Annotated in this window: 101 protein-coding genes and 10 pseudogenes (2 of these 111 cut by a window edge); 76 read left to right on the top strand and 35 right to left on the bottom strand. The window is 69.1% G+C overall.

Annotated elements, in window-relative coordinates:
• Both AB0G20_RS20890 and AB0G20_RS20895 read left to right on the top strand, forming a co-directional pair.
• Positions 1-2,866, top strand: partial view of a sarcosine oxidase subunit alpha family protein gene (locus tag AB0G20_RS20890; protein WP_361304556.1) — the 3' portion only. It extends 419 nt beyond the left edge of the window; only the last 2,866 of its 3,285 coding nucleotides appear in the window; the start codon falls outside the window, past its left edge; its stop codon occupies positions 2,864-2,866.
• Positions 2,859-3,464: a sarcosine oxidase subunit gamma family protein gene (locus AB0G20_RS20895; RefSeq protein WP_361304559.1), complete on the top strand. Its 606-nt coding sequence runs from the start codon at positions 2,859-2,861 to the stop codon at positions 3,462-3,464. The genes AB0G20_RS20890 and AB0G20_RS20895 overlap by 8 nt, the downstream gene beginning before the upstream one ends.
• 108 nt (positions 3,465-3,572) lie before the next feature.
• Here AB0G20_RS20895 and AB0G20_RS20900 read toward each other — a convergent pair whose 3' ends face one another.
• On the bottom strand, positions 3,573-4,364 hold the full coding sequence (locus AB0G20_RS20900; RefSeq protein ID WP_361304562.1) for an IclR family transcriptional regulator: 792 nt from the start codon (positions 4,362-4,364) through the stop codon (positions 3,573-3,575).
• A gap of 55 nt (positions 4,365-4,419) precedes the next feature.
• Positions 4,420-5,292, bottom strand: coding sequence for a formyltetrahydrofolate deformylase (purU, locus tag AB0G20_RS20905; protein ID WP_361304565.1), 873 nt, complete (start codon positions 5,290-5,292; stop codon positions 4,420-4,422).
• Positions 5,293-5,483: 191 nt separating this feature from the next.
• On the opposite strand from purU, the gene AB0G20_RS20910 reads away from it, so the two are divergent.
• Both AB0G20_RS20910 and AB0G20_RS20915 read left to right on the top strand, forming a co-directional pair.
• Positions 5,484-6,626, top strand: coding sequence for an aromatic ring-hydroxylating dioxygenase subunit alpha (locus AB0G20_RS20910; protein WP_361304568.1), 1,143 nt, complete (start codon positions 5,484-5,486; stop codon positions 6,624-6,626).
• A gap of 3 nt (positions 6,627-6,629) precedes the next feature.
• Complete coding sequence (locus AB0G20_RS20915) at positions 6,630-8,924, top strand: FdhF/YdeP family oxidoreductase (RefSeq protein ID WP_361304571.1); 2,295 nt, start codon at positions 6,630-6,632, stop codon at positions 8,922-8,924.
• A 12-nt stretch (positions 8,925-8,936) separates the two neighbouring features.
• Here AB0G20_RS20915 and mshA read toward each other — a convergent pair whose 3' ends face one another.
• The 3 genes from mshA to AB0G20_RS20930 are packed head-to-tail and all read right to left on the bottom strand — an operon-like array spanning position 8,937 to position 12,482.
• Positions 8,937-10,190 carry a D-inositol-3-phosphate glycosyltransferase gene (gene mshA, locus AB0G20_RS20920; protein WP_361305042.1) on the bottom strand — a complete coding sequence of 418 codons (1,254 nt, stop codon included), beginning with the start codon at positions 10,188-10,190 and terminating at the stop codon, positions 8,937-8,939.
• A 26-nt stretch (positions 10,191-10,216) separates the two neighbouring features.
• Positions 10,217-11,068 carry a formate dehydrogenase accessory sulfurtransferase FdhD gene (gene fdhD, locus AB0G20_RS20925; protein ID WP_361304574.1) on the bottom strand — a complete coding sequence of 284 codons (852 nt, stop codon included), beginning with the start codon at positions 11,066-11,068 and terminating at the stop codon, positions 10,217-10,219.
• Positions 11,069-11,099: 31 nt separating this feature from the next.
• The gene (locus AB0G20_RS20930; protein WP_361304577.1) at positions 11,100-12,482 is read right to left on the bottom strand and encodes an L-serine ammonia-lyase; all 1,383 of its coding nucleotides are present in this window, start codon (positions 12,480-12,482) and stop codon (positions 11,100-11,102) included.
• A gap of 280 nt (positions 12,483-12,762) precedes the next feature.
• Between AB0G20_RS20930 and AB0G20_RS20935 the strand changes: the two genes are divergently transcribed.
• Positions 12,763-13,380 carry a DUF1707 domain-containing protein gene (locus AB0G20_RS20935; protein ID WP_361304580.1) on the top strand — a complete coding sequence of 206 codons (618 nt, stop codon included), beginning with the start codon at positions 12,763-12,765 and terminating at the stop codon, positions 13,378-13,380.
• Positions 13,381-14,030: 650 nt separating this feature from the next.
• A complete protein-coding gene (locus AB0G20_RS20940; protein WP_361304583.1) occupies positions 14,031-17,312 on the top strand; it encodes a family 78 glycoside hydrolase catalytic domain in 3,282 nt (1,093 codons plus the stop codon).
• Positions 17,313-17,457: 145 nt separating this feature from the next.
• Here the strand turns inward: AB0G20_RS20940 and AB0G20_RS20945 are convergent, their stop codons facing one another.
• Positions 17,458-17,958: a GNAT family N-acetyltransferase gene (locus AB0G20_RS20945; protein WP_361304585.1), complete on the bottom strand. Its 501-nt coding sequence runs from the start codon at positions 17,956-17,958 to the stop codon at positions 17,458-17,460.
• An 87-nt stretch (positions 17,959-18,045) separates the two neighbouring features.
• Complete coding sequence (locus tag AB0G20_RS20950) at positions 18,046-18,987, bottom strand: chlorophyllase (RefSeq protein ID WP_361304588.1); 942 nt, start codon at positions 18,985-18,987, stop codon at positions 18,046-18,048.
• 189 nt (positions 18,988-19,176) lie between these two features.
• On the opposite strand from AB0G20_RS20950, the gene AB0G20_RS20955 reads away from it, so the two are divergent.
• The 9 genes from AB0G20_RS20955 (at position 19,177) to AB0G20_RS20995 (ending at position 27,198) form a co-directional block, all read left to right on the top strand.
• Complete coding sequence (locus AB0G20_RS20955) at positions 19,177-19,767, top strand: TetR/AcrR family transcriptional regulator (protein ID WP_361304591.1); 591 nt, start codon at positions 19,177-19,179, stop codon at positions 19,765-19,767.
• Between the two features lie 149 nt (positions 19,768-19,916).
• A complete protein-coding gene (locus AB0G20_RS20960) occupies positions 19,917-21,575 on the top strand; it encodes an FAD-dependent monooxygenase (protein ID WP_361305044.1) in 1,659 nt (552 codons plus the stop codon).
• 316 nt (positions 21,576-21,891) lie between these two features.
• Complete coding sequence (locus AB0G20_RS20965; RefSeq protein WP_361304594.1) at positions 21,892-23,049, top strand: SchA/CurD-like domain-containing protein; 1,158 nt, start codon at positions 21,892-21,894, stop codon at positions 23,047-23,049.
• Positions 23,050-23,148: 99 nt separating this feature from the next.
• Positions 23,149-23,562, top strand: a complete 414-nt coding sequence (locus AB0G20_RS20970) for a cupin domain-containing protein (RefSeq protein WP_361304597.1) — start codon at positions 23,149-23,151, stop codon at positions 23,560-23,562.
• Positions 23,559-24,827, top strand: coding sequence for a beta-ketoacyl-[acyl-carrier-protein] synthase family protein (locus tag AB0G20_RS20975; protein WP_361304600.1), 1,269 nt, complete (start codon positions 23,559-23,561; stop codon positions 24,825-24,827). Before AB0G20_RS20970 ends, AB0G20_RS20975 begins: the two co-directional genes overlap by 4 nt.
• Complete coding sequence (locus AB0G20_RS20980; RefSeq protein WP_361304603.1) at positions 24,824-26,074, top strand: ketosynthase chain-length factor; 1,251 nt, start codon at positions 24,824-24,826, stop codon at positions 26,072-26,074. The genes AB0G20_RS20975 and AB0G20_RS20980 overlap by 4 nt, the downstream gene beginning before the upstream one ends.
• Positions 26,075-26,109: 35 nt before the next feature.
• A complete protein-coding gene (locus tag AB0G20_RS20985) occupies positions 26,110-26,364 on the top strand; it encodes an acyl carrier protein (protein ID WP_361304606.1) in 255 nt (84 codons plus the stop codon).
• A 1-nt stretch (position 26,365) separates the two neighbouring features.
• On the top strand, positions 26,366-26,845 hold the full coding sequence (locus tag AB0G20_RS20990; RefSeq protein WP_361304609.1) for an SRPBCC family protein: 480 nt from the start codon (positions 26,366-26,368) through the stop codon (positions 26,843-26,845).
• Positions 26,846-26,865: 20 nt separating this feature from the next.
• A complete protein-coding gene (locus AB0G20_RS20995) occupies positions 26,866-27,198 on the top strand; it encodes a TcmI family type II polyketide cyclase (RefSeq protein ID WP_248508041.1) in 333 nt (110 codons plus the stop codon).
• Positions 27,199-27,315: 117 nt separating this feature from the next.
• Here AB0G20_RS20995 and AB0G20_RS21000 read toward each other — a convergent pair whose 3' ends face one another.
• Together AB0G20_RS21000 and AB0G20_RS21005 are read right to left on the bottom strand one after the other, a co-directional pair.
• On the bottom strand, positions 27,316-28,344 hold the full coding sequence (locus AB0G20_RS21000) for a methyltransferase (RefSeq protein WP_361304612.1): 1,029 nt from the start codon (positions 28,342-28,344) through the stop codon (positions 27,316-27,318).
• A 91-nt stretch (positions 28,345-28,435) separates the two neighbouring features.
• The gene (locus AB0G20_RS21005; RefSeq protein WP_361304615.1) at positions 28,436-29,539 is read right to left on the bottom strand and encodes a right-handed parallel beta-helix repeat-containing protein; all 1,104 of its coding nucleotides are present in this window, start codon (positions 29,537-29,539) and stop codon (positions 28,436-28,438) included.
• A 508-nt stretch (positions 29,540-30,047) separates the two neighbouring features.
• Here AB0G20_RS21005 and AB0G20_RS21010 point away from each other — a divergent pair.
• A complete protein-coding gene (locus AB0G20_RS21010) occupies positions 30,048-30,893 on the top strand; it encodes an RNA polymerase sigma factor SigF (RefSeq protein ID WP_361304618.1) in 846 nt (281 codons plus the stop codon).
• Positions 30,894-30,975: 82 nt separating this feature from the next.
• On the opposite strand, the gene AB0G20_RS21015 is transcribed toward AB0G20_RS21010, so the two are convergent.
• The gene (locus tag AB0G20_RS21015; protein ID WP_361304621.1) at positions 30,976-31,881 is read right to left on the bottom strand and encodes a LysR family transcriptional regulator; all 906 of its coding nucleotides are present in this window, start codon (positions 31,879-31,881) and stop codon (positions 30,976-30,978) included.
• Between the two features lie 136 nt (positions 31,882-32,017).
• Here AB0G20_RS21015 and AB0G20_RS21020 point away from each other — a divergent pair, with 136 nt between their 5' ends.
• The 37 genes from AB0G20_RS21020 to AB0G20_RS21200 all read left to right on the top strand — a co-directional run bounded on the left by AB0G20_RS21020 (position 32,018) and on the right by AB0G20_RS21200 (position 74,300).
• Positions 32,018-32,098 carry a putative leader peptide gene (locus tag AB0G20_RS21020; protein WP_361305046.1) on the top strand — a complete coding sequence of 27 codons (81 nt, stop codon included), beginning with the start codon at positions 32,018-32,020 and terminating at the stop codon, positions 32,096-32,098.
• Between the two features lie 213 nt (positions 32,099-32,311).
• Positions 32,312-33,442, top strand: coding sequence for a dimethylsulfone monooxygenase SfnG (gene sfnG / locus AB0G20_RS21025; RefSeq protein ID WP_361304624.1), 1,131 nt, complete (start codon positions 32,312-32,314; stop codon positions 33,440-33,442).
• Positions 33,443-33,491: 49 nt separating this feature from the next.
• Positions 33,492-34,709 (top strand): acyl-CoA dehydrogenase family protein, encoded by a 1,218-nt coding sequence (locus AB0G20_RS21030; protein ID WP_361304627.1) that lies wholly within the window; start codon positions 33,492-33,494, stop codon positions 34,707-34,709.
• 11 nt (positions 34,710-34,720) lie between these two features.
• Positions 34,721-35,290, top strand: coding sequence for an NADPH-dependent FMN reductase (gene ssuE, locus AB0G20_RS21035; protein WP_361304630.1), 570 nt, complete (start codon positions 34,721-34,723; stop codon positions 35,288-35,290).
• The gene (locus AB0G20_RS21040) at positions 35,287-36,474 is read left to right on the top strand and encodes an SfnB family sulfur acquisition oxidoreductase (RefSeq protein ID WP_361304633.1); all 1,188 of its coding nucleotides are present in this window, start codon (positions 35,287-35,289) and stop codon (positions 36,472-36,474) included. Before ssuE ends, AB0G20_RS21040 begins: the two co-directional genes overlap by 4 nt.
• Positions 36,475-36,510: 36 nt before the next feature.
• On the top strand, positions 36,511-37,668 hold the full coding sequence (locus AB0G20_RS21045; RefSeq protein WP_361304636.1) for an LLM class flavin-dependent oxidoreductase: 1,158 nt from the start codon (positions 36,511-36,513) through the stop codon (positions 37,666-37,668).
• A gap of 671 nt (positions 37,669-38,339) precedes the next feature.
• A complete protein-coding gene (locus tag AB0G20_RS21050; protein ID WP_361304639.1) occupies positions 38,340-39,275 on the top strand; it encodes a glutathione S-transferase C-terminal domain-containing protein in 936 nt (311 codons plus the stop codon).
• Positions 39,276-39,419: 144 nt separating this feature from the next.
• Positions 39,420-40,652 carry a GNAT family N-acetyltransferase gene (locus AB0G20_RS21055; RefSeq protein WP_361304642.1) on the top strand — a complete coding sequence of 411 codons (1,233 nt, stop codon included), beginning with the start codon at positions 39,420-39,422 and terminating at the stop codon, positions 40,650-40,652.
• 595 nt (positions 40,653-41,247) lie between these two features.
• The gene (locus tag AB0G20_RS21060; RefSeq protein WP_361304645.1) at positions 41,248-42,291 is read left to right on the top strand and encodes a ParB/RepB/Spo0J family partition protein; all 1,044 of its coding nucleotides are present in this window, start codon (positions 41,248-41,250) and stop codon (positions 42,289-42,291) included.
• Positions 42,292-42,734: 443 nt separating this feature from the next.
• Complete coding sequence (locus AB0G20_RS21065; protein WP_361304648.1) at positions 42,735-44,006, top strand: TrpB-like pyridoxal phosphate-dependent enzyme; 1,272 nt, start codon at positions 42,735-42,737, stop codon at positions 44,004-44,006.
• A 48-nt stretch (positions 44,007-44,054) separates the two neighbouring features.
• Positions 44,055-45,092 carry a BtrH N-terminal domain-containing protein gene (locus tag AB0G20_RS21070; protein WP_361304651.1) on the top strand — a complete coding sequence of 346 codons (1,038 nt, stop codon included), beginning with the start codon at positions 44,055-44,057 and terminating at the stop codon, positions 45,090-45,092.
• The gene (locus AB0G20_RS21075) at positions 45,089-47,161 is read left to right on the top strand and encodes a molybdopterin-dependent oxidoreductase (RefSeq protein ID WP_361304653.1); all 2,073 of its coding nucleotides are present in this window, start codon (positions 45,089-45,091) and stop codon (positions 47,159-47,161) included. The genes AB0G20_RS21070 and AB0G20_RS21075 overlap by 4 nt, the downstream gene beginning before the upstream one ends.
• Entirely contained in the window at positions 47,154-47,843 is a 690-nt protein-coding gene (locus tag AB0G20_RS21080) for a class I SAM-dependent methyltransferase (protein ID WP_361304656.1), read from the top strand. Before AB0G20_RS21075 ends, AB0G20_RS21080 begins: the two co-directional genes overlap by 8 nt.
• A complete protein-coding gene (locus AB0G20_RS21085) occupies positions 47,840-48,517 on the top strand; it encodes a hypothetical protein (RefSeq protein WP_361304659.1) in 678 nt (225 codons plus the stop codon). The genes AB0G20_RS21080 and AB0G20_RS21085 overlap by 4 nt, the downstream gene beginning before the upstream one ends.
• Positions 48,504-49,490 carry a BtrH N-terminal domain-containing protein gene (locus AB0G20_RS21090; protein ID WP_361304662.1) on the top strand — a complete coding sequence of 329 codons (987 nt, stop codon included), beginning with the start codon at positions 48,504-48,506 and terminating at the stop codon, positions 49,488-49,490. Before AB0G20_RS21085 ends, AB0G20_RS21090 begins: the two co-directional genes overlap by 14 nt.
• Positions 49,487-50,866: an AMP-binding protein gene (locus AB0G20_RS21095; protein WP_361304665.1), complete on the top strand. Its 1,380-nt coding sequence runs from the start codon at positions 49,487-49,489 to the stop codon at positions 50,864-50,866. Before AB0G20_RS21090 ends, AB0G20_RS21095 begins: the two co-directional genes overlap by 4 nt.
• The gene (locus AB0G20_RS21100; protein ID WP_361304668.1) at positions 50,856-51,104 is read left to right on the top strand and encodes a ferredoxin; all 249 of its coding nucleotides are present in this window, start codon (positions 50,856-50,858) and stop codon (positions 51,102-51,104) included. Before AB0G20_RS21095 ends, AB0G20_RS21100 begins: the two co-directional genes overlap by 11 nt.
• Positions 51,105-51,111: 7 nt before the next feature.
• Positions 51,112-52,581 carry a hypothetical protein gene (locus AB0G20_RS21105; protein WP_361304670.1) on the top strand — a complete coding sequence of 490 codons (1,470 nt, stop codon included), beginning with the start codon at positions 51,112-51,114 and terminating at the stop codon, positions 52,579-52,581.
• A gap of 11 nt (positions 52,582-52,592) precedes the next feature.
• Positions 52,593-54,095: a 4-hydroxyphenylacetate 3-hydroxylase N-terminal domain-containing protein gene (locus tag AB0G20_RS21110; RefSeq protein ID WP_361304673.1), complete on the top strand. Its 1,503-nt coding sequence runs from the start codon at positions 52,593-52,595 to the stop codon at positions 54,093-54,095.
• Positions 54,092-57,127 carry a flavin reductase gene (locus tag AB0G20_RS21115; RefSeq protein WP_361304676.1) on the top strand — a complete coding sequence of 1,012 codons (3,036 nt, stop codon included), beginning with the start codon at positions 54,092-54,094 and terminating at the stop codon, positions 57,125-57,127. Before AB0G20_RS21110 ends, AB0G20_RS21115 begins: the two co-directional genes overlap by 4 nt.
• A complete protein-coding gene (locus tag AB0G20_RS21120) occupies positions 57,124-58,194 on the top strand; it encodes a hypothetical protein (protein WP_361304679.1) in 1,071 nt (356 codons plus the stop codon). The genes AB0G20_RS21115 and AB0G20_RS21120 overlap by 4 nt, the downstream gene beginning before the upstream one ends.
• A 69-nt stretch (positions 58,195-58,263) precedes the next feature.
• Positions 58,264-59,202 carry a carbon-nitrogen hydrolase family protein gene (locus AB0G20_RS21125; RefSeq protein WP_361304682.1) on the top strand — a complete coding sequence of 313 codons (939 nt, stop codon included), beginning with the start codon at positions 58,264-58,266 and terminating at the stop codon, positions 59,200-59,202.
• A complete protein-coding gene (locus AB0G20_RS21130) occupies positions 59,199-59,987 on the top strand; it encodes a carbon-nitrogen hydrolase family protein (RefSeq protein WP_361304685.1) in 789 nt (262 codons plus the stop codon). The genes AB0G20_RS21125 and AB0G20_RS21130 overlap by 4 nt, the downstream gene beginning before the upstream one ends.
• Position 59,988: 1 nt before the next feature.
• Entirely contained in the window at positions 59,989-61,170 is a 1,182-nt protein-coding gene (gene mfnA / locus AB0G20_RS21135; RefSeq protein WP_361304688.1) for a tyrosine decarboxylase MfnA, read from the top strand.
• Positions 61,167-62,018 (top strand): carbon-nitrogen hydrolase family protein, encoded by an 852-nt coding sequence (locus AB0G20_RS21140; protein ID WP_361304691.1) that lies wholly within the window; start codon positions 61,167-61,169, stop codon positions 62,016-62,018. Before mfnA ends, AB0G20_RS21140 begins: the two co-directional genes overlap by 4 nt.
• A complete protein-coding gene (locus tag AB0G20_RS21145) occupies positions 62,018-62,794 on the top strand; it encodes an ABC transporter permease (protein WP_361304694.1) in 777 nt (258 codons plus the stop codon). Before AB0G20_RS21140 ends, AB0G20_RS21145 begins: the two co-directional genes overlap by 1 nt.
• Entirely contained in the window at positions 62,787-63,761 is a 975-nt protein-coding gene (locus AB0G20_RS21150; protein ID WP_361304697.1) for an ABC transporter ATP-binding protein, read from the top strand. Before AB0G20_RS21145 ends, AB0G20_RS21150 begins: the two co-directional genes overlap by 8 nt.
• Complete coding sequence (locus AB0G20_RS21155; protein WP_361304700.1) at positions 63,758-65,140, top strand: coproporphyrinogen-III oxidase family protein; 1,383 nt, start codon at positions 63,758-63,760, stop codon at positions 65,138-65,140. Before AB0G20_RS21150 ends, AB0G20_RS21155 begins: the two co-directional genes overlap by 4 nt.
• Positions 65,127-65,834 carry a class I SAM-dependent methyltransferase gene (locus tag AB0G20_RS21160; RefSeq protein WP_361304703.1) on the top strand — a complete coding sequence of 236 codons (708 nt, stop codon included), beginning with the start codon at positions 65,127-65,129 and terminating at the stop codon, positions 65,832-65,834. The genes AB0G20_RS21155 and AB0G20_RS21160 overlap by 14 nt, the downstream gene beginning before the upstream one ends.
• The gene (locus AB0G20_RS21165) at positions 65,834-66,667 is read left to right on the top strand and encodes a carbon-nitrogen hydrolase family protein (RefSeq protein WP_361304706.1); all 834 of its coding nucleotides are present in this window, start codon (positions 65,834-65,836) and stop codon (positions 66,665-66,667) included. Before AB0G20_RS21160 ends, AB0G20_RS21165 begins: the two co-directional genes overlap by 1 nt.
• A 15-nt stretch (positions 66,668-66,682) precedes the next feature.
• On the top strand, positions 66,683-68,182 hold the full coding sequence (locus AB0G20_RS21170) for a radical SAM protein (protein ID WP_361304709.1): 1,500 nt from the start codon (positions 66,683-66,685) through the stop codon (positions 68,180-68,182).
• On the top strand, positions 68,179-68,931 hold the full coding sequence (locus AB0G20_RS21175; protein ID WP_361304712.1) for a DNA alkylation repair protein: 753 nt from the start codon (positions 68,179-68,181) through the stop codon (positions 68,929-68,931). Before AB0G20_RS21170 ends, AB0G20_RS21175 begins: the two co-directional genes overlap by 4 nt.
• A gap of 4 nt (positions 68,932-68,935) precedes the next feature.
• A complete protein-coding gene (locus tag AB0G20_RS21180; protein ID WP_361304715.1) occupies positions 68,936-69,973 on the top strand; it encodes a DUF4872 domain-containing protein in 1,038 nt (345 codons plus the stop codon).
• A 15-nt stretch (positions 69,974-69,988) separates the two neighbouring features.
• Positions 69,989-70,384, top strand: a complete 396-nt coding sequence (locus tag AB0G20_RS21185) for a pentapeptide repeat-containing protein (protein ID WP_361304718.1) — start codon at positions 69,989-69,991, stop codon at positions 70,382-70,384.
• 15 nt (positions 70,385-70,399) lie between these two features.
• Positions 70,400-72,178: a carbamoyltransferase C-terminal domain-containing protein gene (locus AB0G20_RS21190; RefSeq protein WP_361304721.1), complete on the top strand. Its 1,779-nt coding sequence runs from the start codon at positions 70,400-70,402 to the stop codon at positions 72,176-72,178.
• Between the two features lie 69 nt (positions 72,179-72,247).
• Positions 72,248-73,255, top strand: a complete 1,008-nt coding sequence (locus tag AB0G20_RS21195; RefSeq protein ID WP_361304724.1) for a BtrH N-terminal domain-containing protein — start codon at positions 72,248-72,250, stop codon at positions 73,253-73,255.
• A gap of 148 nt (positions 73,256-73,403) precedes the next feature.
• Positions 73,404-74,300: a squalene/phytoene synthase family protein gene (locus AB0G20_RS21200; RefSeq protein WP_361304727.1), complete on the top strand. Its 897-nt coding sequence runs from the start codon at positions 73,404-73,406 to the stop codon at positions 74,298-74,300.
• A gap of 33 nt (positions 74,301-74,333) precedes the next feature.
• On the opposite strand, the gene AB0G20_RS21205 is transcribed toward AB0G20_RS21200, so the two are convergent.
• Positions 74,334-74,633: a hypothetical protein gene (locus AB0G20_RS21205; RefSeq protein ID WP_361304730.1), complete on the bottom strand. Its 300-nt coding sequence runs from the start codon at positions 74,631-74,633 to the stop codon at positions 74,334-74,336.
• A 63-nt stretch (positions 74,634-74,696) separates the two neighbouring features.
• A pseudogene (locus AB0G20_RS21210) lies at positions 74,697-75,128 on the bottom strand (transposase); the annotation flags it as partial.
• Here AB0G20_RS21210 and AB0G20_RS21215 point away from each other — a divergent pair.
• Positions 75,123-75,512, top strand: a pseudogene (locus AB0G20_RS21215) (alpha/beta hydrolase); the annotation flags it as partial. The pseudogenes AB0G20_RS21210 and AB0G20_RS21215 sit on opposite strands and share 6 nt — an antisense overlap.
• A gap of 122 nt (positions 75,513-75,634) precedes the next feature.
• Here AB0G20_RS21215 and AB0G20_RS21220 read toward each other — a convergent pair.
• A complete protein-coding gene (locus AB0G20_RS21220) occupies positions 75,635-76,108 on the bottom strand; it encodes a hypothetical protein (protein WP_361304733.1) in 474 nt (157 codons plus the stop codon).
• Between the two features lie 24 nt (positions 76,109-76,132).
• On the opposite strand from AB0G20_RS21220, the gene AB0G20_RS21225 reads away from it, so the two are divergent.
• On the top strand, positions 76,133-77,419 hold the full coding sequence (locus tag AB0G20_RS21225; protein WP_361305048.1) for an MFS transporter: 1,287 nt from the start codon (positions 76,133-76,135) through the stop codon (positions 77,417-77,419).
• 108 nt (positions 77,420-77,527) lie between these two features.
• Positions 77,528-77,842: a hypothetical protein gene (locus AB0G20_RS21230; protein ID WP_361304736.1), complete on the top strand. Its 315-nt coding sequence runs from the start codon at positions 77,528-77,530 to the stop codon at positions 77,840-77,842.
• Positions 77,843-78,110: 268 nt separating this feature from the next.
• Here AB0G20_RS21230 and AB0G20_RS21235 read toward each other — a convergent pair whose 3' ends face one another.
• A complete protein-coding gene (locus AB0G20_RS21235) occupies positions 78,111-78,440 on the bottom strand; it encodes an NUDIX hydrolase (RefSeq protein ID WP_361304739.1) in 330 nt (109 codons plus the stop codon).
• Between the two features lie 126 nt (positions 78,441-78,566).
• Entirely contained in the window at positions 78,567-80,054 is a 1,488-nt protein-coding gene (locus AB0G20_RS21240; RefSeq protein ID WP_361304742.1) for a hypothetical protein, read from the bottom strand.
• 458 nt (positions 80,055-80,512) lie between these two features.
• Here AB0G20_RS21240 and AB0G20_RS21245 point away from each other — a divergent pair, with 458 nt between their 5' ends.
• Positions 80,513-82,126, top strand: coding sequence for an MFS transporter (locus tag AB0G20_RS21245; RefSeq protein WP_361304746.1), 1,614 nt, complete (start codon positions 80,513-80,515; stop codon positions 82,124-82,126).
• A gap of 152 nt (positions 82,127-82,278) precedes the next feature.
• Positions 82,279-82,784, top strand: a pseudogene (locus AB0G20_RS21250) (IS5 family transposase); the annotation flags it as partial.
• A gap of 121 nt (positions 82,785-82,905) precedes the next feature.
• On the opposite strand, the gene AB0G20_RS21255 reads toward AB0G20_RS21250, so the two are convergent.
• Together AB0G20_RS21255 and AB0G20_RS21260 are read right to left on the bottom strand one after the other, a co-directional pair.
• Complete coding sequence (locus AB0G20_RS21255; protein WP_361304749.1) at positions 82,906-83,196, bottom strand: peptidoglycan-binding protein; 291 nt, start codon at positions 83,194-83,196, stop codon at positions 82,906-82,908.
• Between the two features lie 435 nt (positions 83,197-83,631).
• Positions 83,632-84,438 (bottom strand): annotated as a pseudogene (locus AB0G20_RS21260) (transposase); the annotation flags it as partial.
• Positions 84,439-84,591: 153 nt separating this feature from the next.
• Between AB0G20_RS21260 and AB0G20_RS21265 the strand changes: the two are divergent.
• Positions 84,592-85,044: a type II toxin-antitoxin system PemK/MazF family toxin gene (locus AB0G20_RS21265; RefSeq protein WP_361304752.1), complete on the top strand. Its 453-nt coding sequence runs from the start codon at positions 84,592-84,594 to the stop codon at positions 85,042-85,044.
• 25 nt (positions 85,045-85,069) lie between these two features.
• Positions 85,070-85,228 (top strand): hypothetical protein, encoded by a 159-nt coding sequence (locus AB0G20_RS21270; RefSeq protein WP_361304755.1) that lies wholly within the window; start codon positions 85,070-85,072, stop codon positions 85,226-85,228.
• 192 nt (positions 85,229-85,420) lie between these two features.
• Here the strand turns inward: AB0G20_RS21270 and AB0G20_RS21275 are convergent, their stop codons facing one another.
• The 5 genes and pseudogenes from AB0G20_RS21275 to AB0G20_RS21295 form a co-directional block, all read right to left on the bottom strand.
• Positions 85,421-86,515: an ABC transporter gene (locus tag AB0G20_RS21275; protein ID WP_361304758.1), complete on the bottom strand. Its 1,095-nt coding sequence runs from the start codon at positions 86,513-86,515 to the stop codon at positions 85,421-85,423.
• Positions 86,512-87,444, bottom strand: a complete 933-nt coding sequence (locus AB0G20_RS21280; protein ID WP_361305050.1) for an ABC transporter ATP-binding protein — start codon at positions 87,442-87,444, stop codon at positions 86,512-86,514. Before AB0G20_RS21280 ends, AB0G20_RS21275 begins: the two co-directional genes overlap by 4 nt.
• A 4-nt stretch (positions 87,445-87,448) precedes the next feature.
• Positions 87,449-87,886: a GntR family transcriptional regulator gene (locus tag AB0G20_RS21285; RefSeq protein WP_361304761.1), complete on the bottom strand. Its 438-nt coding sequence runs from the start codon at positions 87,884-87,886 to the stop codon at positions 87,449-87,451.
• 315 nt (positions 87,887-88,201) lie between these two features.
• A complete protein-coding gene (locus AB0G20_RS21290) occupies positions 88,202-88,531 on the bottom strand; it encodes a hypothetical protein (protein ID WP_361305060.1) in 330 nt (109 codons plus the stop codon).
• Positions 88,532-88,592: 61 nt separating this feature from the next.
• Positions 88,593-88,914 (bottom strand): annotated as a pseudogene (locus tag AB0G20_RS21295) (transposase); the annotation flags it as partial.
• A gap of 85 nt (positions 88,915-88,999) precedes the next feature.
• Here AB0G20_RS21295 and AB0G20_RS21300 point away from each other — a divergent pair.
• From AB0G20_RS21300 to AB0G20_RS21310, 3 pseudogenes are all read left to right on the top strand, one after another.
• Positions 89,000-89,137, top strand: a pseudogene (locus tag AB0G20_RS21300) (type II toxin-antitoxin system PemK/MazF family toxin); the annotation flags it as partial.
• A 141-nt stretch (positions 89,138-89,278) separates the two neighbouring features.
• Positions 89,279-89,409 (top strand): annotated as a pseudogene (locus AB0G20_RS21305) (IS5/IS1182 family transposase); the annotation flags it as partial.
• A gap of 81 nt (positions 89,410-89,490) precedes the next feature.
• Positions 89,491-89,798: pseudogene (locus tag AB0G20_RS21310) on the top strand (transposase); the annotation flags it as partial.
• A gap of 34 nt (positions 89,799-89,832) precedes the next feature.
• On the opposite strand, the gene AB0G20_RS21315 reads toward AB0G20_RS21310, so the two are convergent.
• From AB0G20_RS21315 to AB0G20_RS21350, 8 genes are all read right to left on the bottom strand, one after another.
• Entirely contained in the window at positions 89,833-90,150 is a 318-nt protein-coding gene (locus tag AB0G20_RS21315; RefSeq protein WP_361304763.1) for a hypothetical protein, read from the bottom strand.
• A 122-nt stretch (positions 90,151-90,272) separates the two neighbouring features.
• Positions 90,273-90,638, bottom strand: a complete 366-nt coding sequence (locus AB0G20_RS21320; RefSeq protein WP_361304765.1) for an amphi-Trp domain-containing protein — start codon at positions 90,636-90,638, stop codon at positions 90,273-90,275.
• A 260-nt stretch (positions 90,639-90,898) separates the two neighbouring features.
• Positions 90,899-91,177 (bottom strand): hypothetical protein, encoded by a 279-nt coding sequence (locus tag AB0G20_RS21325; RefSeq protein ID WP_361304767.1) that lies wholly within the window; start codon positions 91,175-91,177, stop codon positions 90,899-90,901.
• Between the two features lie 613 nt (positions 91,178-91,790).
• Entirely contained in the window at positions 91,791-93,407 is a 1,617-nt protein-coding gene (locus tag AB0G20_RS21330; protein ID WP_361304769.1) for a hypothetical protein, read from the bottom strand.
• 582 nt (positions 93,408-93,989) lie between these two features.
• Positions 93,990-94,181, bottom strand: a complete 192-nt coding sequence (locus AB0G20_RS21335) for a hypothetical protein (RefSeq protein WP_361304771.1) — start codon at positions 94,179-94,181, stop codon at positions 93,990-93,992.
• Positions 94,096-94,467 (bottom strand): hypothetical protein, encoded by a 372-nt coding sequence (locus tag AB0G20_RS21340; RefSeq protein ID WP_361305062.1) that lies wholly within the window; start codon positions 94,465-94,467, stop codon positions 94,096-94,098. Before AB0G20_RS21340 ends, AB0G20_RS21335 begins: the two co-directional genes overlap by 86 nt.
• A gap of 463 nt (positions 94,468-94,930) precedes the next feature.
• Positions 94,931-95,824, bottom strand: coding sequence for an aminoglycoside phosphotransferase family protein (locus AB0G20_RS21345; protein ID WP_361304773.1), 894 nt, complete (start codon positions 95,822-95,824; stop codon positions 94,931-94,933).
• 112 nt (positions 95,825-95,936) lie between these two features.
• On the bottom strand, positions 95,937-96,509 hold the full coding sequence (locus tag AB0G20_RS21350; protein WP_361304775.1) for a S1 RNA-binding domain-containing protein: 573 nt from the start codon (positions 96,507-96,509) through the stop codon (positions 95,937-95,939).
• 139 nt (positions 96,510-96,648) lie between these two features.
• On the opposite strand from AB0G20_RS21350, the gene AB0G20_RS21355 reads away from it, so the two are divergent.
• Positions 96,649-97,269 carry a TetR/AcrR family transcriptional regulator gene (locus tag AB0G20_RS21355; RefSeq protein WP_361304777.1) on the top strand — a complete coding sequence of 207 codons (621 nt, stop codon included), beginning with the start codon at positions 96,649-96,651 and terminating at the stop codon, positions 97,267-97,269.
• Positions 97,270-97,505: 236 nt separating this feature from the next.
• Entirely contained in the window at positions 97,506-98,432 is a 927-nt protein-coding gene (locus AB0G20_RS21360; protein WP_361304779.1) for a MerR family transcriptional regulator, read from the top strand.
• Between the two features lie 227 nt (positions 98,433-98,659).
• On the opposite strand, the pseudogene AB0G20_RS21365 reads toward AB0G20_RS21360, so the two are convergent.
• Positions 98,660-99,163: pseudogene (locus AB0G20_RS21365) on the bottom strand (HNH endonuclease family protein); the annotation flags it as partial.
• Positions 99,164-99,328: 165 nt separating this feature from the next.
• A complete protein-coding gene (locus tag AB0G20_RS21370) occupies positions 99,329-100,300 on the bottom strand; it encodes a LysR family transcriptional regulator (protein ID WP_361304781.1) in 972 nt (323 codons plus the stop codon).
• A gap of 179 nt (positions 100,301-100,479) precedes the next feature.
• Here AB0G20_RS21370 and AB0G20_RS21375 point away from each other — a divergent pair, with 179 nt between their 5' ends.
• Positions 100,480-101,073, top strand: a complete 594-nt coding sequence (locus tag AB0G20_RS21375) for a DUF6817 domain-containing protein (RefSeq protein ID WP_361304783.1) — start codon at positions 100,480-100,482, stop codon at positions 101,071-101,073.
• Positions 101,074-101,097: 24 nt separating this feature from the next.
• Here AB0G20_RS21375 and AB0G20_RS21380 read toward each other — a convergent pair whose 3' ends face one another.
• Positions 101,098-102,036 carry an RIO1 family regulatory kinase/ATPase gene (locus AB0G20_RS21380; protein WP_361304785.1) on the bottom strand — a complete coding sequence of 313 codons (939 nt, stop codon included), beginning with the start codon at positions 102,034-102,036 and terminating at the stop codon, positions 101,098-101,100.
• A 602-nt stretch (positions 102,037-102,638) separates the two neighbouring features.
• On the opposite strand from AB0G20_RS21380, the gene AB0G20_RS21385 reads away from it, so the two are divergent.
• The 8 genes and pseudogenes from AB0G20_RS21385 to infA all read left to right on the top strand — a co-directional run bounded on the left by AB0G20_RS21385 (position 102,639) and on the right by infA (position 109,600).
• On the top strand, positions 102,639-103,205 hold the full coding sequence (locus AB0G20_RS21385; RefSeq protein ID WP_361304787.1) for a PadR family transcriptional regulator: 567 nt from the start codon (positions 102,639-102,641) through the stop codon (positions 103,203-103,205).
• Between the two features lie 93 nt (positions 103,206-103,298).
• Positions 103,299-105,017, top strand: coding sequence for an acyl-CoA dehydrogenase family protein (locus AB0G20_RS21390; protein WP_361304789.1), 1,719 nt, complete (start codon positions 103,299-103,301; stop codon positions 105,015-105,017).
• Between the two features lie 171 nt (positions 105,018-105,188).
• Positions 105,189-105,325 (top strand): annotated as a pseudogene (locus tag AB0G20_RS21395) (IS5/IS1182 family transposase); the annotation flags it as partial.
• Between the two features lie 250 nt (positions 105,326-105,575).
• Entirely contained in the window at positions 105,576-106,151 is a 576-nt protein-coding gene (locus AB0G20_RS21400; protein ID WP_361305064.1) for a hypothetical protein, read from the top strand.
• Positions 106,152-106,234: 83 nt separating this feature from the next.
• Positions 106,235-106,621 (top strand): hypothetical protein, encoded by a 387-nt coding sequence (locus AB0G20_RS21405; RefSeq protein ID WP_361304791.1) that lies wholly within the window; start codon positions 106,235-106,237, stop codon positions 106,619-106,621.
• A 169-nt stretch (positions 106,622-106,790) separates the two neighbouring features.
• Positions 106,791-108,326 carry a fused MFS/spermidine synthase gene (locus AB0G20_RS21410; RefSeq protein WP_361305052.1) on the top strand — a complete coding sequence of 512 codons (1,536 nt, stop codon included), beginning with the start codon at positions 106,791-106,793 and terminating at the stop codon, positions 108,324-108,326.
• A gap of 261 nt (positions 108,327-108,587) precedes the next feature.
• Positions 108,588-109,379: a GNAT family N-acetyltransferase gene (locus AB0G20_RS21415; RefSeq protein WP_361304793.1), complete on the top strand. Its 792-nt coding sequence runs from the start codon at positions 108,588-108,590 to the stop codon at positions 109,377-109,379.
• Positions 109,376-109,600, top strand: a complete 225-nt coding sequence (gene infA, locus AB0G20_RS21420) for a translation initiation factor IF-1 (protein WP_010981942.1) — start codon at positions 109,376-109,378, stop codon at positions 109,598-109,600. The genes AB0G20_RS21415 and infA overlap by 4 nt, the downstream gene beginning before the upstream one ends.
• Before the next feature lie 462 nt (positions 109,601-110,062).
• Here infA and AB0G20_RS21425 read toward each other — a convergent pair whose 3' ends face one another.
• Positions 110,063-111,439, bottom strand: coding sequence for a pyridoxal-dependent decarboxylase (locus AB0G20_RS21425; RefSeq protein WP_361304796.1), 1,377 nt, complete (start codon positions 111,437-111,439; stop codon positions 110,063-110,065).
• A 375-nt stretch (positions 111,440-111,814) separates the two neighbouring features.
• On the opposite strand from AB0G20_RS21425, the gene AB0G20_RS21430 reads away from it, so the two are divergent.
• On the top strand, positions 111,815-112,648 hold the full coding sequence (locus AB0G20_RS21430; RefSeq protein ID WP_361304798.1) for a PIG-L family deacetylase: 834 nt from the start codon (positions 111,815-111,817) through the stop codon (positions 112,646-112,648).
• A gap of 222 nt (positions 112,649-112,870) precedes the next feature.
• Here the strand turns inward: AB0G20_RS21430 and AB0G20_RS21435 are convergent, their stop codons facing one another.
• Positions 112,871-113,644, bottom strand: a complete 774-nt coding sequence (locus tag AB0G20_RS21435) for an MBL fold metallo-hydrolase (protein WP_361304800.1) — start codon at positions 113,642-113,644, stop codon at positions 112,871-112,873.
• Positions 113,645-113,777: 133 nt separating this feature from the next.
• On the opposite strand from AB0G20_RS21435, the gene AB0G20_RS21440 reads away from it, so the two are divergent.
• Positions 113,778-113,855: the beginning of a helix-turn-helix domain-containing protein gene (locus AB0G20_RS21440; protein ID WP_361304803.1), read on the top strand. Its footprint extends 327 nt past the window's final position; 78 of the gene's 405 nt are visible here — the first part of the coding sequence; its start codon is at positions 113,778-113,780; its stop codon lies off the right edge, out of view.

Genomic DNA, 113,855 nt, shown 5'->3' on the forward strand with positions numbered 1-113,855 from the left:
GGAGCCCCTTCAGGACGGGAAGGGCAGGGGCGGCGGGGGCGAGTCAACCCAGCCGTTCCGCCACCCCACCCGCGGCCGAATCCACCGCGACACCCCGATCACCTTCACCTTCGACGGCAACGAATACGAGGGCTACGAGGGCGACACCCTCGCCTCCGCCCTCCTCGCCAACGGCGTCATCCAGACCGGCACCAGCATCAAGCTGGGCCGCCCGCGCGGCATCTTCTCGGCCGGAGTCGAGGAACCCAACGCGGTCGTCCAGATCGAGGCCCCGTTCCCCGAGCCGATGCTCCCCGCCACGACCGTCGAGCTCTACGACGGCCTCGTCGCGACCAGTCTCCCCGGCCAGGGCCGCCTCGCCACCGACCCGGACCCGGCCCGCTACGACGCCGTGCACACCCACTGCGACCTCCTGGTCGTGGGTGCCGGCCCGGCCGGACTCGCCGCAGCGGCGGCCGCCGCCCGTTCAGGTGCCCGCGTCATCCTCGCCGACGACCAGCCGGAACCCGGCGGCAGCCTCCTCGGCACCGGCGAACACCTCGACTGGGTGAGCGAGACGACAGCCCGGCTCGACGCCGCCGCCCCCGACGTACGCGTCCTGCGCCGCACCACCGTCTTCGGCTACTACGACGACAACCACCTGCTCGCCGTGGAGCGCCGTACCAACCACCTGGGCGCCCAGGCCCCCGAGCACGTCTCCCGCGAACGCGTCTGGCGCATCCGCGCCCGCCGGGTCGTCCTCGCCACCGGTGCGCACGAACGCTCGCTGGCCTTCGCTGACAACGACCGTCCGGGCGTGATGCTGGCCGCCTCGGCCCGCGCCTACGTCAACAGGTACGGGACCCTGCCCGGTCGCCACGCGGTCGTCTTCACCACCAACGACAGCGCCTACGCGGCGGCCCTGGACCTCACCGCGGCGGGCGTGGCCGTCGAGGCCGTCGTCGACACCCGCACCGAGCCGGGGGAGTGGGCGACCCGCGCCCGCCAGGCCGGCATCGAGGTGGTGACGGGCCATGCCGTCACTGCCACGGAAGGCGCCCCACGGCTCACCTCCGTGACCGTCGCCCCGTACGGACAGTCCGTGGGACAGCGGGAGTTCGCCGCCGACCTTCTCCTGGTCTCCGGCGGCTGGAACCCGGTGGCGCACCTGTTCAGCCAGGCGGGAGGCAAGCTCCGCCACGACGAGGAGCTCGGCACGTTCGTCCCCGACGCCTCCCGGCAGGCCGTCGAGGTCGCGGGCGGCGCGAGCGGCGTCTCCGACCTGGCGAGCGTTCTCGCACAGGGGACCGCCGCCGGTACCCGCGCGATCGAGGCCGAGGGCTACTCCCCGGGGAAGGTCCAGCTGCCCCAGGTGGCCACACCGCCGCAGACGCCGCCCATGCTGGTCTTCACCGTCCCGGGCCGGGACGGCGCCCCGCGCTTCGTCGACCTGCAACGCGACGTCACCGTCGACGACCTGGCCCGGGCCACCGGTGCCGGCATGCGCTCCGTCGAGCACACCAAGCGCTACACCACGGCCGGTACGGCGAACGACCAGGGCAAGACCTCCGGAGTCCTGGCCAGTGGCGTCGTCGCCGAACTGCTCGGCGTGGACATCTCCGCGCTCGGCACGACCACGTTCCGCCCGCCGTACACCCCCGTCTCCTTCGCTGCCCTCGCCGGCCGCGACCGTGGTGCCCTGCTCGACCCGATCCGCACCACCGCCCTGCACGAGTGGCATGTCGCGCACGGCGCCCTGTTCGAGAACGTCGGCCAGTGGAAGCGGCCCTGGTACTACCCGCAGGACGGCGAGGACATGGAGACGGCCGTGCTGCGCGAGTGCGCCGCGGCCCGCGAGGGCGTCGCCTTCATGGACGCCTCCACCCTCGGCAAGATCGACGTCCAGGGCCCGGACGCCGGCGTCTTCCTCGACCTGCTGTACACCAACATGATGAGCACCCTGAAGGTCGGCATGATCCGCTACGGCGTGATGTGCCGCCCGGACGGAATGGTCTTCGACGACGGCACGGTGATCCGCCTCGACCAGGACCGCTACCTGGTCACCACCACGACGGGCAACGCCGCCGCCGTGCTGGACTGGATGGAGGAGTGGCTCCAGACGGAGTGGCCCGAACTGCGCGTCCACTGCACGTCGGTGACCGAGCAGTGGGCCACCGTCGCCCTGGTCGGGCCCCGCTCCCGCGAGGTCCTCGGCTCGCTCGCGCCTCGACTCGCCGTCGCGAACGAGGACTTCCCGTTCATGGCGTGGCGCGAGACGTCCGTCGCCGGCATCGACGCGCGCGTGTGCCGGATCAGCTTCTCCGGTGAACTCGCCTACGAGATCAACGTGTCACCATGGGAGGCCCTCGCGCTGTGGGAGGCGCTGTACGAGGCCGGTGCCCCGTACGGCATCACTCCGTACGGCACGGAGACCATGCACGTCCTGCGCGCGGAGAAGGGCTATCCGATCGTCGGCCAGGACACCGACGGCACCGTGACGCCGCAGGACCTCGGCATGGGCTGGGTGGTGTCGAAGAAGAAGCGGGACTTCATCGGCAAGCGGTCCCACGCCCGTGCCGACACCGCCCGCCCCGACCGCAAGCACCTGGTCGGGCTGCTTCCGGAGGAACCCGGCACGTTCCTCCCCGAGGGCACACACCTGGTCGCCGGCAGTGCGCTGCCCGCGCCGCCCGTGCCGATGCTCGGCCACGTCACGTCCAGTTACCGCAGCGCGGCCCTCGGCCGGACCTTCGCCCTCGCGCTGGTCAAGGGCGGCCGGGACCGCATCGGTGAGCGACTCTATGCCCCCGTGGGCGACCGGCTGGTCCCGGTGACCGTCGCGAGCCCCGTCCTCTACGACCCCGAGGGAGCCCGCCGCGATGGCTGACACCGCCGTTACCACCCCGCTCCGCAGCCCCCTGTCGCATGCCGCCGACCGGCTGTCCGCCGCGACCCGCACCTCCGGGGGCGCGATCCGGCTGGCGGAACTGCCCTTCCTGACCCAGATCAATGTGCGTCTCGACCCCAAGGGGGCGGCGGCGGACGCCGTGGGACTGGCGCTGGGTCTCCAGCTTCCGGTCGAACCCGGCACCGTCGTCCGAGCCGGGGAGCTGACCGCGCTGTGGCTCGGCCCCGACGAGTGGCTCGTGGTGGGCCCGCCGGGCGGCCAACAGGGCCTGGAGAGCCGGATCCGTGAGGCAGCGGGCGACGAGCCGGTGTCCGTCATCGACGTCTCGGCCCAGCGCACCGCGCTCCTCGTCGCGGGCCCCCGGGCCCGCGACCTGCTGGCCCACGGCTGCTCGCTGGATCTTCACCCGCGGGTCTTCGGGCCGGGGCGCTGCGCTCAGACGAACCTGGGCCGCGCCCAGGTCGTTCTGGTCGCCCGGGACGACCCCAAGGCCGGGTTCTGGGTGCTGGTCCGTTCGTCCTTCGCCGGCTATCTGACGGACTGGCTGCTGGACGCGTCGGTGGAGTGGACGGGCTGACGCGGGCAGCACGCAAGCGGCGGTCGGTGATCCTGTGTCCGGATCACCGACCGCCGCTTGGCGTGAGGGTCCTGTCCTGGTCAGCGGCCGAGGCGGGCCTGACGGGTCTCAGCCCTCGTAGCCGAGACGGCGGCTGAGCTCGTCCGCTCCCGCGACCAGCAGCGGCGCGAGTTCGCGCAACCGCTCGTCGGTCAGCCGGAACGCCGGCCCCGACGCGCTGAGGGCGGCGACGACCTCGCCGTCTTCCGAACGCACGGGAGCGGACACGGCGTTGAGCCCCTCCTCGTATTCCTCCACCGTGATGGCATAGCCCTGTTCACGGGCTTCGGACAGGTCCGCCTCCAGCTTCTTCCTGGAGGTCACCGTGCGCGGTGTCAGACGGGGGAGGCCGGTCTCCGCGAGGAGCGCGTCTCGGGCCTCGCGGTCGAGGTGGGCCAGGAGGATCTTGCCGCTCGACGTGCAGTGCAGCGGCGTCAGCCGTCCCACCCAGTTCTGCGCGGCGATGGCCGAAGAGCCGCGCACCTGGTAGAGGTTGATCGCGTGAGGGGACTCGAGCACGGCGATGTTCAGGGTCTCGCCCACATCGTCGACGAGACGCTCGCAGATCCCGCGCCCGTGCCTGGTGACGGCGATGCGGCCCGTCACGGCGCCGGCCAGGCGCACGACGCCGAAGCCGAGACGGTACTTTCCGCGTTCGCTCTCCTGCTCGACCATCCCATGCGCTTCCAGCGCGCCGAGCAGACGGAAGGCGGTGGACTTGTGGACGTCGATCGCCGCGGCCACCTCACTCACGCCCGCCTCGCCGTGCTGGGCGAGGATCTCCAGCACGGCGACAGCACGGTCAACCGATTGCACTCCGCCACTGGGAGCGCCTGCGGACTCAGCACCGAAGTTGCTCATGGCGAAACCCTAGGCGAAATAGTCAACAGGTGTGAGGGGGTGGAGGTCATTTTCCTCAGCGGAAGACGACCGTACGGTTGCCGTTGACCATGATGCGGCTCTGGCTGTGCCATTCCACCGCCCGCGCCAGGACCTGCGCTTCCACGTCGCGCCCCAGGGCGACCATGCTGTCGGGTCCCTGGGAGTGGTTCACGCGGATGACGTCCTGTTCGATGATGGGTCCCTCGTCGAGGTCCGGGGTGACGTAGTGGGCCGTCGCTCCGACGAGCTTGACGCCGCGGTCGTACGCCTGGACGTACGGGCGGGCGCCCTTGAAGCTCGGCAGGAACGAGTGGTGGATGTTGATCGCCCGGCCCTCGAGCTGCTTGCACAGGTCGTTCGACAGGATCTGCATGTAGCGGGCGAGGACCACCAGGTCGATGTCCAGCTCGTCGACGAGCTCCAGCAGCCGCGCCTCCGCCTCGGGCTTCGTCTCCCGGGTGACGGGCACGTGGTGGAAGGGGATCCCGTAGCTCTCGGCGAGCGGCTCGAAGTCCCGGTGGTTGGAGACGATCGCCGGCACCTCGATGTTCAGCGCGCCGGTGCGCCAGCGGAAGAGCAGGTCGTTCAGGCAGTGCCCGAACTTCGACACCATGATCAGCGTGCGCGTCGGCGTCGACGCCTCGTACAGCTGCCAGGAGATCCGGTACGCCTCCGCCACCTGGGCGAAGCCGGACTTCAGGTCCTCCAGCGACGTGCCCGGCTCCGAGACGTCGAAGTGCACCCGCATGAAGAAGCGGTCCTGCAGTCGGTCGTCGAACTGCTGGCTCTCCTGGATGTTCCCGGAGTGCCGGACCAGGAAGCCGGTGACGGCGTGGACGAGGCCCGAGCGGTCGGGGCACGACAGGGTGAGGACGAACTCGCGGCCGGTAGTGGGTCCAAGTGACACGGAGCCCTCCCAGAGAAGTGCGTATTACGCAACAGCCTGACTGATACGCAACATGGTCCAGGCTGCGACGGTCTGCGGTCAAGGGCTTGACAGTGCTTCGGCCGGGCTGCACCGTGAGTTGCGTAGCAAGAAGCTCGTTGCACATGAGGCAACCACTCGCCCGCCCGAGGCGCTTCACTCCGAGGTGAACCATGACTACGACCGGCCTGCCGGAGAGCCTGATCGCGACCCTCCCCGGTGACCACTACACGGACCCGGAGATCTTCCGCCTGGAGCAGGAACACATCTTTGAATCCATGTGGTTCTGCGCGGCACGCTCGTCGGAACTGTCGAAGCCGGGCGCCTTCCGGACCGTGGACGTCGGGCGGGAGAGCGTCCTGCTGACCCGGTCGCGGGACGGCTCCGTCCGGGCCTTCTTCAACGTGTGCCGGCACCGGGGCGCGAAGCTGTGCACGCAGGAGGCCGGTGAGGTGAAGCGGGCCTTCCAGTGCCCGTACCACGCCTGGACGTACGACCTGAACGGCAAGCTCGTGGCGGCCCCGAACCTGACGAAGATGCCGGACATCGGCCGCACGGAGTACGGCCTTGCGAGCGTGGCGGTGCGCGAGTGGCTGGGCTATGTGTGGGTGTGCCTGGCCGAGAACCCGCCCTCGTTCGAACAGTCGGTGATCGCGGACGTGGTCGCGCGCCTGGGCGACGCGGAGTCCATCGAGCGGTACGACGTCGAGAGCCTGGAGGTCGGCAGGCGGATCGTCTACGACGTCAAGGCCAACTGGAAGCTGATCATCGAGAACTTCATGGAGTGCTACCACTGCGCGACCATCCACCCCGAGCTGACCGACGTACTGCCGGAATTCGCCGACGGGTTCGCGGCCCAGTACTACGTGGGGCACGGCGCCGAGTTCGGCTCGGACGTCCAGGGCTTCACCGTGGACGGCTCGGAGGGGCTGGACCGCATCCCCACGGTCTCCGAGGAGCAGGACCGCCGGTACTACGCGATCACGGTGCGCCCGCAGGTGTTCATCAACCTGGTCCCCGACCACGTGATCTTCCACCGGATGTTCCCGGTGGCGGTCGACCGCACGATCGTGGAGTGCGACTGGCTGTACCTGAAGGACGTGGTGGCAAGCGGCCGGGACGTGAGCCGGTCGGTCGAGCTGTTCGACCGCGTCAACCGGCAGGACTTCGACGCCTGTGAGCGCTGCCAGCCCGCCATGAGCTCCCGGCTGTACGCCAAGGGCGGCGTCCTGGTGCCCAGCGAGCACCACATCGGCGAGTTCCACGACTGGGTGCAGGACCGCCTCGGCACCCGCGCGAACCTCGCGGAGCGCTAGGCGATGACCCGCAAGGCACCTGCCGAGGACCCCGGTGACTCCCGTCTGCGGGTGGGCCCGCCGAAGGACTACGCAGCGGGCCTTCCCGCGGTCACGTCCTCGCTTCGCCACGCCCACGCGCAGATGGGTGTCCGCCGCAGTCTGCTGACGCTGCTGAGCGTCAACCAGAAGACGGGATTCGACTGCCCGGGATGCGCCTGGCCCGAGCCGGAGCACCGGCACCGTGCCGAGTTCTGCGAGAACGGCGCCAAAGCGGTGGCCGAGGAGGCGACCCTGCGCCGGGTCGGTCCCGGCTTCTTCGCCGAGCACACCCTGACGGAGCTGGCCGGACGCAGCGACTACTGGCTCGGTCAGCAGGGCCGCCTCACCCACCCCATGTACCGCCCCGCGGGCGGCGACCGGTACCGGCAGATCTCGTGGGACGAGGCGTTCGCCGTCATCGCCCGGGAGCTGGGCGCTCTCGACTCACCCGACCAGGCCGCCTTCTACACCTCCGGACGGGCGAGCAACGAGGCCGCCTTCCTCTACCAGCTGTTCGTCCGGCTCCTCGGCACCAACAACCTGCCGGACTGCTCCAACATGTGCCACGAGTCGAGCGGCTCCGCCCTGACCGAGACCATCGGCATCGGCAAGGGCAGCGTCCGGCTGGAGGACCTGTACGAGGCCGACCTGATCCTCGTCGTCGGGCAGAACCCGGGCACCAACCACCCCCGGATGCTCTCGGCACTCGAGACCGCCAAGAACAGGGGCGCCCGCGTCATCTCGGTCAACCCCCTGCCCGAAGCGGGCCTGTCGCGGTTCAAGAACCCCCAGCGGCCCTCCGGCGTACTGGGCGCGGGAACCCAGCTCTCCGATCTGTTCCTGCAGATCAGGCTCGGCGGCGACCAGGCCCTCTTCCAGGCCTTCAACCGCATGCTCCTGGAGGCGGAGGACGACGCTCCCGGCACGGTCCTCGACCATGACTTCATCGCCGCGCACACCCACGGCTTCGAGGAGTTCGCCGACCAGGCCCGCAAGACGTCCTGGGACGACGTCCTGGAGGCGACGGGCCTGTCGGAGCGGGAGATCCAGGAGGCGTTCCAGGAGGTACTGTCCGCCCGGAAGATCGTCGTGTGCTGGGCCATGGGCCTCACCCAGCACCGCCACTCGGTGCCGACCATCCGCGAGGTCGTCAACTTCCTGCTGCTGCGCGGAAACATCGGCCGCCCCGGCGCCGGCCTGTGCCCCGTGCGCGGGCACTCCAACGTCCAGGGCGACCGGACCATGGGCATCCACGAGAAGCCGGACGCCGCCTTCCTCGACGCGCTCGGCGCGGAGTTCGGCTTCGTGCCGCCGCGCCACCACGGCCACGACGCGGTGGAGGCCATCCGGGCCATGCGGGACGGACAGGTACGGGTCTTCGTGGCGCTCGGCGGCAACTTCGTCTCCGCCGCTCCGGACACCGAAGTGACCGAGCGAGCTCTGCGCAACTGCGAGCTCACGGTGCAGATCTCCACCAAGCTCAACCGGTCCCACGCGGTGGCCGGCCGCCAGGCCCTCATCCTGCCCTGCCTGGGCCGCACCGAAGCCGACCTGCGGCCCGGCGGGGAGCAACGGGTGACGGTGGAGGACTCCATGGGCATGGTCCACCTCTCGCGTGGCCGGCTGGCGCCCGCCTCCGACACCCTGCTGAGCGAGGTCGCGATCATCTGCCGGATGGCGGACGCGGCCCTCGACAGCGGCGGTCCGCAGGTGCCCTGGGCCGACTTCGAAGCGGACTACGACCGCATCCGGGACAGGATCGCCCGGGTGGTCCCCGGCTTCGAGGACTTCAACGCCCGCGTGCGCCGGCCGGGCGGCTTCGCCCTGCCCCACCCACCCCGCGACGACAGGCGCTTCCCCACCAGGACCGGGCTGGCCAACTTCACCGTCAACCAACTCGATGTGCTGCGCGTCCCGCAGGGACGGCTCCTCCTGCAGACCCTCCGCTCGCACGACCAGTACAACACCACCATCTACGGCCTGGACGACCGTTACCGGGGCATCCACCAGGGCCGCAGGGTGCTCTTCGTCCACCCGGACGACCTCGCCGCGCACGGCCTGACCGAGGGCGATCCGGTCGACATCGTCAGCGAGTTCTCCGACGGGGTCGAGCGCCGGGCACCGGCCTTCCGAACGGTCGCCTACCCCACCCCGCGTGGCTGTTGCGCCGCCTACTTCCCCGAGACCAACGTCCTCGTACCGCTGGACTCGACCGCGGAGGTCAGCAACACACCGACGTCCAAGTCCATCGTGGTCCGGCTGGAGGCCGCGCACTGACCGGACCGCCGGTCAGCCACGCTCCCGCGCAGCCTCCCGCATCGCCGCCGCGTACACCTCCGCCGTGGCGGCGGCGGCCGTGTCCCAGCCGAACGACTCGGCGTGCCGGGCGGCGGCCGCTCCCATCCGGGCCGAGAGCGCCGGGTCGTCGGCGAAGCGGCGCAGCGCCCGCGCGTAGTCCGCGGGCCTGTGCCCCGGCACCAGGACGCCGCTCACTCCGTCCTGAACAGCCACCGGCAGGCCGCCGACCGCGGCCGCGATCACCGGCGTGCCGCAGGCCTGCGCCTCGGCGGCCACCAGGCCGAAGGACTCGCTGTAGGACGGCATGACCAGCACGGTCGCCGCCCGGTACCAGTCCGCGAGCTCTGCCTGACTCACCGGCGGACGGAACAGCACCACATCACCGATGCCGAGCTGGGCGGCGAGCTTCTGCAACTCCTCCGGCCTGGCCAGGCCGCTGCCGCTCGGTCCGCCCACGACCGGCACGACGATCCGCTCGCGCAGCCGCGGCCGTTCCACCAGCAGCCGTGCCACCGCACGCAGCAGTATGTCCGGAGCCTTGAGCGGCTGGATGCGACCGGCGAAGAGCGGGATGAGTGCCTCCGGCGGCAGCCCGAGCCTGGCCCGGGCGGCGGCCCGGCCGGCCTCGACCCCGCGAGGATCGGGGCGGAAGCGATTCAGGTTCACGCCGGGGTGCACGACGGCGACCCTGCCGGGTTCGGCGTCGTAGTGGCGGCACAACTCCTCCGCTTCCTCGGCCGTGTTGGCGATCAGCCGGTGTGCGCCCCGGACGACCCGTGTCTCTCCGAGCACGCGGGACTCGGGTTCGGGTGTGTCGCCCTCGGCGAGGGACGCCTTCTTGACCAGGGCCATGGTGTGCATGGCGTGCACGAGCGGTACGCCCCAGCGGTCGGCGGTGAGCCGGCCGGCCTGTCCGGACAGCCAGTAGTGCGAGTGCACGACGTCGTAGTACCCGGGGCGCTGCCCGGCCCAGACCCGCGCCACTCCCTGCGTGAACTCGCACAGCCGCGCCGGCAGTTCCTCCTTGGCCAGGCCCTCGTACGGGCCGGCCACCACATGCCGCGCCAGCACACCCGGTGCGAGCTCGACGGTGGGCGGCAGCGCCGCCGAGGTCGCCCGGGTGAAGATCTCCACCTCGATGCCGATCGCGGCCAGGCACGTGGCTAGTTCGACGATGTAGACGTTCATGCCGCCCGCGTCGCCGGTGCCCGGCTGGTGCAGGGGCGAGGTGTGCACGCTGAACATCGCGACGCGGCGGGGGCGGCGACGGGTCACTCCGGGCGACCTCCTCGTGTCCCGAGGGCGAGGCGCTGCTCGCCGGCGTACACGTTCATGGAGGTGCCACGCAGGAAACCGACCAGCGTGAGGCCCGTCTCCGCCGCCAGGTCCACCGCGAGGGAGGACGGCGCGGAGACCGCGGCCAGCACCGGGATGCCGGCCATGACCGACTTCTGCGCCAGCTCGAAGGACGCGCGGCCGGACACCAGCAGGATGGCCCGGGACAGCGGCAGCGCACCGGAGCGCAGCGCGCGGCCGATCAGTTTGTCGACCGCGTTGTGACGGCCCACGTCCTCACGCAGATCCAGCAGGTCCCCCTCCGGCGAGAACAGCCCCGCGGCATGCAGACCCCCGGTGCGGTCGAACACCCGCTGCGCGGCCCGCAACCGGTCGGGGAGGGCGGCCAGGAGATCGGGGGCCACCCGGACCGGGGGAGTGTCGGCGATCGGCCAACGTGCGGTGGTCCGCACGGCGTCGAGGCTCGCCTTGCCGCACAGACCGCACGAGGAGGTGGTGTACACATTCCGCTCGAGGGAGATGTCCGGCACCGCTACGCCGGGCGCGAGTCGCACGTCGACGACGTTGTACGTGTTCGAGCCGTCGGTCGTAGCGCCCGCGCAGTACACGATGTTCGCCAACTCATCGGCCCTGCCGAGGACGCCCTCGCTCACCAGGAACCCGGCGGCCAGCGCGAAGTCGTCGCCGGGCGTGCGCATGGTGATCGCGAGAGGCTTGCCGTTCAGGCGGATCTCCAGTGGCTCCTCCGCGACCAGGGTGTCCGGCCGGCTGCCCACCGCCCCGTCCCGGATGCGCAGTACGCGCCGTCGCTCGGTGACCCGTCCCACGCACACTCCCCAGATCTCGGCTGCGGCCTCGTCAGCACTCGATGACGTTGACCGCGAGCCCGCCGCGGGCCGTCTCCTTGTACTTGACCTTCATGTCGGCGCCCGTCTCCTTCATGGTCTTGATGACCTTGTCCAGGGAGACGTGGTGGCGGCCGTCGCCCCGCAGGGCCATCCGGGCCGCGGTGACGGCCTTGACCGCAGCCATGCCGTTGCGCTCGATGCACGGGATCTGCACCAGGCCGCCGACCGGGTCGCAGGTCAGGCCCAGGTTGTGTTCCATGCCGATCTCGGCGGCGTTCTCCACTTGTTCTGGCGAGCCGCCGAACACCTCCGCGAGGCCGCCCGCGGCCATGGAACAGGCGGCGCCGACCTCGCCCTGGCAGCCGACCTCGGCGCCCGAGATCGAGGCGTTCTCCTTGAACAGCAGGCCGATGGCGCCGGCCGCAAGCAGGAACCGGACCACGGCGTCGTCGTCGGCTCCGTGCACGAAGTTGACGTAGTAGTGCAGGACCGCCGGGATGATGCCGGCCGCGCCGTTCGTCGGGGCGGTGACCACCCGGCCGCCGGCCGCGTTCTCCTCGTTGACCGCCATGGCGTAGAGGGTCACCCACTCCAACGCCCGCCCCGCCGGGTCGCCCTCGGCCCGCAGCGCCTTGGCCACGGCGGTGGCCCGGCGGCGGACCCTGAGCCCGCCCGGCAGGATCCCCTCACAGGACAGGCCGCGTGCCACGCACTCCCGCATCACCCGCCAGATCTCCAGCAGCCCCGCGCGGATCTCCTCCTCGGTCCGCCACGACAGCTCGTTCTCCAGCATCAGCGCCGAGATCGACAGACCTGTTTCCCGGGTCAGGCGCAGCAGCTCGTCGCCGCTGCCGAACGGGTACTTCACCACCGTGTCGTCGACCTTGACCCGGTCCGCGCCGGCGGCCTCCTCGTCGACGACGAACCCGCCGCCGACCGAGTAGTAGGTGGCCTCCAGCAAGGTCAGCCCCTCGGCGTCGTACGCGAACAGCCTCATGCCGTTGGCGTGGTACGGCAGGGAGCGGCGGCGGTGCAGGACCAGCTGCCTCTCCGTGTCGAAGGGGATCTCGTGGGTGTCGCCGAGCTCGCAGCCCAGCAGACGCAGTCGGCCCGCCGACCTGATCCGCTCCACGTCCCGTTCGGCCACGCCGGCGTCCACCGTGTGCGGCTCGTTGCCCTCCAGACCGAGCAGGACGGCCTTGGGGGTGCCGTGACCGTGGCCGGTGGCCCCCAGTGACCCGAAGAGCTCGGCCCGTACCGACGCCGTCCGCGCGAGCAGATCCTCCTTCTCCAGCCTGCCGGCGAACATGCGGGCAGCCCGCATGGGACCGACCGTGTGCGAACTGGACGGGCCTATGCCGACGGAGAAGAGGTCGAAGACGGAGATGGCCACGAGCGGGCTCCCTTGTCTGCGCGTGGGTGTGGCGGGAGGTGCGAGCGGAACCTCTCGACCGCGGATGCTCTGGTTTCTGATTAAGCAACCGGCATCTCTATGCGCAACAGCTTTTCTCCTGTGCTCCAGGTTGTCAAGACGCCCGCCGCGCGAGCTGGACCCGTCGTCGACGACAGGGAGACTCCCCGTCGCCCCGCTCACAGCACGTACCGCGCTGAGCTTGCGTTTGAGATGTGCAGTCCCAGTCCGCTCGGTCCGCCGGCTGCTTATTCTTGTGGCCATGACTGCCCAGCCTCCGGAGCCCTCTCCGCGCCCCGCACCATCAGGAGAGCTCCGCGCCTCTCACGACGACCGGGAAGCGGTGGTGGAGCAGCTGCGCGATGCGGCAGCCGAGGGGCGAATCGATCTCGATGAGCTGGATTCGCGCCTGGAGCAGGCGCTGACGTCCAAGACGTACGCCGAGTTGGCCGTCCTGACCGCCGACTTGCCGAGGCTGAATTCCCCTGAGAGCCGGCCGCCGCTGGTGCTCAAGGGCGGCATGTATGGCGCGTCTCGAGGCCCCGGGCGCTGGGAGGTTCCCGGGCATGTGATCGCTCGCGGAGGCGTAGGGGGTGTGAAGGTTGACTTCACTCGGGTCGAGTGCCGCCTGACGGAGGTCGCAGTCGAGGCGTACGGGGAGACCTCTGGTGTCACGATCGTCGTTCCCGACGGCTGGGCCGTAGACACCAGCGGCATGGATCCCGGCGTTGGCGGCCTGACGGACAAGACCACTCCCGACCGGCTCCCGGGAACTCCGCTGATCCGGCTCACTGGTTCCGGCGGCATGGCGGGAGTGGTCGTCCGCCATCCCGACCGCCGGGAACGACGCAAGCTGGACAGCAGCCCGACGCAGGGCTAGGACGCGTGCCGGGGTGTTGATCAAGATCTGGAACGATCTTGGAATGGCTCGCGGGGGTCTGACGGACGAACAGTGGGTGCGGCTGGAGCGGCAGGTCTTCGACAGGTGGCGTACGTCCCCTGGCTGTGCCCGGTCTGTCGTTTAGGGTTCTGACGCTTCGTCACCTTGGGGGCCTTCTTCGGTCCGCTGCGTGAAGCGGCCCCTGTTGATAGTCTCGGCCTGGGTGAAGCGTCTGACTATCGCGGACGCGACGCTCACGAAGGTGGCCAGGGCTGGGGTACGGCCGACGGTGTCGACGAGCGCGTCGGGCCGAAGTTGGGGCCGGTCGACCCGATGGTGAGGCCGGCCTGGGCGTCCTCCGTCCGGCTCCCCGGGTAAGTGCCGCCTCGTCACGACGGTCGGCAGGACGTCCCGGTCGACTGCCGCCGCGACCACCGGTGCCCTCCCCGTCCCTCCGCTGCCGACCGGCGGCCGTTGAAGGGGCCGCGCAAGCCAACCCGCCAACTGAGCTCGGACATTCGCCACCGTATGAGGGCCGAACTCCGGACAATCGCGAATCTGCCTGCCTACCGCCTCTTGACGTGTTCCGCGTCACATCAGTAGCGTCCCGGCCAAGCTGAGTGTTTGAAACGATTCAATTCGGAGTTGCCATGAGCGATAAACGCTCAGTCCTGCTCACTCTCCTGAGGGGGTTCGTGGTGCTCGCCGTGGTGGGAAGCATGGCGGCCCTGCCGGCGCCCGGGTCCTCCGCGGCGTCGACGCCCGACGCCCCGTTCACCGTGAAGGCTCTGTCCACCAACGGTCGCGTGAACCCGCTGGGCATCGGCGCTGAGGACCCGGTGTTCGGCTGGCAGTTGGCGTCGGCCCGGCGGGCGACTTCGCAGAAGGCCTACGAGATCCGGGTCGGACGCACTCCGGGGTCGGCCGATGTGTGGTCGTCCGGCAAGGTGACGTCCGACCGCCAGGTCGGCGTGCGCTACGGCGGTCCCGCCCTGGAGGCGGGCACCCGCTACCACTGGCGCGTTCGGGCCTGGGACGACAAGGGAGTCGTCAGTCCCTGGAGCGCGCCCGCGTACTTCGAGACGGGCCTGCTCGCTCCGGACGACTGGGACGGCGCCCAGTGGATCTCGCGCCCTGCGGCTCCCAGCGAGCTGGACAAGTGGACCGACTACACCGCAACGGTCGACTTCAAGCTCAACAGCGCCGCCTTCGGCATGTTCCTGCGCGCCTCGGATGCGAGCAACGGGTACATGTGGCAGTTCAACGTCACGGGACCCACCCCGATGCTGAGACTGCACAAGCAGGTCAAGGGCAGCTACACCGTGATGCAGCAGGTGGATCTCGGGTCGTACGGCTTCACCAACGCCGGTCTCCTCGACGGCCGCCACACCGTCCGCTACGACGTGACGGGCACCACCGTCACAACGACCCTCGACGGCAAACCGGTCAGCACCCACACCGACTCCACCTTCACCAAGGGCTACATAGGCTTCCGCACACACGCGTGCTGCGGTGAACGGGGAACGGTCTACGACGCCGTAGTGACCAGCGCCGACGGCGACAAGCTGCTCGACACCGACTTCGCCTCCGGCCGGAACCCGTTCACCGGTGGCGAGATCGTCGACTCCGCCCTGGTCGTGTCCGGCACCACGGACGCCGTCTACGGACCCGAGGTCCGTCCGATGCCGCTCCTCCGCAAGGACTTCGCGACCGAACCCGGCAAGAAGGTCGCCTCCGCGCGGATCTACGCGTCGGCCCTCGGCGTCTACGGGCTGGAGGTCAACGGCAAGCCGGTCGGCGACCAGGTGCTCGCCCCGGGCTGGACGAACTACGACAAGCGCATCCAGTCCCAGACCTACGACGTGACGAAGCTGCTCGACGGCGGCGACAACGTACTCGGCGCGTCGTTGGCGGACGGCTGGTGGGCCGGCAAGGTCGGCCTCGGCTGGAGCCGCCAGTACGGGGACACCCCCGCCCTGGTGGCGAAGCTGCGCATCACCTACACCGACGGCTCGGTCCAGTGGATCGCCACGGACGGTTCGTGGAAGGCGGCCGACGGCCCCTACGCCAAGGCCGACCTGCAGGACGGCGAGACCTATGACGCCCGTCTGGAGCGCCCGGGCTGGAGCCGGCCGGAATTCGACGACACGCAGTGGGAGCCCGCAGCGAGCGTGGATTCCCGTACCGCCCTCCTGGTCCCGCAGAGCGACGAGCCCGTACGCCGGACCCAGGTGCTCCAGGCCAAGAGGCTGACCGAGCCCACCGCCGGAACGTACGTCTACGACCTCGGCCAGAACATGGTCGGCGTGTCCCGGCTGGCCCTCACCGGCTCCGCCGGCCAGACCGTCAAGATCCGCTACGCGGAGGTGCTCAACAAGAACGGCACCCTCTACACCGACAACTTCCGCAGCGCCAAGGTCACCGACCGCTACGTCTTCGACGGCACCGGAACGGTCACCTACGAGCCCACCTTCACCCAACACGGCTTCCGCTACATCGAGATCACCGGGGTGAACGAGCCTCCCGCGCTCGCCGACGTCAAGGGCGTCGTGTGGGGGTCCGACCTCCCCGCCACCGGCACGCTCAAGACCTCGGACGGCATGCTCAACCAACTGGTCAGCAACATCTCCTGGAGCCAGCGAGGCAACTTCCTGTCCATTCCCACCGACACCCCGGCCCGCGACGAACGCCTGGGCTGGACCGGGGACATCAGCCTGTTCGCGCCGACGGCCAACTACCTGGTCGACACCCGCGCGTTCCTCTCCCACTGGATGGCCGACGTCCGCAACTCCCAGTACGCCAACGGCGACCTGCCGGCGGTCGTACCGAGCCCGCGGGGCCAGTTCGGCGACAGCGGTGTCGGCTGGTCCGACGTGATGATCACCGTGCCGTACTCCGTGTGGCGCTCCTACGACGACACCCGCATCCTGCGGGAGAACTACCCCGCCATGCGGAAGTTCTTCCAGTTCGTGCGCGACAGCGCCGGACCGGACCTGCTCGAGCCGGGCCGCACCACCTTCTTCACCAACGACTGGCTGCACCTGGACGACCCGACCGAGCAGGGCATCCTGGGCACCGCCTACTACGCCGAGAACGCCCGCATGATGGCCGAAGTGGCCAAGGCCCTGGGCGACGAAACGGCGGCATCCGAGTACAGCAAGCTCTCCGCCGACATCCGCGAGGCCTTCACCAAGGCCTACGTCGCAGCCGACGGCACCGTCATGCGCAACTCGCAGACCGGCTACGCGCTGGCCCTCGGCATGGACCTGATCTCGGATCAGGCACTGGTCGAGAAGGCCGGAGAGAAGTTCGTGGCCAAACTCGCGCTCACCGACTACCACCTGCGGACCGGCTTCATCGGCACTCCGCTGCTGCTGCCCGCGCTGAGCAGGATCGGCCGGGACGACCTGGCCTACAGGATGCTGCTGCACAAGGACTACCCGTCCTGGGGCTACGAGGTCGCCAATGGCGCCACCACCATGTGGGAACGCTGGAACTCGATCATGCCCAACGGCGACTTCGGCCCGGTCGACATGAACTCCTTCAACCACTACGCCTACGGAGCCGTGGGGGACTGGATGTTCCAGAACATCGGCGGCATCTCGGCGATCAAGCCCGGCTACAAGCGCTCCCGCATCGCGCCGGTCCCCGGCGGCAACCTGACGGAGGGCTCCGGAAGCCTCGAGACCGTCTACGGCCTTCTGTCGTCGAAGTGGAGCACCAGCAATGGTGCTGTCGGCCTGAAGGTGACGGTGCCGGTCAACACCGTCGCGGAGGTCCATGTGCCGGCGCAGACCCGTACGGCGGTCTCCGAGCGGGGCCGGCCGGCCGACACCGCCAAGGGTGTCCGGTTCCTCCGGATGGAAGACGGGGCCGCCGTGTTCGAGGTCGGCTCGGGCTCCTACGACTTCCGCGCCGACACCGACCGCTGATCTGCCGCACGGAACAGGGCCTGTGACTGACGGCCCGAGTTGCTCCCGGGCCTGGCACCTCCGAGCCTGGCCCGGGGCCACACCTCCGGTGACGCGGAAGACGTCACCTTGAGGAACCCGTCGTCAAGGGCCGGGCCTGAGTCACTCACACAGCGCGTTCCATGCACACCAACTGGTCCCGCGCGTCCCATGACTCGGTGACGGTGAAGCCGAGCCGCTCGTACAGGGCAATGGCCCCGGTCCGCCATCTCCAGACCGACAGTCGCACGGTGCCCACGCCGCCCTCCGCGGCATGCGCCAGCGCGGCACCCAGCAGGCCGGACGCGACGCCCCGGCCCCGGAACGCCGGATCCGTCCAGAGTCTCTTGACCTCCGACCGGCCCTCCGCGGGGGCGGTCATCACCACACAGCCCACGGCGGCGTCCCCGCTCACGGCCACCAGCACGACATCGCCGGCGAACGCGGTCCGCGGGTCGGAGATCTCCGCCCGGTAGCGGCCCGGCAGCCCGTCCACACCGGCAACGGCCGCGCCCTTCTCGGTCTCCGTCCGCAGGTGGTAGGCCGCCAGCAACGCGGCCAGGCCGTCCTCGACGGAAGCGGCCCGGCCCGGCCAGCGGACGATGGCGATGTCGCCTCGATCACTCATGGCGCACAGCATCACACAACAGAAATCGCAGGCGGTTCCCGCCGGATGAGGTCGCCCGTCCCATGAGGCAGGACCTGGTGAGCCGGCCTACTTGCTCTGCACCTTCCCCAGCGGGTCGGAGTCTTCCTCCAGCGCGGTGGTCGCCGCCTTCCAGCTGGTGTCCCCGGGGTGGAGAGCGCTGCGCAGGTAGGCGGTGGTGAGTCGCTGGATCAGGGCGACGCGTGCGGGGCTCTCGTCGGTCGTCTCGGCGACCTCGTAGCCAGGGATCCCGCCGAGTGAGTGCTCTGCCCCGAACAGCGTGAGCAGGCTCTTGCTCCCCGGGCTGTAGGTGTAGGGGTCGATGAACCAGTCGGGTCCGCGCGTGGACAGGTGGGACTGGTCGTTGTCCCCGGCGACGATGAGCGCCGGTGTGGTCATGGTGTCGAAGGAGGGTTTCAGGAAGGGGAGGTGCTCGGCGGCGAACGGGGTCAGGTCGTCGCCGAGGCCGGTCAGGGCGAGCAGTACACCCGCCTTGATGCGGGGGTCGGACATGTCCTCGCCGGGCACACCGTCGGAGTCGAGGACACGCGCGCCCAGCAGCGTGCTGACCGTCTGGGCTCCCCAGGAGTGGCCGGCCACGGCGATGCGGTCGCGGTCGAGGCGCCCGGCGAGACCCGGCACGGAGGCTTCCAGAGCGTCGAGTCCATCCAGGACGCGCTGCACGTCCTCGATGCGGAAGCGCCAGATCCGCGGGGTGCGGGTGTCCTCGGCGGGGAGGCCGAGCGTCCTGGAGTCGAGGTGGGTGGGCTGGACGACCACGAAGCCGTGAGCGGCCCAATGATCCGCCAGCGGGGCGTAGCCGTTCATCGACCAGCCGAAGCCGTGCGAGAAGACGATGACGGGCAGATCACTGCCGGTGGCGGGGGCGGACACCCGGACCTGAAGGTCCTCGCCGCGGCCCGGGGCTGGCAGAACGACTGGCTTGGCGGATATCACCACGGTGGGCGTATCCGCAGTCATCTGTGCGGTCGTCGAGTTGGAGTCGGACATGGAAGTGCCTTCCGTTCGGTTCTACGCGGTCTTGGTGCCTGCGCTGCCGACCAGCCGAGGTGTGGTCGCGGCAGCGGCCTGGCCGACCGTCCCCCGGTCTGCCATCATGAGTTAAACGGAACACCGTTCCGCTTACGATACGGAACGCTGTTCCGCTTTGCAACAGCATGCGAGAGGGAGGCTGTCGCAGTGAACGGCAACGACGAGAGCGCGGGAAGCCCGGCCAAGTCCAAGCGCAAGGACGCCCGGCGCAACCAGCAGACCCTGCTGGACGCGGCCGCCAGGGTCTTCGTCACCTCGGGCGTGGAAGCACCGGTACGCGACATCGCCGCCGAGGCCGGTGTCGGGGTGGGCACGATCTACCGCCACTTCCCCACCCGGGCGGACCTCGTCATCGCCGTCTACCGCCATCAGGTCGACGCCTGCGCCGAAGCCGGCCCGGCCCTGCTGGCGTCCGGCCCGACCCCTCACGCCGCGCTGGGGAGGTGGGTCGACCTCTTCGCCGACTTCCTGGTCACCAAGCACGGCCTGGCCGCCGCGATGCAGGGGGACAGCGCAGGGTTCGAGACGCTGCACGCCTACTTCCTCGACCGACTCCTGCCGGTGTGCACCCAACTCCTCGACGCTGCCGCCGCCTCCGGCGAGATCCGCTCCGATCTCGACGCCTACCACCTCATGCGCGGCATCGGAAACCTCTGCATCGGGGCCGACAGCGACCCCCGCTACGACGCGCGCCGACTGGTCGCGCTTCTCGTCGCCGGACTGCGCCGACCGCACTGACCGTGGTGCTCGCCGCCGCGCTTACCCGGACACGCCGGCATCGCGAAGCAGGCGGGTGAAGCCTGAGCCGTCGTCAGCTTCCGGGGGCATGCATGAGGATCTCCGCCGCATCCGGCTGGGTCGGCGGCATCGACGCGCTGGAGAGAGTGATGAACGAACAAGCCGGACAGACAGGCCCCCAGACCATCAGCGTCCCGGTCCTCATCGTGGGCGGCTCCCTGGTCGGCCTGGCAACCTCGTTGTTCCTGGGACGGCTGGGAGTACCGCACGTACTGGTGGAGCGCCACGCCGGCACCTCCATCCACCCGCGAGGCCGCGGCAACAACGTCCGCACGATGGAACTGTTCCGGGTGGCGGGTGTCGAGAAGGCGATCCAGGATGCGGCCGCGACCCTTGCCATCAACCACGGCATCCTCCAGGCGCCCTCCCTGGTCGGCGACGCGGGCGAGTGGTTGTTCAAGGACATCGACCCGGGTGGCGGACTGGCCCGCTTCAGCCCCAGTGCCTGGTGCCTGTGCAGCCAGAACGACCTTGAGCCGGTCCTGCTCGACCACGCCCGCAGGCATGGGGGCGACCTGCGTTTCTCCACCGAGCTGATGTCGTTCGACAGTGACCCCGGCGGCGTGACCGCCGTGGTCAAGAGTCGCGAGACGGGCGAGCACACCACCATCCGCGCGGACTACCTCGTCGCCGCAGACGGACCGCGCAGTCCCGTGCGTGAGCAACTCGGCATCGCTCAGAGCGGACCCGGCGACCTGTTTCACAACGTCAGCCTCACCTTCCGCTCCCGGCGTCTCGCCGACGTCGTGGGTGACCGCCACTTCATCGTCTGCTACCTGACGAACCCGGAGGCCGACGGCGCCCTCCTGCCGGTGGACAACCGCGACAACTGGGTCTTCCACGCCCCGTGGCACCCCGAGCACGGCCAGTCCCTGGAGGAATTCACCGACGAGCGGTGCGTCGAGCACATCCGCCGGGCGGTCGGGGTCGCCGACCTCGACGTGGAGATCACCGGCAAGGCGCCCTGGCACGCCGCTCAGCGGGTCGCCCGCAGCTATCGGTCGGGACGTGTCTTCCTGGCCGGTGACTCGGCTCATGAGATGTCCCCCACCGGGGCCTTCGGTTCCAACACCGGCATCCAGGACGCGCACAACCTCGCCTGGAAGCTGGCCGCGGTGCTCGACGGCTGGGCGGGTGAGCAACTGCTGGACACGTACGACGCCGAGCGCCGTCCCGTGGCCGAGGCCACCAGCGCGCGGGCCGCGGCCCGGTCGGCCGAGCACAGCCATCCCGGATTCGCCGCGCCGCCCGGAGCCGGCGGCGGTGGCCCCCGGAAGGGCATCCTCAACGTGGCCCTCGGCTACCGCTACCCGCAGGGCGCCGTCGTCGGCGCCGACCCAGCGGCCCCGGTGGTGCCGGAGAGCCTCGACCTGACCGGCGGACCCGGCAGCAGGGCGCCTCACCTGTGGGTGCGCCGCGGAGACGAACGGATCTCGACGCTCGACCTCTACGAGCGGTCCCTCGTGCTGCTCAGTGGCGCCGATGAGCCGAACGCGTGGCACGAGGCCGCACTTCGCCTCGCAGACGAGCTGGCCCTCCCGCTCAGGTCGTACCGGGTGGGCACCGGAGCACGGGCCGACCTGGTGCCGGAGGGCGACGCCGACTGGGCGGAGCGCCACGGAACGGGCCCTGGGGGCGCCGTACTCGTCCGGCCCGACGGGTTCGTCGCATGGCGGTCGCCGGGCCCGGAGGCGGATGCCGAGGCGGTGCTGCGCCAGGTCCTGAGGACCGGGCTGGCAGTCATCTGAGTCGCCGCACCCCCACCCTTCGCCATCGGCGCCCCTGGTGCCGATGGCGAAGTTCTCGATCGGCGGGCGTGTGGAGACAGCACCGAGGCACGGACGCGCTCATCACCCGTGCGGGGGAGTGCGGTCGGCAGGCCGAGGACGACGCGGATGGCCTGCTCTTCTACGCGCATCTCGGCTGACCGCCTCCCGGCCGGCCACTCACGTACTTCATCCGAGTCGCGCGATGTGCGGGGACAGGCACAAGATCGAGGAACGCTGACGTCGCATCACTGCGGCCAACGTTCACTTTCCCCTCCGCGAAGGAGTTGTGCGCAGGATGACCACCACTTCCGATCGGGTGGCAGGTTCGCGGGCGCGACAGGCGTCGCACCATGTCTCCCAGTCCGTGTTCGACGGTTCCCGGCTCAGAGTCGTCCTCCTGGTCGACGTCCACGAGGGAGCCCAGCAGGAGTTCCTCGAGGCCTACGAACAGTTGTGCCACCAGGTCGCCTCTGTCCCTGGGCATGTCAGCGACCAGCTGTGCCAGTCGATCGAAAACCCCTCCCAGTGGCTCATCACCAGTGAGTGGGAGAGCGCCCCGCCGTTCCTCGCCTGGGTCAACAGCGAGGAGCACGTGCGGATGGTCGAGCCGCTGCACAGCTGCGTGCGCGACACCCGCTCGTTGCGCTTCCACGTCGTCCGCGAGACCGGCGGCCCGGCCGATGCGGCCGACCAGGCGGAGCGCCGGCTCCAGACGGCCCCCAGGGTCGGTGACGGTGTGATCCGGCACGCGCTCACCTTCACCGTCAAGCCGGGCAGCGAGGACATCGTCGCCAAGATCCTCGCCGACTACGCCTCGCCCGAGCCGAAGGTCGACGACACCACCCGGCTGTGCCGCACCTCGCTGTTCATGCACGGCAACCGTGTGGTGCGCGCCGTCGAGGTGCGGGGCGACCTGCTGGCCGCGCTGCGCCACGTCGCCCGGCAGCCCGAGGTGCGGGCCGTCGAGGAGGCCATCAATCCCCATCTGGAGCAGGACCGGGACCTCAACGACCCCGAGTCCGCCCGGGTCTTCTTCACCAGGGCCGCGCTGCCGGCCGTCCACCATGTGACGCCGGGGCGGCAGGACTCGCAGGCCGAGCGGTACGCCCTGTACTACCCGGCGCGGCCGGAGCACGGTATGAAGCTGGCCGAACTCCTGGCCCGTCAGGACGAGGCGGCGGCGGACGACCCGCGCAGCCCGATCCTGCGCAGCACGATCTTCCAGCGTGACGACGTCGTGGTACGGCTCATCGACGTGCACGGCGGTCTCGAGGCCGCCGAACCCGTCCAGGTCCTCGGTCTGTCCGACTCGGCGCAGGTGGCCGAGCTGACCACGCTCCTGGACGAGGCCACGGGCAGCAACCCGTCTGCCTCGAAGGACGACAGCCTCGCGCGCTGTCTCGAACTGGCGCGCATGGAACTCGTCACCGACCGCCGGTCGCCCGACGCCTGATTCGTCATCCGGTGGGAGAGGCGGTGCCTGCCTCTCCCACGTTGGAGCAGCACATCATCGGAGGAACGCGTGATCACATCTCGTCCCAGAATCGTGAGCATGAGCGAGGTCGAGTCCAACTGCCGACGAGGCGGTGACCTGCGCGCCATGCTCACTCCCACCACGGTGGGCGCCACCAGTGGCTTCATGGGCGTGGCCCTCATCCAGCCCGGTGACCGAATCGGTGAGCACTACCACCCGTACTCCGAGGAGTTCGTGTACGTGGTGTGCGGGCAGCTGGAGGTGGACCTGGATGGTGAGCCGCACCCGCTCCAGCCCGAGCAGGGGCTGCTGATTCCCATCAACGTGCGCCACCGCTTCCGCAACGTCGGCGAGGTGGAGGCCAGGATGGTCTTCCACCTCGGCCCGCTGGCCCCGAGCCCGCCGCTGGGTCACGTCGACACCGAGGAGACCGACGCCGAGTCCGCGGTGGTGGGGGCGGAGGCGGCCGAACGACGTCAGGTCCGCTCATGACGAGACGAGTGGCGGTCACCGGCATAGGCATCGTCGCTCCTGGCGGCATAGGCGTACCGGCGTTCTGGAATCTCCTGGCAGCCGGGCGCACGGCGACACGGGCCATCACGTTCTTCGACCCGTCCGGTCTGCGTTCGCGGATCGCCGCCGAGTGCGACTTCGACCCTGCGGCCCACGGGCTGGACGCGCGGGACGTCGAACGGTGTGACCGCTACATCCAGTTCGCCATGGTGGCGGGGGACGAAGCGGTGCAGGACGCCGGCCTCGACCTCGCCGCCGAGGACCCCTGGCGGGTGGGCGTCTCCCTGGGCACCGCGGTCGGCGGCACCACCCGGCTGGAGAAGGACTACGTCCTGGTCAGCCACCGCGGGCAGCGCTGGGACGTGGACCACCGGGAGGCGGCCCCGGAGCTGCACCGCGCGTTCACGCCCAGCACCCTCGCCTCGACGGTGGCGGAGCGGTTCGGGGCGCGTGGCCCGGTGCAGACCGTCTCCACGGGCTGCACCTCCGGACTCGACGCGGTCGGGTACGCCTTCCACACCGTGGAGGAGGGCCGGGCGGACATATGCATAGCCGGCGCCTCGGACTCGCCGATCTCCCCGATCACCATGGCCTGCTTCGACGCGATCAAGGCCACCTCCCCGAACAACGACGACCCGGCCCACGCCTCGCGTCCCTTCGACGCCGACCGCGACGGCTTCGTCATGGGCGAGGGCGGCGCCGTACTCGTCCTGGAGGAGCTGGAGCACGCCAGGGCCCGTGGCGCCCACGTGTACTGCGAGCTCGGCGGATACGCCACGTTCGGCAACGCCTACCACATGACCGGTCTGACCAGTGAGGGCCTGGAGATGGCCCGGTCCATCGAGGACGCCCTCGACCACGCGCGGCTCGATCCCACCGCGATCGACTACGTCAACGCGCACGGGTCGGGCACCAAGCAGAACGACCGCCACGAGACCGCCGCGGTGAAACGGGTCCTGGGCCCGCACGCCTACGACACTCCCATGAGCTCGATCAAGTCGATGGTGGGCCACTCCCTGGGCGCCATCGGAGCCATCGAACTCGTCGCCTGTGTGCTGGCCCTGACCCACCAGGTGGTACCGCCGACCGCGAACTACGAGACACCCGATCCCGAGTGCGACCTGGACTACGTCCCGCGCGTGGCCCGCGAGCGCAAGCTCTCCAGCGTGCTCTCGGTGGGGAGCGGGTTCGGCGGCTTCCAGTCCGCGGTGGTCATGAACCGGCCGAGGGAGAAGACACGATGAGCGAACCCCATGCTCGGCGCGCGGCCGTCACGGGAATCGGCGTGGTCGCGCCCAACGGAGCCAGCACCGAGACCTTCTGGAAGTCCACCAGGGAAGGCATCAGCGTCCTGGACCGGGTGACCCGCGAGGGCTGCGAACATCTGCCGCTGCGCGTGGCGGGCCAGGTCCGCGACTTCGACCCGTCGGCCGCGATCGAGGAGCGCTTCCTGGTCCAGACCGACCGGTTCACGCACTTCGCGATGGCCGCGGCCGACCTCGCGCTGGACGACGCCCAGCTCCACCGGCCCGAGACCGACGCCGCGCCCTTCTCCGTGGGCGTGGTCACCGCGGCCGGTTCCGGCGGCGGCGAGTTCGGACAGCGTGAACTCCAGCAGCTGTGGGGCAAGGGCAGTCGCTACGTCGGCCCGTACCAGTCCATCGCCTGGTTCTACGCCGCCAGCACCGGCCAGATCTCCATCCGCCGCGGCTTCAAGGGGCCCTGCTCGGTCGTCGCCGCCGACGAGGCCGGCGGCCTGGACGCCCTCGCCCACGCGGCGCGAGCGGTGCGGCGCGGCACCGACGTGATCGTGGCCGGGGCGACCGAGGCGCCGATCGCCCCCTACTCGGTGGTCTGCCAACTCGGCTACGAGGAACTCAGCACGGTCGACGACCCGACTCGCGCCTACCGCCCGTTCACGTCCGCGGCCTGCGGGTTCGTGCCCGCAGAGGGCGGCGCCATGGTCGTGGTGGAAGCGGAGAACGCGGCCCGGGAACGGGGCGCGCGCGTACGGGCCCACCTGGCCGGACACGCGGCGACCTTTACGGGAGCCTCCCGCTGGGAGGAGTCCCGGGAAGGGCTCGCCCAGGCCGTCCGGGGAGCCCTGGCGGAGGCCGACTGCGCCCCCGAGGAGATCGACGTGGTCTTCGCCGACGCCCTCGGTGTACCGCAGGCGGACCGGGCTGAGGCCCTGGCCATCGCCGATGCCCTCGGGGCCCATGGCACCCGGGTGCCCGTCACCGCGCCGAAGACCGGGATCGGCCGTGGCTACTGCGCGGCACCGCTCATGGACGCCGCGGCCGCGGTGCTCGCGATGGAGCACGGCGTGATCCCACCCACCCCCAACGTCTTCGACGTCTGCCACGACCTCGACCTCGTGACCGGTCGGGCCCGCACCGCCGAGGTACGCACGGCGCTGCTTCTGAGCCGCGGACTCATGGGGTCGAACTCGGCGCTGGTGCTGCGGCACGGCGCCACCGACGCCTCGTAGCGAGGCGCCGCGGAACAGGAGAGGAAGGGATTGGCATGACTGACCGCATCACTGTGGAAGAGCTGGCCGAGCTCATGAAGAAGTGCACCGGTGTCACCGTCGCTCCGGAGGAACTCCGCCGCGACGAGGCGGCCTTCGACCACCTCGGCGTCGACTCACTGGGCCTGCTGGGCATCGTGGGCGAGCTGGAGAACCGGTACGGCACGCCGATGCCCCCCGACGCCGAGCGCTCCAAGTCGCCCCGGCAGTTCCTCGACCTCGTCAACAGTGCCCTCCTGACAGGAGCGTGAGATGACCGGACACACAGAGAACGAGATCACCATCGGTGCGCCGCTGGACCTGGTCTGGGAGGTGACCAACGACCTGGAGAACTGGCCGCGGCTGTTCAGCGAGTACGCCTCCGTCGAGATCCTCTCCCGGGAGGGCCACAAGACGACCTTCCGGCTGACGATGCACCCGGACGAGAACGGCACCGTGTGGAGCTGGGTCTCCGAGCGCGAGCCGGACCGCGAGACGCTCACCGTCAAGGCCCGCCGGGTCGAGACGGGCCCCTTCGCCCACATGGACATCCACTGGCGGTACGAGGAGGTTCCGGCCGGCACGCGGATGGTCTGGACGCAGGACTTCGCGATGAAGCCGGATGCGCCCGTGGACGACGAGTGGATGACGGACAACATCAACCGGAACTCGAAGGTGCAGATGGCCCTGATCCGCGACCGCATCGAGAAGATCGCCGCGGAGCGCGGTGCGAGTGCCGGTCTGACCGACTGAGCCGGACGGAGAACACCCCCATGCATCAAGCTCTGATCGTCGCCCGGATGGCCCCGGGGTCGGCGCCCGACATCGCCAAGGTGTTCGAGGAGTCCGACCGTGGGGAGTTGCCGCGACTCGTCGGCGTGACCCGGCGCAGCCTCTTCCAGTTCGGCGATGTGTACATGCACCTGATCGAGTCCGAGCGTGAGCCCGGGTCCGCCATCGCCGAGATCAGCGGGCATCCCGAGTTCCGGGACGTCAGCGAGCGGCTGGCCGCGTACGTCAGCGCGTACGACCCCGATACCTGGCGTTCCCCGAAGGACGCCATGGCGCAGCGCTTCTACCTCTGGGAGCGCGAGCCGGCCGGCTGACCCCCGACGACCATCACCGGTGGCCGGGCCCGCGACGCTGCGGGCCCGGCCACCGGTGGTCCGTGGGGGGACCGGGGGAGCAGAAGAAACGAGGGGGCGGGGGAGAACGCGGTCGGATCAGCCGGGGACGTGGCAGTCGAACGCGTGCAGATACGGGTTGACCGGGCTGATGTCGTCGATGACCAAGTCCGCCTCGGTCAGCCGGTCCACCATGCTCTGGGTGGTGTGCTTGGCCCCGCCGACGTTGAGGAGCAGCAGCAGGTCCATCGCGGTGCTGAACCGCATCGAGGGCGAGTCGTCGACGAGGTTCTCGATGACCACGACCCGCGCGCCGGGGCCGCCCGCCTCGCGGACGTTGCGCAGCGTGCGGGCCGTGCTCTCGTCGTCCCACTCCAGGATGTTCTTGATGACGTAGACGTCGGCTTTCACCGGGACGGCCGTCCGGACGTCGCCGGGCACCACGCGCGCACGGTCCGCGAGATCACCGCCCGCCCGCAGTCTCGGCAGGGCGTTCTCCACCACCCGGGGAAGGTCGAGCAGCGTCCCGTGCATGGCGGGGTACTTGTCCAGCAGGCTCGCCACCACGTGCCCCTGGCCACCGCCGACGTCGGCGACCGACGCGTTCCCCGTGAGGTCGAGGAACTCCGCGACGTCGCGCGCCGACTGCACGCTGGAGGTCGTCATGGCGCGGTTGAAGACGTCGGCCGACTCCGGGGCGTCCTCGTTGAGGTAGGGGAAGAACTCCTTGCCGTACAGGCCCTCCACCACGTTGCGGCCGGTGCGCACCGCCTCGTCCAGCATCGGCCAGACGTCCCAGGTCCATGGCTCGGTGCACCACAGAGAGATGGCGCGCAGGCTGTTGGGGTCGTCCTCGCGCAGCAGCCGTGAGACGTCGGTGTGCGCGAACGTCCCGTCCGGGCGTTCGGCGAAGACGCCGTAGCAGGACAGGGCTCGCAGGAGCCGTCGCAGCGGGCGGGGTTCCGTCTTCACCGCGGCCGCGATGTCCTCCACGGCCATGGGGTCGTCACCGAGGGCGTCGGCGACGCCCAGCCGGGCGGCCGCGCGGAGGGCGGCGGCACACGCCGCCCCGAATGCGAGTTCCCGCAGCCGCATGGACGGCGGAGGTGCAGGCTGAGTGGTCGTCATGTGCCGCCTTCCTACTTGAGTCACCTGAAGCACGAGGATTACTGGCCAGTCGTGGAAGCTCTCAGTTCCGCGAAAGGCAACGACGGGGCGGTCAGCACAGGCCGGCAGGCTGGGACGATCGGCACGAGTTGCCTTGGAACGTGTTGCCGCTACCGGGGTCCGTGTTGACCAGGTCTGCCGGGGAGTTGCCCTGCAGCAGGTTGTCGTTGATCCGGTTCCGCTCGCTGGTCGTGCCCACGAAACTCTTGAACACGACGATGCCGCCCGACAGCGGGGAGCTGCCGACGTTGTCCCTGATCACGTTGTGGGTGATCAGGTTGTCCTCGGCGCCCGTGAGGACGATGCCGGATCCCTGTAGGGCGTCCAGCCGGGCGGTCTTCGGACAGAACTTGTTGTTGCGCTCGATGCGGTTGTCCCGCACGGTCACGAAGCCGGCCTTCGGCTTGTTCTCGTCGCCGACGACGAAGACCGCGGCACAGTTGCCCGTGAGGCGGTTGCCCGCAACGGTCAGGTTGCGCAGCCGGCGGACCGTGACCCCGATCCTGTTGCCCTCCAGCCGGTTGTGCTCCACCACCGTTCCCCCGGTGTCCGTGGCACCCTGCTCCTCCTTCACCGTGTTGGCGAGGAACAGGCCCGCGTCGCCGTTGTCCCGGGCAGTGTTGTTGCGGAACACACCACGGGCGGAGTGCTCCGTGGCGATGCCCCACACCCCGTTCTTGACCGCGGTGACTCTCCGCACGGTCAGCCCGTCGGCCTCATCGGCATAGACGCCGGTCTTGGCGAAGCCGGTCACCGTCAGGGAAGCGATGGTGACGCCGTCGACGCTGTGGTCCTTCGTTCCCACGACGCAGATGCCGTTACCGGCCGCGGCGCAGCTGTTCGTGGCCTTCGGGGCGCCCGATCCGGTGTTCGGAGCGGTGGTGGCGGTGCTCGCGCCCGCCTCCGGCACGAGCACCGTGCCACGGCCCATGCCACGCAGGGTGAGGCCGGGCGTGGTCACGTTCACGCTCCCGTGGTGGGTGCCGTGCGCCAGCAGAACGGTGTCGCCCGGCCGGGCGGTGTTCACCGCCTTCTGGATCGATTCCCCCGGTTTCACCAGATGGACCGTGTGGGCGGCGGCCGGCGGAGCGGCCCCGAGGCCGGTCCCGAGCAGCGCCGCGATGCACGCGAGAGGTGCGATATGGCATTTTTCCATATTGAGCAGGTTATGACGTAAAAGGTTGCGAACCAGTGGGATGGGCCATCCGGCGGCGTGGCCCCGACTGTGTGCCGGTCGCCGACGCCACCGGCCCGCGGGATCTGTGCCGCTTGCTCGCGACGCTCGACGAGATCCCGAGCCCGGACCGGGAGGCCGGTATCACTCCTTTGGCCTGCGTAGCCGGCTGATGAAGCCAGGGGACGCATCTAACGCTGCCATGATCATCTGGTGTAGGGAGTGCGCCCGCCGCCGCCCCTTGCTTCCCGCCGGACAGCCGGACGGTGGTCAGGCTGGGCCAGGGGTCAACGCAGAAGGAATGCCGCCGACGTGGATGCCGGGGCGGCGGTCGGGGTCGGGCGGCGACATCCCGCTCGCCAAGACGGAATAGGTCCCTCCCTTTCTAAAAGTGCAGGCGTGGATGCAAGATGTGGGGGTATTCGCGTGGCGGCGTCGGCTGCACTCAGGCGGCAGCGGCGGGTGGCTTCGAACGTGGGAGGGGTACGTCATGGTGCTCATGAGCGTGACGGCAGCGAAGACGCAGGCGCGCGAGCTGCCGGAGGTAGCCGATCCCTCTCGCGTCGCGCCGCAGGATGCCCGCGAGCTGTCCAGGCTGTTCTTCGACCAGCTCGCGGTGCTGGAGGAAGGCACGCCGGACTACCAGTACGCACGGAACACGCTGATCGAGATGAACATGTCCCTGGTCCGCTTCGCGGCCGGCCGGTTCCGCAGCCGGGGGCCGGAGGAGATGGAGGACATCGTCCAGGTCGGCATGATCGGCCTGATCAAGGCGATAGACCGGTTCGACCTCTCCCGGGAGGCGGAGTTCACCTCCTTCGCCGTCCCTTACATCGTGGGTGAGATCAAGCGGTTCTTCCGCGACACCACCTGGGCCGTGCACGTGCCCCGCCGACTGCAGGAAGCCCGCGTGCAGCTCGCGCGCGCCACGGACGAGCTGCGCAGTCGCCTGGGGCGCACCCCGACAGTGAAGGAACTGTCGGAGCTCATGAGCCTCCCCGAGCAAGAGGTGCGTGAGGCCCGCATCGCCGCGAACGGCTACAACTCCTCCTCCCTGGACGCCACCATCAACGGCAGCGAGGACGGCGAAGCGGCACTGCAGGACTTCATCGGCTCCGAAGACCAGGCACTGGAACTGGTGGAGGACTTCCACACTCTGGCCCCGCTGCTCGCTCAACTCGACGAACGGGAGCGGGAGATCATCCACATGCGGTTCGTGGAGGAACTGACCCAGGCCCAGATCGGCGAACGTCTGGGCGTCTCGCAGATGCACGTCTCGCGTCTGCTGTCGCGCACCCTCACCCGGTTGCGGGAAGGCATGCTCACCAACCGTTGAGCGGGCGCCCCGAGCGCGCGACGGACACGCGCTTCGCCGGTCCGTTCACAGGTGCCGTCCAGCCGCGCGAGCAGTCGGTGCCTCACTCCGCCCGGTGCGCACCGGCGTTGCGTACGAAGAGCGTGTGCAGGTCGCGCACGGCCCGGGGGACCGAGACGGCGTGGCGGCGTTGCAGCATCAGCAGCACGTCGGTCTCGTCCTCCGCGAGGGGCCGCACGGTGATGGTGCCGCGCCGCTCCAGAGGGTCGCCGATGACGCTGAAGTCGGGCAGCACCGTGGCGCCCAGCCCTTCGGCGACCATCAGCTTGCCCATCTCGGCGCCGTCGGTGGAGTACGAGAAGGACGGTGTCCGGCCGCGCAGGAGCCGGTGGACGAAGCGGTGCATGACATAGCCGGACCGCATCACGATGAGGGGCTCGGCGAGAAGGCTGTCCACATCCACCGCGTCCAGGACGGCCAGCGGACTGTCCGGGCGTACGCACACCACCGGTCGCCCACGCAGCAGCTCGGTCGTCTCGAAGCCGGGTGGTATGTCGTCGCCGTGAAGGTAGTTCACCAGCCCGAGGTCGAAGGCGCCCTCCAGCAGACCGCGGTGGATGTCGGTTTGCTGGGCGCCGACCACCTCGACCTGGGTGGCCGGGTGCGCGGAGCGGAACTCACGCACGGTCGGGATGAGCAGCGGGACAGTGGCCGTGTTGACCGTGCCGAGCCGCACCATCCGGCTGATGCGGTGCTGGTCGCCGGCCGCGCCGCGCAGCCGGTCCACCGCGTCCAGCACCGTCATGATGTGCGGCAGCAGCTCCCGGCCCTCGTCGCTGACCTTCGCCCCCGACCGTTTGCGCTCCAGCAGGTCCACACCGAGCTCCCGCTCCAGATTGCGCACGGTCTCGCTGAGCGCGGGCTGGGACAGATGCAGTTCCTCGGCGGCACGCCGCAGCGAACCGAACCGGGTGACGGCGGCGATGTATTCCAGCTGTTCTATTCGCACGACAGGAGACTGCGTCCACCGCGAGCCCGGTTCAAGGGAATCCCTGTCACAACCTCGTGAATACCGACTCTCACCATGTGGAATCACCACCGGGTCTGCTTGACCGGCCGGACTCACGCTTGGTTGGATCGACGACATGAAGCGACCGGACCTCACGCAGCGACGCCACGTCGATCTCGCGCGTGTCTCCAGCTCCTGCTGTCGCTGCCGCGTCTGAGCGCAGCGCACCCGAGGGAAACCCTCCCACTCGCTCTCTGCGCCTCTCTCCCCATGCATTCCGGTCCAGGCCGTTCTCCGTCGTGCTGACGTCGTGTTGACGGCATTTCCGGGACCGCTGTTTCAGCGCGCCTGAATTCCCCTTGGCGAGCACGTTCCCGTGCCGACGCCTGTCCTTTTCGCGCGCCATTCCCCCTCTCGCCAGGAGTCCTCCATGCCCGTACCGCCCCCATCCGACCCCCTCCGCTTCGCCTACTGGGTGCCGAACGTCAGCGGCGGCCTGGTCACCAGCACCGTCGAGCAGCGCACCGACTGGGGTTACGACTACAACCGCGAACTCGCCGTCCTCGCCGAGAACAACGGCTTCGACTACGCCCTCAGCCAGGTCCGCTACATGGCCAGCTACGGCGCCGAGTACCAGCACGAATCGACCAGCTTCAGCCTCGCCCTCCTGCTCGCCACCCAGCGGCTGAAGGTCATCGCCGCCGTCCACCCCGGCCTGTGGCACCCGGGCGTCCTCGCCAAACTCGGTGCCACCGCCGACCACCTGTCGAACGGCCGCTTCGCCGTCAACGTCGTCAGCGGCTGGTTCAAGGGCGAGTTCACCGCGCTGGGCGAGCCCTGGCTGGAGCACGACGAACGCTACCGGCGCGCGGAGGAGTTCATCACCGCCCTGCGGACCATCTGGACCGAGGACCACGCCGAACTCGCCGGTGACTTCTACCGGGTGCGCGACTTCTCTCTCAAGCCCAAGCCCTTGAACACCCCCGAGCGCCCGCACCCCGAGATCTTCCAGGGCGGCAACTCCACCGCCGCCCGCGCCATGGCAGGCCGCGTCTCCGACTGGTACTTCAGCAACGGCAAGGACTTCGACGGCGTCACCGAGCAGATCAACGACGTACGGGCCTCCGCCGACCGGGCAGGCCGTACGCCCCCGAAGTTCGGCCTCAACGGCTTCCTCATCGCCCGCGACACCGAGGCCGAGGCCCGCGAGACGCTGCGCGAGATCGTCGCCCACGCCGACTCCGACGCCGTGCACGGCTTCCGCGACGCCGTGCAGCAGGCCGGACAGTCCACCGCCGACGGCAAGGGCATGTGGCAGGACTCCAGCTTCGAGGACCTCGTCCAGTACAACGACGGCTTCCGTACGGGACTCATCGGCACGCCCGAGCAGATCGCCGAACGGATCGTCGCCTACAAGCGGCTCGGCGTCGACCTCTTCCTCCTCGGCTTCCTCCACTACCACGAGGAGGTCGAGTACTTCGGCAAGCGGGTGCTGCCCCTCGTGCGCGAACTGGAGGCCCAGCAAGCCGAGTCGGAGCCCCTCGCCGCCGCCCGCGCCTGACCGCCCGACCCGCACCTGTCCCGCATCCGAGAGTGAAGGGGTTCCCACCATGAGCACCGCCGCACCGGCCGACTGGAAGACCGCCACCGCCCCGAAGGACGCAGAAGGCTGGCTCGCCCGCGCCGCCGAGGTCGCCGCCGTCCTTGCCGCCGACGCCGCCGCCCGCGACAAGGCAGCCGCCACCCCGTACGCCGAGGTCCAGTTGCTGAAGGACTCCGGCCTGGTCACCCTCCTCGGCCCCGTCGAGCACGGCGGCGCGGGCCAGGACTGGCCCACCGCCTACCGCGTCGTCCGCGAGGTCGCCAAGGCGGACGGCTCCATCGGCCAGCTGCTCGGCTATCACTACCTGTGGAACTGGGCCGCCCGTCTGGTCGCCACCCGCGAGCAGTGGGAGCACGTGGAGGCCGAGGCCGCCCGCAACCAGTGGTTCTTCGGCGGCGCGGTCAACCCCCGCGACGAGGACGTGGTGGTGCGGGACGAGGGCGACACCCTCACCTTCACCGGCCGCAAGTCCTTCTCCACCGGCAGCAAGGTCTCCGACGTCACCGTGCTCGAAGGCGTCCTGGAAGGCACCGACGACCACGTCTTCGCCATCGTCCCGTCCGACAGCGAGGGCCTGACCTTCCACGACGACTGGGACAACATCGGCCAGCGCCTCACCGAGAGCGGCGGCGTCACCCTCGACGCAGTACGCGTCCCCTGGTCGGCCGCCGCGGGCTACGTGGACAAGCAGTTCCGGCCGCGTGTCTACAACACCCTCAATGTGCCGACCATCCAGCTCGTCTTCGTCAACTTCTACCTCGGCATCGCCACAGGCGCCCTGGAGACCGCCGCCACCTACACCCGGACGAAGGCCCGCGCCTGGCTGCACGGCGGCCACGAGCACGCCGTTGACGAGCCCTACGTCATCGACACCTACGGCGACCTCACCGCCAAGCTGTGGGCCGCCGAAGCACTGGCCGACGCCGTGGCCGCCGAGGGTCAGAAGCTGCACGACGACCCCGACGCGGTCACCGAACAGGCCCGCGGTGAGTTCGAGGTGCGGGTGGCGGCCGTGAAGGCCCGCGCGACCGACGTGGCCCTGGAGGTCACCAACCGGATCTTCGAGGTGACAGGCGCCCGCGCCACCGCCTCCGCCGAGGGCCTCGACCGCTTCTGGCGCAACGTCCGCACCCACACCCTCCACGACCCGGTGGCCTACAAGCGTCGTGAGATCGGCCGCCACGTTCTCACCGGCGAACTGCCGCAGCCCACCTGGTACTCCTGAAAGGTTTTCCCATGGCCACCATCCTGTCCGTATCCGGCAGCCCCTCCGCCACCTCCCGCACCGCACGCCTGCTGCGCCACCTCGACGCCCGGCTCACCGCCCAGGGACACGAGGTGATCCCGCTGGACGTGCGGACCGTCCCCGCCGAGGCGCTCCTCGGCGCGGACTTCCGGCACCCGGAGATCGTCCGGGCCACCGCCCTCGTCGAGCAGGCGGACGGTGTCGTGGTCGGCACGCCCGTCTACAAGGCCGCCTACTCCGGGCTGCTGAAGTCCCTGCTGGACCTGCTTCCGCAGTACGCGCTGACCGGAAAGACCGTCCTGCCGCTGGCAACCGGCGGCTCCACCGCCCACGTCCTGGCCATCGACTACGCCCTGCGTCCCGTGCTGAGCTCCATGGGCGCCGCGCACATCGCCCCGGGCTGGTTCACCCTCGACAAGGACATCACCGTGGGCGACGACGGCTCCCTGACCGTCGCGCCCGGCTCGGCCGAGGCCCTGGCCCAGGTCACGGACCAGTTCTCCGCCGCGCTGGGCGGCCGTACGACGCCGGCCCGGACGTTGCTGGCAGCCACCGGATGAGCGCGGCCCATGTGATCGCCGACGACGCCGAGGCCCTGGCCATCGCCTCCGAACTGGCCGCGGACTTCCGCAAGGACGCCGCCGAACGGGACGCAGGGCGCAGACTCCCGCACGCGGAGCTGGAACGGCTGTCCGCCTCCGGTCTGCTGGGCGTCGGCGTCCCGGCCGAGTTCGGCGGCGCGGACGTCGGAGCCGGGACGCTCGCCGAGATCTTCCGCCTGCTGGGTGCCGCCGACGCCAGCCTCGCCCAGATTCCGCAGAGCCACTTCGTCTACGTCAACGTGCTGCGCCGCCAGGGCACGCACGCCCAGCAGGAGTTCTTCTTCGGCGAGGTACTGCGGGGCAGGCGGCTCGGCAACGCCCAGTCCGAGGCGGGCACCAAGCACGTGCAGGACATCCGCACCAGGCTCGCGCGCAGGCCGGACGGCTCGTACGTCCTCGACGGCGTCAAGCACTACTCCACGGGCGCGCTGTTCGCCCACTGGATCCCCGTCCTGGCCCGCGCCGACGACGACACGCTGCACGTCGCGTACGTACCGCGCGACAGCCCCGGCCTGACGGTCGTCGACGACTGGGGCGGCATGGGGCAGCGCACGACCGCCAGCGGCACCGTCCGCCTGGAGCGGGTGCCCGTCCCGGCCGACCGGGTGGTGCCCCACCACGTCACCTTCCAGGGGCCTCAACTCCACGGTGCCGTCGCCCAGTTGCTGCACGCCGCCATCGACGCGGGGATCGCCTCGGGTGCGCTGGCGGAGGCCGTGGAGTTCGTCCGTACGAAGAGCCGGCCCTGGTTCGAGAGCGGGCTGGAGACGGCCGCGGAGGACCCGCTGCTGATCCAGCGGTTCGGTGAACTCGCGATCCGGGTCCGGGCGGCGGAGGCCCTGCTGCGCGAGGCCGCCCGGGTGGTCGACACCGCCCGGGACGACCTGACCGACGACTCGGCCGCCGAGGCCTCGATCGCGGTGGCCACCGCAAAGGTGACAGCGGCGGAGACCGCGGTGGAGGTCGGCAGCGCGCTCTTCGAGGTCGCCGGCACCCGCTCGGCGCTCGACTCCCTGGGCCTGCACCGCCACTGGCGTGACGCCCGCACCCACACCCTGCACGACCCGGCCCGCTGGAAGGTCCAGCACATCGGCCGCTACGTGCTGAGCGGCACCCGGCCGCCCCGGCACGGCCTGCTCTGACGCCCCCCTACCCCTTCTCATGATCGGAGATCTCTCGTGTCCCTCACCTTCCACTGGTTTCTGCCCACCAACGGCGACAGCCGCCATGTCGTCGGCGGCGGCCACGGCACGCCGGCCACCGCCTCCGGCCGGGACCGGCCGCCCACGGTCGCCTACCTGAGCCAGATCGCCCGCGCCGCCGAGGACCTCGGTTTCGTCGGCGCCCTCACCCCCACCGGTGCGTGGTGCGAGGACGCCTGGCTGACGACGGCGATGGTCAGCCAGAACACCGAGCGGCTGAAGTTCCTGGTGGCCTTCCGGCCCGGCTTCGTCTCGCCCACGCTGGCCGCGCAGATGGCCTCCACCTTCCAGCGGCAGACCGGCGGGCGGCTGCTGCTCAACGTCGTCACCGGCGGCGAGAGCCACGAGCAGCGCGCCTACGGCGACTTCCTCGACAAGGACGCGCGCTACCGCCGCACCGGCGAGTTCCTGCAGATCGTGCGGGACCTGTGGGAGGGCAAGACCGTCGACCTGCACGGCGAGCACCTCCAGGTGGCGGACGCGACGCTGGCCCGCGTGCCCGACCCGATCCCCGAGGTCTACTTCGGCGGCTCCTCGCCGATCGCCGGAGAGATCGCCGCCCGGCACGTGGACGTGTACCTCACCTGGGGCGAGCCCCCGGCGCAGGTCGCCGAGAAGATCGCCTGGATCAGGAGGCTGGCGGCCGAGCAGGGGCGCAGCGTCCGGTTCGGTATCCGGCTGCACGTCATCACCCGCGACACCTCCGAGCAGGCCTGGGCGGAGGCGAACCGGCTGCTCGACGGATTCGACCCGGAGACCGTGGCGTCCGTGCAGGCCGGGCTCGCCCGCAGCGAGTCCGCGGGGCAGCAGCGCATGCTCGCCCTGCACGGCGGCGGCAACCGGGACGCCCTGGAGATCCACCCCAACCTGTGGGCCGGCATCGGTCTGGTACGCGGCGGGGCGGGCACCGCGCTGGTCGGCAGCCACGACGAGGTCGCCGAACGCATCAAGGAGTACGCGGCCCTGGGCATCGAGGAGTTCGTCCTCTCCGGCTATCCGCACCTGGAGGAGGCCTACTGGTTCGGTGAGGGCGTCCTGCCGAGGCTCCAGGCGCAGGGCCTGTGGCAGCACCCTTTCCCGCAGGTCGCGGCCACGGCACAGGTCCCCTTCGCAGGCACGGGAAACCCCCGGTGACGCATGTGATCGCCGACGACGCCGCGGCGATCGCGAGCAACGGGCGGGAGCGGCGGTCGGCCGAGAACAGCTGAACGCGGTCAGAGGGCTTTCTCCGTGCTCGCCGGTGAGCGTGCCGCCCAGGCAGCGCGGTGGTGAAGAAATCGCTCGCGGCCTGCCATGCCGCGTCCGGCACGTCAGGGGCGACGGGGTCGAGGGAATGGGGCGGTGGTGAGCGTCGATACACGGCCTCGGCGCCCTCGGCGAACGTGTCGAAGCAGGCCGCGACGGTCACGGTCGCCTCCGGTACGGGGCGGCGTAGCGCCCTGCGTCCCGGCCGCCGGGCGGAACATGGGAAGGCCCTCTTGACGTGGCGCGAAAGCACCCTGACACTCCAGAGGAGAGTTCCCTAGTGCATGGGTAGGAAATGATGGAGCGTCTGGAGCCGCCCGCCGACCGCGCCGTGCGCGCGTGCCGGTCGTCTCTCCTCCTCACCTCCCGTCGGCACATCGACCTCCTGCGTGTCTGCAGCGCGGCGAACCCTCTGCACTGAACCGGCGGTGTCCACCGGCACCGCACTCCGCTGCGTACGGGTGTGCGCCGAAGCCGCCGCGTACCCATTCCCCCGGCGCGCGCCGCCCGCCCGCCGCACCTCCGAGAGCCAGCAGCCGGACCCGGACCCAGGGAGACACATGCCCGCCACGCCCCTGACCACCGTGCCGTCCCTCCCCTCCACGCCGTCGTTCCGAGGCAGGATCGGCTGCGACGCGAACAGCGGCTACTACGCCGTGCCGCGCCGCTACCGCCTCCACCTCTCGCTGTCCTGCCCGCACTGTCTGCGGATCGCCGTCACCCACAGCCTGCTCGGTCTGGAGGAGACCCTCCCGGTCGTGCTGCTGCCGGCGGTCCCCGACCGGCCCGACGGCGGGCACTCCGCGCTGCGCCCCCTGTACGAGGCCAGCTCGCACCGGCATCCCGGACCGGCCGTCGCGCCGGTGTTGAGCGACACCTGGACGGGACGGATCGTCACCACACACTCCTCGCACATCCTCCGGGACCTGGCCCGGCGCTTCGGCGGTGACGGCCAGGACCGGCCCGTCCTCTACCCGCAGGGCGCGGAGGAGGAGATCGAGGCCGTCGAGCGCCTCTGCGAGGACCGCATCAACGAAGCCGCACAGCACGCCGGTCAGGCCGACGTCGACGCCGCGACACGCCACACGGCCCTCGGCTCCCTGCTCCGCGCCCTGGGCTCACTGGAGTGGCGGCTCGCCCACCAGAACCACGTCCTCGGCGATGCCATGACCGCCGCCGACGTGCGGCTGTGGGTGGCCCTGGTCCAGCTCGACACCGTGCACCGCCTGCACCTGGACGCCGCCGCGGTCCACCGAATCGCCGACCATCCGCACCTGTGGAGCTACGCACGACGCCTCGCCGCCCACCCCGCCTTCGGCCGCCATCTCGATCTGGACGGCATCGCCCGCAGGCACCACGCCCGTTGCCAAGGGCTGGAGGCGGCAGGTGCGGCGGTACAGATCCTGGACTGGTCGGTTCACATCACGGACAGCGTCGCAGCACGGCCTGCCCGCGAGGGCGCGGACGGTTTCATGGCCCGACAGTGCACACGGTGAGCCAGCCGCAACTCACCCCAGGGGCCGGGCAGGGCCCGGCCGCGTCCCCGGCGGTAATTCGCTTGCCCTGGCCGCGGACCAACGCTGCACTGAGGCGGGCACCACGAGTCGTGGCGCCGGCATTGCGAGGAGGCAGCGGCAGCAATGGAGATTCGTTCCACGACCGATGAGGACCTCGACGTCTTCGTCGACACCGTCCATGCCGCGTTCGGGCGCTTCCCGGAAACCCCGATCGAGGGCGGCGGGCTCTGGTGGTCGGCGCTCGAAATGGACCGTTGCCTGCTTGCTCTGACGGCGGACGGGCGGCCCGTCGGCACCGCCGCCGCCCACTCCTTCGAGCTCACCCTGCCCGGGGAGAGCATCGTCCCGGCCGCCGGGGTGACCGCCGTCGGCGTGCTGCCCTCGCACCGCCGCCAGGGCGTGCTCAGCGCGATGATGCGGCATCAGCTCGCCGAGCTGCGGGCCCGCGGGGAGTTCCTCTCCGTGCTGCTGGCCTCTGAAGCCCCGATCTACGGCAGGTTCGGCTACGGACCGGCGACCTACACCGCGCAGCTGACGGTGCCGCGCCACAAGGCCACCCTTGCCGTTCCCCGGGCGCGCGGACTGGCCGACGCCCCCGCGACCGGCTCGGCCGACGGCTCGGTCGAGGTGCTGCGTCGCACCGAGTGCGGCGAGATCCTGGAAGAGGTCTACGACCGGTATCGCCGCGCCCAACCCGGCGCGCTGTCCCGGCCGCACCGCTGGTGGGCCTTGCGCGCGGGGCAGCCCCCGATCTCGCCGGCGCAGCGCTACGTCGCCGTTCACCGTGACGCCGACGGCGTTCCGGACGGGTACGCCAGCTACTCGATCGGCGAGACCAACACCTTGACGGTCGACGAGACCATCACCACCGACGACGCCGTCTTCACGGCCCTGGCCCGGTTCGTACTCGGACACGACCTCGTCTCTCAGGTCGTGTTCAAGCAGGTCCCGCCCGAACACCCGCTGCGCTGGCAGCTTGCGGACCGCCGCGCCGGCGAGGTGAGCGGCGACATGGACTGGCTCTGGGTGCGGCTGCTGGACGTCCCGCGTGCTCTGACCGCGCGCGGCTGGTTCATGGACGGCGAGCTCGTCCTCGACGTCGAGGACCCGTTCCTCGGCGAGCACGACCGCTACCTGCTGACCGTCCGGGACAGCAAGGCCGACTGCGTCCCGACGGACCGGGAGCCCGACCTGTCCCTGGACGTGAGAGACCTGGGCTCGGTCTACCTCGGCGGCACCGCCCCGAGCACGCTCGTGCGTGCCGGACACATCCGGGCCCACCGCCCGGGCGCGGCCACCCTCGCTGACGCCCTCTTCCGCGCCGAGCGCTCCCCGCACTGCCTGCACTGGTTCTGACCGCGCGCTCGCCGACCCCGCACAAGTCCCGATCCGCCCCCGCTCCGGACCGTGCGCCGATGTTCTCGCCGGTGTGGTGAGCGGGCCGCCCAGGGGCTGTTGGGTGGCGATGTCCCAGAGTCACGGGCGTACCGACAGCCCTGAGATCGTCCGCTTGCGGAGTCTCCATGATCTCGTCTTTGCTCTTCACGCCGGCCAAGAGAAAGCGGTCTCCGGCCCGGATGGCCAAGACGGATCATGCGTCCCACAGCCGGGATATTCCATGTCCGACTGCAGGGATCAGATCATTCCGCCTAACGGGGGGAGATCTTTGCACCCCCGTCGTCACTCAATCGGCGATCAATAGTTCAACAACTTTCCCGACTGGACCGCATGGCAGGGCCCTTGCGTCAAATCGATCCTCCTGGCAGTGTGCGGGAGTCGGTTCGGCATTGCGTCGCGGGGGAGACTCGATGTTGCACACCTTTCCGATGGCCCATGACAGATCTTCCATTCCTCGATCCGTGGTTCGCCGCGCTGCCTGACGTCATCCGCAACCGGACGAGTCGTAGGACAGCCGGCAGGTCCGCTGGGAGTTCGCTGGGGAGGAAGAGCGATGGACCACATCTCGGCATCCATGCAGAAGCCGATACAGCAGCACTTGAGTCGTTCGGAATTGCACTTCGGCGGACTCTTATCAGAGATCACCCGTGTGCCGATAAGCGGAATCATGGTCGTGGGCTCACTCCGTGCGGTCGGGGAGGATCCACGGCACATCAGGGCGCTCACCGAAGTGTGCTCCGAACTTCCGCCGATTGTGATCCATCGGAAGACGATGACCGTGATCGACGGCGTGCACCGGCTCAGGGCGGTGGAGAACAGCGGCGCCACGCACATCAGTGCCGTGCTCTTCAACGGTGACGAGCGGGAAGCCTTCGTGCTCGCGGTCAAACTGAACAGCAACCACGGACTGCCCCTCTCCTTGGCGGACCGCAAGGCCGCCGCCCTCCACATGCTCGCCGACTTCCCGGAGTGGTCCAACCGGCGGCTGGCGAGCGTCGTCGGCCTGTCGGACAAGACCATCGCAGCGCTGAGGCTGCGGTCGGGTGCGGAATTTCCGCACCCGACCGCCAGGCGACTCGGGCGTGACGGGGTGGCCTATCCGCTGACGGCGGCCGAAGGCCGCAATCGCGCGCTGGTGTACCTCGCCGAGAATCCCGATGCGTCCGCGCAGGAGGTGGCACGCGCCGCGGGCGTCTCGCTCACCACTGCCAAGGACGCGCGCAAGCGGGCGCGTGCAGGTCGAGGAGAACCGCAGACCGCGGCGCAGCCGAACGACGGGTCGGTCCGCGAGCGCGGGGCCGGCCACCCCGCGCTCGCGGAACGTCCCAGGGCGCACCCGGCCAGCGCGGATCTGTCACTGGCGGTCCGGCGTCTGCGGGCCGATCCCTCGCTTCGGTTCACCGAGGTCGGCCGGAAGCTGCTGCGGACACTGGACCCCTCCGCCACGCAGCCGCACGACTGGGCGGCGATGGCGAGCAGCCTCCCGATCCACTGCGCGCCACTGATCGCCGAGCTGGCACGGCACCACGCCGAGAGCTGGCAGCTCCTGGCGGAATCGTTGACGCAACGGATCAACTCTCAAGACACTGACGCTTAGAGGTCGGCGGGTTCAGTCAGACGCCCTCGCCGAGGCCTTCGGTTCGGCGTCTCCAGGTGATTCCGCAGACATCGCGTCCCCATTATTCAGGGGCACTTTCGCGAAACGCTGCCGCGACAAACTCGGCAAACCCATGTCCTTTTCCCGTGAGGACCGTTCCTTTCGATCGGGCGGCGGACGGGGCGACTGATCGCGCCGAGGTCCTGGTTGAGTTTCCAGCCGGCGGTTTCCGGAATCTGATCACCCGCCGGGGCAGGTGATTGTTGAATTTGCGACCTCATGTTCGGACGGTTGCGCGGCCCTGGGGTGCTGCGTACGCTGACTCTCATAATTTTGAAGCGGGGAGCGGGGGGAATGTGACTTCGTACTACCCAAGCCATTTTGGGCATGAGCGATCGCCCATGCCTGAACCCGCTATTCCTGGCGGCCCGTCATTACCGGGAATGCCCACGCATTGGTACAACTTCCTGGCGGATCTGCCCGGCCCTATGCCCGAGGTCAAGGACTCCGGAAGCCCTACCGCCGCGGAGATATCCGCACAGGTGCGGCCGCGCGTTCTCATTGAACAGAACGCTTCTGACGAGCAATGGATTGCGATACCCGAACCGGTCGTCGAATGGCTGCGGCAATGCGGCCGGCCGACCCCGCTGCACCGGGCGCGCCGGCTGGAGGAGTATCTCGGTACCGGCGCGAGGATCTACCTCAAGCGTGAAGACGTCCTTCCCAGCGGCAGCTTCAAGCTGAACACCGCGATAGCCCAGGCGTACTACGCAGCCGAAGAGGGACGGACCACTCTGGTCACCGAGACCGGTGCGGGCCAATGGGGAATGAGTGTCGCGCTGGCGGCGAAGATGTTCGGTCTGCAGGCCGAGATCTTCATGGTGAAGTGCTCGCTCGAACAGAAGCCGTACCGGCGCCACTACATGGAGCTCCTGGGAGCGAAGGTGCGCCCGTCGCCGTCGACTCACACGGCGATCGGACGAAAGATCCTCGCGGAGAACCCGGGCCACCCCGGCAGTCTCGGCACCGCGATCAGCGACGCGATCGAGCATGCTCTGGGCAATCCCTCCGCCGCGTATCTCGCCGGCAGCGGGATGCCGCACGTCTACCTCCACCAGACGTTGCTCGGGCTCGAGGTCGCGAAGCAGCTCAAGGAAATCCACGGCGAGGACCTGGGCGTCGACGGGCGCGGCGACCACCTCATCGCGTGCTCGGGCGGCGGAAGCAACCTCTGCGGTCTCATCGGCCCACACCTGCGTGCCAGGGCCGACGGAGCGGACCTTCGCTTCCTTGCCGCCGAATCCACGGCGGCGCCCCGGCTCACCCAGGGCGTCTACGCATACGGCCGCACCGACCTCGGCGGATTCACGCCCGAGGTGCTGGGCTACACGATGGGGGAGAGCTTCATCCCACCGCCCAACCACGTCGGCGGCCTGCGCAACCATCACAGCTCCGCCCTGGTCAGCCTGCTGCGACACAAGGGTGTCCTGGACGCCGTCGCCTTCGATCAGCGGACGGCCCTCGATGCCGGCCGGCTGCTGCTGCAGACCGAGGGCCTGTTGCTCGCCCCCGAGGCCGGTCACGCGGTCGCCGCGGCCCTGGACGTCGTGGCCAAGGCCGACGCGGAAAACCTCGAACCGGTGATCGTGGTCCTGGCCAGCGGCTCCGGTTTCCTCGATCTGCAGGGTTACAACGAAGTTCTGCTCGACGCATAGCCGCACCATCGTTCACGGCATCTTCGCACCATGCGATTGGGAAGCCATATGCGCTTGGCGACATTTCAGCCCCAGCTCGGCGTTCATTGCGAGACGACCACCCTGCGCAACATGATCCACCACGCCGGCGCCGACATATCCGAAGCCATGCTGTTCGGCCTCGGCCAGGGAATCGACTTCCAATACTGGGATGCTCCGGAACCCGGTCGCGGTACGCCGATGCTCACCGGTCGGATCGAGCCCACCCTGCTGTCCCGCAACGCCTGCTCGGCCCTGGGCGTGGAACTGCGCGAATCGCGGGCGCCCGACTCGGAATCGGCATGCGCGGCGGTCGCGGAGCTGCTGGACGCGGGACATGTCGTGGGAGTGTCCGTCGACATCTTCCACCTCGACTACTTCTCGTCCCGGAGCCATTTCGCCTCGCACTACATCGCGCTGTACGGGCTCGACGACTCCCTCGCCCACGTCGTCGACACCGAACAGCAGGGCGGGGCGCAGACACTGCCGGCCGAGTCGCTGCGCCGTGCCCGCGCTTCCGACGAGGGATTCATGCCGACACCCCATCTGCACCTGTACGTCGAGCGGCTGCCGGCGCGACTGACCACCGACACCGACGCGGTCCTGCGCGAGCAGATCTGGAACGCCATCCGGCTGACCGCGGAACGGATGTCCGGTGACCGCGGACCGCGATTCGGCATCCGCGCCATGCGGCGGGCCGCTTCCGAGATCGCCGGATGGAGCGACACCCTCGCCTCCCCGGACGAGACGGTGCCGGGCGTCGGTCGCTTCTGGCGCTTCGCGGGAACCGGCGGAGCGAACTTCCGCACGCTCTACCGCGACTTCCTGCTGGAAGCGCGGCAGCGGTACGGGGACAGCGAACTCGACCCGTTCGTCAAGGAATTCGGCGACGTGCAGCGGCAGTGGGACCAGGCGATCGACATGCTGACGGCCTACCGCGGCGCGGACGACGGGCGAAGGCAGCTGGAAGCAGTCGCGGCCCGGCTGGACGCGATCGCCGACGCCGAACAGGCCATCTTCGAAGGGCTGCTCGTGTCGGCCGCCAAACGGGCGGGTGAGCCGGTTTGACGGTCACCCGGCTGAAGTCCATCTGCCGTATGTGCCACGGCGGATGCGGCGCCGTCGTCGAGCTCGTGGACGGCGTCCCCACCGACATCCACGGGGACCCGGACAATCCCACGAGCGAGGGCTACTTCTGTATCAAGGGCAAGGCGTCACTGGACCTCCTGCACAGCCCGGACCGGCTGACGACGCCGCTGGTACGGACCGGTCCGCGCGGCTCCGGGACGTTCGAACCGGCCGGCTGGGAAACCGCCCTCGACCGGATCGCCGGCGAGCTCGCCGCGACCATCAGCCGGCACGGGCCCGAATCCGTCGTCCTCGGACAGGGGACCGACCGCAACTACCAGGAATGGGTGTTCCGGCTCGCGAACGCGATCGGGACGCCGAACGTCGTCGGTCCGGCGCACGTCTGCTTCTATCCGCGCGTCATGGCCTCGATCATGACGTACGGCGCCTTCACGTTCTGCGACTACGACGGCGATCCCGAGGTGATCCTGCTCTGGGGCAGCAACAAGCCGAACACCCACTCGGACGGCGTGATCGGAGTCAAACTGCTGCGAGCCGTGGAACGGGGCAGCCGCGTCATCACCGTCGATCCGCGACGGACGCAGACCGCCGCCCGGTCCGGCCTCCACCTTGCAGTCCAGCCGGGAACCGACTGCGCACTGGCACTCGGCATGATCAAGATCGTCATCGACGAAGGCTGGTACGACCGCGACTTCGTCGCCGCGCACACCTCCGGGTTCGACGAACTCGCCGAGCACGTCAAGGCGTACGACATCGAGCGGGTCGCACGGACCACCGGACTCACACCCCAGCTCATCCACGAAGCGACCCGCTCCTACGCTCTCGCCTCAAGGGCGTGCATCGAGGCCGGAACCGGTCTGTCGCAGAACGAGAACTCCTTCGACACCCACCGCGCCATCGCCATCCTCGCCGCGATCTGCGGCAACATCGACGCTCCCGGCGGCGACGTGATCTGGGAACCGCTGCCGATCGAGGGCCGGCGTGCCTTCCCGCGCCCGGACCTGCTCCCCGAGGACCAGGCGAAGAAGCGGATCGGTGGCGAGAAGCACAAGATCCTGTCGATGTCCGGCTGGGTCGCGCCGGGAGACCTGCACGAGGCCATCATGACCGGGTCGCCGTACCCGATCACCTCGATGGTGATCTTCGGCAGCAACATCCTGGCCTCGCACGAGAACACCGAACTGGTCCGCACCGCGATCGACAAGCTGGACCTGCTCGTCGTGTGCGACCTGTTCATGACGCCGACCGCCCGGTACGCCGACGTGATCCTGCCGACCTCCAGCTGGCTCGAGCGCGACCAGGTCGTCGAGTTCAACTCCTACATCGCGGCTCGGCAGAAGATCGCCACCGTCGACGGCTGTCGCTCGGACGAGGAGATCATCCTCGAACTCGCCGAGCGGCTCGGCCTGAGCCGGCACTTCTTCCCCTCCCTGGAAGCCGCGCTCGACGCCAAGCTCGCCGGCATCGGCCTCACCTGGGAACAGTTCACGAAGATCGGCTACATCCGGAACGACAAGCGGTACCGCAAGTACCGCGACGGCGGATTCCGCACCCGATCCGGGCGCGTGAACCTGATGAACAACGGGCTACTGGCCATGGGCTACGAGCCGTTCCCCGTCTTCCGGTGCCCGCCGGAGGCGGACGCGGCTCTGCCGTACCTGATGACCAGCGCCCATCCGCGCCAGTTCTACAACACCGAGTTCCACCAACTGCCGACCACCTCGCGCGGCCAGACGACGGCGCGGGTGACCGTCCACCCGGACACCGCCGAGCGGGAAGGGCTGTCGGACGGCGAAGAGGTGGACCTCTTCACGCGGGCCGGTGCGCGCGGGGTGCGCATGACGGTCAAGATCTCCGACTCCGTCGCACCGAACGTCGTGATGGCGGATGCCGGCTGGTGGTATCCGGGCGAGCCCTCGATCGACGAGTCGCTCAGATCCTCGGTCAATCTCCTGACGACCAACGACCGTTCCGACGTGCACATGGGGAGCGCGACGATGAGAGGTGTAGCAGTGGGAATACGGCGGCTGGGGCCAGGCCGTGGCTAGCGCGCGGGGCACCGTCGCCGCCCGGGTGCCGGAAACCGACGAGGGCCTGCAGGGCGACGAACTGGCCCTCAAGTACGACGAGATGCAACGCCACATCCGGGACAACGGCTGGCTCCAGGAGAAGATCGACGACATCCTCGCGGCGGAGATCGACTCCGGCGAGGTCCTGGAGCTGGGATGCGGTCCGGGCTACCTGGGCCTGGAATGGATCACCCAGGCCGATGTCTCCGCCCGGCTCGTCGGCCTCGACATCTCACCGGCGATGCTCCGGCGGGCGAGAACCAACGCGGACGGGTACGGCGTCGCCGAGCGGTGCGCCTACGAATGCGGCACCGTGCTGGCCCTGCCGTTCGAGGACCACCGCTTCGACCACGTCATCAGCGCGTCCTCGCTGCACGAGTGGGCGGATCCGGTGACCGCCCTGTCGGAAATGCATCGCGTACTCAGGCCGGGCGGACGGTACTGCGTCTCCGACCTGCGCCGGGACGTCGACCGGACGACGTTCCAGTTCATGAAGGCGAACATCGCGGCCGACATGCGCCCGGGCTTTCGCACCTCGATCCGGTCCTCGTACGTCAAGAGCGAGATCGAGGAACTGCTCCAAGGCACCGCGCTCGACACGGCCGTCGTGACGGAAGTGCAGATGGGGATCGTCATCACGGGCAGGAAGGAAGCGCCATGAACGCACTCGCGGGAAGTTCGCCGGCCATCACCGCTACGCGCGACGGGCGCTTCCCCGACCGCGCCGGCTTCGACCGCTCCTGGGAAGAGCTCCTGCAGACGTCGAGCACGTGGCGGGACCTCGACTGCGGGCAGTACCTGTCGGCCTGGTGCGGATACGCCCCGGACCACGTCGTCGAGAAGTTCGCCGGGGTCAACCACGTCGGCGTCTACATGGGCGACTACGACAGCGACGACGAGGTGTTCGGCTGGAACGCCTACCTGAACGACCTCCGGGCGTCCGGCCGGATCACCACCGTCGAGATGGGGCCGTCGTACATCTCACCCCGGCAGTACGGCACGCCGGGCTGGTGGAACTCGATCGTTCTCTCCGACGGACGTGTCATCGAGATGTTCGCCTGCCGCCGGTTCGGCCCCTGGGCGGACCGCCCCGCCGCCGAACGCGGGCGTCTCATGTCGCACGTCGCCGTCGACGTGCACACCGACGCCGACGTCCGCTACCTCCTGGACGTCCTCGACCGGGACGTCGACCACCTCGAGAACATCGCGTTCACCGAGGCGGACGAACTCGGCCACACCTACGGGCACCTGCGCAACAACGACAGCGGCTCCGTGCTGGAGATCGTCTACGAGGTGCCGCGCGGCGGATCGGGGCACGGCGATGGCGGTCATTGAGATCTCTCCGCACTCCGGTGAGCACTGCGAATCCACCGCGCTGCTCAACATGCTCCGCAACCACGACATCGAGCTGAGCGAGCCGCTGATCTTCGGACTGGGACAAGGCCTGTCGTTCCTGTACTGGCACTCGAAGCAGATGCCGAGCCCGTTCCTCGCCGGCCGGGTCAAGCCCGACCACCTCATGCGCAACGTCACCGACGCCCTTTCCCTGGAGCTGCGGACGCAGGAGACGTCTTCGGCGGCGAAGGCCGAGGCCACGCTGATCGAGGCGCTCGACCAGGGCGATGTGGTCGGGCTGAAACTCGACCGCTACCACCTCGACTACGCGCGGGAGAATCACCACTTCGCCGCGCACTACGTCGCCTGCATCGGATACGAGGACGACCGGTTCGTCGTCGTCGAGACCCGGTCGCTCGGCGTTCAGTCGACCTCGCGGGAAAGCCTCGCCCGGGCCCGGTCCGCCAAGGGACCGATGTCCTCGCGCAACCTGGCGGTCCGGGTGGATCCGCGCGGGTACGACGAGTCGATCCTCGCGAAGGCCTGCCAGACCTCGATCCTGGCCACCGCACGGGAGTTCCTGACCCCGCCGATCACCAACATGGGGTTCAAGGGGATCGCGAAGGCCGGCTCGCTCATGCGGGGATGGCCCGAGCGGCTCGACCGTCCCGTCGAGGCGATGAGCGCCGTCGGCACCAGCATGGAGGAAGGCGGAACGGGCGGCGGGCTCTTCCGGACGCTGTGGGCGCAGTTCCTGGAGGAGGCGCACGAGCTGACCGGCATCGAGGCCTACGACGAACTCGCCGTCGAGTACCGCCGTATCGCCAAGCGCTGGACCGAGGTGGCGAACCTGCTGCGCGACGCCGACGACACCAGTGCCCGGCGCTCCCTCGACGAGGCGGCGGCGATCGTCGGCAGCCTGGCGGCCGAGGAACGAACGGCGATGGCGCGGCTGGAGGAGGCGTCCCGATGACCACGCTCGCCCGGCCGGCCGGCCTCGATCCGCGCAGCAGGCTGCGCGACACCCTCGTCTCCCGCGTCGACATCGCGCGGAAGGTCGCCGCCGTCACCTCACTGGACCGGCAGGCGCTCGACTCGTGGGCGGCGGAGGCGCTCGCCGCGACCGTGGAGCACGCCTGCCGCAACTCACCGTTCTACGCCGACTTCGTCCCGGCCGATGTCGCCCGAGCGGCCGGGCAGGGCCGTGCGCACGCCTTCGAGGCCATCCCCTTCACGAGGCGTGACCATCTCTCCGCCGCCTACCCGCTCGGGATGCTCGCCGTGCCGCGGCGCGAGGTGATCCGGTTCGACGAGAGTTCCGGCACCGGCAACGGACGCCCGATCGCGGCGTTCTTCACGATGGCGGACTGGCTGGAGAACAACCTCACCGTCGCCGGGCTGCTGGCCGCCGTGCTGGACGAGCGGGACGTGGCGGCCATCGCCGTCCCGTACGAGCTGGCCGGGGTGGGCCAGGACCTCGACCGTGCCGTCGAGATTCTCGGGTGCACCATCGTGCCGCTCGGAGCGGCCTCACCGTCCTGCACTCCGGACCGGATGGTCGACGCCCTGCTGCGTTCGGGCGCGACCACACTGGTGTGCTCCGGAACGCGCGCCCTGTTCCTCGGCGAGATCGCCCGCCGCCGTGGCATCGACCCGCGGAGCGACCTCGCGGTCTCGAAGATCCTCATGGCGGGGGAGGGCGCGTCACCGGCCAAGAAGCGGCGCCTGGCCGACCAGTGGGACGCCGTCGCGTACTCGATGTTCGGCATGACCGAGACCAATACACTCGCCATGTTCTGCCGCGAGCGTGAGCTGCACCTGGTCGAGACACGGACGTTCTTCGAGGTGGTCGATCCGGAATCCGGTGAGCGGCTGCCGGACGGCTCCGTCGGTGAGCTGGCCGTGACGACGCTGGCGAGCCGGGCCATGCCGCTGCTGCGGTACCGGACGGGTGACGTGTGCCAGATCGAGGCGGCGCCGTGCGGCTGCGGTTCCCCGCTGCGCCGGCTGTACCACCGAGGCCGGATCGGTGACCGGATCCCGGTCGGTGACCGCTGGACCTCCCAGCTGGAGATCGAGGACATCGTCCTGAGCGCCATGACCACCGCGCCGTACTACTTCGCCTTCGACATCGACGGGGATGTCCTGGAGATCGCCCTGCCGCCGTCGGGCGCCGACGAGGCGACCCGGGCATCGATCGCGGCCGGGGTCCGTGACCGTCTCGGAGCGGCCACACGTTTCCGTCCGCTGGACACCGACCGGTTCGAGACGGCGCTGCGAACCTCGGCCAAACCGACGATGCGCAATTTCAGTGCCTACGGGGGAGGAGGGGCTGCGGGTGAGGGTTGAACTGCCGCTTCCCACGCGCATTCCGATCGACGGGCGCTTCGAGATCGATGACACGTGCATCGACTGCAAGCTCTGCAACGACCTGGCGCCCGACAACTTCGACGCAGACCTCGACAACGACGTCCACTACGTGTGCAAACAGCCCGAGACGCCCGACGAGCTCGAACGGGTCCTCGACGCATTCGAATCCTGCCCCACCGAATCGATCCGGTACTCAGCGGCACCCAGCGAGGAGTGATGGCGCAATGTCAAGCCTGGACGATCCAGTAAAAGCCGACATGTGCGCCGGCCGACGGCAGATGACCGAACTGGGACCGGTGGCCGAGAGCTACGACCAGCTGCACCGCATCGACCTGCTCGGCGAGGCGCGGGCTGCACGAGGAGTGCCGGAGGCCACCTACGACTCGACGGTGTGCGCCGTCCTCCAGGCGTCGGAGGTGTGCCTGCTCAACCTGGCCCGGCTGGCGCGACGGACCCAGGAGTGCCTGCTGGCCGACGACATCCCGGCCGCCTCCCGTTACGTCCAGTGGGCCGTCGGCTTCCACCGGCTGCTGCGCCGGCTCGGCACGGTGATGCTCGACTCCCGCGGCGTCTTCGGAGCCGGCGTGGCCGCCGGGACCACGGCCGTGAGCATCTCCGAGTCCGCCGGCTACGCGGCCTACGTGGAGGCGCTGCGGGGGCTGGAGGACGTCGCCAAGGGCTCGCTGCTGGCCGGTGCGCCAGAGCTGACCCGCTCCACCATCGCGACCAAGAGCATCGACGACTCGCTGTACCGCGTGCTGCACGGCATCCGGACCGGCTGCCACGACGCGACCAAGTGGGAGAGCGACCTCACCGCCGTACCCATCGGGGTGAGCCGGAGCACCGACGAGCTGATCTCCGCCGAGACGCTGGCGCGAGCGGTCGCCGCGACCGAGCTGAACGCGAGCACCCTGCACGGCGAGTTCGTCGCCCTGCACCAGGTTCCGGAGATTCTCTGCGCCGAGGCGAACGACCACCTCGAGGTTGCGATCCGGGCGATCCGCGCATCGGCCCTGAGCCGGGCGGCGCAGCACCTGACGGCCTGCCGGGAGCTGCTCGATCCGGTGGTCGAGGCGCAGCGGGTGATGGCCGAGCACTTGGCGACCGGGGAGTACCACGGGTTCCGGACCAATCTGGGGCCCGCGAGCGGCACGCACTCCCTGTCGATCAAACAGCACATGTTCCGGGACCTGTTCAAGCACATGTGGAACGACCTCGAAACCTGGCTGGGCGCGCTCGGCGGGTCCTCGCTCGAGGAGACCGTCCGTGACATCGACGCACGCCGTCACGACGACCCGGAGGCATGGCTGCGGCACACCGTGGTCGACCAGGCGTTCAAACTGCACTCCGCCCACCAGCAGTGGCGGCACGAGCATCTGCACATGCCCCGCAACTGCCTGGGCAGCGGCGGCACCAAGTCCATGATCGGCATTCCGGACGGGCCCCAGGCGGTCTACAAGATGCGGGACGCGGCCAACGCCCAGCACTCACTGGCCACGATCCACCGCGCACGCCGGACACCCCTGACGAACGCCGTGCCGGACTCGCCCCTGGCCAAGCTCATCACCGATCCCAGCTCCCTCGACTCCGAGCTGATGCGGGTCGTGGGCGAGGCGACACGCGAGTACTTCCCCCAGGTGCAAGAGCAGGGCTACCAGCCGTTCCGGTCCGGTGCGGCCGAGCGGAACCCGTAGGAGCGCGGACGGTGACCACCACAGGATCCACAGCCTCTGACAGCGTCATGCCCACCGAAGAGATCACCCTCCTGCCGGGTTCCCCCGCCGGAGCCTGGCGAGGGGCGGACTACGTCGCCAGCCTCAAGGACGAGCGCGAAGTCTGGTGCGACGGACGCCGGGTCGACGTGACCGGCGACCCGGGCTTCCGGCCCATGCTGTCCACGCTGGCCGACCTCTACGACGCCCAGCACCTGCCCGACCGGGCGGACGAGATGCTCCACCGGTCGGACACGTCCGGCAACCTCGTCAGCCTGTCGTACCTGGCGCCGGCCGACCGGGACGACCTCAGCCGCAAGTGGGCCAACTCCCACCGGTGGGCGGAGGCCTCCTACGGCCAGCTCTCCCGGATACCCGACTTCATGTCGAACGTCGTGGTCGGCCTGTACGACTACCGGTTCGAGCTGGCCGAGGTCGACCCCGAGTTCGGGCGCAACGCGGAGAACTACTACCGCTACTGCCGCGAGAACGACCTCACGCTGACGCACGGCCTGGGCGACCCGCAGATCGACCGCTCCTCGACCCCCGCCGACCGGCCGGAACTGGGCTTGAGGGTCGTGCGGCGCGGCGCCGACGGCATCGTCGTGCGGGGAGCCAAACAGATCGCCACCCTGGCGCCGTACGCCCACGAGGTGCTCATCTACCTCTCGCCCGCGAACTACCTGCGCGAAGACCCGAGCTATGTCTGCTGGTTCGCCGCTCCACTGGCGACGCCGGGCCTTCGGGTACTGTGCCGCAGGTCGTACGCCGACGGCTCCGGCGGCCTGTCGGCGCGCTACGACGAGCAGGACGCCATGCTGGTGTTCGACGACGTGTTCATCCCGATGAACCGGGTCTTCCTGCTCGACGACTCCCAGGCGGCCGTCCGCGGGTTCGGCGAGCTGAACAAGTGGTCGCTCTACACCGGCCAACTGCGCTACTACCACCGGCTGCGCACCATGCTCGGCGTCGCGTCGCTGCTGGCCCAGGCGATCGGCGTCGACAAGTTCCGACAGGTCACGGACCTCCTCGGCGAACTCACCTCGTACGTCGAGATCGTGCGGCTCGGCCTGGCCACGATCGACTCCGAGTGCCGGCCCACCCCCTCGGGCCTGCTCGCCCCCGGTTCGACGGCCGCGCTCGACGCGGTCGCCGGCCGCTTCTCGACGCGGGGCTCTGAGATCATCCGGCAGATCGGCGCGTCGGGTCTGATCATGCAGCCCTCGGACGCCGACCTGGGTACGTCCGAGCTGCGCGCGGTGCTGGACACGTACATGTGCGGGCGCGAGATGGGCGTGGACGAGAAGTCCCGGATCTTCCGGCTCGCCGCCGATCTGGCCGTCGACCGTTTCGGGATGCGCCAGGAGCTCTACGAGACGTGGAACCGCGGTGATCCCGCCCGGGTCCGCTCGATGCTCTATGCCCGGTATCCCGACCTGCAGCGCTGCGAAACCCAGGCCCGAAACCTGGCCGAAGGGCGGAACGACACCACATGAGTCTCGACAGCATCCGGCTCGAGGGAGTCACGACCCACAACCTCAAGTCGGTCGACGTCTCCTTCCCCAAGGGAAAACTGGTCGTCGCCGCGGGCGTCTCCGGGTCGGGCAAGTCGTCCCTCGTCATCGACACCCTCTTCGAACACTCGAAGACGCTCTACCTGGGGGCCCTGTCCAGCAAGTCCCTCGACATGGGCGACGGCGACTACCAGTTCGACCGGATCGCGGGGACGCAGCCTCCGGTGGCACTGCGCCAGCGTGACGGCGGCTTCTCCAACCCCCGCTCGACCGTGGGGACCCTCACCGGACTCGACGGGCTGTACCGCCTGTTGTTCGGCGCAGGGTCGCGGCCGGTCTGCCCGGCCTGTCTCGGACCGACCGGCCCGGACCTGTTCTGCGACGACTGCGGCTGCTTCGCCGAACCACACTCCGCGAAGCACTTCAGCCCGAACCGCAAGGAAGGCAAGTGCCTCCAATGCGACGGCATCGGCGAACTCGTCGGCTTCTCCCTGGAGAAGATCATCCCGGACCGGTCGAAGACGCTCACCGAGATCTGGGACGGCGCCGACCCCGGAACGTTCGCCGTTCCCAACGTGCGCAAGGCATTCGAGGCGATGGCCGCGGACATCGGCCTCGACCTCGGCCTGCCGTTCGAGAAGCTGAGCCCGGAACAGACCGAGCGGGTGCTGCACGGCTCGGACACCATCTACACCCTCAAGATCCGCAAGGTCACCAACGACTTCCGCTTCGAAGGCATCCTGGGCTTCCTGGAACGGGCGTACCGCAACGCGTCGTCGGCCGCCCGCAAGAACGCCTTCACCAACTACCTCGGACGGGAAGTCTGCCCCGCGTGCAACGGCGGCAGGCTGCGCCCCGAATCGCTCAAGGCGACGGTGGCCGGGCACACCTTCCCCGACTTCCAGAGCGACGAACTGTCACGCTCGATCGCCCGCCTGAGTGAGGGGCTCGCCTCCGGTGCCGTGCCGGCGCAGGTCCGCGAGCTCGCCTCCGCGATCGTCAAACAGAGCGCGAACATCGACGACGTCGGACTGGGGCACCTCCAGCTGCGGCGGCCGGTCACCACCCTCTCCGGTGGTGAGCTGCAGCGGCTGCTGCTCGCGCAGCACCTGGCCAGCGACCTGACCGGGGTCATGTACGTCCTCGATGAACCGACCGCCGGTCTGCACGAGGCCGACACCGGGAGGATCCTCGCCTCACTGCGACGGCTGCGCGATCTCGGGAACACGGTCATCGTCATCGAGCACGACGAGTCGGTGATCCGTGCCGCCGACTGGATCGTCGAACTGGGACCAGGGGCCGGATCCCGCGGCGGCGAGATCGTCTTCGAGGGCCGGTTCGCCGAACTGCTGAACTCCGGTGACTCACCGACCGCGACCGCGATGGTGTCGGACGGGCCGTCGCGGGCGAGGACCGACCTCGCCGGCGCGTCCTGGGTCGAGGTGCGCGGCATCACGCGCAACAACGTGGTCGACCAGGCTGCGAAGTTCCCGCTCGGCGCACTGACCTGCGTCTCCGGAGTGTCCGGCGCGGGCAAGAGCTCACTGGTGGCGGGCATTCACGCATCGGTCTCCCGGGCCATCGCCCAGCGCTCGACGGGCGCGGCGGCCGAGAGCGCCGGCATCGAGGGAGCCGAAGCGCTGGACGACGTCATCTACGTCGAGCAGCGACCGATCGGCCGATCGAGCCGGAGCACGCTCGTCACCTACATCGGCATCAGCGACCACATCCGCGACGCCTTCGCCGCCGGTGCCGATGCGGTCGAGCGCGGACTCGGCCGCGGCGAGTTCAGCCCGAACGTCGCCGGCGGGCGGTGTGAGTCCTGCAAGGGTCTCGGGCTGGCCGAGATCGAGATGACCCTCTTCAAGAGCGAGTTCATCGTCTGCCCCGAGTGTGAGGGCCGCCGGTTCCAGGAGCACGTCCTCGAAGTACGGCTGGACGACAAGAACATCCACGACGTGCTGTCGATGACCGTCGAGGACGCCCTCGAATGGTTCGACGCCAAGAGCAGCCCCAAGGTCGTCCAGGCGCTCGGCGTGCTCAGCGAGTTCGGCCTGGGATACCTGCAACTCGGCTGTTCGACGACCACACTCTCCGGTGGTGAGGCGCAGCGGCTCAACCTGGCCGGGGAACTGCTCAAACAGCGCCGCAGCCGCACGCTGTTCATCTTCGACGAACCGACCCGGGGCCTGCACTCCGCCGACATCCGCCACCTCATGGCCCTGTTCGAGCGGTTGATCTCCACCGGCAACACCATCGTGGTCATCGAGCACAACGTGAAGGTCATCGCCATCGCCGACTGGGTGATCGACCTGGGGCCCGGTGCGGGCCGCGAAGGCGGCCGGGTGGTGCACAGCGGGACGCCGGAGGAACTCGCGGACAACGCGGCCAGCGTGACCGGCCAATTCGTCCGCCGGCTGCGCGACGAACCCGCCGCGGTGACGCCGTTGCCCGACCCTGCCGGAAGCAGGCAGCCGAGTGCGGCGCCGGACCTCGGGGTCATCGGCGAGCTTCTGCCCCGGGCCGTCACCGTGGTCGCCGGCACGGCACGGCAGTCCGAGCGCAACGGTCCGACACCGTACGGACTGGTGATCGGCTCGCTCACCGTCGTCTCCGACGAACTCGCCCTGATCGGCTTCCTGGTGCGCTCGGGCAGCACCAGCTGGAACGCCATCGCGGACACCGGCCGGTTCTGCGTCAACATCCTCGGCGAGGACCAGCGCGAGGTGTCCGACGCCTTCTCGCAGGGCAGGCCGGACAGCCGCTTCGACGCCCTGTCGTGGACGCCTTCCGCCAACGGCTGCCCACGGCTGTCGGGCGCCCTCGGCACCATCGACTGCAGCCTGAAGTCGTCCTACCGGATCGGCGACCACGAGTTCGTCCTGGCGACGGTCGTCAGCGTCGGCATGGAGTCCGGCACCGACCGCCGGCCCCTGCTCCGGACCGAACAGGGCGCCAGCGCTCTCGACGACTACGGGTGGCGCCGATTCGCCCGGGAAGCGGAGGCCAGGTGACGACCACCACGTCCATCGCGACGCACTACGAGCAGTTCCTGGAACTGCTCACCCGCGATACCCGCGACACGGCGCGGACCCGCGACGCGGCGCGGACCCGCGACGCGGCGGACGGCCGCGACGCGGTCCGCGCTCGGTACGGCGAACGGGTCGACCCCTCGGGCGGATCGCAGCCGATCGTGATGACCCGCGACGAGTGGATCCTGAACCAGATCGACCTGACGCTGGCGCTGAGCCGGCCGCTGACCGAGGACGACGTCGTGGTCTCGGCCGTGCCGTACGAACTGTCGTTCATCGGCGCCGAGGTGGACCGCGTGATCGAGATGATCGGCGCCTCGGTGATCAGCGTCGGGACGAGCGGGACCATCTGCCCGATGCCGCGGCTGCTCGGGCTGATCGAGCAGTACGAGGTGACGGCCCTGGTGTGCTCGCCGAGCTTCGCCGCGGAGCTGGCGAGCCTCGCGGTGTCGCTGGGGAAGCGGCCGGAGGACTCGACGATCCGGACGATCATCTGCGTGGGGGAGGCCTGCTCCACCGAGCGCCTCGACCGCATCGGCGCCGCCTGGGCGGCGACGACCTCCACCCTGTACGGGACACCTTCGACACCGACGGTCGCCGTGGCCTGCGACCACGGCGCACTGCACCTGTGCGACCACCGGCTGCGGGCGGAGGTCCGCGGCGGCCCGCGCGGCGAACTGCTCCTGGACGGCTCACCGACCGGCGAGGTCGTCGAGCTGTGGCCGGCGGACCGCCGCTGTGACTGCGGTTCCGCGAGCCGGGTCCTGGTGCCGCTCGGCAGCACGGCGTCGGCGGTACGCGGACCGGACGGGCTGGTCTCGGCGCTGGACGTGGAGCGGATCGTGTTCGGCCACAGGAGGCTCGCACCGCACTTCGCCTGCTCCGTCCGGGACGGCACCTTCCACGTGGCCTGTGCCGTGGCCGACCCCCAGGCGGTCGACACGGGCGCGATGCGGCGCGCGATCCGCGGCGGCATCGGCGAGGCGCTCGGGGTCGAGGCCGAGGTCACGGTCGTCGGCGTGCAGGACTGGAGTACCGCCACGTCATGACCCGCACCCGGCCGCGGCACGCAGCCGCCGCGGCCGATCCACCGGTGGCATCTCGAGGAGACAAGACGCATGAGGGTAGCGGTAGTACAGACCCAGTGGGTCGACGATCATGAAGACGGCCTGCGCAACGCCTACCAGGCGATCGAGGACGTCTGCGGTGCCGGCGACATCGACCTGGTGTGCTTTCCCGAGTTCCTGCTCGGCCCACCGTGGTACATGCCGGGGCAGGACGGTCTGAAGGGGCGTACCGACACCCCGATCCCGGGGCCGATCGTCGACGGGTTCCAGTCCCTGGCCCGCAAGCTCAACACACACATCCTGCTGGGTTCGCTGGTCGAGGACATGCAGGACGGCATGTACCGGAACACGTCCCTGCTGATCGGCCGGCAGGGCGTCATCACCGGACGCGCCGTCAAGGCACACGCCTTCGGAAACGAGATGGTGGTGTGCCGCCAGGCGGACTCGCTCGGCGTCCTGTCGACCGAGTTCGGGCAGATCGGCATCGCCGTGTGCTCGGACTTCTGGATCCCCGAGGTCGTCCGGATGCTGGCGCTGGCGGGCGCGCGAACGATCTTCGTACCGGGCGGGACGCTGGGGCAGAACCAGCCGCTGATGGTGAACGCCCTGCGCACGGCGGCGTACCTGAACGACGTCAACATCGTCTACGCGAGTTCGGTCGGCGTCGTCCGCGGCAAGCGCGGGGACCGGCTCGTGGAGATCCACTTCGCCGGCACCAGCCTGGTCGCCGGCCCGCAGGGCGTGATCGCGCAGGCCGGCAGCGACGAGCCGGAGACACTCGTCGTCGACGTCGACGAGCCCGCGGCCGGCGACGGCCGCCGCTGGCAGGAACTCCGCAGGCCCGGCGCCTACCAGACGCTGCTCACCCCGTACGTGGGAGCGGACCGGGATCTCGCGGCCGAACTGCGGGCGAGCCTGACCGGGGGCGGCGGCCCGGACCGGGGCCGGCCCGTCGCCGCGACCAGTACACGTGAGGGGACTCGTTCGTGACCATCTTCGTAGCGCAGCACGCCCGCCGGGCGACCCCCGAGGCGACGGCCTCCGCCGTACTCGACGATCTCGACGACCGGGTGACCGACGAGGCGTCGTTCGTCCTCCTCCCCGAGAACGCCTTCACCACCGGCGGCGACGTCCAGGCGCTGCCCCCGCGGCTGCGTGAGCAGTGCCTGGACCGCCTGACCACACTGGCACGGGCCCGCGGCACCTACGTGCTCACCGGCTCGTGGGCGGAAGTACGGCCGGGCGGCGCCCTGATGCAGGTGTCCAGGCTGCTGGACCCGAGCGGATCGGAGTGCGCCCGGGTGGAGCGGCCCGTCCTCGACGACGGGACGACCGGCACCGGCGACGACTTCCCGGTCGTCGAGACGCCGTTCGGCCACGTCGGGGTGCTCCTCGGCCCCGACTTCTGGCTGGTCGAACCGCCGCGCATCGAATGCCTGGCCGGTGCTGAACTGCTGCTCGTCGCCGGGTCCCTCGACGGCACGCAGCAGGCCGCGCAGCGGGCCGCGGTGTGGGGCATCGCGACCCTCAACACCGTCGCGGTCGCCTTCGCCGGATCGCTGAGCGAACGCTGCGGCGGGGGCAGCGCCGTGGCGGTGCCCGAGGGGTTCGTCGCCGAGGCGGGCACCGACGAAGGCGTCATCGAGGCGCCCTGGGACGTCGAGAAGATACGGCACCTGCGCGAACCCGACCTGCGCTTCCAGCAGACCCTGTGGTTCGGTCTCTGGGCACGCCGGACGGAGTTGTACACGGACCTGACGGCGCAGGTGAGTTGAGATGCGCGAAGCCGGTGCTTCCGCCGCCGACGTCCGACGGCGGATCGCGGGAGAGATGGCGGACGACGTGCCCTGGGACCGGGTGCTCAATTCCATCTGCACCGAACCCCATCCGCTGGGTGTGGAGACGGCCGCCGCCGCCGCGCACACCAACCTCGGTGACGTGCGCATCTTCCGCGGCACCAAGCGCATCGAGCGCAAGGTCGTCGAGTTGCTGCTCGATCTGCTGGGCAACCCCGGCGGGTCGGGGAGTCTGGTGTCCGGAGGGACCGAGGCGAACCTGATCGCGATGCTCGTGGCCCGTGAGTCGGCACGCGCCCGGGGACGGCTGACCGACCGGCCCGAAGTCGTCGTCAGCAGCACCGTGCACTTCTCCTTCACCAAGGTCTTCGGGCTGCTGGGGCTGACCCCGGTGGTCGTGCCGGTCGACGACACCTTGCGGTTGCCGGCCGGCGAGGTGGCCCGGCGCATCGGCGAGCACACCGTCGCGGTCGTCGCGACCGCGGGCAGCAGCGAGTTCGGTGTGGTCGACGCGGTCGACGAGATCGGACCGGTGGTGGCGGGACGGGGCGTGCACCTGCACGTGGACGCGGCCACCGGCGGCTTCATCATCCCGTTCGCCCGTGAACTCGGCCGCGACCTCCCGCAGTTCGACTTCACCGTCGACGGCGTCGACTCGATCACCATCGACCCGCACAAGTACGGACTGGCCAACGTCCCGGCCGGGGCGATCCTGTTCCGGGGAGCACAGGACGCCGGGCGCTTCGCGGTCGACTCGTTCTTCATCGACACGCCGGTGCACAACACCCTGCTCGGCACCCGCCCCGGCGCCGCAGCCGTGTCGACCTACGCGGTGCTGGAACACCTCGGGCGCGACGGTTTCCGCGACCTCACCCGCACCAACTACGAAGTGACGCAGTACCTGGTGGACGGGCTGCGCGCGGCCGGGCACGAGTTGTTCGCCGAACCGCAGCTCAACATCGTGGTGGTCAAGATGCCGCACGCGGTGCGGATCTCGCAGCTGCTGGAGTCGAGGGGCTGGATCGTCTCCACCTCGAAGCGGTTCGGCGAAACCCTGCGGCTGGTCGTCACCCGGCATGTGACACCGAAGATGCTGGACGAGTTCTTTCCGGAGCTGGAACGGGCCCGTCAGGACGTCGAGGCCGAGGCGGCGCTGCGATGAGCCTCTTCCGTGGCGCCCGGACCCGGCTCGCCGCCCTGCAGATGCGGATCGAGCCCGGGCAGCGGGACGAGAACCTCGCGCGAGCCGCGAAGCTGCTGTCCACCGCGAGAGAACGCGAGGCCGACCTGGCGTGCCTTCCGGCGACCTTCGCCACCGGCCTGAACTTCCCCACGCTGCGCACCGACGCGACCGCCGAGGACGGGCCGGTCGTCGAGTTCCTCGCCGAGCAGGCCCGCACCCTCGGCATGCACATCGCCGCGGGTGTGCTGCTGTCCGCCGGGCGGGACGTCTTCGACGCCGCCGTGCTCGTCGGCCCCGGCGGCGACCCGCTCGGCTGGTACCGCCGCGCCTGCGTGTGGGCGGGCGAGTCCGAGTACCTCTCCACCGGCTCGCCCGGCGAGGTGATCGACACGCCCGTCGGACGGATCGGCCTGCAAGTGAGCTACGACCTGCGGTTCCCCGAGGCGAGCCGGCAGTACCTCGCTCAGGACGCCGACCTCGTCGTCTGCGTGGCGAACCTCTTCGGGCCGTTCTCGCACCCGCTGCGCTCCCTGTGCCGCGCCCGGGCCGCCGACAACGAGTGCGCGCTGGTGTTCGCCAGCGGGGTCGGCGAGAACCGCTTCGCGAACATGACCTACGTCGGCCGCAGCATGATCGTCGACGGTCTGGTGCAGGACGCCCGGGAGGACCCGGAGGCGGACATCCTCGCCGAGGCCGCCCCGGGCAGCCAGGAAGCGGTGATCGACGCGGACGTGCACTGGCGGCAGCGGCGGAAGGTCCGCGCCGGCCTGCCGTTCCACGACGACCTGCGCTCGACCTGGACCACGATCCACGGGGGGCGCGCCTGATGAGGGCAACGCGTATGCAGCCGGAGTCCGGCTGGCTCGGCGACGTGCTCGGGCTCGTCGCCATGGACATGCGGCAGTTCTTCGACAACCGCCTGTTCGCGGTGTCGACGCTGCTGACGTCGGTGTCGATGGTGCTGGCCTTCGGGGCGGCGACCGACCAGATGGTGAGCCCGGCGCCGACGGCCGCCAACTACTTCGGCTTCGTCTTCCCCGGCATCATCGGCGCCGGCATCATGTTCAGCTGCACCTACACCGTCGGCTACACGGTCATCATCGACCGCAACCGCCGGACGATCGAGGACCTGATCCTCTCGCCCCTGTCCTACTCGGGGTTCCTGCTCGCCCGGATCATCGGCGTGGTGCTCAAGTGCCTGTTCCAGTTCGTGCTGGTGCTCCTGCTCGGCGTCGGGGTCTTCGACGCCCGGATCGAGTCGGTGCCGCTGTTCGTGCTGGGCTTCTTCACCGCGTGCACGGCCTTCGCCGGGCTCGGGATCCTCATCGCGACCTACACCAACGAGATCTCCTTCCCGGCGGTCGTGAACATCATCGTCATCCCGCTCATGTACTTCGCCGGGATCTTCTTCCCGCTCGACAACCTCGGGACGCTGGGCGACGTCTTCGCCAGGCTCCCCCTCTCGGTGCACATCGACATCTTCCGCGCCGCCACCTCGCCGGACGTCTCGGCCACCGGGGCGTCGGTGCTGGCGGTGGCCTACTCGTTCCTGGCCCTGTCCATCGCCGCATGGGCCTTCCGCAGGAGGATCGGCCATGGCTGACACCACGAGCACCGCAGCGCCGGTCCTGTCGGTCTCCCGGCTCGACCACCGGGTGAGCCCCGACTTCGCCCTGCACTCCCTCACCTTCTCGGTGGACGCCGGCGAGGGCGTGGCCATCATCGGCACCAACGGCGCCGGCAAGACCACGCTCATCCGGCTCGTCGCCGGGCTGCTGCGCCCGTCCGGCGGCGAGGTGCGCATCTGCGGCACCCCGCCCCGCCGCTGGGGGCAGGTCGGCCGTCACATCGGGTACGTCCAGCAGGCCAAGGACCTCCCGGACGGCGTCAGCGTGGAGACGTACGTCAAGCACCAGCTCAAGCTCCGACGGGCCGACCCGGGCCGGTACGAGGAGCTGATCGCCCTGGCCGAGCTGGAGCAGTACCGCCACCAGTACGTGCGCAGTCTCTCCGGCGGCAGCCAGCGCAAGCTGCACGTCATCTGCGCCGTCGCGCACCGGCCCGACCTGCTGATCCTCGACGAGCCGACGACCGGCCTCGACCCCACGGCGCGCGAGACGCTGCTTGAGCTGCTGGGGAGCTTGAAGAAGGACGGCGTCGGCGTGCTGTTCGCCAGCCATCACCGCGACGAACTGGTCGCGCTGGCCGACTCGGTCGTGGTGCTCCACCAGGGACGGCAGATCCAGGACGCCTCGCTCGACGCCGTCACCCGGTGGGGCGAGCGCTCCAGCCTGATCCTGGAGGCCTTCACCGACGCGCACCTCGCGCGGCTGCACGACTGGGCCGGACAGGAGGTGCAGGCCGGCAGCCTGGTCCGGTCCGTCCGCGCCGTCGACCAGGGCGTGCGGCTCGACCTGTCCGACGGCGACCACCAGGGCACGCTGGCCGAGGTCGTCGCCCGGGCCCACGCCGCCGGCCTCGCACTGCGCTCCGCGTCCTACTTCCAGCCCACTCTGGCGGACGTCGTCCGTTCCATCGTCGACCAAGTCGAACCGGAGGACATCGCATGAGCATCACCACCACGACCACGAGCATGCCGTTCTGGAAGGAGTACCCGGAGCGCGACAGCGAGTGGGTGCGGCAGTACCCGACGAAGCACGTGCCGGTGAACGAGGAGGAGGTGTTCACCCGCAAGCCGATGGGCGTGTACGTCCACATCCCGTTCTGCAACCGGCTCTGCTTCAGCTGCCCGTACATCAAGCACCAGACCGACCGGGACCTGACCCGCACCTACCTGGAAGCGCTGAAGACGGAGATCACCAACTACGCCGAGCGGCCGTACATCCAGGACCACGTCATCACCCTCGGCTACATCGGCGGCGGCACCCCGACCGCACTCACCGCCCCCCAACTCGACGATCTGCTGGGCCACATGTTCAGCAGCCTCAACGTCGAGGAGGGCGCGGACTTCTCCATCGAGACCACCCCGGTCGACATCACCGAGCGCAAGGCCACCGTCCTGCTGGAACGCGGCATACGGCGCATCAGCCTCGGGGTGCAGACCTTCGTGCCGGAGGAACTGAAGAACATCGGCCGCCCGAACGACCCGGAGATGCTCAAGGAGAGCATCCGGCTGCTGCGCCGGTGCGGGTTCGAGAACATCAACATCGACCTGATGCACGGCATCAACGGGCAGACGATGGAGAGCTGGGAGCACAGCCTCGACGTCGCCATCGAACTCGGCGTCACCTGCATCTCGTTCTACACGTACATGGAGTTCGCGCAGATCTCCACCAAGCGCAGGAAACTGCCGCCGGTCCCGGAGAAGGCCGTGGTCGACGACATGTTCCTGTTCGCCGCGGAGAAGCTGTCCAAGAACGGCTTCCTGGGCTACTACGGCGACTGCTTCGCCAAGCCCGGCTACCAGCCGAAGTACGGCGAGACGTCGTGGAGCGAGGACATCCCCATCATCCCGCTCGGCCCCACCGCCACCGGGCACCTGCGCGACCACTGGTACTTCAACGAGCCCGACATCGGCCGCTACATCCAGACGGTGATGGAGGGCCGGCTGCCGATCTCCATGGGCAAGCACATCACCAAGTCGGAGGCGATCCGCCGCTCGATGGTCCTGGGCGTCAAGGCCGGCCGGGTCAACCGGGAGCGGTTCCGCAGGATCCACGGCGTCGACTTCATGGAGATGTTCCGCGCCGAGATCGACGACCTGATCGAGAAGGAACTGATCACCGCCGACGAGAACGGCATCGAGGTGACCGGCCCGAAGGGCTGGTACTACCTGGACAACATCTCCAAGGCGTTCTACTCGCCGGAGTTCCGGCGCTACCCGCAGCACCTGGGAGCGGACATCTCCAACTTCATCTCCAGCCAGCCGATTCCCCTGCAGCTCACCACGCGGCCCAAGGACGAGGAGGCCGGCTGTGACCACCACTGAAGCCCGACTGCTGAACCTGACCGACCGAGTGCCGCAAGCCTCACCGCACGACGACATCGACAAGGTGCGCTTCTACGACCTCGGGATGCGCCGCTCCGCGCTGATGGCGTACAAGCGGCCCAGCGACCGCATCCTGGCACACGTCCGCGAGGGGATGACCGACCTCGTCGAGGTCGGCTTCAACACCGGCCTGCTCTCCCTGCACGTGGCCGGCAAGCTGCCGGACCTGGCCGTGTCCGGGGTGGAGGAGAACCAGAACCTGGTGGACGTCGCCGAGGACAACCTGACGCTGGCCGTGTGGGCGAACAGCGCCGGCGACGTGGAGTTCGAGATGGCCAAGCTGAACCGGCTGCCCTTCCCGGACGACTCCGCGGACATCGTCTTCTCGTTCTCCTCGCTGCACCGCTGGCGCCGGCCGGTCGAGACGCTGAAGGAGTGCGCCCGCATCTGCAAGCCCGACGGCGTCGTGATCATCGAGGACATGAACCGGCACGCCGAGGAGGGGCACATCACCTTCATCCTGCAGTTCGTGAAGGAGGGCGGCGACGAGTTCATGCGCTCGTTGCAGGCCGCCTACACCAGGGACGAGGCCGCCGAACTGCTCCGGGAAGCGGGCCTGGCGGACTGGCAGGTGGTCGAGGAGGACCTCGGCCTGGTGATCTCCTCGCGTCCCCTCGAACCGGTGAGCACGTGATGCCCGGGACGAAGATCGCCGTCGTCCAGATGGAGTCGAAGCTCGGCAAACCGGCCCAGAACCTGCGCCGCGCCGAGCACTACATCGGTGAGGCCGTGGCGCAGGGGGCGGACCTGATCTGCCTGCCCGAGGCGTTCTCCACGTCCGGCAACATCCTCGAGGCCGCGGACGTGTCGGTGCCCATCCCGGGGCCGGAGACCGAATTCCTGTGCGAGCAGGCGAAGCAGGCCGGGGTGCACATCGTGGCCGGCCTGCTGGAGCGCGGCGACGACGGCAAGTACTACAGCACCTCGGTCCTGTGCGGCCCCGAGGGAACGATGCTCGGCCGCTACCGGCGGGTGCACTGCCACGAACTGGAGGCCCGCTACCTCTCCGGCGGATCGGAGTACCCGGTCTTCGACGTCGAGTTCGGGCGCATCGGCCTGATGCAGGGCTACGACATCAACTTCCCGGAGGTCGCACGGGAGTACTGCCGCCGCGGAGTCGACATCATCGTGTGCTCCGCGCTGGTGCCGGAGATGTTCGCCTACGTGGCGAACATGCGCCTGCCGGTCAGGGCGGTGGACGCCGAGTGCATCGTCGCCTTCGCGTCCGGCATCGGCACCAACCTGTACGCCGGATTCGGCTACATGGGACGCAGCCAGATCCTGGCGGATCCGCTGTTCCTGGAAGCCGAACGCTTCGACTTCGTCGACGGCGACGAACGGATGGTGGACCTCGGCAAAGAGCCCGGAGTCGGCGTCGTCGAGGTCGACCTGGACCGTATGCGCCGCTACCGCACCAAGGCCACCCTGAGCGGCGACCTGAAGCCGGCGACGTACTGGCAGTCCTGACGAGAGTGAAGGCCCATGCGCGTACTGCTCATCTCCACCAACAAGATCCGGGTGCCGCGGCCGGCGCTGCCCATCGGCATGGCCTACATCAGCGCCGCGCTCAAGCACGCCGGACACCAGGTCGACGTCCTGGACCTGCTCTGGGAGTCCCGGGAGCTCAAGGCGGTCCGGGAGAAGCTGACCACCGAGACGTACGACGTGGTCGGCATCGCCGTGCGCAACCTGGACAACCTGACGTTCATCGACCCGGTCTTCTTCGGCCCGATGACCGAGAAGATCGTCCAGTGCGTCCGCAAGTACACCAGCGCCACGGTCGTCCTCGGCGGCTCCGGCTTCTCCGTCGAGCCGCTGTCGTTCTTCGAGTACGCCCAGCCGGACTACGGCATCGCGGGTGAGGGCGAGGCCGGCATCGTCCAGCTGCTGGACTACCTCGAGTCCGGGGGGCGGCTGCAGTCGATCTCGGGACTCTGCTACCTCGACGAGAACGGCAAGTTCTGCCACAACCAGTCGAGCCAGGCGTTCGACCTGGGCGCGCTGGAACCCGACCGGTCCGTGTACGACCCCCGGTACTTCGAGGAGGGCGTCTCGGCGGCCTCCGACCTCACCCGCGATCACCAGCCGGCCATCGAGACCCTGCAGACCAAGCGGGGCTGCAAGCTGTTCTGCTCCTACTGCATCATCCGCAAGACCGAGGGCAAGGGCGACCGGTTCAAGGAACCGGCGGAGGTCGTCGGCGAGATCCAGCGGGCGATGGCGGAGAACCCGGCCGTTCGGGAGTTCGAGATCGTCGACGCGACCTTCAACTACCCGATGGAGTACGCGGCCGAGGTGTGCGAGGAGATGATCCGCGCCAAGCTCGACGTGCCCTGGTACTGCCAGTTGACGCCGAACGCGGTCACGCCGGAGTTCGTCAAGCTGCTGCACGCGGCCGGCTGCATCCGGGTGGACCTCGGTACCGACGCGCTCACCGACGAGGCCCTGGCGGACCTGATGAAGGGCTTCGACATGGCGCGGGTCCTGGAGATCGACCGCCTGTTCACGGCCAGCCCGATCGAGCACACCCACTGCATCTTCCTCGGCGGGCCGGGGGAGACCCCGCAGGCACTGAGGGAGTCGATCCGCTTCACCGAGCGGTTCCTGAATCCGGCGCAGATCTACGCCAACCTCGGCATCCGGATCCTCAGCGGCACCAAACTGCAGCGCCAGGCCGTCAAGGCCGGGATCCTGCGGGAGGGCCAGGGCACGTTCGTCCCCGCCTTCTACGTGGAGCCGGCGATCCTCGCCGACCGGGACACGCTCGACTTCGTCCGCGACGCCTACCTGAGCCACAAGAACTGGTACCTGTGGTGGGGCCTGGGCGGGCAGAACCTGACGGACCGTTCGAGGGACACCATCCAGGCCGTGGCCGACATGCACCAGGAGTACGAGTACGTCATGCAAGGCAAGCCCCGGCTGGAACGGGCACCGAAGCCGGTGACGACCCAGCCGCTCAAACTCACGATCGGTACCCCGTGATCAATGTTCCAGCCGCCGCCGACGAACTGGCGAAGACGCTTGCGGCCAGGGCCGACCCGGACTTCGCGGTGCGCATGCAGCGGTACTTCCCGCACGAGATCCGGGCCCTCGGGGTCGGCAACGCCGCGGTCGTGGAGATCGCCACCGACTACTTCCGTGAGCGGCGGGACACTCCCGCGGCGGCGCGGCTGCTCCTGGCGGAGGAGGTGCTGACGCGCGCCGCGTACCACGAGGAAGTGCTGCTGGGCTTCGCGGTCCTGCACAAGGTCGCCAGGACCGGGCTCGGCGGCGAGCTGCTGGACCGCTGCGAGCACTGGCTGGAGACGTACGTGTCCAACTGGGCGCAGTGCGACGACATGTGCCTGAAGCTGCTGTACCCGTTCTTCCTCGGGCACCTGGAACTGATCCCGCGGACCCGGCGGTGGGTCGGATCGGCCTCCCCGTGGGCCAGGCGCGCCGCGAACGTGGCCGTCGTGAAGTTCGTGCGGCGCAAGGTGGGGCGCACGGTCTTCGAACTGCCGACGGCGCACGTCTTCGACAACTGCGTCCGCCTGATGCACGACGAGGACGTCTACGTGCAGAAGGGCTCGGGCTGGCTGCTCAAGGTCACCGCCGAGGCCCATCCCGACGAGGTGGCGGAGTTCCTGCGCACCTGGCACACCGAGATGCCCCGCGACACGTTCCGGTACGCGGTGGAGAAGATGGACCCGCGGCTGCGGCGGTCCTTGATGGAACTGGGACAGGGGTGACGTCATGAACGCGACCGGCCGCTACGTCCACCGGCGCGGCATCCACTGCGAGTCGGCCTGCCAATGCGCTGTCCTCGCGGCCGGTGGATACGAGGCGGACGAGGAGATCGTGTTCGGGCTGGACGGGGGTTTCGGATTCTCGTTCTTCCCGGCGAACGGCAATGCGCCGGACATCGTCGTCGGCAAGCAGGCGATCATGCCGCTCAGGGCGTCGCGGCTGATGGGCGTCGAGGTCGAAACGCACACGCCGAAGTCCGGGGCGGGCCTGGCCAAGCTGCTGGAGTCGGCGCCGGCCGTCATGACCCGGGTGGACCTCGGCCTGCTTCCGTACTGGGGTCTGGAAGGGCGCTCCTCCTTCGGCGGGTACTTCGTCAACGTGGTCCGCCCTCTGGGGGCCGACACGTTCGAGGTGTCGGATCCGGCGTTCGACGAACCCGTCTCCGTGACTGCGGCCGAGCTGCAGGCGGCCCGGTCCAGCCGCAACTCGCCGCCGCTCAACCCGGACTGGAAGGTGTACGTCTTCGGCGCGCCGCGGCGCACTCCGCAGCTGGACCGCGTCGGTCCGGTGGCCGTGCGCACCCTGTGCCGCGAGGTCCTCAAGCCGGGCAGCCGCAATCTCGGCGTCCCCGGCCTGAAGCTGCTGGCCACGACGGCGCCGTCCTGGCCGCAGTCCAAGCACGGCGAGGTCGAGGACGTCGACCTGACCGGCCGCGTGATACGCACCGACGCCCTGGCGCGTCAACTGCTGCATCTGGGACGGCAGATCGAGTCCTTCGGCACCGGCGGAGGGCTGTTCCGCCCGATGATCGGCCGCTACCTGAACAGGGTCGCCGACAGCACCGGCGAGGCACGCTACGCCGAGGCGGCCGGGCGGTTCCTCGACAGCGGCCGGCTGTGGTCGAACCTGGGATCCGCACTGCTGACAGCGGGGGCCGTCACCGCGCGGGGCGATCTCAAAGCGCTCGTGGACGCCGTGGCGGACACCGCACGGTCCGCGATGGACGTCGAGAAGCGGGCGCTGACCGCGCTCACCCCTCTGTAGACGCGAGGTCGAGAGATGCCCACCGAGGACGAGACCGTACTGCTCCAGGGGCCCCGGCACTGGAACGAGCACGCCCGCCGGCGCCGGGAGCAGGGCCCCTTCCGGCCGGACCTGCGCAAGGCGGTGCTGCACGGCGCCGACCTGCAGGGCGCCGAACTCGCCGACGCGGACTTCACCGACGCGGTGCTGACCGAGTCGTACCTGATCTCCGCGGACCTGAGGGGCGCGAACCTGGAAGGCGCCGACCTGTGCGAGGCGTACCTCATCCTCGCCGAGCTGAACGGCTGCCGTCTCGTGGGCGCGAACCTCGACGGCGCGGACCTCAGCGGTGCCGATCTGACCGGCGCGGTCCTCGACCCGGGCTTCCGGCGGACTGCCGTGATCTCGGACTACCTCACGATCTGGCCATAGCGAAAGGAGCTCCTCATGATCGTTCTGGGCTACAACGGGTTCGGCAAGTCTGCGGAAATCTTCGGACGCCTCTTTCGCGCCACCGGCATCGACCGTCACCTGCTGTACGGCCATGACTCCTCCGCCGCCCTCGTCATCGACGGGAAACTGGTCGCCGCCGTCGAGGAGGAACGGCTCAACCGGGAGAAGAAGACATCGAGCTTCCCGGTCAACGCCATGCGCTGGTGCCTGGATTCGGCCGGGATATCCTTCGACGACGTCGACACCTTCGCCTTCTCCTGGCAGTTCTCCCAGGACGTGCTGAACAAGATGATCGCCGAGATCACCGAAGACCCGGCGGCGTCCGTCGAGCAGAAGTTCGCGCGCTTGCAGCGTCTGGCGGAGACCCATGCGGCGATGTTCAGCGAGGCCGCGACCCAAGCCGACTTCCTCGAACACACCGGCCACCGGCTGAACCCGGAGAAGCTGGTCCGGGTCCCGCACCACATCGCGCATCTGATGACGGGATACCACCTGTCGGGCGGCGGGGACGCGGCATTCCTGGTCAGCGACGGTCGCGCCGAATGGCTGTCGTCGATCATGGGTGAGGTGCGCGACGGCGAGGTGAAGATCTTCGACGACATGACCATCGACTCGCGGCACTCACTGGCGATGCTCTTCTCCGTGGTGACGCGCTACCTCGGATTCGTCCCGAACAACGACGAGTACAAGGTGATGGGGTTGGCCGGGTATGGCGCCCCGCCCGAGCCGAACCCGTTCCTGGAGCACGTGGTCGAGGTGTGCCCCGACGGCACCTACAGGATTCCCTATCCGGCGAACGCCGTACCCGCCTACTACGAACTCTTCGATCGCATCTTCGGCGGAGACGAGCAATGCCGCGAGGAGTTCGACTACCGGGTACGCGTGGCCAGTGCCGCACAGCACATGCTCGAGACGGTGACCGCCGGCCAGATCCGCACGCTGGAGGCCCGGAGCGACCTCCCACGCGTGATCTTCGAGGGCGGGCTCGCCCTGAACTGCGTCAACAACAGCAAGCTGCTGGAGCGTTCGCGCTTCACCGAGATGGATGTCAGCTTCGGCGCCAGCGATGTCGGGGTGGCCATCGGGGCGGCTCTGTTCGCCGCCGGGCAGGCCGGCACCCCGCCCCGGATCAGCACGTCACCGTACCTGGGGCCGAGCTACGACGGGCACGAGATCCAGGCGGCCCTCCAGCAGTACGCCGACCGGGTCGTCTGGCGGGAACTGGACCCCGCGGACGTGGCGCGGGAGGCCGCGACCCTGATGCGGGAGCGATGCGTCATCGGGTGGTTCCAGGGGCGTATGGAGTACGGGCCGCGCGCCTTGGGCAACCGCAGCATCCTGGCCAACCCGAGGTTCCCCGACATCAAGGACATCATCAACGAACGCATCAAGCACCGCGAGCAGTTCCGGCCCTTCGCCCCCGTGGTCCTGGAGCACCTCGCACCCGAGGTCTTCGAACTCGGCAAGAAGACGTCCTCGCCCTACATGACCTTTGTGGTTCCGGTGCGGCCCGAGTACCAGGACAAGATCCAGGGCGCCTGCCACGTCGACGCCACCTCACGGATCCAGACGGTCACCGAGCAGAGCAATCCGCTGCTCGCCCAGCTGCTGCGTGAGTTCACCGGGCTGACGGGCATTCCCTGCCTGATCAACACTTCGTTCAACGTCGCCGGAGAACCCATCGTCTGCTCGCCCGCGGATGCTCTGTCCTGCTTCCTCAAAACGGAGATGGATCATCTGTTCCTCGGCAACTTCCTGGTGTCCCGAATGTGAGTGGGGGAACGCCTTCCTGATCTTGGCGTCCGCAATCGAACTTCAGAAGGTTGCGCTACGCTCTACGCGATGGAAGGGAGACGTGAACAGGTGTCGCTTTTAGAAGCAGAACCGTACGTCGGTAAACATTGCGAGTCGACCACACTCGTGAATCTGTTGCGGCAGCGAGAGGTCGACTTGTCGGAGCCGCTCATCTTCGGGCTCGCCGGTGGCCTGTCGTTCATCTACTGGCGGACGAAGCAGATGCCGACGCCGTTCGTCGGTGGCCGTATCAAGCCCGACACGCTGTCGGACAATCTTGCGAATGCGCTGAACTTGCGGCTGTCCGTTCACGAGACGTCATCGGCGAAGCGGGCGAGGGATCATCTGCTGGCCGAGCTTGATTCCGGAACCGTTGTCGGACTCAAGCTCGACCGCTACTTCCTCGACTACTCCACCGACGACTTCCGGTTCGCCGCCCACTACGTCGCCTGTGTCGGGTACGACGACGACCGTTTCGCTCTGGTCGAGACGCAGCCGCTGGGCCTGCAGTGGGCCTCCGGTGAATCCCTCGCAACCGCCCGAAACGCCCGGGGACCGATGAGTTCGCGTAACCGCGCCTTCACCATCGACCTCCCGAAGGGCGGCCTCCCCGATCTGGGGAAAGCAGCCCGCAAAGGCATCAAAACGGCGGCGGAGAACTTTCTGAATCCGCCGATTTCCAACTTCGGGTACAAGGGCATGCACAAAGTCGCCGACCTGATGCCGCAGTGGCTCGACGACCTGGAGTCGCCCGCCGACAGCCTGCCCGAGATCTGCACGATCATGGAGGATGCGGGAACCGGCGGGGGCCTGTTCCGCAAGATGTGGGCGGAGTTCCTGGCGGAGACCGCCGAAATCACCGGTATCGGCGAATTCCAAAAGGCCTCGGACGCGTACCGCGAGTTGTCGCAGAAGTGGACCGAGGTGGCCGGACTTCTGAAAGAGGCGGGAGCCTCGTCGTCCCGGGAATCCCTCCACAGCGCGTCAAAGATCGTTCATGAGGCCGCCGAGAAGGAGCAGCGCCTGATGCAACGCCTCATGGAACTGTCGAGCTGACGAGTTCGGCAGTTAGCTCGCCTGACGGGAGCGGGGACTCGCGCGGGGTGTCCCCCCCCCGCCCCCGAGAGCTCCTCGCCTCGTGGAGGCCTTCGCGGCGGCGGCCGGACTTCGACGCCCGGACCGTCGCGCTGCCTATGATCGGCCCATGACGGCATGGAGTCGGTGTCTGGACGCCGCCGGGATCGGTGAGTCTGAGCTGCGCAGCGCGTACGGCGCCCAGAGGAAAGCGGTACGGCGGCACCGCCGCTCTTCCTACATCGCGGCTCGCGTCCTGCTGCCGGCCGCGCTGCAGCCTCACGCGCTGGCCGCCACCGCGTTCATGGACCACGGGGACAACGTCCTCGACACCGGCCCGAAGGCGCAGCGGGCCACGGCGTGGGGGGATTGGGAACAGCGGGTGCGCAAGGCACTGGAGACCGGGCGCGGCGACGACCCGCTGATTCTCGCGCTGCTGGCCACGACGCAGCGGTGTCCGCGGCTCCGCGAGGCGGTGGAGGAGTATCTGGTCACGGCCGAGGCCGAGCTCGAGTTCGCCGGATTCACCACCGAAGCCGATTATCAGGCCTATCTGGATGCCTACTCGGTACCCGCCTTCATGCTGGTCGGCACCCTGTTCGCGCCGGAGACCGGCCACGACCGGTACCGCTCGGCGTGCCGGACCCTCATCGAGGGCAGCCAGCGGCTCGACTTCGTCAACGATCTCGCCGAGGACCTGCGGGAAGGACGGCTGGGCATCCGCACCGAGAGCATGGAACGCTTCTCGGTAACCGTGGAGGACCTCCGGGCCGGTCACGAACCGCCGGGCCTGGCGGACCTGGTGAGCCGGGAAGTGCGGACGGCGCGCACGGCACTGCACTCGGCGAGAGAGGTGGCGGCCCTGGCGACGGCCCCTGGCCGCGCGCTGCTGGGGGCCATCGTCGACATCGAGCTGCTCACCGCGGATGCGGTCCTCGCACGCGGCCCCCGACTGCTGGACGGCCCGGCGTCACCGCCCCTCGCGGCCACCGTACGAACACTGCTGAGCGCCCGCCGCGCGGCGTGAGAGCGGTGGAGGCTTAATGGCCGAGTCAAGGGCCTATGCGGGGCCGCTGGCGCTGTCGGCGTCCTGATCGGCGGCCTCTTCGAGCAGGTCCATGGCGCGGTTGTGGAAGCGGCGCTCGGCGTCGCGGCATGGGGCGTTGAAGAAGGCTCGTTGGGCTTCGGCAAGATCGCAGTTCAGCAGGCCCATGGTCACGAATACGGCTTCCACTCCGTGACATCCGTTGTCCTTGAGGAACTGTTGGAGTGCGTCCGTGTCGCCGGTGGCCTCCCAGACGGGCCGGGCGGTTTCCTGCATGGCAGCGATGCGTGCTGTTCGTTCTGCGTCGAAGCCCACGGGGGTCCGCCTTTCTGGTTTGGCCCGCAGGCTATCGCCGGGTAGGCGGGGTGCGCGGCCTGTTCAAGCGGGTTGAGCGATGGGTGGGTGGAGGGTGAAGAGTCTGTCGTCACGCAAGAGCGCCCACAGGACATCGACATGTCGGCGGGCGAGGGCGATGACGGCCTGGACGTGCTTGCAGCCCTCGGCTCGCTTCTTCATGTAGTAGTCGCGGTTGGGGCCTTCGCGGATGATGCTGCTGGGCGGAGAGGTAGAAGACGCGGCGGAGGCGTCGGGTAGCGCTTGGGGCGGTGGAGGTTGCCGGTGCGGCGTCCGGAGTCGCGTGGAACGGGCACGAGGCTGGCGGCTGAGGCGAGGTGGCCTGCCACCGGCGTAGGTGCTCAGGTTTCCGGCTGCGACGAGGAACTCGGCTCCCAGGATGGGGCCCATGCCCGGCAGGGACTCGATGATGTGGGCCTGGGGATGGGTGCGGAAGGTCTGCCGGATCTGCTGGTCGAAAACGCTGTCCCGGAATGGCGGACCACTCTGGACGCCCTCCTTGAGCTGCCCGAGATCGGCGGCCCGGTCGGGTACTCCGGAGGGTGGACCGCGCTCGGGATTCGGCTCGCGGTGGTCGAGCCGCGCATCGCGGCCGCAGGCTTCTTCGCCGGGGGATACGTGCCCCGCGCCCAGCGTGAGGAGGCCCGGCAGGTCACCATTCCGCTGCTGTTCCTGCTGCAGTGGGACGACGAAGGGAACCCCCGGCAACGGGCCCTGGACCTGTTCGACGCTTTCGGCAGCGAGGAGAAGACGCTGCACGCCAATCTGGGAGGGCACACCGGCACCCCGTGGTTCGAGCTGGAGGACGGGTGCCGGTTCTTGGACCGACACCTGAAGTGAGACCGGGCCGTCCGGCGGGCAGCAGGCGGTGGGCGGTGGGGTGATCACCCACATTCGGCTGCGTGGGGTATGGGGTGCGAGCCGCGTGCGCCTGGCTCTGGTGAGAGAACCTCTGGGCTTGCTCAAGGAGAGATTGAAGTCGCCAGGGCGCAGGGCATGGTCCGGACAACCGGTGCGCCTGGCCCGGCGGAGGGGGAAGCGATCGTGACTGCTTTGGTCGTGGTGGCCGTCGCCGTGCTGGCGATGGCGGTGCTGTGTAGCTGGCTCGTGCGTCGGGCTTGGCGGCGTGCCTGGGACGATCTGGGCCGGCAGGCGTCCGGGTACGGCCGGGGGAGTGGGCAGGTGTACGGGGCGTGGCCGGCGAGCAGCGCTACGGGTGCGGCATCGGCGACGGGAGACGCCGGCACCGCGTCCAGCGGCTCGTCCTGGTACGCCGCGGGTGACGCCTGCGACAGCTCGTCGTCCGGTTCTTCCTGTGGCAGTTCTTCTTCCTGCTCCGGCAGCAGTTCGTCGTCCTGCGGCAGCTCGTCGTCCTGCAGCAGCAGTTCGTCGTCCTGCGGCAGTTCCTGTTGATGGCTGCAAGTTGAAGCACTCACGGCATGATGCCCTGAGTGGACTCGATGAATGGCATGCCGGACAGGCCCCGAACCCGCTGGGGAGTATTCACTCAACGGGATTTCCGACTGCTCTGGACAGGCGAGACCGTGAGCGGTCTGGGCAACAGCATGACCGTGGTCGCGTTGCCGCTGATCGCTGTTCAGGTGCTGGATGCCGGCTCCACCGCTGTCGGTCTGCTCGCCGCGGCTGTGTGGTTGCCCTGGCTGCTGCTGGGCCTCCCGGCGGGCGCTTGGGTGGACAGGGTACGCAAACGGCCCCTGATGATCGCGTGTGATCTGGTGACCGCCGTGGCGCTGGTGAGCATTCCGCTGGCGGCGTGGCTCGACGCGCTCACCTTCCGGCATCTAGTGGTCGTCGCGTTGATGTGCGGTATTGCGGCGGTGTGTTTCAACACCGCCTACCACTCGTACATCCGGATCGTCCTCGACGGCCGCGACCTCCTGGAGGGCAACGCCAAACTGCAGGGCAGCGAGGCCGCCACCCAGGTCGCTGGGCCGGGGGCGGCGGGGCTGCTCGCCCAGACGTTCGGCGCGGTCACCGCGCTCGCGGCGGACGCGGTGACGTTCCTGGTCTCCGCGGTCTGCCTGAAGCGGATCGGAGTGGTCGAGCCTGCCCGCGCTCCTGACGGCGAAGGCGTCTCCCTCCGACGGCAGGTCATCGAAGGACTCCGGTTCGTCGGCCGGGACCGGTACCTGCGGCCGATGGTCACCTGGGGTGCCGTGATCAACATGGCGCTGATGGGGTATCAGGCGGTCCAAGTCGTTTTCCTGGTCCGCACCGTCGGGCTGAGCCCGGCCATGGTCGGGCTGCTGCTGACCAGCGGCAGCTCCGGTGGCATCGTGGGCGCCCTGGTGGCCACGAGGTTCAGCCGGCGGTTCGGCACCGCTCGCGGTCTCCTGCTCCTCCAGATCGCCACCGCGCCGTGCGTGCTGCTCCTGCCGATGACCACGGCGGGGCCGGGGCTGCTGCTGTTCGCGATGGGAGCCTTCCTCGTCGGGATCGGCATTTCCGTGGCCAACATCGTGGTCGGCAGCTTTCGGCAGACCTACTGCCCGCCGCACATGCTCGGGCGGGTCGTGGCGACGGCCATGATGATCAACCACAGCACCATCCCCCTCGGATCGTTGCTCGGCGGCGTGCTCGGCGACGCCGTCGGATACCGTCCGGCCATGTGGATCATGACGGGTGTCGTTGCGCCCTCCTGGCTGATCCTCGCCCTGAGCCCGATGCGCGGCGAGCGCGACCTCCCGCAAACCCACGAACCAGAACAGGCACACGCCAAGGACTGAAATCGGCGCCCACCTGGCTATCTGGCCGACCACAGTGAACAGCACTGGAGGCGCGCGCCGTTCGAGGATCTCGTCGCCGACGTGCTGCCGGTGGGCAGGATGACAGGCATGGCCATGTCTCCCGCCACACGTCAGCTCTGCGACGCCACCTTTTCGCATGACGAGGCTGCGAGCGCCCTGTCACTCCTTGATCTCTATGCGGGCCCGGAGTGTGAACGCGTGCATCAGGCTGCGGTCCGGCTGAGCGGAGGACGGCTCGGCAGACTTCGAAAGTGGCTCGATGAGGCAAAACGCAACCCGGAGACCGTCCTGTGGTTTGGCGAACCGCCTTCCGACGTCTCCGCGGACACACACGCCTTCGGAGTGGACTTCATCAACGCCTTCCTGGACAAGCACCCTGATACACCAGCGGGCTCTGGTTGATCAAGGTTTCCGCAGCTCAGCGGACACGTAGGCGTCCTTCGGGATGCGTTCGCGGAGGTGTCACGCTTCCGGTCAGAGTTGTACGCGTGTCTGACCGCGCGGGGCGACGCGCTGATGGACCGTCGGCTCGCGAGAGGATGCCCCGGCCAGGCGTCATGGCCTCGTCCCTTGCGCTGGATCCCTGGCGCAATGAGGCCGGCTTCGTGGCCTCAGCGACTGGAGACACCGATACCACCTCAGGCGTTCGCCTCCCTGCTTGACGCGTGCATCACTCGCGCGCGGCTGCCTGACGAGATGATTCACCTTCCTCTATGCGTCCACCGGGCAGTTCCCAGCCCTGGCGGAATCGATCGAAGACCATGAGGACACGGTCGGCGTGCCAGATGGCGACCAACGCCGTCGGCAGCGGCGCGTCAAGCGGTGGCGCGTCTTCGGTCCCGCGTGCGAAGGAGACCAAGTCATGGCCGCGACCGTCGGCTGCGAGGGGTGGATCTTTGGATTGGGGCACGTCGCAATGATTCCCAGGGCATCCCGGAAAAGTCCGATCCGCTCGTGACGGATGAACAGCCGCGAAGCGGGCGGGGGAGTTGCGGAACACCGCCCCCTGCGGGCACCCATGCCGACCAGCGCGGTGAGCGGGCGGCGGCCGAGGAGCGGGCCGCCCCCGCGTCCTGGGCGAGGTGAAGGGTGACGTTCATGGCCCCGATCTCATGCCCCGCCCGCGTCAGTTCTCCACGTGCGGGCTGGTGAGGGCGGCACCGAAGTACCCCTTCATTCCGCGTACGGCGATGCCGGAGCTCTTGCCGCACAGGTTGACCGAGCCGTTCAGGAGGGGGCCGGATGCCGAGCCGCGGGCGACCCAGAGGCAGCCGTCGGAGTTCTCGGTGGGGGCGCCGACGACCGTCTCGGCTTTGCCGTCCTTGTTGAGGTCGGCGAGGTGGACGGCAGCGCCGAACCCGTCGCCGGCCTCCGCGGTGCCGGGGACACCCGCGGTGTTCTGCGTGTAGCCGGCCGCCTTGGCCGTCGTAAGGCCGGAGGCGGAGCCGCGCAGAAGGACAGCGGTGCCTGCCGAGTCGAGCGACCCGACGGCCTCCTCGGGGGAGCCGACCAGGACGTCGGCGTACCCGTCGGCGTCGACATCGCCGACGCTCAGGGACTGGCCGAACCAGTCGCCCCACTCCGCGGTGCCGGGGACGCCTGCCGTGTCCTGGTGGAAGACCTTCGGCTTCTGCCCGGCGGTGATGCCCTGGGCGCCGCCGTAGAGGACCTGGATCTCGCCGCCGCGGCGGGCCGCGGGGGTGGGTGCGTTGAAGTGGGAGTCGTCGCCCGCGATGCCGGTGACGAGGTCGCCGTAACCATCGCCGTTGATGTCGCCGATCTGCCCCGCGTGGCCGTCGGCGTACGGCAGCTCGATGCCCCGGTTGACGAGCGGGTCCTCGGATTCGGGGGCGCCCGCGTCGAGGGTCACCGGTCCGCGGATGTCGCCGTCGGTGGGACCGGCCAGGTAGAAGCGCTCGGCCCTGCCGTCGCCGTTGACATCGCCCATGACCACGCCACGGGCGTTCTCCCGCCACTCGAGGTAGCGGGCGGCGGCCTGGCCGGCGCGGGTGAAGGGGCCGCTGTAGGAGGCGATGGTGCAACCCGAGCCGATGCCGATCTCCGGGGCGCCGTCGCCATTCATGTCGCCGGTGGCGATGGACATGCCGAACCGGCAGTAGGTCCTGCCCTCGCCGTACCCGGCCGGAGGGGCGATGTTCGCGCCGCCCTTCAGGCCGTTCGGCCCGCCCCACACCACGGTCACCGAGCCCCGCGACTCGACACCGTCGACGTCCTCGCCCGGAGCACCGACGAGCAGGTCGGCGTAACCGTCCCGGTCCACGTCCGCGCTCGCCACCGTCCTGCCGAAGCGGTCGGACTCCTCGGCGGTGCCGGGGATCCCTGTGGTTGCCTGAGTGATGACCGTGCCGCGGGTGGTGCTCACCGAGGACGCGGAGCCGTAGAGCACGACGACCGAACCGGCCTCCTCCACCGTGCCGTTGGCGGCACCCGGAGCCCCGACTGCCAGGTCGCGGTACCCGTCACCGTTGAAGTCGTCCTGCAAGGTCGCCGTGTTGGCGCCCTTGTAAGGTGCGGCGGCGGACGATGTCACCGGCGTGAGGGTGACGGCGACGGACGTGGTGAGCACGGCGGCCGCCGTGACTGCTCTACGCAACGGAACTCCTTGTACGCGAACAACGGATGTCCCAATGACACGCGAGCCGTACGAAAGGTTGTACGTTCGGCCACGCCCAGTACCTCAGCGCGTTCACCCGCTGCTTCGGCAGCCAAGGACCTTGCGGACGTAGGGCGTACGAGGTCAGAGCCCGGGTCGTCTGTACGGGGCCGGGGTGTCCCCGAGAACCAATGCGGTCACAGCACTAGCGAGCTCCCACGAGGAACAGGGCTGCCCGGGCGCCGGTCGTTTTACGCCGGACTGGATGGGGGGTCCGGCTGTCAGTCGGCGAGCCCGGCGCTGACGATCGCCGTCATCGGGGAAACAAAGCAGGCCACCTGCGAAAGGGCTGGGGAAAGAGCAGTTCAGTGAAAGCCGACACGAAAGTGTCCGCCAACCGGTTGATCTCCGAGGCGGGCCGAAGATCCGCCGCCAGGGGCGCTGGAACGATGCGCCCCATGACATCCAAAACGGGCACGGGGAGTTCGACAAAGGCAGGCCTCGTCCTGTTGACACTCGCGGCCGGGCAATTCCTCATGGCGCTCGACAGTTCTGTCATGAACGTTTCGATCGCGACGGTGGCGGACGACGTCGGCACAACGGTGACCGGGATCCAGGGTGCGATCACGGCCTACACCCTCGTGATGGCGATGTTCATGATCCCTGGCGGCAAGGTCGGCGTGATCATCGGCCGCAAGCGCGCGTTCCTGATCGGCTGCTGCATCTACGGATGCGGATCCATGACGACGGCCCTCGCCCCGAACCTGCCCGTTCTCCTGCTCGGCTGGTCGTTCCTCGAAGGCGTCGGGGCGGCGCTCATCCTGCCCGCCATCGTGGCGCTCGTCGCCGGCAACTTCACCGCGGAACGCCGCCCCGCAGCCTACGGACTCGTCGCGGCCGCAGGAGCCGTGGCGATCGCGGTAGGGCCGATCATCGGAGGTATCGCAACGACGTACTTCTCCTGGCGCTGGGTCTTCGCCGGCGAAGTCGTGATCGTGCTCGGCATCCTGGTGCTCGCCCGCCGCATCACCGACGCGCCGACCGGCCAACGCCGCCCCCTCGATCTCGTCGGCGCGGCGCTCTCCGCCCTCGGGATCGGGATCTTCGTGTACGGCGTACTGCGCTCGGACGAATGGGGCTGGTTCAAGCCGAAGCCCGACGCACCCTCCTGGCTGGGAATTTCGCTGGTCGTGTGGCTGATGCTGGCGGGTCTGCTCCTGATCTGGCTCTTCCTGCGCTGGGAGGCCCGTGTGGTGGAGCAGCGCAAGGAGCCCCTCGTGGACCCGGCGCTCCTGCGGAACCGGCAGCTCACCGGCGGCCTGACCATGTTCTTCTTCCAGTACCTCGTGCAGATGGGCGTGTTCTTCGTCGTACCGCTCTACCTCTCGGTCGCGCTCGGCCTGTCCGCGCTCACGACCGGGGCGCGCATCCTGCCGCTCTCGCTGACCCTGCTCGCCGCGGCAATCCTGATCCCGCGTCTTCTCCCGGACGTCTCACCGCGGCGCGTGGTCCGGCTCGGGATCCTTGCGTTGCTCGCGGGTGCGGTGGTCCTGATGGCCGCGCTCGACGCAGACGCCGGTGCGGAAATCGTCACCATCCCCCTTCTGCTGATCGGGTTCGGCATGGGCGCGCTGGCCTCCCAGCTCGGGTCCGTCACGGTGTCCGCAGTGCCTGACAAGCAGAGCGCGGAGGTCGGCGGCATCCAGAACGCGGTCACCAACCTCGGGGCCTCGATCGGTACGGCACTCGCCGGGTCGATCCTTATCGCCGCGCTGACGGCCTCGTTCCTGAGCAGCGTCGAGCAGAACGAGGCGATCCCGGCCGACGTCAAGAGCCAGGCGACCATCGAACTCCAAAGCGGCGTCCCCTTCCTGTCGGACGCTCAGCTCAAGGACGCCCTCGACGATGCGGGCACGAGCAAGGAGGTCACCCAGGCCGCGCTCGACGCGAATGAGGAGGCGAGGCTCGACGGCCTGCGCGCCGCACTCGCCATCCTCGCTCTGGCCAGCCTCCTCGCGATGTTCTTCACCCAACGGATCCCGACCACCCAGCCCGGCTCCGCGGAACCGTAGCCGGTGCGTACAGGCCCCAGAGGCGGTCAACTGCCGGCGCCGTCACCTCGTCCGCGATCCACGGTCCCCGAGTGCGGAAACGCCGACCGTGACTGCCTCGACGAATCCGGTGGCCCCGTGGGTCGCAGGTACCGGGGAGGAGCGCCCGAATCGTCGTCCTGGACACCGCCCACGTCAGGGCTAAAAGGGGGGGCGAACATACAGGTCCGAGCCCCGTGGACCGGGGCAAGCCGGGTTCCAAGATGCACGTTCTGTCGGACGCCAACGGGCTGCCCTCCTCGTCGGCGTCTCCGCCGGCAACACCCACGACAGCGAAGGGCTGAATCCCATGGTCGAGGGTCACCAAACGAGACACGACCCCCAACGCGGCCGCCACTTCAAGCCCCAGCGCCTCCACACGGACAAAGCCTACGACCGCGCCGACCTGCGGAAATGGTTACGTGGCAAACGCATCGGAGTACGGATCGCGCGCAAAGGCATCGAGTCCAGCGAACGATTGGGCCGCCGCCGCTGGGTCATCGAGCGGACGATGTCCTGGCTGTCCGGCTACCGGCGCTCGAGACCTCGCTACGAGCGCGATCCCCGCAACTACCTGGCCTTACTCGGCCTCGCCGCCGCCCTCTGCTGCTGCAAACGACTCATCCGCCTCACCGCGTAGGACACGGACTTATGAAGCGGATCTCGGCGGGCTATCGGCCGCCTGTGCTGGTCGGATCCAGAGTCGGAGCACGCCGTCGTGCTTCAAAGCCATTCCGGGAGCTCAGCATGTTGAGTTTCCGTCATTCCGAATAGGGCACCCTGAGCTTGGCCCAGGACTTTGCTCCCGGCCAGCCGTCCGCGTCCGCACCCTGGTACCCGAGCTTCCGCTGCCACCTGGCGTAGGAGTCACGGTGGTGCGTCGTCCACCGACGTCCACTCAGAGGGTGGGCCGAGGGTGGGCCGGCCGGACCAAATTCGGTGCATCCCTCTTCGGCCAGGCGCATCGCCATCATCCTGATGATCGGGCTACTCGGCTCGTTTTTGAACCACTCGGAACCTGGAAAGGGAACGTAGCCGTCTTCTGTACTCATGCTGGCATGTTAGGTGTATCCACCGTTGTCAGCATGTTCACGCCTTTGCGACTAGGTAAGTTCATGCGATTGGCGGATGTCTGGTGATCGTTACCGCGGCATCCAACTCGGCCGACAAGCTGGGCTGCTTACGGCGCAACCCCGGTTCCACAGACGGTATTCCCCATCTCCGATGGCCTGCATCATTTCCACTCCGTCTTGGACGTCATTGACGCGGCCGTACCACTTGCCGACCTCGTCCAAGCTGAGCAACCCGCTCGGGTCGGTTCGGTTGACGGGGTCGCCACCGGCGTAGAGGTAGGTGCTCTTCTCCTCCCCCGACGGGCCGAGCTGGGTGAAACGGCCCAGTACTCCAACCGTAGATCGTGATCTTCATGCCTGAGTGGCTTGTCGACGGTAGTGGCTGGCCTGGGATCGGGCCTGGTGGCGGCGTCAGTCGGACCAACCGAGCCGGTGGGCGGCATCGTGGACGGGTCGGACAACGAGTGTGATGAACAGGCGCTGGATCTCGTTGCAGGTGAGCGGAAGGAGGGCATCGAGTGCGGGGCGGGTGTGCTCGTCTGCGCGTACGACGGCGAGGAAGGCGTGCGCGAGCATGGCGAGGGTGACCCAGCTGGACCAGGAGGCATAGCGGCGGACCTGGTGCTCATCGAGTGCGGCCAGGCCCTTGCCCGACTGGAAGAACTCCTCCACCCGCCATCTTGATCCAGCGACTCTGACCAGCACGGTCAGCGGCACGGGTGCGCGCGAGTAGCAGCGGTAGTAGGCGAGTTCGCCGGTGCTGCGGTTACGGCGGATCAGCAGCTGACGACTCCCGGGTCGGGGGTCGGCGAGGTCGATGACTGCCCAGTCGTAGAAACGGTGGCCCTTGGCCCCGGCCCCTGCGGAGAGCTTCTGCCAGGCCCGCTTGGGCACCTTCTTGGCCAGGGTGTCCGCACGGAACCTCCCCGCCCCGGTGGTGACTTCGTGCGAGCAGGCCACCGTGAGGACGTAGCCGGTGCCGCGTTCCTCCCGTGCGGTTCGCAGCCTGGGGTTGCCGCCGTAGACCAGGTAGACGGCGACCTGGGCATTTTCGATCCTGCTCGCGGTGCCGGTGTACTGGCGCTGGACGCCGACCGTGCCGGTGCCCTTCTTCACATCCCCGGTCTCGTCGACCACCAGTACCGCCTGGTCGTCGTGCAGGTGGTCCACCACGTAGTCACACACATTGTCGCGGACCCGGTCGGCGTCCCACTTGGCCCGCCTCCTGCCAGCGGGCAGGGTCTACGTTGTGACCTGCGGCCACCGCGTGATCGTTTGTCTTCACACACCGATGATCAACGGGTGGCCGCACTCGTCTCCACAGCGCGTCGGGGTCGCGCAGCGTCCGCCCGCCGTCCTGTGTCAGGAGGACGTGTGCAACGTGGCGAAGTCTGGTGGGTCCAGTTTGACGAGCGGCGGTTGGTCGTACTGCTGTCGGGAGACGACGCGTCCGGGATCCGGGTGATGCAGGTCGTCGCTCGGGCGGGTGTCGACATCAGCGGTCTGGGCGTCGAAGTGGCAGTAGGCGCCGTGGAAGGACTGCCCTTCGAAGGCGTGCTTCGGTTCGCGTTCCCGCGTCCGGGCTTAACCCCTTGCACGTGGCTGACCACCGTGTCCCGGGACGACCTGATAGAGCGGGCGGGCGCCCTGTCCTCCGCGAAACTCAACGAGATCGAGAACGCCCTCCGTCTCGGTGAGCAGGCGAAGGAGTGGACCCCGGCGACGACCGCGAAGCTCAGCGAGATATGGAACGCCCTCCGTCGCGGTGGACTGTGGCCGCCGGCGCCGCGGTCCTGGATTGCAGCAGCGGGTTCTCGAGAACGGTAACGCTCTGCGCGCAGGACCCCAGGAGATGCAGGATGCCTGCGCCTTCGTCACCGGCTACGAACGGGCACGCCCCATCCGGGACTGGGAACTTCCTCTGCTGCCGATTGCCGCGCTGGCGCGGCTCACACTGCGCGCGCTGATCACGAACTGGCGCGCGGAGCACGTACCGGAACGCCCTCGGTGAGGCGAAGACCGTCAGCCTTCCCGGAGTCGCGCTATGACGTCGTCCAGGGGTACGGCCACGGCCAGTGCGACGTTGCTCCAGTCGTCCTTGGCGTGGCTGAGAAGGTAGTCGCGTCGGCGGCGGTGAGCAGGGGGAGGGCCGAAGCCTCACCTGCTCACCGCCTTCGGTGATCGCGGTGGCGCGAACGGCTCCTCAGACGAGCCGCTTACGACCCCAAAAGAAGAGGAACGCCACGACGCCGGCCGTCAGGGCGAACAGAATCGACGCCCCGAACCACTGCATACTGCTCATCTGCGATATGGGGATGTAGTCGGTCGACGCGCCGACGATGTCCGCTTTCTTCATGCACGACCTAGTCGCTTCCTCCCTCAGCGTTGGCGTACACGTGGTCACGTCGAACAGTTTCCCGCTGCCGCTGACATACGAGGTGTCGAGCCAGTGCGCGGTGCGGGGCACCGAGGGGAAGGTGATCGTAGTGCCGGGACTGACCGGCTTGCTGGTGGCTGTGACGATGTCGCCGAGCGACAGCTTGAAGTAGCCCCAGACGGCCTGGAGGGCGACGGTGAATCCGAGGGTCACGACCATGGCCGCCAGCGTGCGGCGCAGGATCACACCGATCAGCACCCCGCCGAACACGGAGAGGAGGGAGAGGGCGACGGGCGCCGGGCCCGTGGTGTTGAAGAACTCCCGGGAGGTCCAGTCGATGTCCAGGTAATGGAGCTTGATGGGGTTCCACCACCAGGCGAACACAGCCGACAGCGTGACCGTGGTCACCGTCACCACCAGCCCGGTCAGCGCCAGCTTCGTGGCGAGCCAGCGGTTGCGGCTCACGGACTGGGCGGCGATCAGCTTGGCCGTGCCGTTCTCCAGGTCGCCTGCGAGCAGCGGGGCGCCGAGGAGGACACCGAGCATGACGGGTATCGCCGTGAGACCCATGGTGACGGAAGTGAACGCGCCGATGTAGGGCTTGAACTCTTTCTCCGCGTCGTCGAGGTTCTTGGCGGGAAAGCCGTAGGCGTTGAGGAAGTCCATCATCTGGGCGCGCTGGTAGATCATCCAGGCCGCGCAGAGCACGGTGGCGGCGATCATGGTCCAGAACGCGGCCCGGTGCTGGCGCCAGACCAGCCAGGTCATACCGCTTAGGCGGGGCCGCCGGGTGGCCTCCGTGGTGCTCGCGTTCCCGGCCCCGTGCCTGGGTCCGTTCTTCGTTGCGTTCATCGTCCCGTTCATCGTCCGGTTCGCCGTCCCGTTCCTGCCGTCGGTCGAGGGGTTGGTGAAGGTGCTCATGCCGCCACCGTCCCGGTGCCGAACGCCTGGCCCTGGACCTGGGCAGTGGGAGTGATCAGCGGTGGCGCGTCGGGTGAGCGGAGATAGGCGAGCAGGAGTTCCTCCATGCTCGGGGCGGCCGCCTCCCAGGGGCCGGTGACCGGGCCCTCCGGGCGGATGAGCGCGGTGAACTGCCGTCCGCTGGTCCGGGCCTCGACGAGGGTGTGGTACCCGAGGAAGTCGGGCAGGCCCTCACCCTCCCTGGCCCCGGTGACCACGGTGTGCATGGTCATCAGCTCGTCCACGTCACCGGCGACGCGCACTCCGCCGCCGGAGACGACGAGGAGGAAGTCGCATACGTTCTCCAGCTCGGCGAGTACGTGGGTCGACATCACCACGGTGGTGCCGCGCTCGCCGGCCTCGGCGAGGAGGGTGCCCATGAGTTCGTGGCGCACGACCGGGTCGAGGTCCGCCATCGGCTCGTCGAGCAGCAGCAGGTCGGGGCGCTTGCCGAAGGCGAGGGCGACGGCGACGCGGGTGCGCTGGCCGCCGGAGAGGGTGCTGATCTTCGCGTCGAAGGGCACGTTGCCCGCACGGACGATGTCCTCGGCGGCGCGCTGGTCCCAGCCGGGGTTCAGCTCCCGCCCCAGCCGCAGGGTCTCCGCCACGGTGAAGCGACGGAACAACGGCTTCTCCTGCGCGAGGAAGGCCGTACGCCGGCCGGACTCCACCGAGCCCGGCGCCTCGCCGAACAGACTGAGCGAGCCCTGCGTCGGCTTCAGGACATGGGCCGCGATGTTCAGCAACGTGGTCTTGCCCGCCCCATTGGGGCCAACCAGCCCGCAGATCCTGCCCGCCGGAAGCCGGAAGGTGCAGTCCCGCAGCGCCCAGCCCCGCCGGTAGCGCATCCCCAGTCCGTGTGCCTCAAACGCCGGCTCCCCCGCGTACATGACGTCACTCACCTGTGCTCCTCGTTGTCCTGACCCCCGCGACCGCCGTGGTCCCGGGGGCGTACTGCTTCTCCAGCGCCGACGCGACCAGCGCGGCCACGTCCTCCTGCTCCAGACCGGCCCCGGCCGCCTTCGCCATCCACGCCACCAACTCCCCGTACAGCGGCGAGTCGGTGCCCGTCTCGGGGCGGCCCAGCGTGCGGCGTACGAAGGTGCCCTGACCCGGTCGCGGTTCGACCAGGCCCTCGCGCTCCAGCTCGCGGTACGCCTTGAGGGTGGTGTTCGGGTTGACCGCGCTCGTCTCGGAGACCTCCTTGGCGGTGGGCAGCCGGTCGCCCGGCACCAGTACGCCCAGCCGCAGGGCCTGCTTGGTCTGCTGCACGATCTGCTGGAAGGCGGGGACCCCGCTCCGCCTGTCGATCCGGTACTCCACGGCCGCCACTCCCTTCCATCATCATTCCACTATGTGATTAGTGGAATGATGATGGAAGGGAGTGGCGGCCGTTGTCAACGGGGTTCGGGAACGGTCCTGAAACAGACCAGGGGAGAGCAAGGGGGAAGGACGAGGCGAGGACGAGGCGACTTCTTCGCCCGGGTCGACCGCCGGCCGGCGGAGCATGGCGACGACGCCCCGCTCTCGTACGGCAGGACCGCGCGTTGGCCGCTGCCTACGCCGGCTGCACGCGGCCGGTGGAGGCCGGCCGCGAGCCGCTTGGCAAGGAGTTGTGCGAACGGTCCGTCGCGGGGAACAGCCCCGTCACCCGGTCATGAAGGTCGGCAGGCTCTGGGCGGGAAGCTGCGCGGTGAAGGAGCCGTTCGACACGTTGATCCTGGCCTGGGACGCGAGGTTCCTGCCCCCGTCCGTCACCCAGGACGACACGCCGGACGAGGGGTTGTTCTGCAGGGTGAACTGCTGCGTCACCGAGGAGGTCCCATTGTCGACGGCGACGACGACCACACGGGAGCCGCTACCCTTGTACGCCGAGGTGTAGACGTTCGACTGGGGATTCGAGGTCACTGCGATCCGGACATGCCCGGGGCGGACGAACTTCGCGAAGAGCGCCATGGCGGCACCGCGTTTGCTCATCCGTCCGTCCTCGCGCATGGGGCCGTAGCCGCGCCGGATGTACCACCACGCGTACGCCTGGAACTCTGCCCGCGGTGCCGGTGTACTGCCGCTGGACTCCAACGGTGTCGGTGCCTTTCTTCACGTCGCCGGTCTCGTCGACCACCAGCACCGCCTCGTCGTCGTGCGGATGCTCCACCACGTAGTCACCCACCTCGTCGCGGACCTGGTCGGCATCCCACTTCGCCCTCCCGAGCAGGTGCTGCATGCCGTCCGGCGTCCTGTCCCGGCCCACTCGGCGATGGTCCAGCAGTTCTTGCGCGGCAGGTCCGACAACAGGCCGAGTACCAACTTCCGGGCCCGGCGTCGAAATTCGACCCGTGTCCGCTGTGACCTGCGGCCACCGCATGATCGTTTGTCTTCACACACCGATGATCAACGGTGGCCGCACCCGTCTCCACACCGCGTCAGGTCGCGCAGCGTCTGCCTGCCGTCCTGTCCTCCAGGAAGCTCAGCGAGATCGACGATGCCCTCCGACTCGCTGAACAAGCACAGGAGCGGACCCCGGCAACGACCGCGAAGCTCAGCGAGATAAGGGACGCCCTCCGTCGCGGTGAACTCGGGTAGACGGAGAAGTGGCCGACGCCCGCTACGGCATGGGCGATCTCGGGCGAGATGATCCACGCTGGACACCTGCCGCCTCGACGCCCCTCACCATCGAGATCACGATCTACGGCTGGAGTACTAGGGACAGGTCGAAGTAGCGCGAGCATTTCGTGGTTGTCCGGCTATCGACGGCTCAGATCATGCTACGAACGCAATGCCCGCAACTACCTGGCATTTCTCGGCCCCGCCGCCGCATCTGCTGCTACAAACGACTTGTCCGCCTCACCACGTAGGACACGGTTTTAGACGCTGGGTAGGCTTCGGGCCGTGGTTGGGATTGTCGAGCGGCTGGTGCCGGACAGCAGTTGCCGGGCATACCGCCGATCCGCTCCCGCCGTGGGCCCCGGCGGCGCAAGCCGAGCAAGCTCCACGCCGACAAGGGCTACGACTACTCCCACCTGCGGCGATGGCTACGCCAGCACGGCATTACCCACCGCATCGCCCGTAAAGGTGCCGAGTCCTCGCAGCGGCTGGGCCGCCATCGCTGGACCATCGAACGCACCATGGCCTGGCTTGCCGGCTGCCGACGCCTTCACCGCCGCTACGAACGCAAAGCCGACCACTTCCTCGCCTTCACCAGCATCGCCTGCACCTCATCTGCTACCGCAGACTCATTTCCTGATCCGTCGGAGTGCTAGCCGACGAACAGATCCGCGTTACGCACCCTCGACAGGCAGTCCCGCAATGAATTCTGAAAGAGCGGACCCTTGTGGCGGCATCTGCCCTTGCAGGAACCGCTGGTAGTGGTCGGCGACGAGACGACGCAGGTCGGCCTCGGCCGGTTCATCACCACTGAGCTCAAGGGTGACCTGATGCGGCTCACCCGTCATGCGCAACGGTCTGGCGAGGGCGTCGAACCCACAGGCGTACTCGTCGGGCATCTCCCACCATGCCTCGGCGGACGCTCGGTCCTGGAGGACGTACATGTAGTAGTCGTCATCGAAGAGGACCACGGGACCTATCGGTGTAGTCACTCGTGGAGTATGGCGCAACCCGCAGGTCAGACGTGCACCACAGCAAGCTTGAGCCCTACGCTTACGTGCCAAATGAGATGACGTCTTAGTCGCCGGTGTTCGTGGACGGGCCGAGGATGCGGTCAGGGCGTCTTCTTGGCCGGCTTGGTGTTCTTGGTTTTGCTGGTGCCTGTGGTGCTGCGTCCTGGCTTGGAGGGCACACTTTTTCGTGTTGTGGCTTTCTTCGTATCTGTGGCCGTCCGTGATGGTGGTGTCCGAGTCGGTGCGATGGGCCATGTGAGCTCGATCTCCAGCTCGATCTCCCCTTCGCCGATCTCGACTTCCATCTCGCTGTGAAGGTCGTCGGGAATTCGCAGGCTCAGCGTTCCGGGGCTGAGTTCCAGTTCGGTTTCACCGCCTTCTCTGAGCGCGGCTGCGATTGCGGTGAGCTGGTCAGCCGCTTCAAGGCGTGACAGCGTGCGGTTCTGCTGGAACTTGAGATCTTTCATGGGTGTCTCCGATCCGGGCCATCGCTTGCTTTGTCGCTCCGATGGACTGGGCGCGGCGCACAGTGCCCAGATCGCGAAGACGTTGATCGCGATCAAGACGATGGCCCAGGTGGCGCCCTGGGGCTACTTCCAATCTCGTCCCGTGGGGTGGGCTGCGCACCTCGGGGGCGCTGACCGGCCGCGCTCGATGAGCTGTCCCCAGGCATCTGTGCAGGCCGGGGCTGTGCCGACGCGGTTGAGGGACAAGGGGCCGCAGGGAATCACCCACCCGGTCGTTTTGTATGCCGGTCCCGGCGCCGGCGCACACTCAAGGCACAGGCGAGCATGCCGAGGCCCCAAGCGATCAGAAGGGCACCCCACAGCGGCATGGTCACCTTGGGGATGAGAAGGCGGATCTCGGTACTCGCGCGGTTCTCGAAGATGAAGACCAGAGCGATCGCAGTGATCAGTACGAATGGTGTGAGGCGGCGGACGCCGGGGCGGGACAGAAAGGGTGTGTGCCGCTTTTGGTCTGTGTGGTCTGTGCTGGTCCGAGACATGAGATGTCGCTCCATCACGTTGCCCCCTTCATCCAGCGTCCTCTTTCGGCGCCCGGCTCGCTACCGAAAGGATCCGCGGCCCCGAGTGCGTCATGGCTCCTGTCGGACGCGCCTCGATGGTGTCCACCGGGTCCGGCCCGCGTGCCCATGTCACGCCCCCGGGTGCTGCACGGCAGGCGCTGAGATGTTGGCTGGTGCAGGGTGCGGCCCACGGGCTGCTCCGCCGCAGCGGATGGCAGCAGGCCGTGCAGCGGCACGATCAGGGGAGGACGACCCAGCAGCGGGTGCCGACGCTGCCGACCCTGACGACCATGCGGGCCATTGTGTTAGCGAGCTGGACGACAGGGAAGTGGCCGACCACGACGGTCGCGTTCGGGCACGCCGGTTGCGGATCACGGCTGTGGCGCAGCTTCGTCGGCGGGCCACTCCACCAGCAGCCAGCGTGACCACATTCCCGGCTGCGGGGCATGTGGAGAAGTGGCAGCTGGCGCTGGGCTTGATCCGGGAGTTGCATCGCTCCAATCCCGGTCGGAATGGGTCGGCGCCGTTCCGAGATCGATGGTGAGCACGGCCCAGCGACCATCTACCGGGTTTCTGGAACGGGAGCGAGGTGTCAGCCGTCGAGCCAGTCGCCTGCGAGGCCCGTGGGAGAAAATCCCGTGGCGTTCCAGAGAAAATGCGGGTGGGCGCAGCCGAACATGTAGGCGAGCAGTGTGGTGTCTTCTCTCCCGGTTCGAGGGTCGTGCAGGGTGTGAAACATTTCAGATCCGACTGCGCCGGCGTCTTGTTGGACCTGACGTGCGCGGTCCTGGGACGGTGCGGCGGTGGATGCCTCCACGGCGGCGATGTAGGTGCGGCGCAGGATCTCCCACGTGCTGTCGATGTTGCCGTACCACGGGCCGTGCAGTGCTTCGAAGGCATGGAGCTCGGCGTCGAATAGGGGCCATGTCCGGGGGTACTGGACTCGGCAGCGCGCTGATAGCTCGGCGGTCCGGGTGCTCAGTGCTGGTGCGGTCGCCCGCGGGGAGATGGTGAGGGTGGTGCCGTGGGTGAGGATGCCGGTGCATGCGTTGGGCTGCAGGTCGCAAAGCGGGCATTCCTCGGCCGGGGGGAGGCCCTGGGTGATGCCGTCGAACCACAGGGCGTGGCGGCCCGTGAGCCCCATCCAGACGATGGTGGTGGTCATCAGCCAGGTGTTCCACATCGGGTGATGTGCCTCGGGCATGCAGCCGTACTTGACGAGGGCGATGGCGCAGGCAGCGTAGAGGGCCTTGGTGTGGGTGGGCATGTCGGCGAGCCAGAAGTTGCTGATCTCGCCGGTGAGGGCGTCGGCTCGGACGTCGGCCATGTCGTCGATGACGCGGCACAGCAGCAGCGAGGCGAGGTGTTCTTCCTGCCAGAGTTCGCTGTCGGGCGATACGTGCCAGAACATGCAGTCCAGCATCTGAAGGAGTGCGTACGTGCTCTGGCTGAGCGGGTTGGTCTGGGGGAGTGTGACGCTGCCCGCGTGGTGCTGTTGGAGCCAGTACTCGTCAACGGATCGCTTGTGGGCTGCGAAGAGTCCGCAGACCAGGGCCCGTGCGCTGTTGGTGCTGAAACTCTCAGCCAAGCGGCCTTCGACGAGTTGGGTGAGTTGCGTGGTATCGATGGTGTCGATCACGCGCCTGTATTCGTGGAAGACGAGGATGTCGTCTTCGAAGCGGTGGCGGTGGCCAAGGTTCCGTTCAAGGTCGTTCATCTGCCGGGTCCAGGACCATCCACCGGTCAGGACGCTGTCGAGTTCCCGGCGGTATGGCCAGGTCTTGACTGTGAGGGGACGACCGGCGCTCTGCCGCCAACCGTAGTCACCCAGCGTGCGGGCGGGGGGCGTGGGCAGCCGACGGCACAGAGGGCAGGCGCAGTCGGATATTTGCTCCTCCTCGCGCAGCGGGGTGAGTGCCCGGCTTCTCCAGGCCCCTTCCAGCATCCTGCTGGTCAGTCGGCAGATCTCGACATCGGTGCTGACTTGGGGGAAGGATGCTTCGATCATGCGCAGGTTGGTGTCGAGTTGCCTCAACCTGGCGTGGCCCTCCTCGTCGGGCGGGAGGAACGTGGGCGGTGCCAGATGGAGGGCTCCCTCCACGTGCAGCGTGGTGCTGGAGTGGGGAGATCCGAGTGCGTCCAGCCGCTGCTGAGCGGCCTTCTGGGACCTTCGGTACTCCTCCGTGCGCCCATTGATGCGTTTCTCCAAGAGGCGGGCCAGGCTGTTCCCCGCCTCCCCGGGGTGGAGTTGGGCACTCGGCTGCGCAGGGAGCACGCTGTCGGCGGACGCCTTCGGACCAGCACCTACGACTCGAGATTTCACAACGGCTTCCCTTCAAGCTGTGGTCCGGGCAACGGAATCGATCGGCCGTGGTTGGTGGCCGGTCGATTCCGGGAATCTTCTGTACCTGCCGCGACGGCCTCGCCGAACAACCGGACTCCCGCGACCGGCTCCGGTTCCTGCTGCGAACGACCGCGAGGTGGGGGGACTGCTGCGTTGACGGCCGAGGAAGTGGGGACGGGTCGCCCACTGCCCTTCGACAGATGGCGCTCCTGGGCTTACTCCAGACGTCTGCTGACAGGGATCTCGAAGGGGAGGTCGAACGTGACGTCCTGAGTCATGCACTTCCTTTCGGGAGACGGACCGCAGAGTCCCCCCGGCCCTGCAAACAGACGTCGAGACCGCCCGCCCACTCGAACGGGGCTTCGCAGAACGAAAGTTGAACCGAGAAGCGCTACGAGACTGCCCAGAGCGTAAATGATCTACACCGTGGCCCTGCCGTGATCTGAGTTACTGCTCGAGCCTCATGAGCTGCGTATACTCGCGCGCCCCCACGTGAGTGAGCGCGACCTGCGTCCCCGCGATCTCCTGCGCCGGCCTGTCGAACAGATCGCGGTCACGGACCACCAGATTCGCCAGCGCTCCCTCTCGGACCCAGCCGGTGTCGTCGAGACGGTTCACCCAGGGCCGAGCCCGCCGCATAGCCGCAGATCGCCTCGGCGAGTCCGATTCCTTCGGCGGGCAGGAGCACCGGCGTGTCGCCGTCCGGTGTCGCCCGGTTGACTGCCACATGGAAGCGGCCCTGGAGCGGATCCGAGCTGCTGACCAGCCGGTCGTAGCGGGCGGCGAGCGTGGCCCTGGAGCGCAGCAGCGCCCGAGCGGTACTGCTGCGCTGCCCGTCGGGCCCCAGGAAGGGGATCGTCACCTCGTCCACCTGCGGGATGTCCGCCCAACGGAACGGCGCGACCGGGATATCCGGAAGAGTCATGGCGCCCCGGCGGTCCACGCCTTCACCCTGTGCCTAGCCCGGTCGACCGCCCCTAGGCAGGCAGGGCTCCGGCGTAGGAGTCCTCGGCGATGGTGGTGTCCCGGACGTAGTGCAGGGCCTCGATCCTGTCGACGGTCAGGCTATTCCCAACGCTGAACAGAGGTAGTGCTACTGACCATGCTCGAATGGCAACGCCCTCTACTGGCTCCACACCGCCCAAGGGGTCTCCGGGCTGAGGCGAACGTCCTGCCGCACGGTTCAAGGGCACCCTGATCGCCGGCACCGAGACCGACCCGGAACCGGAGACCGGCGACGCTGGGGCCGCGGTACTCGTGCACGGGCCGAGGGCCTGTTCGCCGCCGTCGTCCTTCCCAGATTCCAGTTCCGCTGTATGTCACCAAGATTGGGAGAGTGGAGGTGAACAGTGCGGCGGCTGAGCAACCCCTGCAGTGGACTCTGCTTGTCAGCTCTGAAGGACACGATCGAGCGCTGCCCGGCCTGCGGGTCCCCAGGTCGGCTTGCCGCCAGGAAGACCCCGGTCTCCGTTCTGGCCCATCAGCATGAGGAACAGGCTTTTCAGGGCAGCCAGCCCGCGGGCGCGCCGGATTGTCGCCTCGTCCGCGTGCGCGTACACGTCGAAGAATCGTGAGGCGGCGCCTGCCGGAAGGACCACCCATGCGGCCGCGAGGTCCCACGCCGGATCGCCGGCGAACAAGGCACCGAAGTCGATCACGCCGGACAGCGTGCCGTCCGAGACGACGACATTCGCGGGATGAAGGTCACCGTGCACCCATACCGGTGGGCCTTCCCACTCGGGGGCCGCAACGGCATCATCCCAGACAGCCCGGACGTCGTCGGCAAGGTCGTCGGGGACGACGGGGTGGAAGAAGTGGTCGAAGCCGTCCGTGTACTTCTTGGGGTGAGCGCCGCGGTCCGAACTGGGCGGAGCCTCGGCGGGCGCCTCCACGTGGAGCGCTCTGAGGAAGCTCGCCAGGCTGTCGGCGGCATGGTCGCCGCGGCTGATCGAGGTGTAGTCCAGTGGCTCGCCGGCAACCCACGTCATGATGGTCCAGGGCTTCGGGAAGCGCGCGGAGGGTTCACCGATCCGTACGGGGTTCGGGACCGGGAGCGGCAGGCGCGGAGCCAGGACGGGCAGCCATCGGCACTCCTTGCGCTGAAGGTCCGGGGCCTGTTCTGTGCGCGGCATGCGCACGGCCAACTCGTCCCCAAGGCGCCACTGTTGGTTGTCCCATCCGCCCGCTACCTCGCGGATGGCCAGTCCTGCAAGGTCCGGATGCTGCTCCCGCAGCAGGTCGCGGACCAGGTCTGCGGTGATCTGGATCTCGGAGTTGGTCATGCGAAACCAAAGTACCGGGGCAAGCGGAGCGGTTCTCGCTCTCCGAACCTTTCACCGAGCAGGAGTTGCGGGACACTCGTGCAAGGGAGCCGCCGCGGGAGCACGGGAGGAGTCACCGTCGTTCGGACGGGCTTTGTCGTCGGGAGAGGGTCAGCGTGCGTCGCTCTCGGTCGATCTTGGTGATGACGATCGTGACCTCATCGCCGACCTGGACGGCATCTGCCGGGGTTTGCACGGGTGTCCAGGTGAGTTCTCGCAGGTGGACCAGTCCCTCGATCCCGTCGGCGACCTGAACGAAGGCGCCGAACGGGACCAGCTTGGTGACCTGGCCATGCAGTTTCTGCCCCGCCGCGATGCTGTCGGCGAATGCATGGAAGGGATCCGGCTGCGTCGCTCGCAAGGACAGCCTGGCCTCCAGGTTCCATGTGTCGAACTGGAGGAACTCGCATGAGACGCGCTGCCCGACCTGTACGACGTCGGAGGCTGCTTCGAAGCGCTGCCAGGACAACTCGGCGCACGAGATGAACCCGACGCCGGGGAAGACCGGGTGGTCGGGGCCGTCTTCCAGCGCCACGAACACGCCGAACCGTTCGATTGCCGTGACGGTGCCGGAAAGGAGCTCGCCGCAGTGCAATGATTCCAGGAATGCCCAGAGTTCTAGGTTCTCGGACGGTCCGCCCATCATGCTCCCACCCTTTCACGAGGAGCTGCGCACTTGGCGTGGGGTGCGGTCGCGCTGCGGTCTTGAGGAGAAGTCCGCCCCAGTTGATGCCCTTCTCGCTGCGGATGCGGGCGCGTTCACGTCGTTTTCCGTCCGGCCCAGCATGAGCCTGGAGTGGGACGGATGCCGAGCGGGCCGGACTCGTCGCAGGCCAAGTCCCGGTGCGGGAAGGCGAGCAGGCAACGCAACGCTGGAGCAGTCCGGTGTCCCCGGCCTCACCATGGAGGAAGTGGCCCGCCGGGCGGGGACGAACAAGAACGCGCTCTACCGGCGCTGGCCGAACCGCGTCGCGCTGGGTGTTGCCGCGTACCGCCGACTGGCCTCGGCACAAACGCAGTTGCCCGACACCGGCTCTCTGCGCGGCGACGCCCTGGAGATGCTGCGGCGCGCGAACAGCACCTGGTCATCGCCGTACGGAGAAATCCTGCGCGGTCTGATCGCGGCGGCCGGCGCCACTCCAGAGCTCCTGGCCGAGCTGCGCGACCCTGCGGCCGGTGGCGGCGCGTACGAGGCGGCTTGGCTGACACTGCTCGGCCGGGCAGTGGCCCGCGGCGAGGCCGCGCCCGAGGCACTGCACCCCCGGGTCGCCTCCGCGCCGACGGCGCTGTTGCGCAACGAGTACGTGACGCGCGGTGTCCCGGCCGTGCCGGACGCGGTCCTCACCGAGATCGTCGACGAGGTCTTCCTGCCGCTGGTCCGCGGGAGGGGCCCGGCCCGCGTCTGACCCCACGCGGCCGTGCAGCGCACGGGTCCGGATGGAATGCGTGCGCGGGGCGTCGGGTGTGCCTTGGAACGCGGTGCAGGGACAGAGGAGGCAGCGATGGGGGCGGGTGCCGGGGCTGCGATGCAGGCCGCTGGCGGCCGACCGTGAGTTTCGCGCGGCAGAGCTCTCAAGAACTCAGGGGATGTCGCGCTGAGATGCTTGAGTCTCCAGCGGCTGGAGGGTCCAGGATCTTGCCCATGGACGACGAACACCCCGACGTGCTCACCATCGGCCAGCTCGCGCACCGCACCGGACTTCCGGTGCGTACCCTGCGCTTCTGGTCGGACGAGGGAGCGGTGCCGCCTGTGGCCCGCTCCGCGAGCGGCTACCGGCTGTACGACGCCGAGTCCGTGGCCCGCGTCGAGCTGGTGCACACCCTGAGGGAGCTGGGCCTCGGGCTCGGCGACGTGTGTCGCGTCCTGAGCGGCCGCACCACGGTCGCCCAGGTCGCCGACGCGCACGTGGCCGCGCTTGACGCGCAGATCCGTTCACTCAAGGTGAGCCGGGCCGTCCTGTACACGGTGGCGAGACGGGGTTCGACCGCTGAGGAGACAGCACTGATGAACCGGTTGGCGCGGCTTTCCGCCGCCGAACGCATGCAGATCATCGACGAGTTCAAGGAAGAGGTGTTCGGCGGTCTCGACGTCGACCCGCACCTGCGCGACCGCCTACGCGCCTTCAGCGTCGAATTGCCGGACGACCCCACACCCGAGCAGGTCGACGCCTGGATCGAACTGGCCGAACTGGTGCAGGACCCCGGGTTTCGCGCCCGGTTGCGCACATGGATGGAGCTCAACACGCCCGCACCGGGGCAGGGCCGTCCCCCCGGGGCGTCCATCTGGTGGGCCAGGCAGGTCGTGCAGACCGTCGCGGAGGTCAGAGAACGCGGGGTCGCTCCCGAAGGGCCGACAGCGGCCGAGGTGCTGTCCGAGCTGTTCGGGGACGCCGATCGGGCCGCCGTGCTGCGCAGCCTGGAGGCCGGCATCGAGGCAGGGGCTGAGCGCTACCGCAGGCTCGTCGCCCGTGTGCGCGGGCAGGATTCGTCGCCCGACGCGACCGAGGAGCTGGAGTGGTTGGCGCGGGCCCTGCGCGCCGTAACCCAGGCCGGACCGGCCGCATGGTGATCGCGCAGCATCCTTTTGCTTCACCCGACCCCACAGATGCATTGGCCTGACGCACACCAGTGGACCCGTGGGCTCGCGCCGGAGGACCTTCGGCCGGAGTCCCTGAAGGTCCACCACGGTCCGCGGCGGCGCTTGTTCGATACTGCAATTCGAGCAGTGCCAGGGGCTTCGGGTGGTGGACCACGCAGGCGGGCGCCGGTGTCCGAGACAGCGGTCCGAGGTCGCGGTTACGGCGCTGGTGTGTAGGTGACGGTGGCGTCCGGGCAGGCCTCGGCGAGGCGGGCGAGGGAGGTGCGTTCGTCGGTGTCTGCGGTGAGGGCCCAGCGCAGTTTCACGGCTGTCCATTCGATGATGTAGCGGCATGTGGCTTGGGTGTTGGGCGGCAGCCACTGTGCGGGGTCCTGGTCTGCTTGCTGCGGTGGGCTGTGGCTGAGACGGCCACGAGGCTGCGCGGGTCGTCGAGGTCGTTGACGTAGGCCTCGCGGCGGGCGGCGGTCCACTGGGAGGCGCCCGAGTCCCAGGCCTCGGGCAGCGGCACCATGTGGTCGACGTCCATCGCCGCTGCGGAGGTCACCTGGCGGGCGTCGTAGTAGGGCGACCAGATACCGCCCTTCAACCTGCAGTCCGGGCCGGTGGCCGGGGGGGTCGATCGCCTCGGCGATCAGCACCTCGTTGCGGGTGTCGCAGCCGTCGTCGGGCTGGGCACCGGCGTTCCAGTGAGGAGCATTCCGGGCCTCCGGCCGGCGGGCAACAGCGTTTCCAGCCGTGCCCATTGCGCGTCCGGCAGGACTCCACGCGCCACCTTCTTTTGAAGGGGGTCAGCGGGGAACCAACAGCTTGGACGCTGGGGCGGCAGATGCTCTGCGGCTGGCTCCTCCAGGTATGCACCGCGACACTCACCCGCGATCGGGCTCCCCTGCGGACCCCGGCGCTTCATAGCCGGACATCGAAGCTGTGTCCGGCCCACCGGTGTGGGGCATCTTCCCGCAACTTGCGGCCACCGTGTCGGCAAAGGACCGTGCGAGCGGGGAGAGGGCGTCCCAGCGCCGTACGGCCCAGCCGACCGACAGCGGCGGCAGCGCCGGAATCGGGATGAGACGCAGCGGGCCGCCGTCACCCGGTGTCGCAAGATCCGGTACGGCGGGGACGACCGCGTGGCCCAGGCCGAGTTCGGCGAGGAGCAGGGCTGTGTCCCAGTCGGCGACGCTCGTGTCCGAGCCGGTCCGGATGCCCAGTTCGGCGAAGACGGCGTCCAGATGGGCGCCGGAGGTGGAGTTCGGCGGCAGCCGCACGAGGCGGATGCCCGTGAGGTCGGAGGCCTCGATGCGGGGCCGGGCCGCGAGCGGATCGTCGGACCGCACGGCAAGGACCCAGGGCAGGTCGACGACGGGACGCTGCTCGATGCCGCGCACCGGGCTGCCGACGGTGACCCACGCAAGGTCGAGGTTGCCGGTCAGGAGAGTGTCGAAGCATCCGCGGCTGGAAGTCTCGGTCCGGAACTCCAGGCTCACCTTCGGAAAGCGCCGGCGAAAGGAGACGATCGCTTCGGCCATGAAGTGCCGGACGGTCGTTCCGCCCGTCGTGATCCGCACGGAACCGCTTTCGCCGTCCACGAAGTCTCCCAGGCGGCGCAGCGCAAGATCGAGCCCGGCGATCCCGTCGGCGGCGGCATGGCACAGGATGCGCCCCGCAGTCGTGGGAACGACCCCGCGCGGCTGACGCTCCAACAGGCTCGTGCCCGTCTCCCGCTCCAGGCGCCTGACGTGCTGGCTCACCGCGGACTGCGTACAGGACAGGTCACGGGCCACGGCGCTGAGGCTTCCTGCCCGGCACACGGCCACGAACACGCGCAGGTCATCCAGGGTCACAACACCCAAGCTACACCTGGGGTGAGTGGAGAAATCCCCAGGATTGACTGGGGTGTCGCGGTGCCAGACGATCGTGGCAGGGCCCAGGCGGCAACCCGTGCGGTGCCTTCGTACGGATCCGGACCGGCGAAGGCGCTGTGCGGGTGCCGACCAACCCTCACCGAAAGGACACGGACCCCGTGCCTGCTCTCCCTGCCACCATTGACCAGGCCGTCACCCTGCTGCGTGAGCTCGGAGCCCACGGCATGGCCCACCCCGGCGGCACTCTCCTCACCCACCTTCAGCGCGTACAGGCGCGGCTCGCGAGTTGGAAGGCCCGCCCGGCCCTCCAACTCGCTGGCCTGTGTCACGCGTTCTACGGCACGGACGGCTTCCCCGCGGCTCTGCTGCCACTCGACCGCCGCAAGGACCTTGCAGCGGTGATCGGCACCGAGGCCGAGGCCATCGTGTACCTGTACGCCTCATGCGACCGGAAGGCCACCTACCCAGCTCTCGACCAGGCCGACGCTGCCTTCCACGACAGGTTCACCGGTCGCTCCTGGATTCCAGGGCCACAAATGCGCCGAGACTTCGCCGAACTATCGGCCGCCAACGAACTCGACCTCGCCCACGTCGACTCCGCCTTCCGCGACAGGTGGGGGCCTGAGCTGCTCGCCCTGTTCACCAGACTCCAGGACTCGCTGAGCGCTGACGCCTTGCTTGCATGCCGCAAGATACTCGCCCCACCTGCCTCCCAGCCGGTGAACCAGCACGACAGTTCGACCTCGTCATGAGACACACTCTGGCCGGCCGCCGGTTCAGAAGGCGTGTGCCATCAGCTCCGCGAACAGCGCGTGCTCGTCGACATCGAGGCCCCGCGAGCGGAACCAGCGGCAGATGTTGGCGCAGTCGCGCTGGAGGAAGTTCATCCCGTTGAGGTTGCCGACCAGATCGACGATCTGTGGCAGGTCGATGATGACCAGCCGCTCGCCCGCCGCCAGGATGTTGTACGCCGAGAGGTCGCCGTGCACGACCCCGTTCTGCACCATCGTCGCGAGCGCATCGGTGAGTTGCTCGAAGTACGCAGCCAGCAGCTCGGGTGAGGGTCGAACCTGGGCGAGCCGGGGCGCGGTCTCGACGGTGCCGTCCTCGCCGACGACAGCGATCCATTCCATCAGGATCTCGGTGCCGTCGATCTGGACCGGGTAGGGAACCGGCAGTCCGAGGCTCCAGAGCCGCACCAGCGCACCCCACTCGGACACCGCCCATTCGCCGGCTGCGACCTGCCGGCCGAAGGTGCTCTTCCGCTTGAGGGCCCGCTCGTCACGTGAGCGCTTCATCGAACGGCCCTCGGTGTAGGACGCGGCGCGGTGGAAGGTCCGGTGCTCGGGGGAGCGGTACCGCTTGGCCGCCATGACCACGCAGGCGGCGGGGTCGAACGGGTCGGCGCGCTCGACGAGGTGGACGTCGGCCTCCTTGCCGGTCTTGAGGACGCCGAGTTCGGTGTCGATCGCGCCCTGCGAGGTCACCACCCAGTCGGGGAGCGGCTCGGGGCCGCGGCAGAGGGGTTCGACGCTGAGCCAGGTCGACCAGCGCTGGCCGTCCTCGAGGTCGTCGTAGGAACGGAAGTCGAAGACGAACCGGTCGTCGACGTCGCTCAGGTCGTCCGGCGGCGGGACGTGGGGGTAGGCCTCGGTGGTGAAGTCGTCAGGAAATGCCGGGTGCTGAGGGTGCTGCGAGAGATCGTCGTGAGACATCGCTGGAGGTGCTCCATGAGGTGGGAGTGAGGCGGTCTGCGGGCAGGCCGGGAACAGTCGTAGTCACGGTCGTGCCTCCTCTCGTGGAGCACCGGGCAGTTCCCGGTGTCGCGCCCATGGTGAGGGGCGGACACGGGAAGCGGCAACCGAATAGATCGGCCCGCGTCGAGCGGCCCCAGCGGTGCCGTAGGTTTCCGTTTCCGGCGTGATCCCCCGTACCGGGCGTGGCCGGGTGACCTGCTTGTTCCTGTGTTGCCCGGCTATGGCGAGGTTGTGCAGGCGGGCGGGCGAAAGCGTGCTCGACGCGGGCGCGGACTTTGCGATGGGAGGCGTTGTGTTCCTTTCCCAGTGGATGTGGACGGACCGCTCAATCCGTATGCCGCGAAGCCGACTCGATGCCCGTGTGGCCGATCAGACGGCCGTCGGTACGTGACGCCGTGCGGCCCCGCGTATCACGGAACTGCTCAGGGTGCGCCTTCTCCACGACCCCGGCCACTGTCGGGCGACTCCGCGCGGGCCGTCCACCGCCGCCCCGCGTGAGCCCCGTCTCACCTGGGCAGCACCACTTGGCTATGCAACGAGTTGCATAGAAGGATCGGGGTATGGCGCTCGAGCACGCGATCCTCGTCTCCCTGCTGGAGAAGCCGGGCTCCGGCTATGAGCTGGCCCGGCGGTTCGAGCGGTCCATCGGATACTTCTGGACCGCGACGCACCAGCAGATCTACCGCGTTCTCAAGCGCATGGAGAGCGAGGGCCTGCTCGCCGTCCGTGAGCTGCCGCAGCAGAGCCGACCGGACAAGAAGGAGTACTCCGTCGTAGGCCCCGGCCGCGCCGCCCTCTCCCAGTGGCTGCACGAATCGATCCAACCCGAGAGCATGCGGCACGACCTCGCGGTGAAGATCCGCGGCGCGGCCTTCGACGACCCGTCTGTGCTGATCCGTGAGGTCGAACGGCACCACCAGGTGCACAGCGAACGGCTCGCGCACTATCTGGCCGGGGAGCTGCGCGACTTCACCGGCCCGGCGGCTCCCACCCCGCTCGACGCCGGTCAGGAGCTGCAGCATGTCGTGCTGCGCGGCGGCATCGCGTACGAGCGGATGACGATCGCCTGGCTCGACGACGTACTCGCCACCCTCCGCCGGCTCGGCACGTCACACCCGCAAGCCTGACCTGCCGGCCACCGCCGCCCGCGCCCCGCGCCCCACGCCCCGCGACCTTCAGACCCGCACCCTCAACCCTCAACCCTCGGAAGGCGGACCTCCATGGCCGACTCCCTCCTCTTCAACCCCCGTACGTACGACCCGGCGCAGTTCGACCCCGAGACCCGCAGGTTGCTGCGTGCCACCGTCGACTGGTTCGAGGACCGCGGCAAGCGCAGGCTCATCGAGGACTACCGTTCCCGCGCCTGGCTGGCCGATTTCCTCGCGTTCGCGGCCAAGGAAGGGCTGTTCGCCACCTTCCTCACCCCGGCGTCCGCCGCCGGGGGCGAGGACCAGCGCTGGGACACCGCCCGGATCGCCGCCCTCAACGAGATCTTCGGGTTCTACGGTCTCGACTACTGGTACGCATGGCAGGTGACCATCCTCGGCCTCGGACCGGTCTGGCAGAGCGACAACACCGCAGCGCGTACCCGCGCGGCGGAACTCCTCGCCCAGGGTGAGGTGTTCGCCTTCGGTCTCTCCGAGAAGACCCATGGCGCCGACATCTACTCCACCGACATGCTGCTGACGCCGGACGGCAACGGCGGCTTCAGGGCAACGGGCTCCAAGTACTACATCGGCAACGGCAATGCCGCCGGGCTCGTCTCGGTCTTCGGCCGCCGCGCCGACATCGAGGGCCCCGACGGTTACGTCTTCTTCGCCGCCGACAGCCGCCACCCGGCCTATCACCTCGTGAAGAACGTCGTCGACTCCTCGAAGTACGTCAGCGAGTTCCGCCTCGAGGACTACCCCGTGGGCCCGGACGACGTCCTGCACACGGGCCGCGCCGCCTTCGACGCCGCCCTCAACACCGTCAACGTCGGCAAGTTCAATCTCTGCACCGCTTCGATCGGCATCTGCGAGCACGCGATGTACGAGGCGGTGACCCACGCGCACAACCGCATCCTGTACGGCCGCCCCGTCACCGCCTTCCCGCACGTGCGCCGCGAGCTGGCCGACGCGTACGTCCGCCTCGTCGGCATGAAGTTGTTCAGCGACCGCGCCGTCGACTACTTCCGCTCCGCCTCGCCGGACGACCGCCGCTACCTGCTCTTCAACCCGATGACGAAGATGAAGGTGACCACGGAGGGCGAGAAGGTCATCGACCTGATGTGGGACGTCATCGCCGCCAAGGGCTTCGAGAAGGACACCTACTTCGCACAGGCCGCCGTCGAGATCCGGAGCCTGCCCAAGCTCGAGGGCACGGTCCACGTCAACCTCGCGCTGATCCTCAAGTTCATGCGCAACCACCTCCTGAACCCGGCCGAGTTCGCGGCCGTGCCGACCCGCCTCGACGCGGCCGACGACACGTTCCTCTTCGAGCAGGGACCGGCCCGTGGCCTTGGCTCCGTACGCTTCCACGACTGGCGCCCCGCCTACGACGCGTACGCCGGGGTGCCGAACGTCGCCCGCTTCCGGGAGCAGGCCGACGCCCTGTGCGAGTTCGTCGCCACCGCAGCCCCCGACGAGGAGCAGAGCCGCGACCTCGATCTCCTTCTCGCCGTCGGCCAGTTGTTCGCGCTGGTGGTGCACGGCCAGCTGATCCTGGAGCAGGCCCGCCTGGCGGACCTCGACGAGGATGTGCTCGACGAGCTGTTCTCCGTCCTCGTCCGCGACTTCTCCGCCTTCGCCGTCGAACTGCACGGCAAGGACTCCGCCACTGTGGATCAGCAGCGCTGGGCGCTCGGTGCCGTCCGGCGCCCCGTCGTCGACGAAGCGCGTTCGGGGCGCGTCTGGGAGCGTGTGGAGGCACTGTCCGGGGCGTACGAGATGGCGCAGTGACAGCCCGAAGAGGGGGCTCGTCGACAGGTGACCGTCAGGGCCCCCGGGCGCGGTAACGCTCGCACCGTGGCCCTCTGCGTGCCTGCCACGCGGAGGGCCACCGGCCCCAAGGCCGGCACGGCCGCCACGCCCAAGCCGGAGACGAATGCCGAGCCGGCACCGGGGGCGCGGCACGACGCCTGGCACCGCCATGTCCGTGCGCGCGTCGAGCACGCCTTCGCGTGGATGAAGACCTGGAAGATCCTCCGGGACTGCCGCCTCAGGGCGACGGCGCACCCCACGCCATGCTCTGCATCGCACGCCTGCACACCTCTCCCTCGCCGGATGACGGCGGCTCACCGGCTGCTCCAGGCACCGCGCCGCCCTGCGTGGAAAAGCCAGAGGGAAGTCCCGGCGCCGGCGCCGGGTCGCGCTCCGCTGGTTGCTTCAGTGTCTTCCTGACAGATGTCAGGAAGACACTGATGGGCAGGCCGAGTACGTTCCCCCACATGCGGAGTCAGCCTCAGGCAGACTCGGGCCTTCTCATAGCCCTGGCCACGCAAGCAGGAGAGGAATGGCATGTCCATATGGAAGCGGTACGCATCCCTCGCAGCTGCGGGCGTGGCCTTGTTGTCCGTGGGGTTAGCGGGACCGGCATCCGCGGAGACGACGCATACCCAGGCGGCCTTCGACGCACAGGCCCGCGCTGCCGGTCTCAGCCGAGACGATGCCGACGCTCTCCAGGCGAAGGTGGACCGCTACCTTGCCCGCCAGGACGGACGACAGGTCTCGGCGAACGAGATTGTCCTGGCCGACGGTGCCACGCTGACGGTCACCGTTCCCGGCGAGAGGTACGTGCGTGAGTTGGGCACGTCCGCCGGAGGCCGTGCCGCGGCACAGTGGGAGTGCGACTACGAGTACTTCTGCATGTACCGTCAGCAACTCGGCATGGGGGACCGACTCGCCCTGTACCACTGCCAGGACTACGCGCTGCAGGGCTGGACCGGTGACGGTTCCTACTACAACCACCAGACCCCCGGCACCCGTGCACTGTTCAAGAACCAAAGCCGCAACGTCATTTACACCACGCCTGCCGCTACCTACAGCGAGCCGAGCTTCGACTGGACTCCTGTCTGGTACGTCAGACCCTGCTAGAAGGACACCTCGATTTTCAGCGGGACCGACTCGGTGCGTCCTTGTTGACCACGCACCACCGACTTCATCACAGGGGGATCACCTTGAAGGCATCCACGCGCAAACTCTCGGCCGTCGTCACCGGCGTGGCACTCACCGCGCTGGGCACCGTCTTCACCGGCACAGCCGAGGCGGCCAATCCGTGCTGGTGGGGCGATGGCGGCATGCGCATGTACTGCAACAACGTCTCGGGGGCCACGGTCTACGCCACCCCCGACACCAGCCGTCCGGTCGGCAAGATGTACTCGAACCCGAGCTGGTTCGAGTGCCGCAGGGACACCGGCGCCTACATCGGCGGCCCGCACCCGAACCGGTGGCTCTGGACGCAGGCCGACAACGGCAAGTGGGGCTGGATGAAGGACACGGACATCTACAGCGAGACCGACCCGGTGCCCACCCACATCGGCAACGGCATCCCCCAGCCCTGCTGACGCCGGCACCGCAACTGCCCCGCCGTCTAGGGCGGCGGCAGCCTGAAGTGCTGCACGCCGGAGATCGGAGTGCAGGAGCAGCCTGCGACAGCAAGTCACCCTGCGGGGCGGCGGGATGAGGGTGCGCACGTGCCGTTCGGACGGTGAGCAGCATGCAAGAATGTCGCCCGTGACCGGATCGTCATCGTCGCCTGTCGCTGAGAGCACGCCCGGCCGTGCCGGTCTGGGCCCCCGTGCCGCCGCAATACTGGTGTTCGGGTCCTCGGCAGCGGTTCTGGTGGTCGAGATCGTCGCCTTGCGGCTGCTAGCTCCGTACCTCGGTCTCACCCTCGAGACCAGCACCATGGTGATCGGCATCGCGCTCACCGCTATCGCCTTCGGCTCCTGGTTGGGCGGGCACATCGCGGACCAGGTCGATCCACGCCGGCTCATCGGTCCTTCACTCGGAGTGTCCGGAGCGGTGGTGGCGCTCACCCCGTCCGTGTTGCGCAGCACTGCGGAGTGGGCACCAGCGGTGCTCTTGGTGATCGCATCGCTGACCATCCTGGTGCCGGGCGCACTGCTCTCCGCGGTGACCCCGTTCGTGACGAAGCTGCGTCTCACCAACCTGGCGGAAACCGGTACGGTGGTCGGCCGACTCTCAGGAGTCGGCACCGTCGGCGCCATCGTCGGCACCGTGCTCACCGGCTTCGTCCTCGTGTCGCGGTTACCCGTCAGCGGCATACTGCTCGGCCTCGGAGCACTCCTGGTGGCAGGCTCGGCGTGGGCCGAGTGGCGAACGCGCGGGTGGAGCGGCGCCCCGGCCCTGACGCTCATGGTCGTGGCGGGCGGTCTGGCCGTCACGGTCGCGCCCGGGGGCTGCGACGTGGAGACCAAGTATCACTGCGCTCGAGTCGTCGCGGACCCCGACGGGGGCAACGGCCGCACGCTCGTACTGGACGGTCTGCGGCACTCGTACGTCGACATCGACGACCCGACACATCTGAAGTTCGAGTATGTGCGCGCCATCGCGTCCGTGGTCGACGCCGCCTTTCCGCAAGGTGAACCACTTGTCGCCCACCACTTGGGCGGCGGCGGACTCACCTTTCCCCGTTACCTTGCGGCCACGCGGCCCGGAACGCACAGCCTCGTCTCCGAGATCGACGGCGGAGTCGTGGGCATCAACCGCGAGGAGCTCGGTCTGCGATCGCAGGCCGGTATCGACGTACGCGTCGAGGACGGCCGGCTGGGCCTGCGGCGACTGGACACCGGCAGTCGTGACCTCGTCGTCGGCGACGCCTTCGGGGGCGTCAGTGTGCCGTGGCACCTCACCACGGTGGAAGCGATGACTGATGTACGGCGCGTGCTCAACGAGGAAGGCCTGTACGTTGCCAACCTCATCGATCACGGTGGTATGGACTTCGCACGCGCCGAAGTAGCCACCCTCGGCGACACCTTCGAGCACCTGGCCCTCCTCGGCGAACCCGCCGACATCGGCCAAGGCCCGACTGCCGACTCCATGGGCGGCAACTTGGTGGTGCTCGCCTCCGACAAGCCGGTAGACCTCCGAGCGATCCAAAAAGCGCTCGACGCCCGGCAAACCGGCTGGAAGATCACCACAGGCGAGGACCTCCGGTCCTGGACCGGCGCTGCCCAACTTCTCACCGACGATCACGCACCCGTGGACCAGCTCCTGCAGCCCTACAGTCCGCAGAGCGGCCAGTGACACGAGTGCTCCTTCCAGGGCACCCCTGACCTGCTCCTGCCGCGACCAGCCAATTCCCGGCAGCTCGCCTCGCTGGAAAATGATGTGAGCGAGTCGGCACCCCGCTGCTACTTTCGTGGTGGACCGTGAAGTCGTTGTTGGAGGTGAGCCCCGTGAACACAGTTACCCGTGGGTGCTCCCTCATCCCGTCACGGTCCGGCGGCTGACGTTCGGTGTCGCCAGGAGCGCCTGAGATCGAGGCACTCCTGGGAGGAGACTCCGATGAACACGAAGCCTTTCACGTCTGGCCCGAGCGAGAACGCGATAGTGATCACGCGCGTCGCGGACAGGCAATGGCATGCACTGGATGACGACTTGGTGGTCGGCCGCGGGCTTGCGCAGCACCGGCCCGACGGACGCTTGTTCGTCAGCATCGACGCCTGGCACGACGCCACCTTCGACCGGCTGGCCGGGGCGATGCTGGCGGAACTGCCGGCGCCGCTGCACACGGTGGTCGACGAAGCCGACGTCGAGCTGACGGCCGGCTGGAAGCGGGCCGGTTTCACGATCCGGCGCCGCGAGTGGGAGTACGTCGTACCGACCGACCCGCGGGTCACAGGGCTCGACGAAGTCCTGCCGCCTTCGGGCGTGACGATCGTTCCCGCCGGTCAGGCGGACGAGAGTCTGCTGCGGGCGGTGGACCGAGCGATCCGTGACGAAGTCGAGGCGACCGTCGGGTGGCAGTTGATGCCCGCAGAGGTGATTCCCCGCCCCCAAGGCGACACCATCGTCGACCCGACGAAGTACGCGGTAGCCGCGACGCCCGACCGCTACCTGGGGCTGATCCGGGTGGTGAAGGTGAACTGCCCACGCATCGGGCTGATCGCGGTCCGGGCCGGCGAACAGCGCCGCGGCATCGCGCGGGCGTTGCTCGCCCACGCGCTGGGGACGCTGCACCGCTCCGGGTTCGCCGCGGCATGGACTGACGTCCACGAATCCAACCCAGCAGCCTCGGCACTGTTCGAGGGCATCGGCGCCCGGCCGATGAACAGCAACCTGGAGCTGGTGCGATGACGAAGAACAAGAACGTCATCGAGGTCGAGGGCAAGGTCGTCGAGTGCCTGCGCAGCGCCATGTTCACCGTGGAGCTCGAGAACGGCCACCAGGTGCTCGCGCACATCAGCGGGAAAATCCGCAAGAACTACATCAAGATCATGCTGGAAGACAGGGTGCTGGTGGAGCTCCCGCCGTACGACCTGACCCGCGGCCGGATCGTGTTCCGGTACCGGAATTAGCGGCGGTCGGCACCTTCCGCGGTAGCCGATCCTGGGGCCCCGGTCACGGTGTATCTGTGAGCGGGGCCCCGTTGATAGAGGGGTGCTCTGTCTGCAAAACCTTCGGCGTAACGTGGCGCTGAGAGGAGCAGGAGGGCGCGCAGCGGTGCGATCCACGCCTCGACCGTGCGGCAACACCTCTGCTTCCTGGCGCACGTACCCGCTTGATCTGAGGAGCGGTGGCGTGCACAGGTGCCGGGCGAGGGATCAGTCAGCGGCGGATAGCCTGTGCCACCAGTGACCGCACCCGTCGGAGCAGGAGACATCGCGCTCGGTCATGACACTGCTCTCCCATGAGAAGGGGTTTCACTGCGGCCCGGGGTTCAGTGGAACGAGACACCAAGTCGGACGTTCTCCGCTCCGTGGAGGTGTGCGGCTTCGGAAAGCGGAGCACAGCGCCCCCTGCTCGACCCGTCGGGCGGGTTACGACGCCCGCGTCAGCCGCACGATCGCATCGATCGACCGGTCGACGTCGGCTTCTGTCGTGGCGTGGCCGGACACCGAGATGCGCATCAGCCGTCGGCCACGCCAGGTGGTGGCGCCCATCCAGCAGGTGCCGTCATCCTGCAGAGCCTGCACGACGTGGTCGGTGCGGGCGTCGTCGCCGAAGCTGACGAGAACCTGGTTGAGCGTCACGTCGTTGACCACCTCGAAGCTCGCCGCGGTCAGGCCGTCGGCGAAACGACGGGCGAGGGAGCAGCAGCGGTCCACGAGTTCGGCGACGCCGTCACGGCCGAGTTCACGCAGTGCTGCCCAGGTGGCGAAGCCGCGTGCGCGGCGGGATGACTCGGGAGTGTAGTCGGCGCCGCCGGCCGGAGTGCCGTCGGCGCGGGTGAGGTAGGAGGCGGTGTACGACAGTGCGTCGGCGTGTACGGCGGGGCGGGAGCAGAAGGCGTAGCCGCAGTCATAGGGGACGTTCAACCACTTGTGGCCGTCGCATGCCCAGGAGTCGGCCAGCTCGACGCCGTCGACGAGGGGGCGGGTCGCTGGGCTCGCGGCTGCCCACAGGCCGAAGGCGCCGTCGACGTGCACCCACCCGCCGTGGGCATGGGCGAGGGCGCAGGCGGTACGGAGGTCGTCGCAGGCGCCAGTGTTCACGTTGCCCGCCTGAGTGCAGACGATCGCCGGCGTGTCCGGGTCGGACGCCAGCACGCGGCGCAGGTCTTCGGTGTCGAGGGCGCCGCGTCCATCCGTGCGGACCGTCTCCAGGCAGTCGGTGCCCAGGCCGAGCAGCCGCAGCGAGCGGTCGATGGTGGCGTGACGCTCCTCGCTGGCGACCACCCGCAGGCGCGGGGCGCCGCGCAGCCCCTCGTGCCCGACGTCCCAGCCGGCCTGGAAGAGCAGGTGCTGCCGGGCTGCCGCGAGTCCTGCGGTGTTGGCCGCCTGCCCGCCGGTGACGAATCCGGTGGACGCTGTGTCCGGGATGCCGAGCAGGTCTTTCAGCCAGCCGCCCGCCGCCTCCTCCGCGGCGAGGGCGGCGGGGGAGAGCGCGGCGTTGAAGGCGTTCTGGTCCCACCCGGCCGCGAGGATCTCGGCGGCGGTGGCCGCAGGCAGTGCCCCGCCGACGACGAACCCGAAGAAGCGCGGCCCCGCGGTGGCGACGAGTCCCGTCTCGGCGGCGGCCACCAACTCGTCGACCACCGTGAGCGGGTCGGCGGGTGAGCGGTTCAAGGGGCGGGAGAACGCGGCGCGCAGGGCTGCGGGATCGACGGGGCGCGCCACCGGCCGTTCGGGCAGCGATCGACGGTAGGCGGCGGCGTGTTCCGCGGCGTGATGGAGGATCCTTGTCAACTCGTCCATGCCGGGACCGTAACCGCCCGTCTGCGCGGCCGGGAACGGCCAATGGGGGGAGATCGGCCTGCCTGACAACTCATCTCTATTGGTGATCTGAGGAGAAGACAGCGGTGCTGACCCACAGCTCCAGGACTGACAGGGCAGACGTCGGCATCCGGCAAGCCAGGCCATGGTGCGCTCGCGGACACCTGGAAAGACAGGCCGCCCTGCCGGGAACAGTCGGCCCGGCCGGCACGGTTGCATCGACCGAGGGACCGGCACCGCACGGGCGGGGACACGGAGACCGCAAGGTCGTCCGCCCGCCTGGATCCGGGCCCCGGGATCGCGGTACGCCCGCCGCGCACCTCGGACCAAGACGTATTCCTGCAGGAGGACTGTTTCATGACTGACCGGCCTTTGACGCTCATGGCAGTACACGCCCACCCCGACGACGAGGCCACCGGAACCGGAGGGGTCCTCGCGCGGTACGCGGCGGAAGGCATCCGCACGGTTCTCGTGACGTGTACCGACGGCGGATGCGGTGACGGGCCGGGGGGTGTCAAGCCGGGCGATCCCGGGCACGATCCGGCGGCGGTCGCTTTGATGCGCCGTCAAGAACTCGAGGCGAGCTGTGGCGTCCTGAAGGTCAGCGATCTGGAGTTGCTGGACTATGCCGACTCCGGGATGGTGGGCTGGCCGAGCAACGACGCCCCCGGATCCTTCTGGCAGACCCCCGTGCCGGAAGGCGCGGCCCGACTCGCGGAACTCATGCGGCACTACCGACCTGATGTCGTCGTCACCTACGACGAGAACGGCTTCTACGGCCACCCCGACCACATCCAGGCCCACCGCATCACGATGGCGGCACTGGAGATGACCTCGCTGACACCGAAGGTGTACTGGACGACGATGCCCCGCTCGATGATGCAGCGGTTCGGCGAGATCATGCGCGAGTTCCATGAGGACATGCCGGAGCCGGATCCTGCCGAGGCCGCCGCGATGGCCGAGATCGGCCTTCCCGACGATGAGATCACCACCTGGGTGGACACCACCGCGTTCAGCGGTCAGAAGTTCGACGCGTTGGCCGCGCACGCCAGTCAGGGCGAGAACATCTTCTTCCTCAAGATGGGCAAGGAGAGGTTCGGCGAGTTGATGGGCGTGGAGACGTTCGTACGTGTCCAGGACGCCACCGGCGCGGCCGTACCCGAGAACGATCTCTTCGCCGGACTGCGCTGATCCGTCCGTCGGACCGGCCCGGGACAGCGCCGACCGCACGACGCGATCGAGCGGGTCACACCCCCGGAGGCTTGTCCACGCGAGTTTCCGCTCCTGCAGCCCGCGTCCAGGCCCTCGCCGACGGCGTCGACGCGGGCCCGCACGGCCGACCTCACTCGGATGACCTGCGACGACGCTCTCAAGTAGCTCAGACGAATCGGGGTGCACCCGACATTTCTAGCTTTAGGAGGCGGTGAAGCGGGCCAGCTCCCATGGGTCATGTGCGCTGAAGATGGTGATCTCATCCGCGTGGTCGTGTCGAAGCGAGCGCAGTTGGTCGCGGGTCGCGTCGCGAGCTGCGACGTCCGTCTGTGCTCCCTGCTGGACCGGGTCGAGGACGGGATGAGAGAGGGGCGGCGTGTGCTCGAGCTCGCCGTGATACATGTACGCGTCGCCCGCATGCAGCAGCCACCGTCCGTGGCCGTCGCGCACGGCGACCCCCGAGTGTCCCGCCGAGTGGCCAGGCAGCGGAACCAGCAGTAGCTCGCATGCCACCCCCTGCGGCCGCGCCACGCCGGGGAAGCCGAACCACTCTGTGCGGTCCGCCATGGGTGCGGGTGTGAGCAGCACGTCGTGCGCCCGGTGCGCCGGCATGAAGCGGTCGAGGCTGTGCCGGTGGTGCGCTGCCGTGGGGTCGGTGACGGCTCGGTACTCGTCAGGGTGGACATGCACTTGTGCGTGCGGGAAGTCAGGCAGGCCACCTGTGTGGTCGCGATGCAGGTGGGTGAGCACGATGTGCCGCACGTCCTGGGGTGCGTACCCGAGGCGGACGACCTGGCGCAGCGCGCTCTCCTCGGGGTTCAGTGCGGGCTGGGCGTGGGCGACCCAGTCCACACCCAGCGACCGGTCGGGGTGCTGCAGGTCGGCGGTGCCGAGACCGGTGTCCACCAGGATCAGCCCGTCCGAGTCCGTCTCGATGAGCAGACAATGGCAGGCAACGGCCCGTTCGCGGTTCACGGGGCCGGCCGGAAGTCCTTCGCCGAGTAGTGGAATCTTCCGGAGAGAACCGCAGTTGAGGTGATGGATACGCACAAGGCCCCCTGGAGGCAAGCTGGCGGGGTTTTCGCGACCGACGTTAGGAGGGGCCTGCGTGACTCACCAAACCGTTGGACACGCAGCGACGGGTGATCAGGGCGGCCCGCTGGCGGACTGCCCGGACAGCGCCCTC

This window comes from Streptomyces sp. NPDC024017 (assembly GCF_040638895.1).
Classification (GTDB): Bacteria; Actinomycetota; Actinomycetes; order Streptomycetales; family Streptomycetaceae; genus Streptomyces.

Bases quoted from the DNA above. Each gene is read 5' to 3' on its own strand.
- AB0G20_RS20895 (WP_361304559.1), top strand. From the start codon at position 2,859: ATGGCTGACACCGCCGTTACCACCCCGCTCCGCAGCCCCCTGTCGCAT.
- AB0G20_RS20900 (WP_361304562.1), bottom strand. From the start codon at position 4,364: ATGAGCAACTTCGGTGCTGAGTCCGCAGGCGCTCCCAGTGGCGGAGTG.
- AB0G20_RS20910 (WP_361304568.1), top strand. From the start codon at position 5,484: ATGACTACGACCGGCCTGCCGGAGAGCCTGATCGCGACCCTCCCCGGT.
- AB0G20_RS20915 (WP_361304571.1), top strand. From the start codon at position 6,630: ATGACCCGCAAGGCACCTGCCGAGGACCCCGGTGACTCCCGTCTGCGG.
- mshA (WP_361305042.1), bottom strand. From the start codon at position 10,190: ATGTTCAGCGTGCACACCTCGCCCCTGCACCAGCCGGGCACCGGCGAC.
- AB0G20_RS20935 (WP_361304580.1), top strand. From the start codon at position 12,763: ATGACTGCCCAGCCTCCGGAGCCCTCTCCGCGCCCCGCACCATCAGGA.
- AB0G20_RS20940 (WP_361304583.1), top strand. From the start codon at position 14,031: ATGAGCGATAAACGCTCAGTCCTGCTCACTCTCCTGAGGGGGTTCGTG.
- AB0G20_RS20945 (WP_361304585.1), bottom strand. From the start codon at position 17,958: ATGAGTGATCGAGGCGACATCGCCATCGTCCGCTGGCCGGGCCGGGCC.
- AB0G20_RS20950 (WP_361304588.1), bottom strand. From the start codon at position 18,987: ATGTCCGACTCCAACTCGACGACCGCACAGATGACTGCGGATACGCCC.
- AB0G20_RS20960 (WP_361305044.1), top strand. From the start codon at position 19,917: ATGAACGAACAAGCCGGACAGACAGGCCCCCAGACCATCAGCGTCCCG.
- AB0G20_RS20965 (WP_361304594.1), top strand. From the start codon at position 21,892: ATGACCACCACTTCCGATCGGGTGGCAGGTTCGCGGGCGCGACAGGCG.
- AB0G20_RS20970 (WP_361304597.1), top strand. From the start codon at position 23,149: ATGAGCGAGGTCGAGTCCAACTGCCGACGAGGCGGTGACCTGCGCGCC.
- AB0G20_RS20975 (WP_361304600.1), top strand. From the start codon at position 23,559: ATGACGAGACGAGTGGCGGTCACCGGCATAGGCATCGTCGCTCCTGGC.
- AB0G20_RS20980 (WP_361304603.1), top strand. From the start codon at position 24,824: ATGAGCGAACCCCATGCTCGGCGCGCGGCCGTCACGGGAATCGGCGTG.
- AB0G20_RS20985 (WP_361304606.1), top strand. From the start codon at position 26,110: ATGACTGACCGCATCACTGTGGAAGAGCTGGCCGAGCTCATGAAGAAG.
- AB0G20_RS20990 (WP_361304609.1), top strand. From the start codon at position 26,366: ATGACCGGACACACAGAGAACGAGATCACCATCGGTGCGCCGCTGGAC.
- AB0G20_RS20995 (WP_248508041.1), top strand. From the start codon at position 26,866: ATGCATCAAGCTCTGATCGTCGCCCGGATGGCCCCGGGGTCGGCGCCC.
- AB0G20_RS21000 (WP_361304612.1), bottom strand. From the start codon at position 28,344: ATGACGACCACTCAGCCTGCACCTCCGCCGTCCATGCGGCTGCGGGAA.
- AB0G20_RS21005 (WP_361304615.1), bottom strand. From the start codon at position 29,539: ATGGAAAAATGCCATATCGCACCTCTCGCGTGCATCGCGGCGCTGCTC.
- AB0G20_RS21010 (WP_361304618.1), top strand. From the start codon at position 30,048: ATGGTGCTCATGAGCGTGACGGCAGCGAAGACGCAGGCGCGCGAGCTG.
- AB0G20_RS21020 (WP_361305046.1), top strand. From the start codon at position 32,018: ATGAAGCGACCGGACCTCACGCAGCGACGCCACGTCGATCTCGCGCGT.
- sfnG (WP_361304624.1), top strand. From the start codon at position 32,312: ATGCCCGTACCGCCCCCATCCGACCCCCTCCGCTTCGCCTACTGGGTG.
- AB0G20_RS21030 (WP_361304627.1), top strand. From the start codon at position 33,492: ATGAGCACCGCCGCACCGGCCGACTGGAAGACCGCCACCGCCCCGAAG.
- ssuE (WP_361304630.1), top strand. From the start codon at position 34,721: ATGGCCACCATCCTGTCCGTATCCGGCAGCCCCTCCGCCACCTCCCGC.
- AB0G20_RS21040 (WP_361304633.1), top strand. From the start codon at position 35,287: ATGAGCGCGGCCCATGTGATCGCCGACGACGCCGAGGCCCTGGCCATC.
- AB0G20_RS21050 (WP_361304639.1), top strand. From the start codon at position 38,340: ATGCCCGCCACGCCCCTGACCACCGTGCCGTCCCTCCCCTCCACGCCG.
- AB0G20_RS21055 (WP_361304642.1), top strand. From the start codon at position 39,420: ATGGAGATTCGTTCCACGACCGATGAGGACCTCGACGTCTTCGTCGAC.
- AB0G20_RS21060 (WP_361304645.1), top strand. From the start codon at position 41,248: ATGGACCACATCTCGGCATCCATGCAGAAGCCGATACAGCAGCACTTG.
- AB0G20_RS21065 (WP_361304648.1), top strand. From the start codon at position 42,735: ATGCCCACGCATTGGTACAACTTCCTGGCGGATCTGCCCGGCCCTATG.
- AB0G20_RS21070 (WP_361304651.1), top strand. From the start codon at position 44,055: ATGCGCTTGGCGACATTTCAGCCCCAGCTCGGCGTTCATTGCGAGACG.
- AB0G20_RS21085 (WP_361304659.1), top strand. From the start codon at position 47,840: ATGAACGCACTCGCGGGAAGTTCGCCGGCCATCACCGCTACGCGCGAC.
- AB0G20_RS21090 (WP_361304662.1), top strand. From the start codon at position 48,504: ATGGCGGTCATTGAGATCTCTCCGCACTCCGGTGAGCACTGCGAATCC.
- AB0G20_RS21095 (WP_361304665.1), top strand. From the start codon at position 49,487: ATGACCACGCTCGCCCGGCCGGCCGGCCTCGATCCGCGCAGCAGGCTG.
- AB0G20_RS21105 (WP_361304670.1), top strand. From the start codon at position 51,112: ATGTCAAGCCTGGACGATCCAGTAAAAGCCGACATGTGCGCCGGCCGA.
- AB0G20_RS21115 (WP_361304676.1), top strand. From the start codon at position 54,092: ATGAGTCTCGACAGCATCCGGCTCGAGGGAGTCACGACCCACAACCTC.
- AB0G20_RS21125 (WP_361304682.1), top strand. From the start codon at position 58,264: ATGAGGGTAGCGGTAGTACAGACCCAGTGGGTCGACGATCATGAAGAC.
- mfnA (WP_361304688.1), top strand. From the start codon at position 59,989: ATGCGCGAAGCCGGTGCTTCCGCCGCCGACGTCCGACGGCGGATCGCG.
- AB0G20_RS21140 (WP_361304691.1), top strand. From the start codon at position 61,167: ATGAGCCTCTTCCGTGGCGCCCGGACCCGGCTCGCCGCCCTGCAGATG.
- AB0G20_RS21145 (WP_361304694.1), top strand. From the start codon at position 62,018: ATGAGGGCAACGCGTATGCAGCCGGAGTCCGGCTGGCTCGGCGACGTG.
- AB0G20_RS21150 (WP_361304697.1), top strand. From the start codon at position 62,787: ATGGCTGACACCACGAGCACCGCAGCGCCGGTCCTGTCGGTCTCCCGG.
- AB0G20_RS21155 (WP_361304700.1), top strand. From the start codon at position 63,758: ATGAGCATCACCACCACGACCACGAGCATGCCGTTCTGGAAGGAGTAC.
- AB0G20_RS21165 (WP_361304706.1), top strand. From the start codon at position 65,834: ATGCCCGGGACGAAGATCGCCGTCGTCCAGATGGAGTCGAAGCTCGGC.
- AB0G20_RS21170 (WP_361304709.1), top strand. From the start codon at position 66,683: ATGCGCGTACTGCTCATCTCCACCAACAAGATCCGGGTGCCGCGGCCG.
- AB0G20_RS21180 (WP_361304715.1), top strand. From the start codon at position 68,936: ATGAACGCGACCGGCCGCTACGTCCACCGGCGCGGCATCCACTGCGAG.
- AB0G20_RS21185 (WP_361304718.1), top strand. From the start codon at position 69,989: ATGCCCACCGAGGACGAGACCGTACTGCTCCAGGGGCCCCGGCACTGG.
- AB0G20_RS21190 (WP_361304721.1), top strand. From the start codon at position 70,400: ATGATCGTTCTGGGCTACAACGGGTTCGGCAAGTCTGCGGAAATCTTC.
- AB0G20_RS21195 (WP_361304724.1), top strand. From the start codon at position 72,248: ATGGAAGGGAGACGTGAACAGGTGTCGCTTTTAGAAGCAGAACCGTAC.
- AB0G20_RS21200 (WP_361304727.1), top strand. From the start codon at position 73,404: ATGACGGCATGGAGTCGGTGTCTGGACGCCGCCGGGATCGGTGAGTCT.
- AB0G20_RS21225 (WP_361305048.1), top strand. From the start codon at position 76,133: ATGAATGGCATGCCGGACAGGCCCCGAACCCGCTGGGGAGTATTCACT.
- AB0G20_RS21230 (WP_361304736.1), top strand. From the start codon at position 77,528: ATGGCCATGTCTCCCGCCACACGTCAGCTCTGCGACGCCACCTTTTCG.
- AB0G20_RS21245 (WP_361304746.1), top strand. From the start codon at position 80,513: ATGACATCCAAAACGGGCACGGGGAGTTCGACAAAGGCAGGCCTCGTC.
- AB0G20_RS21255 (WP_361304749.1), bottom strand. From the start codon at position 83,196: ATGAGTACAGAAGACGGCTACGTTCCCTTTCCAGGTTCCGAGTGGTTC.
- AB0G20_RS21270 (WP_361304755.1), top strand. From the start codon at position 85,070: ATGCAGGATGCCTGCGCCTTCGTCACCGGCTACGAACGGGCACGCCCC.
- AB0G20_RS21275 (WP_361304758.1), bottom strand. From the start codon at position 86,515: ATGAGCACCTTCACCAACCCCTCGACCGACGGCAGGAACGGGACGGCG.
- AB0G20_RS21280 (WP_361305050.1), bottom strand. From the start codon at position 87,444: ATGTACGCGGGGGAGCCGGCGTTTGAGGCACACGGACTGGGGATGCGC.
- AB0G20_RS21290 (WP_361305060.1), bottom strand. From the start codon at position 88,531: ATGAGCAAACGCGGTGCCGCCATGGCGCTCTTCGCGAAGTTCGTCCGC.
- AB0G20_RS21320 (WP_361304765.1), bottom strand. From the start codon at position 90,638: ATGAAAGATCTCAAGTTCCAGCAGAACCGCACGCTGTCACGCCTTGAA.
- AB0G20_RS21325 (WP_361304767.1), bottom strand. From the start codon at position 91,177: ATGTCTCGGACCAGCACAGACCACACAGACCAAAAGCGGCACACACCC.
- AB0G20_RS21335 (WP_361304771.1), bottom strand. From the start codon at position 94,181: ATGCGGCGGGCTCGGCCCTGGGTGAACCGTCTCGACGACACCGGCTGG.
- AB0G20_RS21340 (WP_361305062.1), bottom strand. From the start codon at position 94,467: ATGACTCTTCCGGATATCCCGGTCGCGCCGTTCCGTTGGGCGGACATC.
- AB0G20_RS21345 (WP_361304773.1), bottom strand. From the start codon at position 95,824: ATGACCAACTCCGAGATCCAGATCACCGCAGACCTGGTCCGCGACCTG.
- AB0G20_RS21350 (WP_361304775.1), bottom strand. From the start codon at position 96,509: ATGATGGGCGGACCGTCCGAGAACCTAGAACTCTGGGCATTCCTGGAA.
- AB0G20_RS21355 (WP_361304777.1), top strand. From the start codon at position 96,649: ATGAGCCTGGAGTGGGACGGATGCCGAGCGGGCCGGACTCGTCGCAGG.
- AB0G20_RS21360 (WP_361304779.1), top strand. From the start codon at position 97,506: ATGGACGACGAACACCCCGACGTGCTCACCATCGGCCAGCTCGCGCAC.
- AB0G20_RS21380 (WP_361304785.1), bottom strand. From the start codon at position 102,036: ATGTCTCACGACGATCTCTCGCAGCACCCTCAGCACCCGGCATTTCCT.
- AB0G20_RS21385 (WP_361304787.1), top strand. From the start codon at position 102,639: ATGGCGCTCGAGCACGCGATCCTCGTCTCCCTGCTGGAGAAGCCGGGC.
- AB0G20_RS21390 (WP_361304789.1), top strand. From the start codon at position 103,299: ATGGCCGACTCCCTCCTCTTCAACCCCCGTACGTACGACCCGGCGCAG.
- AB0G20_RS21400 (WP_361305064.1), top strand. From the start codon at position 105,576: ATGTCCATATGGAAGCGGTACGCATCCCTCGCAGCTGCGGGCGTGGCC.
- AB0G20_RS21415 (WP_361304793.1), top strand. From the start codon at position 108,588: ATGAACACGAAGCCTTTCACGTCTGGCCCGAGCGAGAACGCGATAGTG.
- infA (WP_010981942.1), top strand. From the start codon at position 109,376: ATGACGAAGAACAAGAACGTCATCGAGGTCGAGGGCAAGGTCGTCGAG.
- AB0G20_RS21425 (WP_361304796.1), bottom strand. From the start codon at position 111,439: ATGGACGAGTTGACAAGGATCCTCCATCACGCCGCGGAACACGCCGCC.
- AB0G20_RS21430 (WP_361304798.1), top strand. From the start codon at position 111,815: ATGACTGACCGGCCTTTGACGCTCATGGCAGTACACGCCCACCCCGAC.